The organism is Agrobacterium sp. 33MFTa1.1 (assembly GCF_004328495.1).
In the GTDB taxonomy this organism is placed as follows: domain Bacteria; phylum Pseudomonadota; class Alphaproteobacteria; order Rhizobiales; family Rhizobiaceae; genus Agrobacterium; species Agrobacterium pusense.
This window is the reverse complement of the sequence record NZ_CP036358.1, coordinates 2,575,172-2,688,831: the sequence shown is the minus strand read 5'-3', so window position 1 is coordinate 2,688,831 and position 113,660 is coordinate 2,575,172. Positions and strand designations below refer to the sequence as shown.

Annotated in this window: 110 protein-coding genes, 2 tRNA genes and 1 pseudogene (2 of these 113 running past the window's edge); 60 read left to right on the top strand and 53 right to left on the bottom strand. The window is 58.9% G+C overall.

The window, feature by feature from the left end; translation table 11 throughout:
* Positions 1–429: the final stretch of a DMT family transporter gene (locus EYD00_RS13380; protein ID WP_004439316.1), read on the top strand. Its footprint begins 447 nt before the window's first position; 429 of the gene's 876 nt are visible here — the last part of the coding sequence; the start codon falls outside the window, past its left edge; the stop codon is at positions 427–429.
* A gap of 13 nt (positions 430–442) precedes the next feature.
* Here EYD00_RS13380 and EYD00_RS13375 read toward each other — a convergent pair whose 3' ends face one another.
* From EYD00_RS13375 to EYD00_RS13360, 4 genes are all read right to left on the bottom strand, one after another.
* Positions 443–1,540, bottom strand: coding sequence for a glycoside hydrolase family 25 protein (locus EYD00_RS13375; RefSeq protein ID WP_004439315.1), 1,098 nt, complete (start codon positions 1,538–1,540; stop codon positions 443–445).
* A gap of 174 nt (positions 1,541–1,714) precedes the next feature.
* On the bottom strand, positions 1,715–1,903 hold the full coding sequence (locus EYD00_RS13370) for a YegP family protein (RefSeq protein ID WP_004439314.1): 189 nt from the start codon (positions 1,901–1,903) through the stop codon (positions 1,715–1,717).
* A gap of 82 nt (positions 1,904–1,985) precedes the next feature.
* Positions 1,986–2,684 carry a type 1 glutamine amidotransferase gene (locus tag EYD00_RS13365; RefSeq protein WP_004439313.1) on the bottom strand — a complete coding sequence of 233 codons (699 nt, stop codon included), beginning with the start codon at positions 2,682–2,684 and terminating at the stop codon, positions 1,986–1,988.
* Between the two features lie 135 nt (positions 2,685–2,819).
* Complete coding sequence (locus EYD00_RS13360) at positions 2,820–3,269, bottom strand: DoxX family protein (protein WP_004439312.1); 450 nt, start codon at positions 3,267–3,269, stop codon at positions 2,820–2,822.
* A gap of 133 nt (positions 3,270–3,402) precedes the next feature.
* Between EYD00_RS13360 and EYD00_RS13355 the strand changes: the two genes are divergently transcribed.
* Positions 3,403–3,708: an Rdx family protein gene (locus tag EYD00_RS13355; RefSeq protein WP_034496346.1), complete on the top strand. Its 306-nt coding sequence runs from the start codon at positions 3,403–3,405 to the stop codon at positions 3,706–3,708.
* Between the two features lie 119 nt (positions 3,709–3,827).
* Positions 3,828–3,914 (top strand) — tRNA-Leu (locus EYD00_RS13350).
* Positions 3,915–4,135: 221 nt separating this feature from the next.
* On the opposite strand, the gene EYD00_RS13345 is transcribed toward EYD00_RS13350, so the two are convergent.
* Positions 4,136–4,546 (bottom strand): pilus assembly protein N-terminal domain-containing protein, encoded by a 411-nt coding sequence (locus tag EYD00_RS13345; protein WP_004439310.1) that lies wholly within the window; start codon positions 4,544–4,546, stop codon positions 4,136–4,138.
* A 414-nt stretch (positions 4,547–4,960) separates the two neighbouring features.
* Here EYD00_RS13345 and EYD00_RS13340 point away from each other — a divergent pair, with 414 nt between their 5' ends.
* The 9 genes from EYD00_RS13340 to EYD00_RS13300 all read left to right on the top strand — a co-directional run bounded on the left by EYD00_RS13340 (position 4,961) and on the right by EYD00_RS13300 (position 13,867).
* The gene (locus tag EYD00_RS13340) at positions 4,961–5,146 is read left to right on the top strand and encodes a Flp family type IVb pilin (protein ID WP_004439309.1); all 186 of its coding nucleotides are present in this window, start codon (positions 4,961–4,963) and stop codon (positions 5,144–5,146) included.
* 123 nt (positions 5,147–5,269) lie between these two features.
* The gene (locus EYD00_RS13335; protein ID WP_004439308.1) at positions 5,270–5,782 is read left to right on the top strand and encodes an A24 family peptidase; all 513 of its coding nucleotides are present in this window, start codon (positions 5,270–5,272) and stop codon (positions 5,780–5,782) included.
* A gap of 127 nt (positions 5,783–5,909) precedes the next feature.
* Positions 5,910–6,716, top strand: coding sequence for a Flp pilus assembly protein CpaB (gene cpaB, locus EYD00_RS13330; protein ID WP_004439307.1), 807 nt, complete (start codon positions 5,910–5,912; stop codon positions 6,714–6,716).
* On the top strand, positions 6,713–8,296 hold the full coding sequence (locus EYD00_RS13325) for a type II and III secretion system protein family protein (RefSeq protein WP_004439306.1): 1,584 nt from the start codon (positions 6,713–6,715) through the stop codon (positions 8,294–8,296). The genes cpaB and EYD00_RS13325 overlap by 4 nt, the downstream gene beginning before the upstream one ends.
* Positions 8,297–8,352: 56 nt before the next feature.
* The gene (locus EYD00_RS13320; protein WP_004439305.1) at positions 8,353–9,033 is read left to right on the top strand and encodes a CpaD family pilus assembly protein; all 681 of its coding nucleotides are present in this window, start codon (positions 8,353–8,355) and stop codon (positions 9,031–9,033) included.
* A 34-nt stretch (positions 9,034–9,067) separates the two neighbouring features.
* On the top strand, positions 9,068–10,351 hold the full coding sequence (locus tag EYD00_RS13315; RefSeq protein WP_004439303.1) for a CpaE/TadZ family protein: 1,284 nt from the start codon (positions 9,068–9,070) through the stop codon (positions 10,349–10,351).
* A gap of 33 nt (positions 10,352–10,384) precedes the next feature.
* Positions 10,385–11,851, top strand: a complete 1,467-nt coding sequence (locus EYD00_RS13310; protein ID WP_004439302.1) for a TadA family conjugal transfer-associated ATPase — start codon at positions 10,385–10,387, stop codon at positions 11,849–11,851.
* Between the two features lie 15 nt (positions 11,852–11,866).
* Positions 11,867–12,871 (top strand): type II secretion system F family protein, encoded by a 1,005-nt coding sequence (locus tag EYD00_RS13305; RefSeq protein ID WP_004439301.1) that lies wholly within the window; start codon positions 11,867–11,869, stop codon positions 12,869–12,871.
* Positions 12,872–12,880: 9 nt separating this feature from the next.
* The gene (locus EYD00_RS13300) at positions 12,881–13,867 is read left to right on the top strand and encodes a type II secretion system F family protein (RefSeq protein ID WP_004439300.1); all 987 of its coding nucleotides are present in this window, start codon (positions 12,881–12,883) and stop codon (positions 13,865–13,867) included.
* A 71-nt stretch (positions 13,868–13,938) separates the two neighbouring features.
* On the opposite strand, the gene EYD00_RS13295 is transcribed toward EYD00_RS13300, so the two are convergent.
* Positions 13,939–14,763 carry a tetratricopeptide repeat protein gene (locus tag EYD00_RS13295; protein ID WP_004439299.1) on the bottom strand — a complete coding sequence of 275 codons (825 nt, stop codon included), beginning with the start codon at positions 14,761–14,763 and terminating at the stop codon, positions 13,939–13,941.
* 142 nt (positions 14,764–14,905) lie between these two features.
* Here EYD00_RS13295 and EYD00_RS13290 point away from each other — a divergent pair, with 142 nt between their 5' ends.
* On the top strand, positions 14,906–16,300 hold the full coding sequence (locus EYD00_RS13290; RefSeq protein ID WP_004439298.1) for a leucyl aminopeptidase family protein: 1,395 nt from the start codon (positions 14,906–14,908) through the stop codon (positions 16,298–16,300).
* 42 nt (positions 16,301–16,342) lie between these two features.
* Here EYD00_RS13290 and pncB read toward each other — a convergent pair whose 3' ends face one another.
* The 7 genes from pncB to EYD00_RS13255 form a co-directional block, all read right to left on the bottom strand.
* Entirely contained in the window at positions 16,343–17,647 is a 1,305-nt protein-coding gene (gene pncB / locus EYD00_RS13285) for a nicotinate phosphoribosyltransferase (protein ID WP_004439297.1), read from the bottom strand.
* A gap of 210 nt (positions 17,648–17,857) precedes the next feature.
* Positions 17,858–18,217: a hypothetical protein gene (locus EYD00_RS13280; RefSeq protein ID WP_004439296.1), complete on the bottom strand. Its 360-nt coding sequence runs from the start codon at positions 18,215–18,217 to the stop codon at positions 17,858–17,860.
* Between the two features lie 93 nt (positions 18,218–18,310).
* Positions 18,311–19,162: a C40 family peptidase gene (locus EYD00_RS13275; protein WP_004439295.1), complete on the bottom strand. Its 852-nt coding sequence runs from the start codon at positions 19,160–19,162 to the stop codon at positions 18,311–18,313.
* Between the two features lie 18 nt (positions 19,163–19,180).
* On the bottom strand, positions 19,181–19,525 hold the full coding sequence (locus EYD00_RS13270) for a MarR family transcriptional regulator (protein WP_022555421.1): 345 nt from the start codon (positions 19,523–19,525) through the stop codon (positions 19,181–19,183).
* Positions 19,526–19,885: 360 nt separating this feature from the next.
* The gene (locus EYD00_RS13265; RefSeq protein WP_004439293.1) at positions 19,886–20,992 is read right to left on the bottom strand and encodes a DUF475 domain-containing protein; all 1,107 of its coding nucleotides are present in this window, start codon (positions 20,990–20,992) and stop codon (positions 19,886–19,888) included.
* A 279-nt stretch (positions 20,993–21,271) separates the two neighbouring features.
* A complete protein-coding gene (locus EYD00_RS13260; protein ID WP_006699764.1) occupies positions 21,272–22,189 on the bottom strand; it encodes a DMT family transporter in 918 nt (305 codons plus the stop codon).
* Between the two features lie 123 nt (positions 22,190–22,312).
* On the bottom strand, positions 22,313–23,194 hold the full coding sequence (locus EYD00_RS13255) for a LysR family transcriptional regulator (RefSeq protein WP_004439288.1): 882 nt from the start codon (positions 23,192–23,194) through the stop codon (positions 22,313–22,315).
* 105 nt (positions 23,195–23,299) lie between these two features.
* Between EYD00_RS13255 and EYD00_RS13250 the strand changes: the two genes are divergently transcribed.
* Entirely contained in the window at positions 23,300–24,796 is a 1,497-nt protein-coding gene (locus EYD00_RS13250; protein WP_004439286.1) for a CoA-acylating methylmalonate-semialdehyde dehydrogenase, read from the top strand.
* Positions 24,797–24,884: 88 nt separating this feature from the next.
* On the opposite strand, the gene EYD00_RS13245 is transcribed toward EYD00_RS13250, so the two are convergent.
* Positions 24,885–25,934 carry a Fe(3+) ABC transporter substrate-binding protein gene (locus tag EYD00_RS13245; RefSeq protein WP_004439285.1) on the bottom strand — a complete coding sequence of 350 codons (1,050 nt, stop codon included), beginning with the start codon at positions 25,932–25,934 and terminating at the stop codon, positions 24,885–24,887.
* A gap of 173 nt (positions 25,935–26,107) precedes the next feature.
* Between EYD00_RS13245 and rirA the strand changes: the two genes are divergently transcribed.
* On the top strand, positions 26,108–26,578 hold the full coding sequence (gene rirA, locus EYD00_RS13240) for an iron-responsive transcriptional regulator RirA (protein ID WP_004439283.1): 471 nt from the start codon (positions 26,108–26,110) through the stop codon (positions 26,576–26,578).
* A gap of 23 nt (positions 26,579–26,601) precedes the next feature.
* Here rirA and EYD00_RS25915 read toward each other — a convergent pair whose 3' ends face one another.
* Positions 26,602–26,757, bottom strand: coding sequence for a hypothetical protein (locus EYD00_RS25915; protein WP_156779248.1), 156 nt, complete (start codon positions 26,755–26,757; stop codon positions 26,602–26,604).
* Here EYD00_RS25915 and EYD00_RS13235 point away from each other — a divergent pair.
* The 6 genes and pseudogenes from EYD00_RS13235 to EYD00_RS13210 all read left to right on the top strand — a co-directional run bounded on the left by EYD00_RS13235 (position 26,750) and on the right by EYD00_RS13210 (position 32,347).
* A complete protein-coding gene (locus EYD00_RS13235; RefSeq protein ID WP_004439282.1) occupies positions 26,750–27,796 on the top strand; it encodes an AbrB family transcriptional regulator in 1,047 nt (348 codons plus the stop codon). The two genes, EYD00_RS25915 and EYD00_RS13235, sit on opposite strands and share 8 nt — an antisense overlap.
* 123 nt (positions 27,797–27,919) lie before the next feature.
* A complete protein-coding gene (gene osmF / locus EYD00_RS13230; RefSeq protein WP_004439280.1) occupies positions 27,920–28,831 on the top strand; it encodes a glycine betaine ABC transporter substrate-binding protein OsmF in 912 nt (303 codons plus the stop codon).
* Positions 28,832–28,912: 81 nt separating this feature from the next.
* Positions 28,913–30,079: an ABC transporter permease gene (locus EYD00_RS13225; protein WP_004439278.1), complete on the top strand. Its 1,167-nt coding sequence runs from the start codon at positions 28,913–28,915 to the stop codon at positions 30,077–30,079.
* 77 nt (positions 30,080–30,156) lie between these two features.
* Positions 30,157–31,014: pseudogene (locus tag EYD00_RS13220) on the top strand (ABC transporter ATP-binding protein); the annotation flags it as partial.
* A complete protein-coding gene (locus EYD00_RS13215; protein WP_004439276.1) occupies positions 31,011–31,751 on the top strand; it encodes an ABC transporter permease in 741 nt (246 codons plus the stop codon). The pseudogene EYD00_RS13220 and the gene EYD00_RS13215, both read left to right, overlap by 4 nt.
* A 107-nt stretch (positions 31,752–31,858) precedes the next feature.
* Positions 31,859–32,347 carry a gluconokinase gene (locus tag EYD00_RS13210; protein ID WP_034496349.1) on the top strand — a complete coding sequence of 163 codons (489 nt, stop codon included), beginning with the start codon at positions 31,859–31,861 and terminating at the stop codon, positions 32,345–32,347.
* On the opposite strand, the gene EYD00_RS13205 is transcribed toward EYD00_RS13210, so the two are convergent.
* From EYD00_RS13205 to EYD00_RS13175, 7 genes are all read right to left on the bottom strand, one after another.
* On the bottom strand, positions 32,344–33,645 hold the full coding sequence (locus tag EYD00_RS13205) for an NAD(P)/FAD-dependent oxidoreductase (RefSeq protein ID WP_004439274.1): 1,302 nt from the start codon (positions 33,643–33,645) through the stop codon (positions 32,344–32,346). The two genes, EYD00_RS13210 and EYD00_RS13205, sit on opposite strands and share 4 nt — an antisense overlap.
* Before the next feature lies 1 nt (position 33,646).
* Positions 33,647–35,008 carry a glutamine synthetase family protein gene (locus EYD00_RS13200; RefSeq protein WP_004439273.1) on the bottom strand — a complete coding sequence of 454 codons (1,362 nt, stop codon included), beginning with the start codon at positions 35,006–35,008 and terminating at the stop codon, positions 33,647–33,649.
* Between the two features lie 172 nt (positions 35,009–35,180).
* Positions 35,181–36,428: an NAD(P)/FAD-dependent oxidoreductase gene (locus EYD00_RS13195; RefSeq protein WP_004439272.1), complete on the bottom strand. Its 1,248-nt coding sequence runs from the start codon at positions 36,426–36,428 to the stop codon at positions 35,181–35,183.
* Positions 36,429–36,528: 100 nt separating this feature from the next.
* A complete protein-coding gene (locus EYD00_RS13190; RefSeq protein WP_004439270.1) occupies positions 36,529–38,169 on the bottom strand; it encodes an ABC transporter ATP-binding protein in 1,641 nt (546 codons plus the stop codon).
* A 5-nt stretch (positions 38,170–38,174) separates the two neighbouring features.
* The gene (locus EYD00_RS13185; protein ID WP_004439269.1) at positions 38,175–39,320 is read right to left on the bottom strand and encodes an ABC transporter permease; all 1,146 of its coding nucleotides are present in this window, start codon (positions 39,318–39,320) and stop codon (positions 38,175–38,177) included.
* The gene (locus tag EYD00_RS13180) at positions 39,320–40,414 is read right to left on the bottom strand and encodes a microcin C ABC transporter permease YejB (RefSeq protein ID WP_004439268.1); all 1,095 of its coding nucleotides are present in this window, start codon (positions 40,412–40,414) and stop codon (positions 39,320–39,322) included. Before EYD00_RS13180 ends, EYD00_RS13185 begins: the two co-directional genes overlap by 1 nt.
* 142 nt (positions 40,415–40,556) lie before the next feature.
* On the bottom strand, positions 40,557–42,401 hold the full coding sequence (locus tag EYD00_RS13175; protein ID WP_004439267.1) for an extracellular solute-binding protein: 1,845 nt from the start codon (positions 42,399–42,401) through the stop codon (positions 40,557–40,559).
* A gap of 200 nt (positions 42,402–42,601) precedes the next feature.
* Between EYD00_RS13175 and mepA the strand changes: the two genes are divergently transcribed.
* From mepA to dapB, 4 genes are all read left to right on the top strand, one after another.
* A complete protein-coding gene (mepA, locus tag EYD00_RS13170) occupies positions 42,602–43,657 on the top strand; it encodes a penicillin-insensitive murein endopeptidase (protein WP_034496147.1) in 1,056 nt (351 codons plus the stop codon).
* A gap of 99 nt (positions 43,658–43,756) precedes the next feature.
* Positions 43,757–44,140, top strand: a complete 384-nt coding sequence (locus tag EYD00_RS13165; protein ID WP_004439265.1) for a methylglyoxal synthase — start codon at positions 43,757–43,759, stop codon at positions 44,138–44,140.
* A gap of 22 nt (positions 44,141–44,162) precedes the next feature.
* A complete protein-coding gene (locus EYD00_RS13160; RefSeq protein ID WP_004439264.1) occupies positions 44,163–45,185 on the top strand; it encodes a glucokinase in 1,023 nt (340 codons plus the stop codon).
* A 126-nt stretch (positions 45,186–45,311) separates the two neighbouring features.
* Positions 45,312–46,139, top strand: a complete 828-nt coding sequence (dapB, locus tag EYD00_RS13155; RefSeq protein WP_004439263.1) for a 4-hydroxy-tetrahydrodipicolinate reductase — start codon at positions 45,312–45,314, stop codon at positions 46,137–46,139.
* A gap of 21 nt (positions 46,140–46,160) precedes the next feature.
* On the opposite strand, the gene phnF is transcribed toward dapB, so the two are convergent.
* Positions 46,161–46,898, bottom strand: a complete 738-nt coding sequence (phnF, locus tag EYD00_RS13150) for a phosphonate metabolism transcriptional regulator PhnF (protein WP_004439262.1) — start codon at positions 46,896–46,898, stop codon at positions 46,161–46,163.
* Positions 46,899–46,980: 82 nt separating this feature from the next.
* On the opposite strand from phnF, the gene phnG reads away from it, so the two are divergent.
* The 16 genes from phnG to EYD00_RS13070 all read left to right on the top strand — a co-directional run bounded on the left by phnG (position 46,981) and on the right by EYD00_RS13070 (position 61,296).
* Positions 46,981–47,442: a phosphonate C-P lyase system protein PhnG gene (gene phnG, locus EYD00_RS13145; RefSeq protein WP_004439260.1), complete on the top strand. Its 462-nt coding sequence runs from the start codon at positions 46,981–46,983 to the stop codon at positions 47,440–47,442.
* The gene (phnH, locus tag EYD00_RS13140) at positions 47,442–48,050 is read left to right on the top strand and encodes a phosphonate C-P lyase system protein PhnH (protein ID WP_004439258.1); all 609 of its coding nucleotides are present in this window, start codon (positions 47,442–47,444) and stop codon (positions 48,048–48,050) included. Before phnG ends, phnH begins: the two co-directional genes overlap by 1 nt.
* Position 48,051: 1 nt before the next feature.
* Entirely contained in the window at positions 48,052–49,161 is a 1,110-nt protein-coding gene (locus tag EYD00_RS13135) for a carbon-phosphorus lyase complex subunit (RefSeq protein ID WP_004439256.1), read from the top strand.
* Positions 49,162–49,294: 133 nt separating this feature from the next.
* Positions 49,295–50,197 (top strand): alpha-D-ribose 1-methylphosphonate 5-phosphate C-P-lyase PhnJ, encoded by a 903-nt coding sequence (locus EYD00_RS13130; protein ID WP_004439252.1) that lies wholly within the window; start codon positions 49,295–49,297, stop codon positions 50,195–50,197.
* The gene (gene phnK / locus EYD00_RS13125) at positions 50,194–50,970 is read left to right on the top strand and encodes a phosphonate C-P lyase system protein PhnK (RefSeq protein ID WP_004439249.1); all 777 of its coding nucleotides are present in this window, start codon (positions 50,194–50,196) and stop codon (positions 50,968–50,970) included. Before EYD00_RS13130 ends, phnK begins: the two co-directional genes overlap by 4 nt.
* A gap of 4 nt (positions 50,971–50,974) precedes the next feature.
* Positions 50,975–51,682 carry a phosphonate C-P lyase system protein PhnL gene (phnL, locus tag EYD00_RS13120; protein WP_004439247.1) on the top strand — a complete coding sequence of 236 codons (708 nt, stop codon included), beginning with the start codon at positions 50,975–50,977 and terminating at the stop codon, positions 51,680–51,682.
* Entirely contained in the window at positions 51,679–52,296 is a 618-nt protein-coding gene (locus EYD00_RS13115) for a transferase hexapeptide repeat family protein (RefSeq protein ID WP_004439245.1), read from the top strand. Before phnL ends, EYD00_RS13115 begins: the two co-directional genes overlap by 4 nt.
* 214 nt (positions 52,297–52,510) lie before the next feature.
* Complete coding sequence (gene phnC, locus EYD00_RS13110) at positions 52,511–53,371, top strand: phosphonate ABC transporter ATP-binding protein (RefSeq protein ID WP_004439244.1); 861 nt, start codon at positions 52,511–52,513, stop codon at positions 53,369–53,371.
* An 86-nt stretch (positions 53,372–53,457) separates the two neighbouring features.
* Positions 53,458–54,363, top strand: coding sequence for a phosphonate ABC transporter substrate-binding protein (gene phnD / locus EYD00_RS13105; RefSeq protein WP_004439243.1), 906 nt, complete (start codon positions 53,458–53,460; stop codon positions 54,361–54,363).
* Positions 54,364–54,433: 70 nt separating this feature from the next.
* On the top strand, positions 54,434–55,420 hold the full coding sequence (gene phnE / locus EYD00_RS13100; protein WP_004439242.1) for a phosphonate ABC transporter, permease protein PhnE: 987 nt from the start codon (positions 54,434–54,436) through the stop codon (positions 55,418–55,420).
* Positions 55,420–56,769 (top strand): phosphonate ABC transporter, permease protein PhnE, encoded by a 1,350-nt coding sequence (gene phnE, locus EYD00_RS13095; RefSeq protein ID WP_004439241.1) that lies wholly within the window; start codon positions 55,420–55,422, stop codon positions 56,767–56,769. The genes phnE (EYD00_RS13100) and phnE (EYD00_RS13095) overlap by 1 nt, the downstream gene beginning before the upstream one ends.
* 274 nt (positions 56,770–57,043) lie before the next feature.
* Positions 57,044–57,742, top strand: coding sequence for a DUF1045 domain-containing protein (locus EYD00_RS13090; RefSeq protein ID WP_161794455.1), 699 nt, complete (start codon positions 57,044–57,046; stop codon positions 57,740–57,742).
* The gene (locus tag EYD00_RS13085; RefSeq protein WP_004439239.1) at positions 57,739–58,875 is read left to right on the top strand and encodes an alpha-D-ribose 1-methylphosphonate 5-triphosphate diphosphatase; all 1,137 of its coding nucleotides are present in this window, start codon (positions 57,739–57,741) and stop codon (positions 58,873–58,875) included. The genes EYD00_RS13090 and EYD00_RS13085 overlap by 4 nt, the downstream gene beginning before the upstream one ends.
* Positions 58,872–59,468 carry a phosphonate metabolism protein/1,5-bisphosphokinase (PRPP-forming) PhnN gene (phnN, locus tag EYD00_RS13080; protein WP_004439238.1) on the top strand — a complete coding sequence of 199 codons (597 nt, stop codon included), beginning with the start codon at positions 58,872–58,874 and terminating at the stop codon, positions 59,466–59,468. The genes EYD00_RS13085 and phnN overlap by 4 nt, the downstream gene beginning before the upstream one ends.
* Positions 59,469–59,554: 86 nt before the next feature.
* Positions 59,555–60,595, top strand: coding sequence for an AraC family transcriptional regulator (locus tag EYD00_RS13075; protein ID WP_004439237.1), 1,041 nt, complete (start codon positions 59,555–59,557; stop codon positions 60,593–60,595).
* Positions 60,596–61,050: 455 nt separating this feature from the next.
* Positions 61,051–61,296: a response regulator transcription factor gene (locus tag EYD00_RS13070; RefSeq protein WP_022555391.1), complete on the top strand. Its 246-nt coding sequence runs from the start codon at positions 61,051–61,053 to the stop codon at positions 61,294–61,296.
* Positions 61,297–61,516: 220 nt separating this feature from the next.
* Here the strand turns inward: EYD00_RS13070 and EYD00_RS13065 are convergent, their stop codons facing one another.
* From EYD00_RS13065 to EYD00_RS13030, 8 genes are all read right to left on the bottom strand, one after another.
* Positions 61,517–62,506, bottom strand: coding sequence for an Ldh family oxidoreductase (locus EYD00_RS13065; RefSeq protein ID WP_004439236.1), 990 nt, complete (start codon positions 62,504–62,506; stop codon positions 61,517–61,519).
* Positions 62,507–62,625: 119 nt separating this feature from the next.
* Entirely contained in the window at positions 62,626–63,543 is a 918-nt protein-coding gene (locus EYD00_RS13060) for a TonB family protein (RefSeq protein ID WP_004439235.1), read from the bottom strand.
* A complete protein-coding gene (exbD, locus tag EYD00_RS13055) occupies positions 63,540–64,025 on the bottom strand; it encodes a TonB system transport protein ExbD (protein ID WP_034496154.1) in 486 nt (161 codons plus the stop codon). Before exbD ends, EYD00_RS13060 begins: the two co-directional genes overlap by 4 nt.
* Positions 64,026–64,031: 6 nt before the next feature.
* On the bottom strand, positions 64,032–65,189 hold the full coding sequence (gene exbB / locus EYD00_RS13050; protein WP_004439233.1) for a tonB-system energizer ExbB: 1,158 nt from the start codon (positions 65,187–65,189) through the stop codon (positions 64,032–64,034).
* 189 nt (positions 65,190–65,378) lie between these two features.
* A complete protein-coding gene (hutC, locus tag EYD00_RS13045; protein WP_004439231.1) occupies positions 65,379–66,116 on the bottom strand; it encodes a histidine utilization transcriptional repressor HutC in 738 nt (245 codons plus the stop codon).
* A 34-nt stretch (positions 66,117–66,150) separates the two neighbouring features.
* Positions 66,151–66,936 (bottom strand): ABC transporter ATP-binding protein, encoded by a 786-nt coding sequence (locus EYD00_RS13040; RefSeq protein ID WP_004439229.1) that lies wholly within the window; start codon positions 66,934–66,936, stop codon positions 66,151–66,153.
* On the bottom strand, positions 66,936–67,709 hold the full coding sequence (locus tag EYD00_RS13035; RefSeq protein ID WP_004439228.1) for an ABC transporter permease: 774 nt from the start codon (positions 67,707–67,709) through the stop codon (positions 66,936–66,938). The genes EYD00_RS13040 and EYD00_RS13035 overlap by 1 nt, the downstream gene beginning before the upstream one ends.
* 134 nt (positions 67,710–67,843) lie before the next feature.
* Positions 67,844–68,785, bottom strand: coding sequence for an ABC transporter substrate-binding protein (locus EYD00_RS13030; RefSeq protein ID WP_004439226.1), 942 nt, complete (start codon positions 68,783–68,785; stop codon positions 67,844–67,846).
* A 205-nt stretch (positions 68,786–68,990) separates the two neighbouring features.
* Here EYD00_RS13030 and EYD00_RS13025 point away from each other — a divergent pair, with 205 nt between their 5' ends.
* Entirely contained in the window at positions 68,991–69,701 is a 711-nt protein-coding gene (locus tag EYD00_RS13025; protein WP_004439224.1) for a YoaK family protein, read from the top strand.
* 12 nt (positions 69,702–69,713) lie between these two features.
* Here EYD00_RS13025 and EYD00_RS13020 read toward each other — a convergent pair whose 3' ends face one another.
* On the bottom strand, positions 69,714–70,232 hold the full coding sequence (locus EYD00_RS13020; RefSeq protein ID WP_004439222.1) for a hypothetical protein: 519 nt from the start codon (positions 70,230–70,232) through the stop codon (positions 69,714–69,716).
* Between the two features lie 77 nt (positions 70,233–70,309).
* Between EYD00_RS13020 and EYD00_RS13015 the strand changes: the two genes are divergently transcribed.
* The gene (locus EYD00_RS13015; RefSeq protein WP_004439220.1) at positions 70,310–70,948 is read left to right on the top strand and encodes a trimeric intracellular cation channel family protein; all 639 of its coding nucleotides are present in this window, start codon (positions 70,310–70,312) and stop codon (positions 70,946–70,948) included.
* A 75-nt stretch (positions 70,949–71,023) separates the two neighbouring features.
* Here the strand turns inward: EYD00_RS13015 and irrA are convergent, their stop codons facing one another.
* A complete protein-coding gene (gene irrA, locus EYD00_RS13010; RefSeq protein WP_003493135.1) occupies positions 71,024–71,443 on the bottom strand; it encodes an iron response transcriptional regulator IrrA in 420 nt (139 codons plus the stop codon).
* Between the two features lie 316 nt (positions 71,444–71,759).
* Between irrA and fabA the strand changes: the two genes are divergently transcribed.
* From fabA to EYD00_RS12980, 5 genes are all read left to right on the top strand, one after another.
* Entirely contained in the window at positions 71,760–72,275 is a 516-nt protein-coding gene (gene fabA, locus EYD00_RS13000) for a 3-hydroxyacyl-[acyl-carrier-protein] dehydratase FabA (protein WP_003507274.1), read from the top strand.
* A gap of 75 nt (positions 72,276–72,350) precedes the next feature.
* The gene (fabB, locus tag EYD00_RS12995) at positions 72,351–73,574 is read left to right on the top strand and encodes a beta-ketoacyl-ACP synthase I (RefSeq protein ID WP_004439216.1); all 1,224 of its coding nucleotides are present in this window, start codon (positions 72,351–72,353) and stop codon (positions 73,572–73,574) included.
* 6 nt (positions 73,575–73,580) lie between these two features.
* Positions 73,581–74,387: an enoyl-ACP reductase FabI gene (gene fabI, locus EYD00_RS12990; protein ID WP_004439215.1), complete on the top strand. Its 807-nt coding sequence runs from the start codon at positions 73,581–73,583 to the stop codon at positions 74,385–74,387.
* A 185-nt stretch (positions 74,388–74,572) separates the two neighbouring features.
* Positions 74,573–75,169 carry a TadE/TadG family type IV pilus assembly protein gene (locus EYD00_RS12985; RefSeq protein WP_004439213.1) on the top strand — a complete coding sequence of 199 codons (597 nt, stop codon included), beginning with the start codon at positions 74,573–74,575 and terminating at the stop codon, positions 75,167–75,169.
* Positions 75,169–75,759, top strand: a complete 591-nt coding sequence (locus tag EYD00_RS12980) for a TadE/TadG family type IV pilus assembly protein (protein WP_004439211.1) — start codon at positions 75,169–75,171, stop codon at positions 75,757–75,759. The genes EYD00_RS12985 and EYD00_RS12980 overlap by 1 nt, the downstream gene beginning before the upstream one ends.
* Positions 75,760–75,795: 36 nt before the next feature.
* On the opposite strand, the gene EYD00_RS12975 is transcribed toward EYD00_RS12980, so the two are convergent.
* The 3 genes from EYD00_RS12975 to EYD00_RS12965 all read right to left on the bottom strand — a co-directional run bounded on the left by EYD00_RS12975 (position 75,796) and on the right by EYD00_RS12965 (position 84,799).
* The gene (locus EYD00_RS12975; protein ID WP_034496163.1) at positions 75,796–77,565 is read right to left on the bottom strand and encodes a diflavin oxidoreductase; all 1,770 of its coding nucleotides are present in this window, start codon (positions 77,563–77,565) and stop codon (positions 75,796–75,798) included.
* Positions 77,562–83,066, bottom strand: coding sequence for a glutamate synthase-related protein (locus EYD00_RS12970; protein WP_004439205.1), 5,505 nt, complete (start codon positions 83,064–83,066; stop codon positions 77,562–77,564). The genes EYD00_RS12975 and EYD00_RS12970 overlap by 4 nt, the downstream gene beginning before the upstream one ends.
* A 404-nt stretch (positions 83,067–83,470) precedes the next feature.
* Positions 83,471–84,799 (bottom strand): MFS transporter, encoded by a 1,329-nt coding sequence (locus tag EYD00_RS12965; protein WP_004439203.1) that lies wholly within the window; start codon positions 84,797–84,799, stop codon positions 83,471–83,473.
* 306 nt (positions 84,800–85,105) lie between these two features.
* Here EYD00_RS12965 and cyoA point away from each other — a divergent pair, with 306 nt between their 5' ends.
* From cyoA to EYD00_RS12920, 9 genes are all read left to right on the top strand, one after another.
* On the top strand, positions 85,106–86,179 hold the full coding sequence (gene cyoA, locus EYD00_RS12960; RefSeq protein WP_034496355.1) for a ubiquinol oxidase subunit II: 1,074 nt from the start codon (positions 85,106–85,108) through the stop codon (positions 86,177–86,179).
* Between the two features lie 72 nt (positions 86,180–86,251).
* Positions 86,252–88,255 carry a cytochrome o ubiquinol oxidase subunit I gene (gene cyoB / locus EYD00_RS12955; RefSeq protein WP_004439200.1) on the top strand — a complete coding sequence of 668 codons (2,004 nt, stop codon included), beginning with the start codon at positions 86,252–86,254 and terminating at the stop codon, positions 88,253–88,255.
* A gap of 6 nt (positions 88,256–88,261) precedes the next feature.
* The gene (gene cyoC, locus EYD00_RS12950) at positions 88,262–88,888 is read left to right on the top strand and encodes a cytochrome o ubiquinol oxidase subunit III (RefSeq protein WP_004439198.1); all 627 of its coding nucleotides are present in this window, start codon (positions 88,262–88,264) and stop codon (positions 88,886–88,888) included.
* Complete coding sequence (gene cyoD / locus EYD00_RS12945) at positions 88,888–89,283, top strand: cytochrome o ubiquinol oxidase subunit IV (RefSeq protein ID WP_004439196.1); 396 nt, start codon at positions 88,888–88,890, stop codon at positions 89,281–89,283. The genes cyoC and cyoD overlap by 1 nt, the downstream gene beginning before the upstream one ends.
* 173 nt (positions 89,284–89,456) lie before the next feature.
* Positions 89,457–90,218, top strand: a complete 762-nt coding sequence (locus EYD00_RS12940) for an SURF1 family protein (RefSeq protein ID WP_004439194.1) — start codon at positions 89,457–89,459, stop codon at positions 90,216–90,218.
* A gap of 113 nt (positions 90,219–90,331) precedes the next feature.
* Positions 90,332–91,552: a phosphopentomutase gene (locus EYD00_RS12935; protein ID WP_034496167.1), complete on the top strand. Its 1,221-nt coding sequence runs from the start codon at positions 90,332–90,334 to the stop codon at positions 91,550–91,552.
* Positions 91,549–92,526 carry an adenosine deaminase gene (locus EYD00_RS12930; protein WP_004439190.1) on the top strand — a complete coding sequence of 326 codons (978 nt, stop codon included), beginning with the start codon at positions 91,549–91,551 and terminating at the stop codon, positions 92,524–92,526. The genes EYD00_RS12935 and EYD00_RS12930 overlap by 4 nt, the downstream gene beginning before the upstream one ends.
* 95 nt (positions 92,527–92,621) lie before the next feature.
* Entirely contained in the window at positions 92,622–93,251 is a 630-nt protein-coding gene (upp, locus tag EYD00_RS12925; RefSeq protein WP_004439188.1) for a uracil phosphoribosyltransferase, read from the top strand.
* 131 nt (positions 93,252–93,382) lie between these two features.
* Positions 93,383–93,904 carry a TIGR02281 family clan AA aspartic protease gene (locus EYD00_RS12920; protein ID WP_004439183.1) on the top strand — a complete coding sequence of 174 codons (522 nt, stop codon included), beginning with the start codon at positions 93,383–93,385 and terminating at the stop codon, positions 93,902–93,904.
* Here the strand turns inward: EYD00_RS12920 and deoA are convergent.
* The 10 genes from deoA to EYD00_RS12870 form a co-directional block, all read right to left on the bottom strand.
* Entirely contained in the window at positions 93,897–95,213 is a 1,317-nt protein-coding gene (gene deoA / locus EYD00_RS12915) for a thymidine phosphorylase (protein ID WP_004439181.1), read from the bottom strand. The two genes, EYD00_RS12920 and deoA, sit on opposite strands and share 8 nt — an antisense overlap.
* Complete coding sequence (gene deoC / locus EYD00_RS12910) at positions 95,210–95,983, bottom strand: deoxyribose-phosphate aldolase (protein ID WP_004439179.1); 774 nt, start codon at positions 95,981–95,983, stop codon at positions 95,210–95,212. Before deoC ends, deoA begins: the two co-directional genes overlap by 4 nt.
* A gap of 2 nt (positions 95,984–95,985) precedes the next feature.
* Positions 95,986–96,786, bottom strand: coding sequence for a purine-nucleoside phosphorylase (locus EYD00_RS12905; protein WP_004439177.1), 801 nt, complete (start codon positions 96,784–96,786; stop codon positions 95,986–95,988).
* Positions 96,786–97,202: a cytidine deaminase gene (locus EYD00_RS12900; RefSeq protein ID WP_004439175.1), complete on the bottom strand. Its 417-nt coding sequence runs from the start codon at positions 97,200–97,202 to the stop codon at positions 96,786–96,788. The genes EYD00_RS12905 and EYD00_RS12900 overlap by 1 nt, the downstream gene beginning before the upstream one ends.
* 4 nt (positions 97,203–97,206) lie before the next feature.
* Positions 97,207–98,178: an ABC transporter permease gene (locus tag EYD00_RS12895; RefSeq protein WP_004439173.1), complete on the bottom strand. Its 972-nt coding sequence runs from the start codon at positions 98,176–98,178 to the stop codon at positions 97,207–97,209.
* Positions 98,179–98,184: 6 nt separating this feature from the next.
* The gene (locus tag EYD00_RS12890; protein WP_004439171.1) at positions 98,185–99,288 is read right to left on the bottom strand and encodes an ABC transporter permease; all 1,104 of its coding nucleotides are present in this window, start codon (positions 99,286–99,288) and stop codon (positions 98,185–98,187) included.
* Between the two features lie 7 nt (positions 99,289–99,295).
* Positions 99,296–100,801: an ABC transporter ATP-binding protein gene (locus tag EYD00_RS12885; RefSeq protein ID WP_034496172.1), complete on the bottom strand. Its 1,506-nt coding sequence runs from the start codon at positions 100,799–100,801 to the stop codon at positions 99,296–99,298.
* 82 nt (positions 100,802–100,883) lie between these two features.
* Positions 100,884–101,876, bottom strand: coding sequence for a BMP family lipoprotein (locus EYD00_RS12880; protein ID WP_004439166.1), 993 nt, complete (start codon positions 101,874–101,876; stop codon positions 100,884–100,886).
* Between the two features lie 214 nt (positions 101,877–102,090).
* Positions 102,091–102,741, bottom strand: coding sequence for a peptide-methionine (S)-S-oxide reductase MsrA (gene msrA, locus EYD00_RS12875; RefSeq protein WP_004439163.1), 651 nt, complete (start codon positions 102,739–102,741; stop codon positions 102,091–102,093).
* 63 nt (positions 102,742–102,804) lie between these two features.
* Positions 102,805–103,122 (bottom strand): hypothetical protein, encoded by a 318-nt coding sequence (locus EYD00_RS12870; RefSeq protein ID WP_034496174.1) that lies wholly within the window; start codon positions 103,120–103,122, stop codon positions 102,805–102,807.
* A 220-nt stretch (positions 103,123–103,342) separates the two neighbouring features.
* Between EYD00_RS12870 and EYD00_RS12865 the strand changes: the two genes are divergently transcribed.
* The 3 genes from EYD00_RS12865 (at position 103,343) to dnaJ (ending at position 106,867) form a co-directional block, all read left to right on the top strand.
* Positions 103,343–103,432 (top strand) — tRNA-Ser (locus EYD00_RS12865).
* Positions 103,433–103,739: 307 nt separating this feature from the next.
* The gene (gene dnaK / locus EYD00_RS12860) at positions 103,740–105,641 is read left to right on the top strand and encodes a molecular chaperone DnaK (RefSeq protein ID WP_004439158.1); all 1,902 of its coding nucleotides are present in this window, start codon (positions 103,740–103,742) and stop codon (positions 105,639–105,641) included.
* 89 nt (positions 105,642–105,730) lie between these two features.
* Positions 105,731–106,867, top strand: coding sequence for a molecular chaperone DnaJ (gene dnaJ, locus EYD00_RS12855; protein ID WP_004439156.1), 1,137 nt, complete (start codon positions 105,731–105,733; stop codon positions 106,865–106,867).
* A gap of 66 nt (positions 106,868–106,933) precedes the next feature.
* On the opposite strand, the gene EYD00_RS12850 is transcribed toward dnaJ, so the two are convergent.
* The 7 genes from EYD00_RS12850 to EYD00_RS12815 form a co-directional block, all read right to left on the bottom strand.
* Positions 106,934–107,485: a DUF924 family protein gene (locus EYD00_RS12850; RefSeq protein ID WP_004439153.1), complete on the bottom strand. Its 552-nt coding sequence runs from the start codon at positions 107,483–107,485 to the stop codon at positions 106,934–106,936.
* Positions 107,486–107,497: 12 nt separating this feature from the next.
* Complete coding sequence (locus EYD00_RS12845; protein ID WP_004439151.1) at positions 107,498–107,710, bottom strand: SlyX family protein; 213 nt, start codon at positions 107,708–107,710, stop codon at positions 107,498–107,500.
* Between the two features lie 148 nt (positions 107,711–107,858).
* The gene (locus EYD00_RS12840; RefSeq protein WP_004439149.1) at positions 107,859–109,364 is read right to left on the bottom strand and encodes a tripartite tricarboxylate transporter permease; all 1,506 of its coding nucleotides are present in this window, start codon (positions 109,362–109,364) and stop codon (positions 107,859–107,861) included.
* 9 nt (positions 109,365–109,373) lie between these two features.
* Complete coding sequence (locus EYD00_RS12835; protein ID WP_004439147.1) at positions 109,374–109,835, bottom strand: tripartite tricarboxylate transporter TctB family protein; 462 nt, start codon at positions 109,833–109,835, stop codon at positions 109,374–109,376.
* A 100-nt stretch (positions 109,836–109,935) separates the two neighbouring features.
* The gene (locus EYD00_RS12830; RefSeq protein WP_004439144.1) at positions 109,936–110,919 is read right to left on the bottom strand and encodes a tripartite tricarboxylate transporter substrate-binding protein; all 984 of its coding nucleotides are present in this window, start codon (positions 110,917–110,919) and stop codon (positions 109,936–109,938) included.
* A gap of 198 nt (positions 110,920–111,117) precedes the next feature.
* Positions 111,118–112,464 carry a sigma-54-dependent transcriptional regulator gene (locus tag EYD00_RS12820; protein WP_004439142.1) on the bottom strand — a complete coding sequence of 449 codons (1,347 nt, stop codon included), beginning with the start codon at positions 112,462–112,464 and terminating at the stop codon, positions 111,118–111,120.
* Positions 112,461–113,660: the 3' portion of a sensor histidine kinase gene (locus EYD00_RS12815; RefSeq protein ID WP_081093458.1), read on the bottom strand. The gene runs 627 nt beyond the window's last position; 1,200 of the gene's 1,827 nt are visible here — the last part of the coding sequence; the start codon falls outside the window, past its right edge; its stop codon occupies positions 112,461–112,463. The genes EYD00_RS12820 and EYD00_RS12815 overlap by 4 nt, the downstream gene beginning before the upstream one ends.

Here is a 113,660-nt window from a genome sequence, read left to right as displayed (position 1 = left end):
TCGCTTACCGGTGATCTCCTGATGCTCGGCGCAATCATCGTCTGCGGACTTGGTTATGCAGAGGGTGCCGCCCTTTCCCGCAGGCTGGGGGGCTGGCAGGTCATTTCCTGGGCGCTGGTTCTCTCCCTGCCGGTGATGCTGCCGCTCGCGTTTTTCACAGGGCCGCAAACGCTCGCCGGCATCGATCCCCAAGCTTGGGGCGGCCTTGCCTATGTTTCCCTGTTCAGCATGCTGATCGGCTTCATCTTCTGGTATCGCGGCCTGGCGCAGGGCGGCATTGCGGCAGTCGGACAATTGCAGCTGCTGCAGCCGTTCTTCGGCCTCGCGCTTGCCGCAACCCTGCTGCACGAAGAGGTAAGCCCTGCCATGATTGCCGTTACGCTGGTTGTGGTGCTGTGCGTCGCGGGCGCCAGAAAATTCGCGCGCTGACACGGGCGATCCTTCAGCTGGAACGGCGATCTACCCAGCGGTGCCACGCATCTTCGCTGCCGTTGAAGACATTGAGATCGATGCGGCCATCGACGCCATGTGACAGGCCCGAGCCGGAATATTGCCAGAACAGCCATTTGCGACCGGGATAGACCACCGATGGGTGCTGGGCGACGGCGCGCAGCCAGAAAGGATAGTCCAGGAACTCGCCGGTCAGGTTATCCTTGTAAAAATCCGGCGCGGTATAAATGATAGGCCGCTGCCCGTAATGGCGCTCGAGCTTGTTCATGAAGACGCGCATCTTTTCCAGAACGCGCTCACGGGAATGGCGCATCTTGCAGCTCGACTCGCCGTTATATTCCACATCGATCACCGGTGGCAGCGCGTCGGGATCGCGTGGCACGTTGCGAATGAACCAGTCTGCCTGTTCGCTGGCCGAACGGCACCAGTAGAAGAAGTGATAGGCGCCACGGCGAATGCCCGCGGCCTTTGCACCCTGCCAGTTGGTGCGGAACATCGGATCAAGGTGATCGCCGCCATCCGTGGCCTTGATGAAGGCGAAGTTGGCCCCGCGGGTGCGCAGCAACGGCCAATCGATATTGGCCTGCCAGCGCGACACATCCACGCCGTGCACCTGGAAATGCCGCGGCTGAACCCGGCCGAAATTGATCGGTTTCGCATCGCTGAAGCTGGAACGGAAAATGCGGGAGCGGATCTGCGCACCGGCGCTCGCCGCCGGAGCCGCCGCCATGGCCAATTGGACCGGACGCTCCATCGGCCGTTCAGCCGGCCGTATCATCCCGGCCTGCGGCGGGACCGGCAAACGGATTTCAGGCGCATCCTGCGGCAGCGACGCCCTCGGCGTTACGGCGGAAAAAGCCTTGGGCTCTTCCGGCACCGGCCCACCCCAGGCCAGTACTTCCTGCCGCGGTTGAGCGGTTATCGGCTGCGAGCCGACACTTGCCTGCGGCACCGGCGCTGATGGCGTGACAGAACTCGTGGTTTCCTTTGACGGCAAGCCGGCAACCAGGCTTTCCGGACCGGAACTGGACGTGCAGCCGCCAAGCAGAAGGCAACCGAAAAGAAGTGCTGGCACAGCCGAAGAACGCATGAGAACCCGTACGCAAAACAAATCGGGGGCGCACTGGCGCCACCCGGAGACCTCGAAATACAAATGCTAACGGAAGATTATCAAAAAAGACTGAATCTTATCTTTACGCCGGCACCCACCAATGCGCCCTTCATTTCTGGCAGGTAAATTGCATTCCGGTTCTCATTGTACGACTCAGGCCGTCATGGTGCTGAGATCAACGGTATCGGCGCCGGGGGAATTTCTCTTGATCGACTCGATCGCGTGAATGGCCGAGGCCTTGGCCTTATAGCCTTCAGAGACAAACATCGTCTCGCCGTTCGAAGCCTTGAAGCGAAAGCGAAACTCTCCGGCTTTGTCTTGATAGATCTCGAATTTGTACATGGGCTTTGCGGCTCCTTCGCGCTGAAAATTGAACTCCACGCAATTCTGGTCTGGCACCATGATATTCGCAACAGAAAATTCGTCAGATGAGCCGCACCCAGGCACGGGCAATCTCCAGACCCGCTGCATCCGCCATCCCTGCGTGCAGGTCGCGATGATCGGGATATTGTGCCAGCCAGCCGGGCGCCATTTTTTCGATGGAAGCGGGAAAGGCCTCGCACCAGCCGTCAACGACTGCGGCGGAGGCCTCGAAATGGAACTGTGTGCCATAGACCGCCCGTCCGAGGCGAAAGGCCTGATTCCGTGTCGCGGCATTGGTCGCAAGCCGGGTGGCACCGGGTGGTAGTGTAAATGTATCGCAGTGCCATTGAAAAATCGGAAAAGCTCTATCCAGCCCGGCCAAAAGCGGATCGGATATGCCCTCTTCCGTGAGGGACACCTTTTTCCAGCCGAATTCCGGTGGACCGGAAAGAATATTATCGCCACCATAAGCGCGGGCCAGCAGCTGGCTGCCGAGGCAAACACCCATGACTGCCCTGCCCGCATCGCCAAAGGTTTTCATCAAACGCGCAAGCTCTGGAAGATAGGGATAGAGGGCATCGTCGAGTGCGTTCTGCTCTCCGCCCAGAACGATAAGGGCATCATGACCGCCCGCATCTTTCGGAAGCGGTTCCCCCGCATAGGCGCGAATGACGTGTACCTCCGCATTTGCCTCCGCCAATGCCACGCCGAGTTGTCCATGCGGCGTGCCCGCCATGTTTTCGATAATTGCGACGCGCATGCGACCTCTTGATGATAACAGATGATTCAGCCGGCGGGTTTCGCCGATTGAATCCAAGCTTCATCATGATGAAACGGGATTTTCAAGAGGTACGGCAGCAGTGGCGTGGCACAGCATGGGCCCTGCCACTGGATATTAGAATTCCCGCGAGAGCTTCGCGTCGACCGAATGCCGGTTGCCGCCCCGAATCGCGAAGAACAGGAAAATCGCCGCCCAGAGAATCGATTTTTCCGCACCGCCCAGACCTTCCGCCTTCACCACACCATGGAACCAGACCGTTACCAGAAGGACGATCATGGCGGCGAAGGATGCCGGCCGCGTGAAAAGGCCGATGGCGATGAAAATACCGCCGAAGAATTCCGTTGCCGCCAGCAGCGGCGACCAGAAGACGCCCGGGTAAAAACCGAGGCTCTCCACCATGCCGACCGCCCCGAAGGGATTGAGAATCTTGCCGAACCCATGGGTAACCAGCAGAAGTCCCGCCGTGACACGCAAAATGGTCTCCACCACATCGTGTGTCCCGTTATAAAGCGGTGCAACGGCGGGAACGAACAGACGCTGACGATTATTGTCGAACTGGGCCATAGGATCTCTCTGTTTGAGCATTCGATTGACTTATCTGTTCGCAAAGCCCCGTGATAAGAACAAGCATATGCCGGGTAAAACATGATCGTTAAAGTTAACATTATCGTGACTCGGCCGCGAAGGAGACGTGATGATGACCGACACCACACCGCGCATAACGATACGCTACTGCACCCAGTGCAACTGGTTGCTGCGGGCTGGATGGATGGCGCAGGAGATCCTGCAAACCTTCGCCTTGGATATCGGCGAAGTGAGCCTTGTCCCCTCGACCGGCGGCGTGTTCGAGATCGGGGTGGACGGTACCATTATATGGGAACGTAAACGTGACGGCGGTTTTCCCGGCCCAAAAGAGCTCAAACAGAGAATCCGCGACATCATCGACCCGGACCGAGACCTCGGTCATGTCGACAAGACGAAGCACGAAGGCCTCGACACCTGACCCGGCGACGGGTTTCAACAGCATCAGACAAGTTTTTTCCCTTTAAAATCAATGACCGTCATAAAAGTTCAAAAAGCCTGTTGACACCGGGCGGCTGCCCTCGTACATCGCTCTCCGTCGCCCAGATGGCGGAATTGGTAGACGCGCCAGCTTCAGGTGCTGGTACTCGCAAGGGTGTGGAGGTTCGAGTCCTCTTCTGGGCACCATTCCATTTTGATCTTAGCCAGATCAAATACTTAGACGAAAAAACAGCAACATTTGGCCCTCCTGCAGAACGCAGGGGTACATGTTGCGGTTTTTCGTTTTGCTGACGTCCAGCGCGAATCTTACCCTTAGGAAAAGATGCAGATGACGAGCCAAGGCTCACGCCTTCACGTCATCGAATACGGCGGCTCGATCGTTCGGATTTGAGGCGGACCAAGCCTTGTTAAGGCTGGGCGTCTTTGTCGCCACTGTTTTGCGAATGCTGCTCACAATTGGGCGTACAGGAAAGAACGGTTCGCTCCGTCTGGCGGAAAACACGGACCGTATTGCCTTCATCAATGGAGACGAGAATCCGCTCATCGACGATTGGATTCCCTTCGGCGTCGAGAAGTACGAGATTTGTCGTGCCGAAACTGCGGCCTGTCAGAACGATCGTGGTGGCGTCGGCAACCGTGGCATCGGCAACTTTCGAGTTGCCGACGATAACCTTGCTGACAGGACGGTCGAGACGGAGGACGCGGGCGTGGTTCATCGAGACGCGCAATATGTCTTCCTGGGCAAAACCGGGCTGGAACGCCCCTCCCAGAATGACCGACAAGCCGACCACAATTTTCGTCAGTTTTCCGGATGACACGCTTTTTGCCCTTGCTCACTAATCAGCAGTTTACCGCGTCAAAGAATGCGTGGTTTTAGTGAATGAAGCGTTAAGTGACGAAAATGCGTGATGCGCACGGTAACCATGCATAATTCCTGGCATTCCCGACCTGCGCCGCCCCGCATCATAACTGAACATCTGTGTCTCATTGAGAAATACGTTTTCCCAAAATGAGAACAGCCCTTCGACAGAATATGTTTGTTTATAAGTAAATATAGAAATGCATTAAATACTTTTCATATTTATTTACCAAAGGAAACTCATCCTGCCGTTTACTTTGAGTTAATCGTTTTTTTTAAGCGCTTGGAAATCGCTCGTCTGTAGTTTGAAGGCAACCGAACAACGGAGAACAGTTGTCGGCGTGCTGAACTACACAAGAGTTAGGAGATACTCATGACCAAGATTTTCGCTCGTTTCCTCAAGGACGAATCCGGCGCTACGGCAATTGAATATGGCCTGATTGCTGCCCTGCTGTCCGTCGCAATCGTTGGCGGTGCAGGCGTCGTCGGCACTCAGCTCGACGCGCTCTTCGACCGCATCGGCGGCGTAATGACGACTGCCCGCAACACAACTTTCTAATTGCTTCCAATCTGAAATCGAAATGCCGCTCAAAACTTGTGAGCGGCATTTCACATTGTGTTCAATACCTGGAATACCTGTGCACGCCGCCTGTAAGTGTTCGAATAAACGGGAGTTTCCTTCATGGTTATAGCCGTCATCTTCCTGGCACTTCCGCTTTGCCTTGCATTCGCGGCGTTTACCGACCTGCTAAGCATGACTATCCCCAACCGGATTCCGCTGATTTTGCTGCTGTCGTTCATCGTGATCGCGCCTTTTTCCGGCATGGGCTGGCATACTTTCGGAATGAGCCTTGCCGCGGCGGGCGTAGTTTTTGCTGCCTCCTTCGCGCTTTTTGCGGCAAACGTCATGGGTGGTGGAGATGCGAAACTCCTGACTGGCGCAGCGGTGTGGTACGGCTTCAACGTTTCCCTTGTTGAATTTCTGCTTTCAGTGACATTCGTTGGAGGACTGCTGACCCTCGGCATTTTGCTCTTGCGGTCGCGCGCCCAGGAAATCATGGCCAGCGGCATTCCCGTGCCGGCTTCGCTGCTCGTGGCAAAAAAAATTCCCTATGGGATCGGCATCGCCATTGCAGGGTTCCTGACCTATGGTGACGCACCGATAGTAAAAGCGGCAATCGCCAGCCTCTCCTAGAGAGAATTACTGCGTTGCCGGAATTAAGGCATCATTAACTACAAATCCAAGCACAATATTAACCATAATTACACCAATCGCGCGCCATCCTGAGGGGAGAAGAATCTGATTCCCTCAAGGATCGAGCATGAAACCGTCGCGTATCGTCATTATGTCCGTTGCTCTGGTGGCTGCCGGTCTTGCCGGCCTTGTCGCCATGAATATTTCCGGGACGAAGCAGGTCATCGAAAAGGCGGAAACGATCATCCAGAAGGAGCCGACGGTCAACGTTCTGGTTTCTTCAGTAAATCTTCCCGTCGGCAGCCGCCTGAATGACAGTTCTGTTCGCTGGACGCCCTGGCCGCAGGGCAACGTGGTCGATAGTTTCATAACCGACACAAAAAATCCGGACGCGATTAAAGACCTTGCCGGTGCAGTCGTGCGGTTGCCCCTATTCGAGGGCGAGCCGATACGGCCGGAAAAAGTGGTCGATTCCAATGCACGCATCATGTCTTCGCTTCTGCCGGCGGGCAAACGCGCCGTCGCGACGGAGATTTCCGTTTCAACCGGTGCCGGCGGTTTCGTTCTGCCCAATGATCGCGTCGACGTCATCATGGTCCGGAAGGGTGACGGCGGTAATTTTCTGACAGAGAATGTCTTGAACAACGTCCGCGTCCTGGCAATCGACCAGCAGATCAAGGAAGGCGAAGACGGCATTTCTGCGGTCGTTGGCGCAACAGCGACACTGGAACTGACCCCCGAACAGGCAAAGATCATAACCGTCGCGCAGCAGATGGCGGATCGCCTGACGCTGGCCTTGCGATCCGTCGCCGATGCGCAGGAGAACGATACATTATCAGCCGGTTATCTTCTCAACGGCGGTGCAGGGCAGCCAGAAATCCAGGTGATCAAATCGGGCTCCATCGTCAAGGGCGGTCAAGGAGCAACACAATGACCGGGGGGTTCATGACAAGACGTCTGGCAAAAGACCTACGTTCATCATTCGTTGGCGGGCTGGCGTTCTGCGTGGCCTTCTCAGGCGTTCCGGGCCCGCATTCGCCCGAATTTCTGCGCTTCAGTGAAGCAAAGGCTCAAAGCGCCAGTATCGTGCGGATCACTGAAAGCGGCTCGGGCATCCGCAAGCGGCTGAAGCTTGGTCTCAACAAGGCGCTGGTCATCGACCTGCCTGAGGACGCCCATGACATTCTTGTCGCCGATCCCAGCCTCGCGGATGCGGTAACGCGTACATCGAAACGCATTTACCTGTTCGGAAAAACAGTCGGTCAGACCAATATCTTCATTTTCGGCGAGGGTGGGCGCGAGATCGTCAGCCTTGATCTGGAAGTGGAGCGGGATATTGTTGGTCTTGAAGCCAATATTCGTCGCTTCATCCCTGAATCCGACATCAAAGTCGAAATCGTCTCCGACAATATCGTTCTCACCGGATCGGTACGCACACCGCAAGATTCGGCGCGTGCAGTTCAGCTTGCCGAAGCCTTCTTGAAAGGCGGTGAAGCCACCACCCGAAATATCTCGCTGACGGGCGGAAATAACGGGGGTGACGCAGCAATTTTCGCCGAAAATCGCCAGGTATCGCAGATCGTCAATATGCTGACGATCGAGGGCGAGGACCAGGTGACACTGAAGGTGACCGTCGCTGAAGTCAGCAGACAGGTGCTGAAGCAACTTGGCTTCAACGGCTCGATCAGCAGCTCGACAAGCAACAACGGTTTCGAGTTCTCAAACCCCTCCAACCTCGGGAATGCCATCGACAGCGCCACGCGCATCGCCAGCGGCGCGATTGGCTCCGGCTCCCTGAGATTTGCCTCTTACCTGAATGCCATGGAGCAGGCGGGAGTAATGCGGACATTGGCGGAACCGAGCCTCACGGCGATCTCTGGCGAACAGGCCAAATTTTATGTCGGCGGGGATTTTCGAATTGCTGCGGAACAGGATGTTTCGCTCGACAAGGACACAGGTATCGCGACCGTCAAACGCGAAACGGAAACAGTCGACTACGGTATCACTTTGAACTTCAGGCCAGTGGTGCTTTCACCGGGCAGGATAAGCCTCAAGATAGAGACCAATGTGTCCGAACCGACCTATGAGGGCAATGTTGTCACCGGAAATTACGGGCGCAACATCCCGGGTTCGACCTACATGTCCGTTCGTAAACGTGAGACATCGACAACGGTCGAGCTTCCGTCGGGCGGTTCGATCGTGATCGCAGGTCTCGTTCAGGACAATATCCGCCAGGCCATGTCGGGGCTTCCGGGCATGTCGAAAATCCCCATTTTCGGCACGCTTTTCCGCAGCAAGGACTTCCTTCGCAACGAAACGGAACTTGTCATCATTGCAACGCCCTATCTGGTGCGCCCGGTCGCGCGCAACCAGATTGCCCGCCCGGATGACAATTTCAATCCTGAAAACGATGCCGCCATGTATTTCATGAACCGTGTCAACAAGGTCTATGGCCGCAAGGATCAGGTTCAGGCAGCTCCCTATCAGGGATCAGTGGGGTTCATCTACAAATGACGACACGCGCACGAAACCCCCTCTTCAGAACAGGCCTCCTCAGGTCAGGAAACAGCATGCGGGAAACATCCTCCTCTTCTTCCCTGGGGCGCGCCGGTCTCGTCGCCATGGTTGCGCTCACCGCCGGCCTTCTGCAAGGCTGTGCGCGCGATCCGCTCACGACCAACGCCATTCCCGACGATTACCGGACCCGCCATCCGATCACCCTGTCGGAAGCGGAACATTCGCTTGATATCCCGGTTTCGGCAGGCGATAGCCGTCTCACCACGGCGATGGCGGACAATATACGTGGTTTCGCCCAGAATTATGCGTCGATGTCGACGGGTGTCATCAACATCCAGATGCCATCGGGATCAGCCAATTCGGCAAGCGCCGCTAGAATGGCGAAACAGATCCGCACTACGCTGTCCGGCGCCGGGGTCGCACCGGGCAAGATCATGGAGACACGTTATGCGGCTTCGCCGAACGGCGACTCCGCCCCCATCCGACTGAGCTATGTCGCTATTACCGCCATGACCGGGCAATGCGGCCAATGGCCGGAAGACCTTTCGGACAACACCTTCGCCAACAAGAACTGGTACAATTTCGGGTGCGCTTCGCAAAGCAATCTCGCGGCTCAAGTCGCCAATCCGATGGATCTGGTCGGCCCGCGCGGCATGAGCCCCATCGATGCCGAGCGCCGCGCAGTGGTTATCGATACGTATCGTAACGGCAAGAACACGGCCACCGCAAACTGATGCGGTCCCAACAATTGTCACGGCAGGAAAGACGATGAGCGCTGTAGAATACGACATCAAGTCAAGCGACGGAGCAGACACCCTGCAGCCGGTGCGCACCTCCGATATGGACCGCCTGCGGCCCCTGCCCCGCATCTCCATCCACGCCTTCTGCGTCAGCGACAACATGCAGGGCGTCATGGACGCATTGTCCGGTGACAGGCGCATGAGCAAGGTAACATTGCGGGTGACGAAGGGTGACATCAACGCTGCGGCCACGATGTTCTCTGCCTCGCCTACGCCAAATCTCATCATTCTGGAGACGGCAAGCGCGCCGGCTTCGCTGCTGGATGATCTTGCTCCTCTCGCGGAGGTTTGCGACCCCTCCACCCGTGTCATCATTGTCGGCCGCCACAATGACATAACGCTCTATCGCGACCTCATCCGCAACGGTATTTCCGAATATCTGGTCGCCCCGGTCAACATGGCCGATCTTCTGGCTTCGATCGCCGCGATCTTCGTCGACCCCGAAGCGGAGCCGCTTGGCCGCAACATCGCCTTCATTGGCGCCAAAGGTGGGGTGGGCTCCTCGACGGTCGCACATAATTGCGCCTTCGGCATCTCGACCCTGTTTTCGACGGAAACCATTCTCGCCGACATGGATCTGGCTTATGGCACAGCCAATATCGATTTCGACCAGGACCCGGCCCAGGGCATGGCGGAAGCGGTTTTCTCGCCGGAGCGGCTGGATGAGGTATTTCTCGACCGCCTTTTGACGAAATGCTCCGATCACCTATCGCTGCTCGCGGCACCGTCGCTTCTTGACCGGACTTACGATCTAGACCGCCAGGCCTTTCTGCCGATCCTTGAGGTTTTGCAGCGTAGCGCCCCCGTCGCCGTCCTCGACCTTCCCCACCAATGGTGCGACTGGACACGGGCTGTGCTTGCGGAAGCGGATGAGGTCGTCATTACCGCGGTTCCGGATCTTGCGAATCTTCGCAACACGAAGAACCTGTTCGACGCGCTGATAAAACTGCGCCCCAACGATAAATTGCCGCATCTCATCCTCAACCAGGTGGGCATGCCGAAGCGACCCGAAATCGCTCCGGCGGATTTTTTCGACCCGCTGGAAATCGAGCCGATTGCGATCATTCCATTCGAGGCGCAATTGTTTGGAAACGCCGCAAACAGCGGACGCATGATTAGCGAAATGGATGAAAAATCCCAGATCGCAGAAACCTTCTCGCAAATTGCCCATACCATCACCGGTCGCACGGTGCTGCGCAAAAGCCGGCGCGGCGGTCTGGACAGAATTAAGAATATTCTCAAGCGCAAGTAGGGATTCCCTCCGCGCCTATTGACGGAAACGCCGATGTTCGGAAAACGCGGGGCCGAGGGCCCAGCCAGAAGCACGAAGCCGGATCCCCTCGCACCTGTCCCCATGCAGGTGGCGGCGCCCGAGCCGCGCTCTCTCTCCATCGACACGCTCGAGCCGGGCCAATCACCCGTAGCGCGACAGATGGCGGTCACGCAGCCGGCGCAAAAAAAGCGCGCCCGCACGGAGGATTATTACAATACCAAGAGCCAGGTATTTTCCGCGCTCATCGATACAATCGACCTTTCGCAGCTCGCCAAACTTGATGCGGAGAGCGCGCGCGAGGAAATTCGCGATATCGTCAACGACATCATCACGATCAAGAATTTCGCAATGTCGATTGCCGAGCAGGAAGAACTGCTTGAAGACATCTGCAATGACGTGCTCGGTTATGGGCCGCTTGAACCCCTTCTTGCCCGCGACGATATCGCCGATATCATGGTCAATGGTTCTGGCCAGACCTTCATCGAAGTCGGCGGCAAGACCATCGAATCCGACATCCGCTTCCGCGACAACGCGCAATTGCTTTCCATCTGCCAGCGCATCGTCAGCCAGGTTGGCCGACGTGTGGATGAATCGAGCCCCATATGCGACGCCCGCCTGCCGGACGGCTCGCGCGTCAACGTCATCGCGCCGCCGCTCGCCATCGATGGCCCGGCGCTGACAATCCGAAAATTCAAGAAGGACAAGCTTACGCTCGACCAGCTCGTGCGTTTCGGTGCGATCACACCCGAAGGCGCGACCCTGCTCAAGATCATCGGTCGTGTCCGCTGCAACGTCGTCATCTCGGGCGGCACCGGCTCCGGCAAGACCACGCTTCTCAATTGCCTGACGAGCTTCATCGACAGGGATGAGCGCGTCATTACCTGCGAAGACACCGCCGAACTGCAGCTGCAGCAACCGCATGTCGTCAGACTCGAAACGCGGCCTCCGAACATCGAAGGGGAAGGTGAGATCACGATGAGGGATCTCGTCAAGAACTGCCTTCGCATGCGGCCGGAACGCATCATCGTCGGCGAAGTGCGCGGACCGGAGGTATTCGACCTGCTCCAGGCGATGAATACCGGCCATGACGGTTCAATGGGAACGCTGCACGCCAATACACCACGCGAGTGCCTCAGCCGCATCGAATCCATGATCGCCATGGGCGGCTTCACCCTGCCGGCCAAAACCGTGCGTGAAATCATCTCGGGATCGATCGATGTCGTCATTCAGGCGCAGCGCCTGCGTGATGGTTCACGCCGGATAACCCAGATCACGGAAGTGATCGGCATGGAAGGCGACGTGATCGTCACTCAGGATTTGATGCGATACGAAATCGAAGGTGAGGATGCCAACGGCAAACTGATCGGCAGACATGTATCGACGGGCATCAGCAAACCCCATTTCTGGGACCGTGCACGCTATTATGGCGAGGAAAAACGCCTGGCCGCCGCGCTCGATGAAATGGAAAAGACCTCCTAAGGGAAAGCGACCGCCATGGACCCGACAATCCTCTTATTGGCCGCACTCGTCGCCGTTTCGGCGGGCGCGCTCGCTTACGCTTTTCTTTTCCAGCAGATAGAGGTCGAAAAAAAGACCACCAGCCGCTTCAAGCGGGTCCAGGCCGCGGAGACGGACCACACCAACATCAAAGCCGCACGTGACCGCGTGCATGAGCTCAGCAAACGCCGTAAATCCATGCAGGACAACCTGCGGGAAATGGAGAAAAAACAAAATGAGAGGGCAAAAAAGGCCAAAAATGTCGGTTTGCGCGAAAAGCTCGTTCAGGCAGGGCTGACGCTGTCTCTGCGACAGTTTCAGCTGCTGAGCGTCGGCGCGGCGGGCTTTGCCACCCTCATCGCACTTCTTTATGGCCTGTCATTGCTTATCGCCCTACCGATAGGCGCCGTTATCGCGCTGGGGCTGCCGCGCTGGGCACTGGCGTTCCTCCTCAAGCGCCGGCAGAAAAAATTCCTCGAAGAGTTTCCCAACGCACTTGATGTCATGTGTCGCTCGATCAAATCCGGCTTGCCGCTGAACGACGCGGTGCGATTGATCGCATCTGACGGGCAGGAGCCGGTGAAAACTGAGTTCCAGCGGGTTGTCGACGCGCAGCAGGTCGGCATCGGCATTCCGCAGGCGATCGAGCGCATGATGCTGACAATGCCGCTTTTCGAAGTGAGCTTTTTCAGCACCGTCATCAACATTCAGGCGCAGGCCGGCGGCAACCTCTCCGAAGCGCTGTCGAACCTTTCAAAAGTTCTGCGCGACCGCAAGAAGATGCGTGCCAAGGTGAATGCACTTTCGATGGAGGCAAAGGCGTCTGCGGTCATCATCGGTTCGCTGCCCTTTGTCGTCATGATGCTGGTGCACTTTACCTCGCCCGAATATCTATCGGTGCTTTTTACCGATATTCGCGGCCATATCATTCTTGGGGCGTCAGCCGTCTGGATGTTGATCGGGATATTCATCATGCGCCAAATGATCAATTTCGATATTTGAGGGCGCAGAATGAGTGGGAGTTTTCTTTCGAGCCTCACCAATCCGCAAACGATCGTCGCCGTTCTGGTGACGCTGGCGGTTTTCGCCACCCTTTATACGCTCATCATGCCGGTTTTCGAGCGGAAGGATTTTGCCAAACGCATGAAAGCCGTTTCGTCGGAACGCGATCTCATCCGCAGCCGCGAGCGCGAGCGGCTTGCGACCGTTACCAGGGAAGGCAAAACCTCCTTGCGCGGCAACAATAACAAGTCCGCCCGGCGCATCGTGGAGAAATTCAACCTCCAGGAAGCGCTTGCGGACAAGAACACGATGAACAAGCTGCGGGCAGCAGGGCTTCGTTCCCAAAACGCGTTCAACACGTTTCTCGCCGCCCGCTTCATCCTGCCTTTCATTTTTCTGGCCGTAGCCTTCACCTGGATCTTCGTGCTCGGCAATCTTTCCGACAAAGCCTTCATCGTCCGGCTGATGGCTGTGTTACTGTTCGGCTATATCGGTTTCTATGCTCCCAATATTTATGTGTCGAACCGCATGAACAAACGGCAGGCGTCGATCAAGAAAGCCTGGCCGGATGCGCTCGACCTCATGCTGATCTGCATCGAATCCGGCGTGTCCATGGAGGCCGCGATGCGCCGCGTGGCAGAGGAAATGGGTGAGCAGTCCCCCGAACTGGCTGAAGAAATGATGCTGACGACGGCGGAACTGTCGTTCCTGCAGGACCGGCGGGTCGCTCTCGAGAATTTCGGCACGCGAACACAGCTCGAAGCCGTGAAAAGCGTGGTGCAAGCGCTTATTCAGGCGGAACGTTACGGAACGCCGCTCGCTCAGGCGCTGCGCGTTCTCGCACAGGAAGGCCGCGACGAACGCATGAACGAAGCGGAGAAAAAAGCAGCTGCACTACCGCCGAAGCTGACCGTGCCGATGATTGTATTTTTCCTGCCGGTCCTCATCGCCGTCATTCTAGGCCCTGCCATCATCCGCGTGCTGGACACGTTCTGAAAAACATTTCGCCCGAATTTAGCGGCGACGCGTCAAGTTCCGGATATAAGGACGCGGCATCGCGCGAAGCATCAGCCCGCCGGCTTTCCGTCTTTTTTTGCGAGCTGCTGCCAGGAATTTTGCTGGGACAGCATTGCCCGCAGATAAGTCAGGTTTGCCTGGGCCTGCTGCGGCGAGAGTTCCTGTACCGCAATGCGCTCTGCTTCGGCGAAGCGACCCTGGAGGCCGACAACGAGCGCGAGGTTCTGGCGAACGCGGCTGTCGGCGCCAGGCTGGGCGATGGCCGATTGCAGGTAGGTTTCGGCAGTGCGCGGATCGCTCGATAGCACATAGGACATGCCGAGATTTGAGAGCACGCTCGGATCGTTCGGCTTCAGGTCAAGCGCCTGCCGATAGCGGGAGCGGGCTTCGCTGGAACGTCCAAGCTGGTCGAGCACCGCGCCTTCGGCCGAATAGAGGCGCCAATCGGGTCGATCGGGTGTCTGCGCCCGCTGGATGGTTGAAAGCGCCTGCTCCAGCTGTCCCGCGGCCGCCTGTGCCTTGCCATACGCGGCAAGCACGTCGCGGTCGGCGGGATTGGCGATGGCTATCTGCTGCATGACTGCAAGAGCCTGCGTGTTCTTGCCCGTCATCATCAAGACGCTGGCATAATTCATGCCCACCGACTTGTCCTTGGGATTGCGTTCATAGGCTTTGCCGGCGGTTTCTTCCGCCTGGCGAAGCTGGTCCATGTTCATGTGATCATAGGAGCGCGCGGCGGCGGGAATGGAGCCGGTAGACATCCGGTCCGGTTTGTTGGTGCTTGCACATCCAGAAACCGCAAGAACCAATGCTGCAAAACACGCGCCCCGCAGCAACCCTGTCCGGCCTGTCTCAGCCAAAGAAAAAGCAGTCATGGCAGCGCCCTCGCCCAAGAATGATCAATCTTGCGCCCGACAAACGACAGACTCACATGACGCAACTTTCGCTTAAGCAATAATCTGTTAACCCTAACAGAGCGTTAATCGCACCGATTCTCGACATTTACGGAAGCATATAATGGCGCCCTATCAGTTCATCGAACGCCCGACCCCTTTCAGCTCAAAGGCAGGCAGTACACTGCCGGTTTTCGCAGTCACGCCCGCCCACATCGAGCAGGGCGCCATTGACCCCGTCGCTCTGGACTGGGCAAAGAAAGCAGGGTTCAAGGCGGAGGCCGGTGCCATCCTGCTCGTTCCCTCTGCCGATGGTTCGCTCGGCGGCGTGCTTCTCGGCCTTGGCGGCAATCCCTCTGAAATACCGTTCATCACCGGCAAACTCGCCCGCGAACTGCCTGAAGGCGAGTGGCACATCGAGACCGCACCACTGACGGCCAATCGCCTCGCTCTCGGTTTCGGCCTCGGCAGCTACCGCTTCGACAAATACAAGACCACCAAAACCAGCGGGGCGAAGCTGCTCATTCCCCAGGATGCCGAAGACGGCGAGATCAAGCGCATTCTCGCGGGCGTCTTCCTCGCGCGCGATCTCATCAATGTGCCTGCCAACGACATGGGACCGGATGAGCTGGAGATCGCTTTCCGGGGCCTTGCCGCCCATTACAAGGCGAAGGTGAGGGTGACCACCGGCGACGACCTGCTGAAGGAAAACTTCCCCCTCATCCACGCCGTCGGCCGCGCCAGCGAAAGCGCACCACGCCTTCTGGAAATGAACTGGGGTAAAAAGGGTAATCCGCGTCTGACGCTTGTTGGCAAGGGCGTGTGCTTCGACACCGGCGGTCTCGATATAAAACCCGCAGCGTCCATGGCCCTGATGAAGAAGGACATGGGCGGCGCCGCCAATGTCCTTGGCCTGGCGCTGATGATCATGGACGCGAAGCTGCCGGTCGACCTGCGCGTCCTCGTGCCCGCCGTCGAAAACTCCATCTCTTCCAACGCCTTCCGTCCCGGCGACATTTACCGGAGCCGCAAGGGGCTGACGGTGCAGATCGACAATACCGATGCGGAAGGCCGCCTCGTTCTGGCGGACGCTCTGGCCTATGCCGATGAGGACGCGCCAGACCTGATGATCGACATGGCAACATTGACCGGCGCCGCCCGCGTCGCGCTCGGTCCCGATCTGCCGCCCTTCTACACTGACGACGACGATCTGGCCCATGACATCGCTGAAGCCAGCATCGATACCGACGATCCGCTGTGGCGCATGCCGCTCTATATGGGATACGACAAGGACATTCGCTCGCGCGCGGCCGATATTACCAATGCGCCTTCCGGCGGCATGGGCGGATCGATCACCGCCGCGCTGTTTCTCAAGCGTTTCGTGACCAACACCCGGCGCTGGGCGCATTTCGATATTTACGGCTGGTCGCTGAGTGAAAGGCACCACTCATCGATCGGTGGAGAAGCGCAGGGTATTCGCGCCCTCTTCCATTATATCGCACATCAGTTCACGAAATAGCGGCTTTAGGGGCGCTTCGTCGACCGGAGCGCCCCGCTTTGATCAAACCAGAACCTTCTGTTCCTTGTGATCTTCCTGGCCGAAGAATTTCAGGTAACGCTCCACTTCGGCCGGTTCACCGGTTGCTTTTTGCGGATTGTCCGAGAGTTTCACAGCCGGCCGGCCATTGGCATCGCTGACCTTGCAGACGATGGAGATCGGCTTGAGGCTGGCGATGGTTTTTGGCGCGCAGCCAGCAAAATCATTTGTGAGGTTGGTGCCCCAGCCGAAGCTCATGCGAACGCGGCCTTCGAAATGCCTGTAAGTGTCGATGATGGCATCGACATCGAGGCCATCGGAGAAGATCAGCATCTTCTTGCGCGGGTCGCGACCCATCTTCTGCCACCACTCGATGATCTTCTCGCCACCCTCGATCGGCGGTGCGCTGTCCGGGCGGAAACCCGTCCAGTCAGCCACCCATTCCGGCGCATTGCGCAGAAACGCCGCCGTGCCGAAGGCGTCGGGCAGAACAATCAGCAGGTTGCCACCATAAAGCCGGTTCCAGTCCTTCAGAACCTGATAGGGCGCGGCAGCCAGCTCCTCATCAGTCTGCGCCAGCGCCGCGACCACCATCGGCAGTTCATGCGCGTTCGTCCCGACGGCTTCAAGGTCCGAATCCATGGCGAGCAGCACGTTGCTCGTACCGGTAAAGGCCGGCCCGATGCCTTCCTTCAACGCCTCGACGCACCAGCGCTGCCACAGAAAGCTATGGCGGCGGCGGGTGCCGAAATCGGAAATGCGCAGGCCCGGCAGTTCCCGCAGCCGCTCAACCTTCTCCCACATCTTGGCCTTTGCGCGGGCATAGAGAACATCCAGCGTGAAATAACCGAGCGAGCGCATGGCGCTACGCGAACGCAACTCGTTGATGATGGCGAGCGCCGGGATTTCCCAGAGCGTCGTATCCATCCAGCGGCCGTGGAAATTCAGCTCGTACTGCCCGTCGCGCTTGAAAAGCTCATATTCCGGCAGCTGATAGCTTGATAGCCAGGAGAGAAATTCCGGCTCGAAAATCTGCGAGCGGCCGTAAAACGTGTTACCCGCAAGCCAGATATTCTCTTTTTTGGAAAGACGCAGCGTACGCGCATGATCGAGCTGTTCGCGCAGCTCCATCTCGTCGATCTCCTCGGCCAGCCGCACCGTCTTGGTGCGGTTGATCAGCGAAAACGTCGCGTCGACTTCCGGATAAAGCTTCCAGATCATCTGCAACATCAACAGCTTGTAAAAATCCGTATCGATCAGGCTGCGGACGATCGGGTCAAGTTTCCAGGTATGATTGTGGACACGGGTGGCTATATCGGTCTTCGTCATACTTGTATTCCCCAGTATCGGCCAAAGGTCAGAATAGCCGATGTCAATCCGCACCCCGGCAGGTATCAACCCGTCATGCGGAAGATTTATCTGAAAAAGCGACAACAAGTCCAGAGCACCGGCCCGGCAAATGCCTCACCAGGCCGCCCGCGCGTTGATTTCCCGGCAACCTCATTATCGTTTTCAGCCAGGGGCTACGGGCACGCCGCGTCAGAAAGTCGGATCAACGGGATTGATGCCGGGGTACCAATCCTTGGAAACGGGGTTACGTCCGCCAAAGCTGGAAATACCGTTTTCATCGGTGCAGCGGTAACCCTGGACGGGAAGTCCGCGACTGCCGAAGACGGTCCGGTAGGGCCCACGTGAATATCCGGTACTTCCCAGTTCGCTATGGCAGTTATAACGGACCTTGGGTTGGAGCGTTCGAGGGTCTTTTACACCGGGCAGGTTGGCATAGGCGTCGGGTGCCGGGGCAAAACCGTTCTGGAACACCGTCTGGGCCTCTGTCGAAGTGCTCAATAGGACCGCCGCGAGGATCGCTGCCAATCGTGCCGCCGTTCTTGTCTTCATCAGTGTCCGTCCCGTACCATTATTGACAGCATGTAGGCCGGCGACGGCTGTCGCACAAAGGGCAAGACGGGAACAATTTCGTGAAGCGCTCCCTCAGTCCTCCATGCGACGGAACGCCGTCGGCTTTTCATAAAGCCAACCGATGCGCTCAATGGCTGCAGCGAGATTTTCGCGCGCGACATTCATGGTATGGCCGTTGGCGTGCAGCAGCGTTTCCTCATTTTCCATCAGCCCGACATGGCCTTTCCAGAAAACCAGATCGCCGCGCCGCAACTCGTCCCGCTCTATTTCCACACCGAGCGATTTCACCTGCATGTCGGTATCGCGCAGCACCCGCCGGCCTGCCATCGCCATGGAAAGCTGTACGAGGCCTGAACAATCGATACCAAAGCCGGAGCGACCGCCCCACAGATAGGGGGTTTCGATGAAGCGCAACGCCACCGCGACATAGTCGTCGTCAGGGGCAGCATCGACGGTCCGGCAGTGGGCGGCAATGACGCCTTCGCCATTTTCGGTCATGAGATACCGGGTGCCACGGGTCTCCTCTTCACCGACGATCCGGATCAGGCTGCCCATGGACAGCGCCGCCACCGGTGGCTTGCGCAGTTCGGCCGAAGGATAAACAAAGGTACGGGGAGCAACGATACGGTGAGTGGCCGCGACGACATCACCAATGGCCGTTTCCGGCACGTAACCCGCATAACCATCCGCATCCGCCTGCACCCAGGCCCAGCCGTTCGCCCTGTCGAAAACGCGCAGGGTCTCGCCGAACAGCAGTTCGGTATCGATACCGGCGACAAGGTCCGGCGTGGGCCGCAGGCCGATGACAGGTACCACGACCTGTGCGGGAGATCCGCTGACGAAACGATCGGCCTGCACCGCGCCTTGCAGTTTTTCGTCGGCGAGATCGGAGCGGAAGATATTCAGGCGGCGGTCGAGCATCATGGGGTTCACGTCCAGAGGTTAGATATGACGGGCCTGATCAATAATCAGATCGCCGAATTTTTCCAGATAAAGCGCGCCTGCGACGGTGCGCTTTATCACGACATTGCGCCTGTCCCGCTCATCCCGGGCCCGGTCAACCAGCCCTAGCGCGCCGAGACTGTCGAGCGCGCGGGTGATGACCGGCTTGGTCACGCCCAGCAGGCCGGCGAGGCCGCGCACGGTATGCGGCGGCGGCACAAGATAAATCTGCAGCAGGATGGCCGTCTGACGCAAGGTCAAATCGGGCGCATCGGCCGTGACCTGCGCCATCGAGACGCGATGCCAGAGCCCGAGGGCGGCCGTGGGCGAAAGTTCTGCAGGCAAGCCGATAAACCTTCCAGTCGTTGTCCTATCGTTTTCATGCAACAGCGCGAAAAACTCAAGAACCATCCCCACAAACAGAACCGCCGCACGGCGCAGATCCGAAAGATCGCGCGGCGCGGCGGTAATTGTTGACCCATTTTTGGGCCATATGTCCCCTCTGGACTTGCAAGATGAGATGCAGAAATCGTGCCAGTTTTGCTGCGCCGCACAACTATATTTTAAATCAGGGACTTAATGGATAAATGACGCGCGCGGCGAAGGCGTTTGCAAGGCGTAAATGGCGATAAAAAGAGGCAAGAACGAACTCAATGCTTAAAAACTGTCTCCCGCCGTGACGGCGGAAGACAGGGGTATTGTGGATCAAATCTCTGCGCCGCGTGCGGCATCGACTGCATCGGCATTCTGCTGCCGATTATAGCGGATCGACGACCAGAGCGAGATACCGATCAGGGTTGCGCCGCCAAGGCCCGTGATGACTTCAGGTATATGCACCATGGTCTGCACATACATGATGACCGACAGGATCAGGATCGCATAAAAGGCGCCGTGCTCCAGATAGCGATATTCGGCGAGCGTTCCTTTCTCGACCAGCATGATCGTCATCGAGCGCACGTACATGGCGCCGATGCCGAGGCCGATGGCGATGATGAACAGGTTCTGCGTCAGCGCAAAGGCACCGATCACGCCATCGAAGGAGAAGCTGGCGTCAAGCACTTCGAGATAAAGAAACGCACCGAAACCGCCCTTCGCTGCGCCTTCCAGCATTTCCTGGCTACGATCGAGAATGCCGCCGACAACTTCTACCAGCAGGAAGGTCAAGAGACCCCAGATCGCCGAATGGAAGAACGTGTTGGCCGCGACCGGACCGAGTTCCGGGTTGTCGCTGGCGCCGATGATGCGCGAAAAGATCAACATGACAACAAGCACGAAGGCGATCTCGATGCCCTTGACGGAGGAATAGGTCGCAGCCTTTTCCTCGATCCAGCGCACCCAATGCACGTCCTTTTCATGGTCAAAGAAGAAGTTGAGACCGACCATCATCAGGAAGGTGCCGCCGAAAGCCGCTATCGGCAGATGGGCGTCCTGCATGATTTCCGCATAACGTTCCGGCTGGGTTGCCGCCATGACGATGGCCGTCCAGGGACCGACATTGGCGGCGACGACAACGATCAGCAGCGGGAAGACGATACGCATGCCGAAAACGGCAATGAGAATGCCCCATGTCAGGAAGCGGTGCTGCCAGACCGGCGTCATGTCCTTCAGCTTGTTCGCGTTGACGATGGCGTTATCGAAAGAAAGCGAGATTTCCAGCACCGCCAGAACGACGCAGATGAAGAAGATCGTCGCGGTACCGCCAACCGTACCGGTCATTTCCCAGCCAAGATAGCCGCCGAGGATGAGACCGACGATGGTGACGATAAAAGCCCACTTGAAGTAGGAGAGCGTGGTTTTCTGGGCAGCGCTCATGTCCGGTCACCGTTCATTACGAGGACGGTTGCAGACCGACGCGGGGCGTCAGGCCGCACGCAGAAAGCACGCGCGCGAAGCACATTCAGGTTTTTCATAGTTTTTAATCCGCCGGCGAATTTTGCAGGCGGTACCGACATCACGAGAGCGCCGTAAAACTCTCGCCAGAGGGGCCCGGCACCTTTGTTTCCTCTGCCCTTGCGAGACAAATCATCGCAGGGCCCCTTCTTACTCCCTGAAGATCACGCCTTCGTCAAGTCCCGTGATCGCAACCAGAGATCAAACCTGCTCTGCGGCCAGATCTTCGGCGGTTTCGCGACGGCGTTTGAGCGTATTTTCGCGAAAGAAGATGTAAAGGCCCGAAAGAACAATCAGGCCCGCGCCGACCACGATACTTGTCTGGGGCACATCGCCGAAGAACAGCCATCCAAAAATGACCGCCCAGAGCAGCAGCGTATATTGCAGCGGCGCAACTGTTGCAGCATCGGCAAGTTTGAGCGCCCGGTTGACCAGCACATGCGCCGCCATGGCGACGACGCCGAGCAGGCCGAGGAAGGCAAGATCAAAACCGGATTGCACCGGCAGCCATCCCGATGGCGTGACGAGCACGGCGACAATGCCCGCAAGCGCCGCGCCGATGATCTGCCAGAAGGCGAGCACCGTGTCGGGCGTATTGCGCAGCTGGCGGCCGGACAACATCATGAATGCAAAGGCAGCGCTGCCGAGGATAGAAAAGAGTGCAGCGGAGGTGAGGCTTGCCGAGCTCGGCTTGAGCGCGATGAGAACGCCGACAAAACCGATGCCAATGGCCGTCCATCTACGCCAGCCGACCTTTTCTCCGAGCAGAAACGGGGAGAGCGCAGCCACGTAAATCGGCGCCGCGAGCCAATAGGTCATGACGTCCGCCAGGGGCAGCGCCGCGACCGCGAAATAGAAACAGAAAAGCTCGGCCGTGGAGAAAAAGACGCGCGCCGCCTGAAGGCCGGGCCGCTCGATTTTCACGAGGCCGGAGAGGCCGGCTCTCCAGACGATCGGAACAAGGATGACCAGCGCCGCGGCGCTTCGGATAAGGATCACCTGGCCCTGGCTGTAGGTCGATACGAGCCATTTCCCCATGGCGTCGTTCAACGCAAACAGCAGCATTCCAAGCAGCATCACGGCCACGCCGAGGCCCGTCGGCGAAAGCTTTTTTATCATAGTCGACATGTCAGTTCCGATCTCCCAATGGTTGCATTGGTCGTCCAACCAGCCGTCCTTTGTCAAGTCCAGAACGGACGGGTTTGCACAATTAATAGTACTATTACGCCGGGGCTTCGGATATCAGGTGAAGATGCGTCGTTCTTCGGCCACGAGTTCCTGGAGAAAATTGACCACTGTGCGGACACGGACCAACTGGCGAGCGGATTCGTGATAAGCCGTCCAATAGGACCGGCTGATGGTGAGATGCGGGATGATCCGTATAAGTTCGGGATATTGGCCCGCGATGTAATTGTGCAGGATGCCGATTCCCGCACCGGATCGTACTGCCTCCGTCTGGCCGGTAGCGCTTGAGATTTCAAAGGCGGCGTCCCAGTCACGCATGATTTCGCCGGTGAAGTTCAGCGAAGGCGAAAAGATCAGGTCCTCCACGTAACCGATCCGCCGGTGGCGTTTCAGTGCCTCGACATCATCAGGCGTTCCGTAGTCAGCCAGATAATTCGCCGAGGCATAGAGGCCGAGTGAATAATCGGTGAGCTTGGAAAACATCAGCCTGCCCTGTTCCGGCCTTTCGATAGTGATGGCGATATCAGCCTCACGTTGCGACAGCGAAAAGGAACGCGGCACCGGAACGAGCTGGATTTTCAGATCGGGATAACGCGCCGTCAGTCTGCCAAGCCTTGGCGCGAGGAAGGATACGCCGAGGCCGTCCGGCGCGCCGATGCGCACCGTTCCCGCAACCGCCGTATCGACGCGACCGAGATTGGCCTGGGCATTCAGCATTTCAGTTTCCATGCGCTCCGCACTCGCAAGAAGCCGCTGACCCTCCTCCGTCAGTTCGCAGCCATTGGTGCTGCGCAGGAAGAGCTGGGTGCCGATGGCGGCTTCCAGCGCGGAAACCCGGCGGCTGAGAGTGGCATGGTTCACACCGAGCTTTCTGGCCGCGGAAAGAAACTGGCCGCTTCGCGCCACGCTCAGGAACAAACGTACATCATCCCAGTTCATGCCACGTTCCTTGTGTCTATTTTTGCACAATTGATGCTTATTTCAGGCGATTGATTTGTGCAAATCGAAAGGCAATGCTGCGCCATCACATTCTGGAGGAACACCATGAAGGAAATCGGTCATTTCATTAATGGCAAACATGTGCCGGGCACCAGCGGCCGCACATCGAATGTCTACAATCCGGCCACGGGCGAAGTTCAGGCTACGGTCGCGCTTGCCAGCGACGCCGAACTGCGCGCGGCTGTCGAAAGCGCCAAGGCGGCACAGCCGAAATGGGCTGCGACCAATCCGCAGCGTCGTGCCCGCGTTTTCTTCAAGTTCGTCGAACTTCTGAACCGAGACATGAACGAGTTGGCGGTGCTGCTCTCCAGCGAGCACGGCAAGACCGTCGAAGATTCCAAGGGCGATATCGTCCGCGGGCTTGAAGTCTGCGAATTCGTCTGCGGCATTCCGCATCTGCAGAAGGGTGAGTTCACCGAAGGCGCGGGCCCGGCCATCGACATGTATTCGATCCGCCAGCCGGTCGGCATCGGCGCAGGCATCACCCCGTTCAACTTCCCCGGCATGATCCCGATGTGGATGTTCGCCCCGGCGATCGCCTGCGGCAACGCCTTCATCCTCAAGCCTTCCGAGCGCGACCCGTCGCTGCCGATCCGCCTCGCGGAACTGATGATCGAAGCCGGTCTTCCGGCCGGCATCCTGAACGTCGTCAACGGCGACAAGGGTGCCGTCGACGCCATCCTCACCGATCCCGATATCGGCGCGGTTTCCTTCGTCGGCTCGACGCCGATCGCCCGTTACGTCTATGGCACCGCTGCCATGAACGGCAAGCGCGCGCAGTGCTTCGGCGGCGCGAAGAACCACATGATCATCATGCCGGACGCCGATCTCGATCAGGCCGTGAACGCGCTGATGGGCGCCGGTTACGGTTCGGCCGGCGAGCGCTGCATGGCTGTTTCCGTTGCAGTTCCTGTCGGCGAAGAGACGGCAAACCGTCTCGTTGAAAAGCTCATTCCGCAGATCGAGGCACTGAAGATCGGTCCTTACACCGACGACAAGGCCGATATGGGCCCGCTCGTCACCAAGGAAGCCCAGACGCGCGTCAAGGGCCTGATCGACAGCGGCGTGGAACAGGGCGCGAAGCTTCTGGTCGACGGCCGCGACTTCAAGCTGCAGGGCTATGAAGACGGCTATTTTGTCGGCGGCTGCCTGTTCGACCACGTCACCCCTGACATGGACATCTACAAGACGGAAATCTTCGGACCGGTTCTGTCGGTCGTTCGTGCCAAGAACTACGAAGAGGCGCTGGAACTGCCGATGAAGCATGAATATGGCAACGGCGTCGCCATCTTCACCCGCGACGGCGATGCAGCCCGCGATTTCGCAAGCCGCGTCAATATCGGCATGATCGGCATCAACGTTCCGATCCCGGTTCCGCTCGCCTACCATTCCTTCGGCGGCTGGAAGGCTTCGAGCTTCGGCGACCTCAACCAGCACGGCACGGATTCGATCAAGTTCTGGACGAAGACCAAGACCATCACCTCGCGCTGGCCGTCTGGCATCAAGTCGGGTGCCGAATTCGTCATGCCGACGATGAAATAAGCCGCAAGCAGGCATACAAAAAAGCCCCGCTGTTTTGCAGCGGGGCTTTTTTGACTGGAATTCATCGTGCTGGAAGCAGGGCCCGAGATCAGTTGGTCGGGCCGTCATTAAAGCCCACTTCGTCCACCAGTTCGGATGCCTGCTTGCGATGGGCGGCGATGTCCGTCAGCGGCAACCTGTCCGGATTGATGGGGCCGAAGCCCTTGACCACATCCGACGGCTCGGCGCCGGGCAGCACCGGATATTCGAAGACCTGCCTGGCGTAGATTTCCTGTGCCTCGCGCGATGCCAGGAATTCCATGAGTTTCAGGGCATTGTCCTTGTTGGGGGCGTATTTCGTCAGGGCCATGCCGGAAATATTCACATGGGTGCCGCGGTCGCCCGCATTGGGAAAAATGACGCGCACGGAACCCGCCCATTCCTTTTCTTCCGGCTCGCGGTCATTTGTCAGCATCAGGCCGACATAATAGGTGTTGCCAAGGGCAATATCACACTCCCCGGAAAAGATTGATTTCGCCTGGCTGCGGTCGGTTCCATCAGGTTTGCGGGCAAGGTTGTTCTTCAGGCCGGTAAGCCAGGTGCGGGTATAATCGACACCATGATGTGCAATCATTGAGGCGATCAGCGCAATATTATAGGAATGCTGGCCGTCGCGAATGCAGATCCTGCCCTTCCATTTCCGATCCGCCAGTTCCTCATAGGTGATATCCTTCTGGCTCACCCGCTCCTTCGAGGCATAGACAACCCGGCCGCGTGTCGTCAGGCCGAACCATTCGCCCTCGGGATCACGCAGATTGGCGGGGATATCCTTTTCGATGACGGGATCGTTGAGAACAGGCTGCGTGACACCGCCCTCCTTGGCCTCGACCAGCCGGGCGATATCGACCGTCAACAGCACATCGGCCGGCGAATTGACGCCTTCTGCCTGGATGCGTTCCACCAGTCCCTTGTCGAGAAAAAGAACATTCGTCTCTATTCCCGTTTCCTTGGTAAAGGCGTCGAGCAGCGGCTGGATCAATTCAGGCTGGCGATAGGAATAGACATTAACCTCTCCCTCTGCCCAGGCTTTGGGTGCGCAGGAAAGGATCATCATCCCTGAAAAAACGGCAGCGGAAAAATATGATTTCAAGCTTGCCATTGTGAATGCCTCCATTACATTCCGATTCTTGACTTGTTTGTTCATGAATCATGAAGGCGGTCAACAAGGCTGTTTGAGAAATCTCGGATGGATGCCAGTTTTTTCGGTTTCTGGAATTGTTCTAAACTGAAAAAGAGACTATATAACTCCACATTGAGAGTTAGGAGACCAGCATGCGCTTGACCAAACAGACCAACTATGCCGTGCGCATGTTGATGTACTGCGCCGCAAATGAAGGCCATCTGAGCCGCATTCCGGAGATTGCCAAGGCCTATGGCGTTTCCGAGCTGTTCCTGTTCAAGATCCTCCAGCCGCTCAACAAGGCCGGCCTGGTGGAAACAGTTCGCGGCCGCAATGGCGGCGTGCGGCTTGGCAAGCCTGCCGAAAAGATCAGCCTGTTCGATGTGGTCAGGGTCACCGAAGACAGCTTCGCCATGGCGGAATGTTTCGAGGACGGCGCCGTCGAATGTCCTCTTGTTGACAGCTGCGGCCTGAATTCGGCACTGCGCAAGGCGCTCAACGCCTTCTTCGACGTACTGGCCGAATATTCGATCGACGATCTCGTCAAGGCTCGGCCGCAGATCAACTTTCTGCTTGGCCTCGACACCACGATGCCGAAGGTCGCTGCCCTTCCGGCTGCATGATCGTCTTATTGCTTCTCTGGCGATTACACCATAGCCCGTGCCCATGAGGTCACGGGCTTTTCTTTAAGGAAGCCGCGCGAGACAGAATATTTTTGATCCCGCGTGTTGACCTCGCGAACGGAAGCGGCGCATTTGGTCGCGAGCTTTTTCAAGCAACCAATCAGCGTCGCAATGATCATCAAGCCTGAATTCCATACATTTGCGCTTACCGCGCTCATCGGCAGCATAGGTGCGCTGCTCGCCAGCCTCATCGATATCCCGGCACCCTTTCTATCCGGCCCGGCACTTGCGGTGACGATCTCTGGACTGGCAGGCCTCAGGCTTGGCATTCCCGCCTTCATCCGCAATGCCTGTTTCGTCGTTGTCGGCATTTCGATGGGAACGAGCGTGACGCCCTCCGTGATAGACGCTGCGAAGACCTGGCCGGTGAGCTTTGTCGTCGTCCTCGTCGCTGTCGTCATCATGCTCTATGTCGCTTACTGGATACTGCATTACGGCTTCGGTTACGACAGGACCACGGCAATGCTCGGCGCTTCCCCCGGCCACCTCAGCTATATCATCAGCCTCGGGGCCGAGACGAAAAGCGACCTCGCAACCGTCAGCATCGTGCAAAGCGTCAGGGTACTTGCGCTCACTCTTTCCGTACCGCTGATCGTGGAATATTTCGATCTTGTCAGCACCGAACCGCTCCTCACCAAACCGCCGATGGATCTCCTCACCTTGGGACTGACCATCGTCGCTTCCCTGATGACCGGCTGGCTTTTCCTGCGCTGGAAGTTTCCTGCTGCCCTGCTGCTCGGCGGCGTCGCGATCTCCATTGGCACGCATATTACCGGCCTCACTGAAGGCGGCGTCCCGACCTGGCTCAGCCTTCCAGTGTATGTGCTGATCGGCTGCCTGATCGGGACACGGTTTTCGAATGTCTCGCTGATGGAGGTGCGCAAGGGCTTTGTAGCGGGCTTTGTCGTCACCATCGCCGTCATGGTGATCGCCGGCAGTATTGCCTGGATGATTTCCCACGTGACCGGCGTTCCGCTCAATGCGGTAATGATCGCCTATTCACCGGGTGGCCTCGAAACGATGGCTGCGATGGCGGTCATGATGCACGCAGATACCGCCTATGTCGGCTCGCATCACGTCATCAGGCTTCTGTTCCTGTCGGTTCTTATGCCGCTCGTCATGGGAAAGGATGCCCGAAAACGAGACGGCGAACCCTGACATCTGCCGGAAAAATGCTGGCAGCATTGCAACCTTTTTCTCTCCGGTACGTTCAGGCTTAGCCGCAATTGCGGGCGGCGACCTTTCGCCTGTTCGGCAGGCTGACCCATCGGAGGACCATTCATGAACCGCTTGATGACGTTGACGGGCGCCGGACTTGCGCTTGCCTTTTCTGTTTCGATCGCTCAGGCGCAAGTGGTCGTGTCGTCGAAAATCGACACGGAGGGTGGCGTTCTCGGCAACATCATTCTCGCCGTTCTCAGCAAGAACAATATCGAGACGACGGATCGCATTCAGCTCGGCGCAACGCCAGTCGTCAGAAAGGCGATTACCGCGGGCGAGATCGACATCTACCCCGAATATACCGGCAACGCCGCCTTCTTTTTCTCCAAGGCGGATGACCCTCTCTGGAAGGACGCCGCCAAGGCCTACCAGGAAGCAAAGACGCTCGACTATGACGCCAACAAGATCGTCTGGCTGACCCCCTCCTCGGCCAACAATACCTGGGCAATCGCGCTGCGAAAGGATGTTGCGGACAAAAACAAGCTGAAGACGCTCTCCGATTTCGGCAAATATGTTGCCGACGGCGGTGAAGTGGTTCTTGCCGCTTCTTCCGAGTTCGTCAACTCCGCTGCTGCCCTGCCGGCGTTTCAGACCACTTACGGCTTCACCATGAAGCCGGACCAGTTGATCACGCTGTCCGGCGGCGATACGGCCGCTACCATCGCAGCCGCAGCCAACCAGACCAACAACGCCAATGCCGCCATGGTCTACGGCACGGATGGCGGCATCGCCCCGTCCGGTCTCGTGGTGCTGGAGGACGACAAACACGTGCAGCCTGTCTATCAGCCGGCGCCCATCATTCGCGAAGAAGTCCTGAAAAAGCATCCGAATATCGAGGAACTTTTGAAACCCGTGTTTGAAAAGCTCGATCTGGCGACCCTGCAGGAGCTTAACGCCCGTGTGCAGGTGGGCGGCGAGCAGGCAAAAACCGTCGCGCTCGACTTCCTGACCAAGAACGGCTTCGTCAAGTAATAGTCTGTGGTTCCGGGCGACGGGTCGGGAAAAATTTGTTCTTCCGGCCTTCGCCTGATCGATGAGACAGGGGAGCGGGATTTGACGAAATGGCCTGACAAGGTGGGGGTGGTGATTTCATGCCTGCTTCTCTATGCGCTTCTCGTGGCGCCCTTCATGACATTCCGTGCGAACCGGATCGTTCAGGGTGAGACACGAACGGTTTTCGAAGCCCTCCCGGCTTCGGCTGCCGCCATTATCACCACCGTCGTTCTTCTTGCTGCATTCATCGCGTTCTTTCGCTTTTCCACCCGCCTCAAACTCACGATTGCGCTGGTCGGGCTTGCAGTACTGGCGGTTTTCGTCGGTCAGGCTGCTTCTTTCCTGACACCGGAGGGCAATAGTTTTGCCCGCGTCTCGCCTGCCAGCGGTTTCTGGCTGATTTTTGCCGGGCTTGCTCTGCTCGCTACGGATTGTATAGCCCGTCTCAGGCCCAGGCCCGTCGTTCGGATTTTGCTGTTGCTGCTGGCGATGGCTGCACTTGCGGCCGTGCTGACAAGCGGTCTCTGGAACGATCTCTCGATCATCAGGGAATATACCGGGAGAGCCGACACATTCTGGACCGAGGCACTGCGGCACGTGCAGCTCGCCATCGGCTCGCTCGTTGCGGCGACGCTCGTGGGCATTCCGCTCGGCCTCCTCTGCTACAAGGTGGAGCGGCTGCGGGCGGGCGTGCTGAACACCCTCAACATCGTCCAGACCATACCCTCCATCGCTCTTTTCGGTTTGCTGATCGCGCCGCTTGGATGGATCGCAGCGACGGTGCCGGGCGCGGCAAAGATCGGCATCGCCGGCATAGGCATGGCGCCCGCCTTCGTGGCGCTATTTCTCTATTCGCTGCTACCGGTGGTTTCCAACACGGTGGTTGGCCTTTCCGGCGTTTCGCGAGCAGTCCGGGAGGCGGCGCGCGGACTCGGCATGACTTCCACGCAAAGCCTGCTGCGGGTGGAGTTTCCGCTGGCCATTCCGGTCATCCTCACCGGCATCCGCATCGTGCTGGTGCAGAATATCGGGCTCGCGACGATCGCAGCGCTGATTGGCGGCGGTGGTTTTGGCGTTTTCGTCTTCCAGGGCATCGGGCAGACGGCGATGGACCTCGTGCTGCTGGGTACCGTGCCGACCGTTTTCCTCGGCTTTGCGGCTGCAATCATGCTTGACGCCCTCATCGACAGCAATCTCTTCAGCGCAGGCGGAAGGCAAAAGGCATGATCGAGATCGACACCATCACGAAGCGATATGGCGATACGACCGTTGTGGACCAGGTGTCACTAACGGTCGCGCCGCGCACCGTCACCGTCATCGTCGGCACGTCGGGGTCGGGAAAAACCACCCTGCTGCGCATGATAAACCGGCTGGTGGAGCCAACTTCCGGCGCAATCCGGATAGACGGAAAAGATGCCAGCGCGATACCCGGATTCAGGCTTCGCCGCCAGATAGGCTATGCCATTCAGGGCCATGGCCTGTTTCCGCATCGAACGGTGGCGGAGAATATCGCGACCGTGCCGCAGCTGATCGGCTGGGACCGCAAACGCATCGCTGCGAAGATCGATGCGCTGATGCATCTCTTCCAGCTCGAACCTGCGCTTTATGCCGAGCGTTTCCCGCATGAACTTTCCGGAGGCCAGCAGCAGCGTGTCGGCGTGGCGCGGGCGCTGGCCGCTGAACCGAACATTCTCCTGATGGACGAGCCATTCGGCGCTCTCGATCCGGTTATCCGCGCCAAGGCCCAGAAAGACCTCATCGATATACAGAAGAAGCTGGGCGTCACCATCGTTCTCGTCACGCACGACATGGACGAGGCTTTTCATCTGGCTGATCGTATCGCAGTCATGGACAAGGGACGTATCGTGCAGGACTGTCCGCCGGCAGAACTGGTGCTGAAACCCGCGAATGACTTCGTGCGCACCATGATCGGGGAAAACGAACGCGCGCTGAAACTGCTCTCGGTCCTCTCGGTTGCCGATGTCGTGGAGCCGGGAAGCGCCGAGGGCGAGCCGCTAAGCGAACATACAAGCCAGCGCGACGCGCTTTCGGCCATGTTATGGGCGGGCCGCGATGTCCTGCCAGTGATAAAAGACAGCGGACAGCCCGCGGGCCTGGTGCGGCGTGACGTTCTCCTCCAGCGCGCCGCCGGAAACCGATGAGAAAAGCCGCTTCTTTCTTCGCCCTGGGATTTCTGGTGCTGGCGCTGATGGCGTTTCTTGCCTCGCCCCAGAGCTTCTCGCCCCTGTTCAGCCCCCTTGTGCAAGCCAATGCGCCAGCCATCTACACGCAGGCCAATCTGCTTTCCCTCACCCTTTCGCATCTCGCCACTGTCGCTATCGCAACGGGGTTTGCCACGATGATGGCGGGTGCGCTCGCCATTCTCGTAACCCGACCCTTCGGAAGGGATTTCCTTCCGCTCTCCCGCAGCATCGTCAATATCGGCCAGACCTTTCCCCCTGTGGCGGTTCTGGCGCTCGCGGTGCCGATAATCGGTTTTGGCGAAAAACCCACTCTGATCGCGCTGTTTCTTTATGCCCTGCTGCCCGTCTTCGAAAATACGCTGACCGGACTTACCACCCTTCCGCCAGCAGTGGTGGATGCCGCAAAAGGCAGCGGCATGACCGGCTGGCAACGGCTCGTAAAAGTGGAGCTGCCGCTCGCCCTGCCGGCCATCCTCGCCGGGATCCGACTTTCGGCGGTCATCAGCCTTTCCACCGCCACCATCGGCTCAACGGTTGCCGCAAGGACGCTCGGGGAAGTTATCATCGCCGGCCTGCAATCCAACAATCTCGCTTTCATCCTTCAGGGCGGACTTATCGTTGCGGCACTGGCGATCCTGATCCACACCGGCTTTTCCGCCCTGGAAAGGACCGCGGCCCGCAGAACCGGGCAATGAACAGGACATGCGTCACATTTTATATTCCCGGCGTTCGCCGCACATGGTAGGGGCAAACCGTCGAAACAGAAATTTCAGAGGTTCGGGTGACACAGGCAATCGTCGTGATGGGAGTGAGCGGTTCTGGCAAGTCCACGGTCGCGGAAGGTCTGGCGGAGAAACTGGGCATTGCCTTTATTGAGGGCGATAAACTCCACCCCAAATCCAATGTCGACAAGATGTCAGAGGGTATTCCCCTTACTGATGAAGACCGCTGGCCCTGGCTCGATCTCGTCGGCGCGGAACTTCGCAAAGGCAGCGAAAGCAACGGTGTCGTCGTTTCCTGCTCGGCGCTCAAGAAAATCTATCGCGACCGCCTCCGCCAGGCCACAGGCGGCCCGCTGGCGTTCGTCTATCTGGATGGCAGCCTGGAACTGCTTAGCCGGCGGATGGGCGAGCGCAAGGGCCATTTCATGCCGCTCTCGCTGCTTCAGACCCAGCTTGCCACGCTGGAAGTACCGACGGGAGAGCCCGGCGTCGTGGCTGTCAGCATCGATACGACACCGGAAGAGATCGTTTCGAACGCGCTTTCCGCTTTGAAAACGGTCGTGTTTTAAAGCCCGAGCCTGTCTCTCAGGCCATACCACCAGGCGCCAAGTACGGTCAGCGGAACGCGGAACGTCTTGCCACCCGGGAAGGGATAGTTCGGCAAGGAGCTCCAGATATCAAAACGTTCGGCGTGGCCTGCGACGGCCTCGCCCAATATCTTGCCGAGCAGATGCGTGGTCGTTACCCCGTGACCGCTGTCGCCATGGGAAAAGTAGATATTGTCCGACAGTTTGCCCATGTGCGGAATACGCGTCAGGGTCAAGGCGAAGTTGCCGCTCCAGGCATACTCAATCTTTATCTTTTCCAGCTGCGGGAAGGTCTTCAGCATGTTCGGGCGGATCACGCCTGTCAGGTCGGCCGGATCGCTGCCGCCATAACCGATACCTCCGCCGTAAAGCAGACGGTTGTCCGAGGTGCGACGGTAATAATCGAGAATGTAATTGGCATCTTCGACGCAGTAATTGGCGGGCAGAAGCGCCTCGATCAGATCGGCGTTAAGCGGCTCCGTTGCCATGACCTGGCTCGAGACCGGCATCATCCGTTCGCCAATTTCCGGCAGCAACTTGCCGAGATAAGCATTGCCGCAAACGAGAACATATTTCGCCCTCACGCTGCCCGTTGCCGTCCGCACGACGGGGTTTTCCCCCTGCTCTACCGCAATGACCCGCGAATTTTCGAATATCCGAGCGCCCAGGCTTTCGGCAGCCGCCGCCTCGCCCTGCACGAGATTAAGAGGATGGATATGGCCGCCGAAACGATCGATCATGCCACCGGCGTAACGATCGGTCTTCACGTAGCGGCCGACATCCGCTCCGGAGACCATTTCCAGGCCGCCATGACCATGTTTTTCCCAATGGGCCTTGTGTGCCTCCATTTCGCGAATCTGCTTTGACGTGAAGGCGGCGAAGAAACCGCCGTCGACCAGATCGCAGTCGATGGCATATTTGGTGACGCGGTTGCGGATGATCGTGCCGCCTTCAAGCGACATCTCCCCAAGCTTCACTGCCTTGTCATGCCCGTAGCGGCCGGCGATGGTCTCGAGATCCCGGCTGTAACCGTTGACAATCTGCCCGCCGTTGCGCCCCGATGCGCCGAAGCCCACCCGCACGCCTTCCAGCACAATGACCGCGTAGCCACGTTCACTGAGTTCAAGGGCGGCGGAAATGCCGGTGAAACCGCCGCCGATCACGCAGACATCGGCTTCCAGCGCGCCCTCAAGCGTCGGGCGCACGGTTTTGACATTGGCGGAGGCCGCATACCATGACGATGTGTGGCCGGGATTGGGAATGTTGGTGACCTCAGCCATTTCACACAGTCCTGATATAGGCGTCATATTCGACGTCGGTTACACGCAGGGAGAATTCGGAAAGCTCCTGCTGTTTGCAGGCGGAAAACAGCGTACGGTATTTTTGGCCAAGCGTCGCATAGGCGAAGCTGGACCGCGTGAAGCGTTGCAGCGCATAGTCCCAGTTGGTGGGCAGCGGCTCATGGTTGATCGCGTGACTGTCGCCGGAAATCGCGCCGCCGGGCTGGCGCTTCTCCTTCATGCCGGCGAGCGCGGCGCTCAGTATCATCGCGAGAACCAGATAGGGGTTGGTGTCGGCGCCGGCGACGCGGTGTTCGATACGCGTCGCCGCCTTGCTGGCAACAATGACGCGCACCGCTGCTGAGCGGTTATCGATACCCCAGGAGGCGTAGGTTGGCGCATGTTCGCTCGGTGTGAGACGGCGATAGGAATTGGCATGAGGTGCAAAGATCGCCATGCTCTCTCCCATGTTTTCAAGGAGGCCGCCGACCGAATGCAGCAGCGCATCCGAAGGGCCGTTTTCTCCCGCGTAGATATTCCTGCCATCCCTGTCGAGAACGGAGAAATGCACATGCATGCCATTGCCTGCCTGCAGCCCATAAGGCTTGGCCATGAAGGTGGCGTCGAGGTCATGCCGACGCGCCACTCCTTTAACGATACGCTTCAGAAAAACGGCAAAATCGGCAGCCTGCAACGCGTCAGGCACGTGATTGAGGTTGATCTCATATTGGCCGGGACCATTTTCCCGCAGCGTCGTATCGGCAAGCACGCCCTGCGCGCGGCACGCTGTCGCGATGTCGTGGAAAACATCTTCGAAATCCTGCAACTCTGAAATCGACAGGACCTGCGTCTGGCCCGTATGCCACCGGCCCTCGCGGCTGTGCGGCGGACGCACGGGATCGAGCGCCGAACGAACGGGATCGATCAGGTAAAACTCGAGTTCAGTGGCCACGACAGGGGTCAAACCCGCTTTTTTATATGCATTGAGAACCTGCGCCAGAACATGGCGCGGATCGCCGTAAAAACCGGTTCCATCCGGATTCTTCATGGCGAGCAAAACCTGCGCCGTCGGCCGGCCGAGCCATGTCACCCGCGACAGTGTGCCGGGAACGGGAAAGCAGAAGCCGTCCGGATCACCCGTGCCCTCCGCGAGGCCCGCAGCGTGGACATCACGTCCCCAGATATCCAGCGCATAAACGGAACGGGGAATGGCCATCCCCTTTTCAAGCACGTCGATTGCCCGTTCGCGCGGAATCCATTTGCCGCGCGGCACGCCGTTGGCATCTATGACAAAGGCTTCGAGTATTTCGATATCGGGGTTATCGACGAAAAATTTCTTTGCGTTTTCAATATCATCCATCATGCACCAGCAAGCCGTTTCCATCTCTGATCATGCGCAGCAATCTTCGCTAGCGAAAATCATCCTGCTGCTGATAGATGAGAAACCTCGCCACCATGATGACGTCTGCCCCTTTTCCCCTTTGCATGGGACCATGTTACGTGGCCTGCTACCATAAGGCCAGCGGATTTCGTTCTCAGGGATTGAACCTTCCCGGGCGATACGCGTCAATCGCGATAACAGGCGTTTCGCCCAGCATCGTTTCAGCCAGAACACGACCGGTAATGGGCCCGAGCGTCAGCCCGTGATGGGCGTGGCCGAAGGCAAACCATAAAGTCCGGTGACGTGGCGCCTTGCCGATTATGGGCATCATATCCGGCGTGCAGGGCCGGGCACCCATCCACGGTTCCGCATCCAGCCGGCCGCCAAGAGGAAAGACGGTCCGCGCCACCCGCTCCGCCCGTTCAATCTGCACGGGCGATTTCGGCGCATCGCGTTCGGCAAATTCCGCCCCCGTCGTCAGCCGGATACCTTTTCGCATCGGCGCAAGGAAATATCCCCGCTCTGCATCGATCAGCCAGTTATTGAGCTTAGTGCCTTCCTGCGGCGCGTAATGCATGTGATAACCGCGCTTCACGCCGAGCGGAAAACGGTAGCCCAGTCGCTCGGTGACGGTATCCGCCCAAGGGCCTAGTGCCACGACGGCATGTTCGGCCTCGACTGCGCCGGTTTCGGTGCGCACCGTCCAACCGCTTGCCGTCTGACTGAGGGTGGACGCATCGCCCCTTGACACTCGTCCACCGAGGCTCTCGAACAGCCGGACATAAGCGAGCGTCAGCGCATGCGGATCGAGCACCGACCAGGGATCGTTCCATTTCAGGCCGCCGACGAAATCATGGCTCAGATGCGGTTCGGCAGCGGCAAGTTCCTCAGCGTCGAGTTTCGTATGGGAAATGCCATGGTCTCGCGCCAGACGTTCGGCAAAGGCAAAATCAGCGTCCCGCCGTGCGGCGGTTCGGTAGGCCTCCATCCAGCCATTCTTGACGATCAGGTCACCGGCTTTGGCCTCCTCGATCAGGATGTTGTGCTCGGATACCGAGTGCTCGATCAGCGGTGCATAGGCCCGGGCAATTGCCGCATGGCGCGCGGCTGCGGAATTATACCAGTAGCGGCCCAGAAAAGGCGCGATCTTGGGCAGAGCTGAGAGGTGATAACGGGCATCGATGCTGTTATTCAGGGAATAGCGCAGCAGCAGGGCGAGATCCTGCGGAAAGGCATAGGGCACCACACCTTCTCTCTGGATCAACCCGGCATTGCCGAAAGAGGTTTCCTCACCCGGTCCGCGCCGGTCGACCAGCACCACCGACCTGCCCCTGCGGGCCAGCTGCAAGGCGGTGGAAACCCCAATGATCCCCGCCCCCAAAACGATCACATCCGCTGCCATGGCAATCAATCCGTCTCTGCGTCACATACCCAGCAACATGGGTCGGCATTTTTCGCGAAGCAACAGAAAAATCATTGCCTTAACAGAAACACCACGCGGCCTACTGGCTAATGGCCTTCGTTTTCACGGCCTCGATGTGGAAGGCAGCCGCCAGGAGCGCCCGGGTATAGTCCTGCTGTGGACTGGCGAAGATTTCCGCCGCCGGGCCGCTCTCCACCACCTTGCCGTGACGCATGACGATCAGGTCGTTGGCAAGTGCCTTCACCACCTTCAAGTCGTGGCTGATGAAGAGATAAGCGAGTTCATGCTTTGCCTGGAGATCACGCAAGAGATCGACCACCTGCGCCTGCACACTCATGTCGAGTGCCGATGTCGGCTCGTCCAGCATGACAAAACGGGGTTTAAGCACCATGGCACGGGCAATGGCGATGCGCTGGCGCTGGCCGCCGGAAAATTCATGCGGATATCGCCAGCGGGTGGCCGGATCGAGACCGACCTCTTCCAGCGCGGTGGCGACGCGCGTATCGCGTTCGTCCGCAGACAGCGACCGCTCATGCACCTTCAAACCCTCGGCGACGATCTCACCCACCGACATGCGCGGGCTGAGTGAACCATAGGGGTCCTGAAACACGACCTGCAGCCGGTTCCTGAGCGGCTTCATCATCTCATAGGAATAGTGGTCGATCGACTGGCCGATGAAGCTGATACGTCCTTCAGATGCGATCAACCTGGAGAGCGCGAGACCAAGGGTTGTCTTTCCGGACCCGGATTCCCCGACCACGCCCACCGTCTGGCCGGCACGCAGCGTGATATCGATACCGTCCACCGCCTTCACATGGTCGACAACGCGACGCATCAGCCCCGCCTTGATGGGAAACCAGACCTTGATATCGTCGCCCTGCATGACCACAGGCTTACTGCTGTCGGAAACCGGCGGCTCGCCCTTGGGCTCCGCCGCCAGCAGGTGGCGTGTATAGGCATGCTGCGGATCGTTGAAAACCTGTTCGACGGTTCCGGTTTCTACGATCTTCCCCTTCGTCATGACGCAGACGCGGTCGGCAAATTTACGGACGATGCCGAGGTCATGGGTGATGAATAGCATGGACATGCCGTGTTGCTTTTTCAGATCACCGAGGAGTTCAAGAATCTGGGCCTGAACCGTCACGTCCAACGCCGTCGTCGGCTCGTCTGCAATCAGCAGTTTCGGCCGGTTTGCCAGCGCCATGGCGATCATCACACGCTGCCGCTGGCCACCGGACAATTCGTGCGGATAGGCTTTCAGGCGTTTTTCCGGTTCACGGATACCGACCTGGCGCAGAAGCTCCAGTGTGCGTTCACGCGCCTCGCTCCCCGTGATTGCCTGATGCAGCTCAAGGATCTCTCCGATCTGACGCTCGATGGTGTGGAGCGGATTGAGCGAGGTCATCGGCTCCTGGAAGATCATGGTGATGTCGTTGCCGCGCACCGCACGCAGGGAGCGCTCCGGCAATGTCAGCATGTCCTTACCATCGAACAGGATTTGTCCCGAGGGGTGGCTTGCTGCCGGATAGGGCAGCAGTTTCAAGATGGAATTGGCCGTCACCGACTTGCCAGAGCCGGATTCGCCGACAAGGGCAACGACTTCGCCCAACATCAGATCAAAAGACACGTGATCGACTGCAACACTTGTCGCGCCGCCCTGGTGGAAGGCGACAGAGAGATCACGAACGGAGAGCAGCGGCTGGATATTTGTTTCCGTCATGGCGATCACCGGAACGTCTTGCGTGGATCGAAGGCGTCGCGAACGGCCTCGCCGATGAAAATAAGGAGCGACAGCATGATGGACATCGTGAAGAAGGCTGTGAGACCGAGCCAGGGCGCCTGAAGGTTGTTCTTGCCCTGCGCAATCATCTCGCCCAGCGACGGCGATCCCGGCGGCATGCCGAAACCGAGAAAATCGAGCGAGGTGAGTGTCGTGATCGACCCTGAGAGAATGAAGGGCAGGAAGGTCAGCGTCGCCACCATGGCATTGGGCAGAAGGTGTCTGAACATGATCGTCCAGTTGCCGACGCCAAGTGCGCGGGCGGCACGGACATATTCGAAGTTTCTGGCCCGCAGGAATTCGGCGCGAACAATGCCGACGAAGCCGACCCATGAAAACAGCAGCATGATCCCAAGCAACACGAAGAAGCCGGGCGGCAGAATGGCCGCAATGATGAGCAGGATGTAAAGCACCGGCATGGACGACCAGATTTCGATGAAACGCTGCAAAAGCAGGTCCGTCCAGCCGCCGAAATAGCCCTGAATTGCGCCGGCGGTGACGCCGACAATGGCGGAAGCAATGGTCAGCGTCAGGCCGAACAGCACGGAGATGCGGAAGCCGTAGATCATCCGCGCCGTGACGTCGCGGGCCTGATTGTCGGTGCCGAGCCAGTTCAGATTACCAAGCGTGCAGCCGGGATCGGCATCGCCCTGCGGATAGGCCGAGCAGCGCTCCTTTTTATCCATCAGCCAGAAAGGTGCCGTGGGCGCGGAATGCGGAATATTGGAATTGACCGTCTGGTAGGAGTAGCGGATCGGTGGCCAGATCATCCAGCCATTGGCGTTGATCTCGTCCTGAATGAAAGAGGATTTGTAGTCGGTCTGGGCCAGGAACCCGCCGAATTTCTCCTCCGGATAATCCACCATGACCGGCACCAGCAGCTCGCCCTTGTAGGAGGCGAGGATGGGTTTGTCATTGGCGATGAATTCCGCCATCAGGCTCAGGAAAAACAGGATCAGGAACAGCCAGAATGACCAGTATCCACGGCGGTTTGCCTTGAAATTCTGCCAGCGGCGCTTGGTCGTCGGCGAAAACCACGGGCGCTTGGGATTTACCAGCGTCTCGGTTCCTGCAGGATGAGCGAGCGACATCACACGTCCCTCCGCTCGAAGTCGATACGCGGATCGATCCATGTGTAGATGAGGTCAGAGAGCAGGCCAACGACGAGGCCCATCAGCGAGAAGATGAACAGTGTGCCGAAGACGATCGGGTAATCACGGTTGACGACCGAGAGATAACCGAGGCGGCCGAGACCATCCAGCGAGAAGATATTCTCGATGAGCAGTGAGCCTGTGAAAAAGGCCGAGATGAAAGCACCCGGAAAGCCGGCGATCACGATCAGCATCGCGTTGCGGAAAACATGCCCATAAAGGACCTTGCGCTCGGTGAGACCCTTGGCGCGGGCAGTGATGACATATTGCTTCTTGATCTCGTCGATGAAGGAATTTTTGGTCAAAAGCGTCGTTGTCGCAAAGGCGGAGAGCGACAGAGCGATCAACGGCAGGGTAAGATGCCAGAAATAGTCGATGATCTTCTGCCACCAGTTCAGCTGGTCGAAATTATCAGACACCAGTCCCCGCAGCGGAAACCAGTCGAAAAACGATCCGCCGGCGAAAAGCACGATGAGCAGGATGCCGAACAGGAAACTCGGCACCGCATAACCGATGATGATGATGCCTGAGGTCCAGACATCGAAGGTCGAGCCATCGGAAACGGCCTTCTTGATGCCGAGCGGAATGGAAATCACATAGGATATGATCAGAATCCAGAAACCGAGCGAGGCCGAGACCGGCAGCTTGTCAATGATGAGATCGATGACCGACGAATTGCGGAAGAAGCTGTCGCCGAAGTCGAAGCGAATGTAATTCCACATCATTTCAAGGAACCGGGTGAGCGGCGGTTTGTCAAAACCGAACTGCTTTTCGAGCTTCTTGATCAGCTCCGGATCGAGCCCCTGTGCACCGCGATATTTCGAACCGCTTTCATCGAAGCCGCCTGATTGCCCCATGAGATCGCCGCCGCCCGAGAGCCGGTCGGAGGCGCTGTCGCCCTGACCCGTCAGCTGCGCAACGACCTGTTCCACCGGCCCACCCGGGGCGAACTGGATGACAAGAAACGAAATGCCCATGATGCCGATGATGGTCGGGATCATCAGCGCCAGACGTCTGAGGATATAGGCGCCCATCAGCCTCTTCCCCCAGCCGTTCGGTCAGCGATTTTCGTCTCGGTCAAGCCCGGTCCTTTCCTCAAAGCGGCGTCACGCGCATTTCAAGCGATTCGTCTCGGCCTATGTGAATCAAGCCTTGATCGCGAAAGCAAGGCCGGCGTCATTTTCCGGCCTGGCTGGACCACCAGGCTTCAGGAAAACCGATGCCATATTCGGGCAGGTTTTCCGGGCGGACAATCGTGTTCCAATAGGCGATGAACAGCTCGCCGCGGTAGAATTGCGGAATGACATAGCTGTTGGCGAGCAGCACCCGGTCGAGCGCCCGGGCAGCAGCGACCTGCTCATCGCGATTGGGCGCAAAAATGACTTTGCGCACCAAAGCATCGACGGCCGGGTTCTTGATGCCGGCGAGGTTGTTCGATCCCTGACGATCAGCAGCCGCCGAACCCCAGTAATCGGCTTGCTCGTTACCCGGATTGGCCGACGTCGCCCAGAGCTTGACGATAATGTCGTAATCGAAGCTGCGGGTGCGGTTGGTGAATTGCGAGGCATCGACCGTGCGGATGGTCGCGTTGATTCCGATTTTCTTCAGACTCTGGACATAAGGAAGGATTGTTCGTTCCATGCCGGCGGAATCAATCAGGAATTCCATATCGAGTTGCTGGCCGGTTTTCGCATTGACCATGCGATTGCCGCGCAGTTCATATCCCGCCTCCTTCATCAGCCTGACGGCTTCGCGCAGATTGTCGCGTTGCTTGGCCGGATCGCCCGCCACCGGATTCTTGTATTCCGTCGTGAAGACCTCAGGCGGGACCTGATCCTTGAGCTCCTGAAGCAGTTCCAGTTCGCGACCCGTTGGCAGGCCTGACGAAGCCAGTTCGCTGCCCATGAAGAAGCTGTTGATGCGCTGGAACTGGCCGTAAGCCAGCGTGCGGTTGAGTTCCTCAAAATCGAAGGCATAGTTCAGCGCCTTGCGCAGTTTCGGGTTCTGGAACTTTTCCCGCCGCATGTTCGGCACAAAGGCCTGCATGATGCCGACGGAACGGTAGATGTTCGGCAGCTCCTCCTTTTTGACCCGACCGTCCTTGACGGCGGGAAAATCATAACCCGTGACCCAGCGGCTGGAGGAAGCCTCCCGCGCGAAATCGATCGTGCCCGATTTAAACGCCTGGAATTCCACGTCCTGATCGGCAAAAAAGGTGTAGGCGATGGCTTTAAAGTTGTTCATCCCGACATTTACGTTAACGTCCTTGCCCCAATAATCGTCACGGCGTTCATAAGTGATGGTCGATCCGGGGGCGACGGCAGCGATCTTGTAGGGGCCGGAACCCATCACAGGCTCCAGCGTGCCGCGCGATATGTCACGCGGTTTGCCGTCCGGGCCGGTGCCCTCCCACCAGTGCTTGGGAACGATTAGCAATTGACCGACGATCTGCGGCAGCTCGCGATTGTTCTTTTCATCGAAGGTGAAGGTGATGTCCCTGTCACCGCTCACCTCCGCCTTGGTGACGTGGGTGTAATAGGTCGCAAGCTGCGGGCTCAGGTCCTTGGCTTTTTCGAAGCTGAACACGACATCCTCAGGCGTCACAGGCTTACCATCCGCCCACTTGGCCTCCTGACGCAGGCGGAACGTCGCTTTGGAGATATCCTCGGGATAGCTGACGCCTTCCGCCAGCAAACCATAGGAGGCCGAGAGTTCCTCTTCCGTTGACTTCATCAGCGTATCGAAGACGAGCGAAAGGCCCGTCGCGGCCTCGCCCTTCGCCAGCAGCGGGTTCAGCGTATCGAAGGTGCCCGATGTGGAGAGGCGCAACGTGCCGCCTTTTGGTGCATTGGTGTTTACATAATCGAAATGGTCAAATCCATCGGGATGCTTCAGCTCCCCGACCGTCGAAATCCCCTTTCGCCAGACATCGACCGACTGGGCGGAAGCCGCCGCCGGCATCAGGAGGGCGGACGCCATAAGGGCGATAAGAAGTCGGGATTTCAGTGGTGCCAATATCATCGGGTCAATGTCCCTGTTTTTGTGCCTGTTGCGGAGAGCATAAAAGAAACATTGGCAAAAAACAGATGCGCTGTCTCACAAGCTCTTTATCAGCGTCGTTATCCCGCCCTGAAGGGCAACACGAAACACGGTTTTAACAAAATCCCGTTCCAGTTTATTCTTGGGGCAAGAGAATCAACTGATCGGGCGGGCACGGCTATATGACGGCGGGATCATCGAGAATTTTCAAGGCGACCATGCTGGCGATGTCGGTCGTCTCGTCGCTGCAGCTGCAGATCGAAACCGCGTCAGCCGAAGACAGGCCCGCAAAAGAAGTGTTCGGCCACATGGCGCTGCCTTCTGCCGCAGCATCCCAGCCGATCGGCTCCTATGCCAAGGGTTGCCAGTCCGGCGCAGTCGCCATGCCAACGGATGGTCCCGGTTGGCAGGCCATGCGCCTTTCGCGCAACCGGCGCTGGGGCCAGCCGCAGCTGATTTCCTTCCTTGAGCAATTTTCGCAGGACGCCCAGAAAATCGGCTGGCCGGGCCTGCTGCTCGGCGACATTTCCCAGCCGCGCGGCGGTCCGATGCTGACAGGCCATGCCTCGCACCAGATCGGCCTCGATGTAGATGTCTGGTGGCGGCCCATGCCCACGCCTCGGCTCACTGTCGAACAGCGCGAAACGGTGCCCTTTATCTCCATGCTGGACAAGAGCAAGTTTCTGACGGTTGACGACCGCAAGTGGTCGCCGCTGAACGCACGGCTGGTGATGATGGCGGCAAGTTACCCGCAGGTGGAGCGTGTTTTCGTCAACCCGGCGATCAAGCAGAAGCTCTGCCAGACCTGGACCGGCGATCGCACCTTCATGGGCAAGATCAGGCCGATCTACGGCCATGACGAGCATTTCCACATCCGTCTCGAATGCCCGCCCGGCGCGCCGAACTGCAAGCCGCAGGCCGCCGTCGGCAAGGGCGATGGCTGCGACAAGTCTCTTGCCTGGTGGTTCACTAAGGAGCCATGGGCGCCGCCGAAAAAGGACCCCAATGCCAAGCCGGTGAAACCGCGTCCCGTCATGGTTTCCGACCTGCCCGCTGCCTGCGCCGCCGTGGCCGCCGCTCCTTCCGCCAACCCCGAGGGGATTGCAGCCCAGGCTTATTCAACTTCGCCGACCCAAGCCGTGCGCCAGCAAAGCGTGGAACAGGTCATTCAGGCGGCCCCCGCCCTGCAGCCGCCTTCGGATATTCCACTTCCGACCCAGCGCCCGACATTGAACTGAAACAGAAATGAGGCATTCAACAGCTTCCCTTTTCAAATGGCGGCAAGCTGTTATAGAAGGCTTCAAATCGATTTAATTCTACGGGGACGGGCTGGGACCATGGAAGGACAACGCTGTATCGCGCTCATCGCTCACGACGAGAAAAAGGACGATATGGCGGATTTCGCCCGTCATCACCAGAAGGCGCTTGCCAATTTCAAGATCGTCGCAACCGGTACCACCGGTGGACGGGTGCAGGAAGCCTGCCCCGGGCTTGAAGTCATTCGCCTCAAAAGCGGCCCTCTCGGCGGCGACCAGCAGATCGGCGCGATGATCGCCACTGGCCAAGTGGACATGCTGATCTTCTTCACCGATCCACTGACGGCAATGCCGCATGATGTCGACGTGAAGGCTTTGACGAGACTTGCCACGGTCTATGATATTCCCATGGCGCTCAACCGCGCCACCGCAGAAAATCTCATCGACTTCCACGTCGCCAACTGACCCTCCCACCATGGAACAGGCAATGCCGAAGACGTCCGATACCGAATATCTGTCCTTTCCAATCCTTCTTGGCGACATCGGCGGCACCAATGCCCGCTTTTCCATCCTGATCGATTCCTTTGCGGAGCCCGTGCACCTCACAACGGTGAAGACGGCGGAATACCCAACCATTGACGACGCCATCCAGCAGGCTGTTCTGGACAAGACCTCGCTTCAACCCGTCTCGACCATTCTTGCCATTGCCGGCCCGATCGAAGGTGACGAGATACCGCTCACCAACTGCCATTGGGTCGTCAAGCCGAAGGGAATGCTCGCCAATCTCGGTCTGAAGGACGTCATCGTCATCAATGACTTCGAGGCGCAGGCGCTCGCGATTGCGGCTCTGGATGACAACAACCGCGAAGCCATCGGCTCCGGCAAAAAAGACGTGCTGGCCTCTCGCGTCGTTCTTGGACCGGGCACGGGACTTGGTGTGGCCGGTCTGGTTTATGCGCGCCATATGTGGTTTCCGGTTCCGGGCGAAGGCGGCCATATCGATATCGGCCCGAGAAGCGCGCGTGACTACGCGGTTTTCCCGCATATCGAAACCATCGAAGGTCGCGTCGCTGGCGAACAGATTCTGTGCGGGCGCGGGCTGGTCAATCTTTACCGCGCCGTCTGCAAGGCCGATGGCATCGAAGCCGTCTTTTCCGATCCGGCCGATATTACCGCGCAGGGGCTGACGGGCGAGAATGCACAGGCCAAAGAAACGCTTTCGCTTTTCAGCACCTATCTCGGCCGCGTGGCGGGCGACCTCGCGCTGATCTTCATGGCCAAGGGCGGCGTTTATCTCGCGGGCGGCATTTCGCAGAAGATCATTCCGGCGCTCAAGAGCCCGGAATTCCGGACCGCCTTTGAAGACAAGGCGCCGCACAGCGCGCTGATGCGGACCATCCCCACCTTCGTCGTCACCCACCCGCAGGCGGCCCTTTCCGGCCTCGCCACCTATGCGAGAACACCTTCCGATTTCGGCCTGGCGCTGGACGGGCGGCGCTGGAGGGTCTGATCGCCCGAACCGTTCCGACGTGATGCTTGCGAAGCGGGCGGACGGTCTTTAACGTCAATGCGGAACACATCAAACATCCGATACCGGCGGGTTCCGATCCGCCCGACATGAGAAGTGAGTGACAGCATGGGCAGCAGCGGCATGAAACTGGTGGTGGTCGGCGCGGCGGGCCGCATGGGACAGGCGTTGATCCGCCTCATTCACCAGACGCCGGGCGTTCAGCTGCATGCTGCGGTCGCGCGCGAGGGTTCGGCCTTTGTCGGCCGCGATGCCGGGGAGATTGCCGGTCTCGGCCCCATCGGCGTCGAAATCACCAGCGATCCGCTGCAGGCATTTCTCCACGCCGAAGGGGTGATCGACTTCACTTCACCGGCAACCAGCGTCACCTTTGCCGGTCTCGCTGCACAGGCCCGCATCGTGCATGTCATCGGCACCACGGGCTGCGCGCAGGAAGATGAGGAAAAATTCAAGGCGGCGTCGCGCCACGCTCGCATCGTCAAGTCGGGCAATATGAGCCTCGGTGTCAACCTGCTCAGCGTCTTGACGCAGCAGGCGGCGCAGGCGCTGGATGCGGAGAACTGGGATATCGAAATCCTGGAAATGCACCACAAGCACAAGGTGGATGCACCTTCCGGCACAGCGCTGCTGCTGGGCGAAGCCGCCGCCGCCGGCCGCAACGTCGATCTTTCCACGTCATCCGTTCGTGTGCGTGACGGCCATACCGGGGCGCGTGAGATCGGAACCATCGGCTTTGCCACACTGCGCGGTGGTTCGGTGATCGGTGAACATTCTGTCATCTTCGCCGGCGAAGGCGAGCGCGTCGAACTTTCCCATTACGCCGGCGACCGCTCCATCTTCGCGCGCGGCGCAATCACGGCAGCGGTTTGGGCCTTCGACAAGAAGCCCGGTTTCTATTCGATGCTGGATGTGCTGGGGTTGTCGCAGGCGGAATAGTCTTCCACCTCGATTTTGACCTTAGTTTTCCACTGTGAATTCGACCGTATCGGCCGAGAAGCGGCTGATGGCGTATTGCACCGGCACGCCGTCCATATCTGCGTTCAGTGCCTGGGTTATCAGCAGGATGGCGCCTGGTGACAATTCGAGATCGGCGAGATCGCGCGTATCCGCGTGACTAGCGGAAATGACGGTCGAAATGCGCACGTAGTCTGCCACACCAAGCATCTTGAACGCAGCCGTAATGGAGCCGCTTTTCTGATAAGCCTCTCCTATTCCGGCAAAACGGTCGGCGGGGAACCACGTGGTCGAGCGAGAGACCGGGCGAGTGTCCGCCTTGCGGAGCGTTTCGAGACGTATGAGCGGCGTACCCAGCGGCAATTGCAATCGCGCCGCCAGATCGGCATTGGCCGGCTCGGTGATGTGGGAAAGCAGCAGCGCCTCCATTTCCTTTACCTGATCGCCGATGCCAGCCGTAAAGCGCGTGCGTAGCGATATCGGAAAGCTCAAACGCTCCTTGCGGGCGATGATCGTGCCGCGTCCCTGCATCGGCTCGAGTATGCCCTCGCTCGCCAGTGCGGCAATGGCACTCCGGACAGTATGGCGGTTGACGCCGAATTTTTGCGCCAATGTCATTTCCGGCGGTAACATGCCGGTTTCGTCGTGATCACCAGCGGCGATTTCGCCTCTGATCCGGTCGGCGATCTGCCGCCAGAGCGCCACTCCATTCTTTCTTTTCATCGTTGCCGAAGGGCTCATGTCACACGCTTGTCATTCATCGCCATTACTTGTAGCTTATATTGTATAGTTGTCTATATCAATAGACATTAGAGGTCAAGCAATGACAAACGATACGGCAGACATACACGCAGGCAGAAAAAGAGCGGCAGCGCTCCTTGCCCGCGCCACGGTTCAGGAACTTGAAACGGCCTGGAACCGCCAGGGTGAGAACCCCAAAACGGAAACCGTACGTGGGCCGGAAACCGGGCTGGTGATGGTCAAGGGCCGGATCGGCGGTGGCGGCGCTCCTTTCAACCTCGGTGAAACGACAGTCACCCGGGCGACGATCAAGTTGGCCTCCGGCACCGTGGGTCATGCGCATGTTCTCGGCACCGGTCGCAAAAAAGCCTGGTACGCCGCCGTTTTCGATGCGCTCTGGCAGGAAAGCCCGACACGGGATTTCATCGAGACCGAGCTTCTCTCGCCTCTCGAAAAAAGGCTGACCGCAGAGAAAGAGCGGACAATGAAAGAGACTGCCGCCACACGGGTCGATTTCTTTACCATGGTTCGAGGAGAAGATTGATGGGTGTCAAGGCCGAAGCACTGACGGGCGGTTTCTCCGACGCCGTCTTCGATTCCCAACGGGTTTTCAAAAAACTGATGGACGGCATGGCCCGTCCGGGCACCACACAGGCGGTCGAAACAGCAGTCTTTCCGCCGCTGCCGCTTGCCGCGGCGACCGGAGCGGTTCTGCTGGCGCTCTGTGACCATGACACTCCGGTCTGGCTGAGCAGCGCACTGCGAAAAACCGCTGTCCCCGGCTGGATCGGTTTTCACACTGGCGCAGCTGCGACAGAAGAAAAGGGCACGGCACATTTCGCGGTCTTCGAGGCCGGCAGCGCCATTTCGTCCTTCGGTCTCTTCGCCCTGGGAAGCCAGGAATATCCCGACCGTTCCACCACGCTCATCATCGAGTTGCCTGATCTCGATGGCGGTCGGGAACTGCAGCTTTCCGGCCCTGGCATCCGCCACGTCAACGTGATCAGTCCTTCCGGTCTGCCCGACATATTCCCGAGGCTCTGGGCGGAGAACAACGCCTTCTTCCCGCGCGGCGTCGACGTGATCCTGACGGCTGGCGATAAATTCGTCTGCCTGCCGCGCACGACGCGCATCAAACTCGTGGAGTCATAAGATGTATGTTGCTGTCAAAGGCGGTGAAACCGCCATCGCCAATGCCCACCGGCTTCTGGCCGACAAGCGGCGCGGAGACCGGGACTTGCCTGCCATGACGGTCGCGCAGATCGTTTCACAGCTTTCGCTCGCTGTCGACAGGGTAATGGCGGAAGCGTCTCTCAACGATCAGTCGCTCGCGGCCCTTGCCATCAAGCAGGCGCGCGGCGACATGATCGAAGCCATCTTTTTGCTGCGTGCCTACCGCACCACGCTGCCGCGCTTCGGTTACTCGGTACCGGTGGACACAGCTGATATGACGGTGAAGCGGCGCGTTTCCGCGACTTACAAGGACCTGCCGGGCGGACAATTGCTGGGGCCGACCTTCGATTATACCCACCGCCTGCTCGACCCCTCTCTTCTCGAAGACCAAACGGTCGAAGCAGCAACCCAGCGGGATAGCGAGCCGGAACATGTCATGCGCGTTTCCGATATTCTCGCCCAGGAAGGGCTGATCGAAAGCGATGGCGAGTTGCCGGACGACCATATTGCCGGTGACCTGACGCGGGAACCGATGGAATTCCCGATGTCGCGCGATTTGCGCCTGCAATCACTGGCACGCGGCGATGAGGGTTTTCTTCTGGCGCTCGCTTACTCCACGCAGCGCGGCTACGGCCGGACACATCCTTTTGTCGGCGAGATTCGCATTGGCGAAGTTGAAATTCAGCTAGACGTGGCGGAACTTGGCTTCGCGGTCTCATTGGGCGATATCCAGGTTACCGAATGCCAGATGGTGAACCAGTTCAAGGGTTCGTCCAAGGCCCCTCCGCAATTCACGCGAGGTTATGGCTTGGTGTTCGGTCAGAGCGAGCGCAAGGCGATGGCCATGTCGCTGGTCGACCGTGCACTACGCGCCGGGGAATTCGGCGAAGATGTCGTCGCGCCGGCGCAGGACGAAGAATTTGTCATCTCACACGCCGACAACGTGCAGGCAACGGGCTTCGTCGAACATCTGAAACTGCCGCATTACGTGGATTTCCAGGCGGAACTCGGGCTCGTCCGAAAAATGCGTGCTGATTTCGAAGCGACGAACGCGACTGGCGCGGAATGGATGGGCGATGCGGCCGAATGACTCAGCGGCTGTGCTGCTCGCCGAACCAGTAAGCACAAAAGACGGTCGTTGCTGCAAAGACAGCAAAGAACACGGCTACAAGAATTCCAATCTCCATGAGCTTGTACTCCTTTTTTCACAAGGCTAACGCGCAATGCTTGAAGAAGTTTCATTTGACGACGGACTGGCTGCCTACAACTTCGCCTATCTGGACGAACAGACCAAGCGGATGATCCGCCGGGCAATCCTGAAAGCCATCGCGATTCCGGGTTATCAGGTTCCCTTCGCTTCCCGTGAAATGCCCATGCCCTATGGCTGGGGCACGGGCGGTGTGCAATTGACCGCCTCCATTCTTGGCCCCGACGACGTGCTGAAGGTAATTGACCAGGGCGCCGATGACACGACCAATGCGGTTTCCATCCGCGCCTTCTTCCAGAAGGTGTCGAATGTTGCCGTCACGACCCGAACGAAGGATGCCACCATCATCCAGACGCGGCACCGCATTCCGGAAGAGGAACTGCATTCGGGCCAGGTGCTTGTCTATCAGGTACCCATTCCCGAGCCGTTGCGTTTCCTCGAGCCGCGCGAGACCGAAACGCGCGTCATGCACGCGCTGGAGGAATATGGCCTGATGCACGTCAAGCTCTATGAGGACATTGCCCGCAACGGCCGCATCTCCACCACCTACGCCTATCCGGTGAAGGTGGCCGGGCGTTATGTGATGGATCCATCGCCAACCCCGAAATTCGACAACCCGAAAATGCACATGTCGGACGCGTTGCAGCTGTTCGGCGCCGGGCGCGAGAAGCGCATCTATGCTGTACCGCCCTACACCGACGTCGTCAGCCTCGATTTCGAGGATCATCCTTTTGAAATCCAGCGCTTCGACAAGCCCTGCGCGCTGTGCGGCGCAGAAAATGTCTATCTCGACGAGGTGGTGCTTGATGACAGAGGCGGACGGATGTTCGTCTGCTCCGATACCGATCATTGCGAGGACCGCCGCGCCCATGGCCACAAGGGCCATATGCTGGCGGATGTGAAGGAGGCCGCAGAATGAGCGACGCACCGCTTCTCAAAGTCCGTGACGTTTCAAAATATTACGGTGACCGAGCCGGTTGCCGCAATGTCTCTTTCGAACTTTATCCAGGTGAAGTTCTCGCCATAGTCGGCGAATCCGGTTCCGGCAAAACCACGCTCCTCAACTGCATTTCCACCCGGCTGATGCCAACGGCAGGCAGCGTGGAATATCGCATGCGCGACGGCTCTATGCGCGATCTCTACCATATGGGTGAGGCCGAACGGCGTTTCCTGATGCGCACCGACTGGGGCTTCGTGCATCAGAACCCGGCAGACGGGTTGCGAATGGCGGTTTCGGCCGGTGCAAACGTCGGCGAGCGGCTGATGGCAGTTGGCAACCGGCATTACGGGAATATCAGGCAATCGGCCAGCGAATGGCTGGAGAGGGTGGAAATCGGCACCGACCGTATCGATGATCAGCCGCGCGCCTTCTCAGGCGGCATGCGCCAGCGTTTGCAGATCGCCCGCAATCTCGTCACCTCGCCGCGCCTGGTTTTCATGGATGAGCCAACAGGTGGTCTCGATGTGTCCGTGCAGGCGCGTCTGCTTGATCTTGTGCGTGGCCTCGTTAACGATCTCGGCCTCGCCGTCGTCGTCGTCACCCACGACCTCGCGGTAGCCCGGCTGCTGTCTCACCGCATGATGGTGATGAAGGGCGGCGACGTCATCGAGCACGGCCTGACCGACCGGGTGCTGGACGATCCGCGCGAGCCCTATACGCAATTGCTTGTTTCCTCCATCTTGCAGGTTTGACGCCATGCCGACGCCCCTCATCGTTTCGGAAGTCTTCAAAAGCTTCACCATGCATCTTCGCGACGGCATCGAACTGCCTGTCGTCCGCGATGTCAATTTCTCTGTCTGCAGCGGCGAATGCGTCGTGCTCGGCGGGCCCTCCGGCATCGGCAAGAGCTCGATCCTGAAGATGCTCTATGGCAACTATGCCATAGACAGCGGACAGATTCTGATCCGCCATGAGGGTGAAGTTGTCGACATCGGCAGCGCTTCCCCTCGCACGATCCTCGACATTCGCCATCGCACCATCGGTTATGTCAGCCAATTCCTGCGCACGGTGCCCCGCGTCGCCGCCATAGACGTTGTTGCCGAACCGCTTCTGGCGCGCAGGATTGCCACTGAAGAGGCACGTGAGCAGGCGGCCGCTCTGCTTTCGAAACTTAACCTGCCGCGCGAATTGTGGTCGTTGCCGCCCGCCACTTTCTCAGGTGGTGAACAACAGCGCGTCAACATCGCCCGCGGCTTCATCACCGATCATGCGATCCTGCTCCTCGACGAGCCAACTGCTTCCCTTGATGCCACCAACCGGCGTGTCGTCGTCGAGATGATCAGGGAGAAAAAGGAAAAGGGCACGGCACTGCTCGGCATCTTTCATGATGAAGAAGTGCGGGAAGCCGTGGCCGACCGCATTCTCGACGTTTCGCAGTTTTCTCCGCGGAAGGCTGCAGCATGAGTGTGAAGGTCGGCCTTGAGCCCGTCATCCACGAAACCGCCCGCGTCACCAACAGCGCGATCGGCCGCTACACCGAAATTTCGGAGCGCTGCCGCATCGAGGAGGTCGAGATGGGCGACTATTCCTATGTCATGCAGGACGGCGCCATCTGGTGCGCGACCATCGGCAAATTCGTCAACATCGCTGCCTCCGTCCGCATCAATGCCACCAATCACCCCATGCAGCGGGCGACCTTGCATCATTTCACCTATCGCGCGCGCAATTACTGGGACGATGCGGAAGACGAGACCGATTTTTTTGCCGCTCGCCGCGCCAGACGCGTGGTGATCGGTCACGATGTTTGGATCGGCCACGGCGCCACCATCCTGCCTGGGGTCGCCGTTGGAAACGGCGCGGTGATCGGAGCAGGTGCTGTCGTCTCGAGGGAAGTAGCGCCCTACACCATCGTGGGAGGTGTACCCGCAAGACTGATCCGGGAGCGTTTCCCCGCAGAACTGGGCCGGCAGATGGATGACCTCAGCTGGTGGGATTGGGATCACGGAAGACTGCGCGACGCGCTCGATGATTTTCGCAGCATGTCGGCCGAGGATTTCATCAGAAAATATCGCGGCTGAAACATTACAGACCTGATCGACCCCGGGAAGTTCCCGGGGTTTGCTTTTCAGTTTGGTGTCCTGAAGACGCGGCGGGCCGGTTCCCAGACATTCGCCGGCAAACATGCGGCCGCAACACTTGAGCTCTTTGTAATATTTTCTTCATCAAACTGACATTCGCACTTCACGCACCGCTGTTACGCCGAACCCCGTCAAAAGAAGATTGGACGGGGAAATGAGCTTTCACCTGAAGCAAGTCACGCGCCGTTTCGGCAATCACACTGCGGTCGATTCCGTGAATGTCGAAATTCCGCAGGGCCAGATGGTCGGCGTGATTGGACGTTCAGGCGCCGGCAAGTCGACGCTGCTGCGCATGATCAACCGCCTCGTCGATCCGTCCTCGGGTTCCATTAATTTCAATGACACGGAAGTCTCGTCGCTGAAGGGGGCTGCACTGCGCAACTGGCAGCGCGACTGCGCCATGATCTTCCAGCAATTCAATCTTGTTCCGCGCCTCGACGTGCTCACCAATGTCATGCTTGGACGCCTCAACCACCGTTCCACGGCATTGAGCCTCTTTAACATCTTCACACATGAAGAGCGCCTGATGGCCATCGCCGCGCTGGAGCGGCTTGGTATCGAACATGTGGCCATGCAGGCGGCCGGTACGCTTTCCGGCGGTCAGCAGCAGCGCGTCGCCATAGCCCGCGCCCTGATGCAGTCTCCGAAGATGGTCCTTGCCGACGAGCCGATCGCCTCGCTCGACCCGCTGAACGCCAAGATCGTGATGGACGCGCTGCGCGACATCAATGAGCGTGAAGGTATCACCGTCATTACCAACCTGCACACGCTGGATACCGCGCGCAACTATTGCGAACGCATCATCGGCATGTCTCAGGGCCGCGTCGTGTTCGACGGAACGCCCGCCGAACTGACGGCCGCAGCCGTTACCGAGATTTACGGAACCGATTCTCAGGGATCCGGCATCGACGAGACCATGACCTCGACCAGCATCAATATTCCCGGCGCGCAACTTGCCGCGCGTCCGGTGCAGCAATCTGCCGGTCCCGAACCGCTCGCTCTCGCCGGGCTCTGAGGGAACCGCCCAGCATCGTTTGCGCCCGCGTCAAGGGCCGATGGTTCACAACAAACTCCGGCTTGCCGGGAAACAGGAGAAAGTCCATGTTGAAGAAAATCCTTCTTTCGGCAGTCGCCCTTGGCGTTCTGGCCGGTTCCGCCATGGCCCAGGACGTCAAGGTCCTGCGCATCGGTCTCGACGGTTCCGAAAACGAAGCGGACCAGATCCGCAACACGAAGTGCGTAGCCGATGGCCTGAAGGCCGCGACCGGCGTTTCCGAAGTTCAGATCTTCCCATCGCCGGACTATAACGGCGTCATCCAGGGTCTGCTCGGCGGCACCATCGACATCGCCTCCATGGGCGCTTCTTCCTACGCCAAGATCGCCCTGGCCGATCCGAAGGCCGTTGATCCGATTCTGACCACCGCCGGCGCTGACGGCTCGACCGGTTATTACACGATCATGGTTGCCCGCAAGGACAGCGGCATCAAGACGCTGGCTGATGCCAAGGGCAAGAAGATCGGCTTCGCGGACCCCGATTCCACCTCCGGCTTCCTCGTTCCGAACGTCGCTATTCCGAAGGAAACCGGCGTTCCGGTCAAGGAATACTTCTCCGAAACCGGCTTTGGCGGCGGCCATGAGAACCTCGTTCTCGCCGTTCTCGACAAGAAGTTCGATGTCGGCACCACCTTTGGTTCGGGCGTGGGCAAGTGGGAAGAAGGCTACACGGCCGGCAACCTCTACCAGATGGTCAAGAAGGGCAACCTTGACATGGACGATATCGTCGAAGTCTGGAAGTCGCCACTGATCCCGAACGGCCCGCTGATGGTCACCAACAAGCTCGGCGACGCGATGAAGCAGAAGGTCGAAAACTTCTTCATGGAACTGCCGAAGAAGGACCTCGCCTGCTTCCAGGGCTTCACCCAGGGCAAGAACACCGCCTACATCAAGGTCGACCCGTCTTTCTACCAGACGATCATCGACGCCCGTAAGTCGGTTATCGGCGGCTGATCCTCAGATCATATCCGGAAGCGGCGGTGCCTTGCGGCGCCGCCGCTTTTGCAAATAAAGGAAAAGCGGCATGGCGACCACACTGCACCATGGTACCTTCTCGCCAGAAGGATTGAGCGCATCGTCCCAGACGGTCATGCGTCATTATCAACAGCAGCTTGCGACTCGGCGAATCTATACCGTCATTTCGCTCGTGATCTTTCTCGTCATCCTTGCCGCCTCCCTGAATTTCGCCAATGCGGCCAATTCAGGCAAATTTTTCGAGCGCCTGCCCTATTTCTTCGATTTCATGAAGACCTTCGTACCCGATAGTCCGCTGGAAATCTTCCGGGCCATGTTCGACCTGCCGTCGCCCTATGCGGACGGTTCGCTGAAATACAACTATGTCGCGGATCGCGTTTACATCACCAGCGGTTTCTACATCCCGCACTTCATCTACCAGCTGATCATCACGCTCAATATTGCGCTGGTCTCGACGATCATCGGCACCGGCTTCGCCTTCGTGCTCTGCTTCTTCGCCTCCACCAATCTCGTTGGCGCCGGCCTTGTGCGCTGGTTGGTGCGCCGGGTGATGGAAGTGCTGCGCGCCTTTCCTGAAATCGTCGTCGCCGGGCTTTTGACAGCCATTCTGTCGATCGGTCCGATCGCGGCGATCATCGCAATCTCGGTCCATACCATCGGCGCTCTCGGCAAGCTCTTCTTCGAAGTGGTGGAAAATGCCGACATGAAGCCGGATGAAGGCCTTCGCGCCGCCGGTGCCAACTGGCTGGAGCGGGTGCGTTTCGCCATCGTGCCGCAGGTGCTGCCAAATTTCGTTTCTTATGCGCTGTTGCGCGCCGAAATCAACGTGCGCGCCTCCACCATCATCGGCGCCGTGGGCGGCGGCGGCATCGGCGAAGTGTTCCGGCTCTCCATCGGCAATGATCATGCGTCGAAGACCTATGCCATCATCATTCTGCTGCTGATCACCATCATCGCCGTCGATCAGTTTTCCGGCTGGCTGCGCCGCAGGCTGATCGGCCATCAATCCTTCGAATTCGGACGGGGAGCGGCCTGATGTCTTCCAGCTTCATTCTCAACACTGCCGAGCGCGAGAGGCTGACGGCTGCGCATCCTGAGGTATTCAACCGCAGTTTCATGCAGCGATATGGTCTGCTTGTCGGACTTCTTGCCGTCACCGCCTACCTCGTCGGCTGCTTTTTCCTCTTCAATGTTGGTCCGGCTTTCATGCAGGGCCGATGGGATCGCGCCTCCAGCTACATCCAGGACTGGTATTCCTGGCGCGCCCAACCGCGCCTCCGTTTCGAAGCCGGCAAGGTTGAACCGCAATGGTCGAGCCGCGGTCAATATCCGGTCGATGCGAAGATCGACTGGCTGCAACCCCTGCCCGATGGCGGTTACAGTGTTGTTTATGCGGGTTCGGACAACCGCCTCGATGTGACGCCAACCCGCGTGGATGTCTATGTCGACGGCAAGAACTATCCCGTCATGATCAACGACGACGGCGCGGTTGCACCACAGGGGCTGCCTGCCGAAATACAGCAGGACGGCAAAAAGGTGCTGGTGCATTACGGCTTTGCCGGTCAGGCGGAAATCCGCACCAGTCAGGTTTATGTGCAGCGGCGTTTCCTTGGATGGGCGAACTTCCTGTTCGATACGAAATCGGAATTCTGGGGCAAGGGTTATGGCGAGCTTGCCGCTCTCGCTCTCTGGGGAGAGAGGCTCGATCCCGCGCGCTCCAATCTCAGCCATATGGTCGATGATTTTCTCGACAACAGGGTCTGGCAACACGCCGACATCCTGTCCAAGCTGATGCAAACGCTGGTCATGGCTTTCGTGGGTACGCTTTTCGGCACCGTCGTTGCCCTGCCGCTCGCCTTTATCGCCGCACGCAACATCACCGCGAACAGGGCGGCGAACTGGGGCATGAAGCGCCTTTTCGATTTTCTGCGCTCGATCGACATGCTCATCTGGGCACTGTTCTTCACCCGCAGCTTCGGCCCCGGACCGATCCCCGGCATTGCCGCGATCTTCTTCACCGATACCGGCGCGCTCGGAAAGGTCTATGCCGAGGCGCTGGAGAATGTCGACGACAAGCAGCGCGAGGGTGTCAAATCGGTCGGCGCCTCCCCGATTGCCGTCAATCGCTTCGGCGTGCTGCCGCAGGTTCTGCCTGTGTTTATTTCACAGTCACTCTATTTCTGGGAGAGCAACACCAGGTCCGCCACCATCATCGGTGCGGTGGGAGCCGGGGGTATCGGCCTGAAACTGCTGGAAGCGATGGGCACCAATGCCGACTGGGACAAGGTGGCCTATATGGTCCTGCTGATCCTCTTCGTCGTTTTCCTGTTCGACCACATTTCTAACTCGCTGCGTTCGCGTCTGATCGGGAAAACGCATCATTAAACCCGGCAAGGCGGGACTTCACGTGACGCCGCAAGCGTTCGTCATCCCGCCCCTCACATCAGGAGAAGCGACTGATCCTTTCTCCGTCCCGCGTCCGTAGGGCTAACTTATCCTCAAGCGCACCCTTAACCTCTATGAGGTTCCAGGTGCGCTTTTTTCCATCTGCATCATCATTCTGTCACGGAAAGAGATTACTTCGCACTCCTGACCTTGCGGGAGGCGGGCGAGTCACGCCAAATAGCTTCTCATCCCTGGTTTTCCATGACACCGAAGAGTGCTTGCCGTGCGCTATGCCATCTATTTTTCTCCGGCTAAAGATCATCCTCTGACCGAAACGGCATCCCGCTGGCTTGGACGAAACGCGTTTTCCGGCAGACTGCATGATGACCATGCCGACTATGCGGAGATGACGGAAGAGCCCCGCCGTTATGGCTTCCACGCAACCCTGAAAGCGCCTTTCGAGCTGTCCGAGAAATACAGCGAAGCAGAGCTGCTGGCGGCCGTCGCGGACTTTGCTGCAAGCCAGCCGGCCTTTGACATTCCGCGTATCGTGGTTGGTGCACTTGGGCCATTCTTCGCCTTGGTGCCGGATCGCATTTACCAGCCGCTGCAAGACTTTGCAGCGGAAATCGTGGATCATTTCGACCGGTTCCGCGCGCCCCTGTCCGAAACAGATATTGCCCGCCGCCGGCCGCAGATGCTGACCGAAAGCCAGCGGGAAAATCTGTCGCTCTGGGGCTATCCGCATGTCATGGATGATTTCCGTTTTCACATGACGCTGACCGGCCGGATCGACGAAAGCGAACAGCCCGCCGTGCATGAGCTTCTCTCCGCACGATTTGCCGAATTCACCGACAAACCCCTCACCGTTTCCGGCCTCGCCCTGTTCATTGAAGAAACGCGCGGCGCCCCCTTCACCGTTCACAGCTGGCACCCGCTTGGCCAGCAGCCAAAGGAAGATGCGACACCATGACTGAGCACGCCCTTTCCAACGCCCGTATCGTTCTGGAAGACGATATTATTCTGGGCTCCGTTCTGATCCGCGACGGCAAGATCGCCGATATCAGCGAAGGCGCCTCCAAGACCGGAGAAGATCTTGAAGGCGATTTCCTGATTCCCGGCCTGGTGGAACTGCATACCGACCATCTCGAGCAGCATTATTCGCCGCGCCCCGGTGTCATCTGGGACAAGATTGCCGCCATTCAGGCCCATGACGCACAGGTGGCGGCCTCCGGCATCACCACCGTATTCGATTGCCTGCGACTTGGCTCGGATGAAGACGGTGGTTTCAAAAAAGGTGAAATGCGGGAAATGGCTGACGCCATCGAGGCGGCGGCGGATCAGAACCGCCTGCGCTCGGACCACCTGCTGCATCTGCGTTGTGAGGTCGCTTCCGCCGATGTGCTGGAGCATTTTGAAGATTTCGAAACCGATCCGCGCGTGCGGCTGATTTCGCTGATGGATCATTCCCCGGGCCAGCGCCAGTTCCAGTCGATGGATCAGTATATTTTCTATTATCAGAAGAAGCGCGGTCTGAGCGACGAGGCGTTCGCCGAATTCGTGCGGCGCAGGCAGGCGGCATCGGCGGAATATTCCGCCAAGCATCGTGATTATCTGGCTGCCCGCTGCGCCGAGCGTGGAATCACCGTTGCGAGCCACGACGATGCAACAGAAGCGCATGTCGGCGAAGCGATTGGTCACGGTGTGAAGCTGGCGGAATTTCCCACCAGCGTCGAGGCGGCAAAAGCTTCGCACAGCGCCGGCATGAGTGTCTTGATGGGCGCCCCGAACATCGTTCGCGGCAAATCCCATTCCGGCAACATCGCCGCCCGCGATCTGGCCGAAATTGGTGTTCTGGATGTTCTCTCTTCCGACTACGTGCCCTTCAGCCTGCTCTTCGCGCCGTTCCTGCTTGCCGATCAGGTGGAAGCCATCACGCTGCCGGAAGCTCTGCGTATGGTCACCGCCACACCGGCGCGGACCGTTGGTCTTCACGACCGCGGCCGCATAGCCGGCGGTCTGCGGGCCGATCTGGTCCGGGTTCACCGCGAAGATGGCGTTCCCGTGGCACGTTCCGTCTGGCGTCTGGGCAAGCGCGTGGCATGACCGGCGACGGACAAGATAGCCGGCGCGAGGGATCGCCCGGAACCATGATCGTCATTGTCGGCCCCAGCGGGGCCGGCAAAGATACGCTGATGGATTATGCGGCAATGCAGCTGTCCGGCCGGCCGGGCTTTCACTTCACCCGCCGCGTCATTACCCGCAGTGGCGACGCGGGCGGTGAAAACCACGACGCAGTTTCCATGCAGGAATTCAACCGGCTTGAGAGTGAAGGCGCTTTCGCAGTCTCCTGGCAGGCGCATGGGCTGAAATATGGCATTCCGGCCGCTGTCTATCGTCAGCTGGACGCCGGGGACGTGGTTATCGCCAACGGCTCCCGGTCGGCCCTGCCTCAGTTCGGCATTGCTTTTTCCCGCCTGAAGGTCGTGAATATCGTGGCGCGACCGGAGGTTCTGGCACGAAGGCTGGAACAGCGAGGACGGGAGAGCCGCGACGATATCCTGCGACGGCTGGAACGTAGTTCTCTCTGTGTCGACGGCAATTTTGACGTGATCACTGTGGACAACAGCGGCGCGATCGAAGATGCGGGAAAAACAATGATGCAGCTTCTGGAGCAAAGCGTCCGCAACCGTACATAAAATCCCCGGCCGCACTGCTCGACAAACGGGTGCGCGAGGCTTACCATCAGGCGACAATTTCCAAACATGGTACGCCAAGGCTAGGGATGCCCGAAAAGAGGCTCAGCGACGAAATAACTGTGGTGGCCGGTCTGGCCGCCGGCGTCAGCAATTATGCGCGGGGGCGTGGCATCGATATCGCACCCATCTGCAAGGCTCTTGAGATCGATCCCGGCAATTTCGGAAGTCTCACAGAGCGCATCAGCCTCGATAGATTATGCCGTTTGCTGGAAACCTGCGCCCTGATATCCGGCGACGACGCTTTCGGATTGCAGTGCGCCTCCACTTTTCCCGCCGGCGCGTCCGGTGCTTTCGGATATGGCCTGATCAGCGCCCCGACGGTGCGGGCGTTTCTGCGCTTTCTTCAGGATCACGTCTATTATGCGACCAATAACAGCAATTTCACCATGGTTGCAGATGCGACCGGGGTGACGCTGTCATGGTCTTTTGCACCGGTGATTGTCAAGCGTGATCAATATGTCGATCTGTCCCTGGCAATCCTGATACAGCGACTCCGCGATATTCTGGGAGAGCGCATCCATCAGATCGAGATTGGAATGGAGCGACCGAAACCCGATAATATTCAATTATTTAAAGAACGAATGACGAAGCGGATCAGCTTTTCCCAACCGATCCATACCATGCGCCTTCCCCTATCTCTCCTTGATGTGGCCAATCCCAACGCCGATGAACGCCTGTTCGAATTGATGAATTTGCAATGCCGGATGCTTCGACCGGAGACATCGGCGGACGCGACGCATTTCATCGATCAGGTGAAGCGGTATATGCAGATGAGGCTTTCCGATGCGGAGCTTTCGCTCAGCGAGATTGCCCCTTATTTCAACCTTTCGGAACGCAGTTTTCAGCGTCGCCTTGCCGAACTCGGGACCAATCTCAACGAGATAAAGGATGCCATTCGCAAGAATGCCGGATTCAAGCTTCTGGTGGAAAGTGATCTTCCGGTCTCCGACATCAGTTACCGGCTTGGATATTCGACCCCAGGTGCATTTTCCCGCTCCGTTTCCCGCTGGTTCGGGGCAACACCTACGGATATTCGCCGGAAACACGCGCATCATTCCGCCGGATAATACATGGCTACAGCATCAATATTTCGGAATGAAGCATTAAAGTTGATGAATATATCGACAGTTGTCGCGATGTGTGCCGAAACATAACAATAAAATGAAAAACTTGGCGCGTCATGTTATTTTATCGGTGGAACACATCGATTATTAGAGCGCCGATCTCCTTCGGGTGTGACGAAAACATTCCAAAGCTTTGAAACTGCATTTTACGCCAGACAGATTGTCGTCGCTGGGCGTCGTTGTCGCAGGCCCTCAATGGCTGGAATAGAACGTCCGCATCGGATTTACAGGCTGCGAAAGCGGCCCCTTACCGCCAAACTCCTGAGGCCAGATGAAACCTATTGGCGAAATTGGCGTTTCTGTTCGCGTGTGGACGGAGCGGCCAACGAGCTGGTGTCGGAGAATGAACACTGCCTGCTCCTGCCCGGGAAGGCCAATCTTTTTTGAGGCTGAAAGAAATGTCTTCAAATTCGCCGCATGAATATCGCCAGACGCATGAAGTCGTCCTCTCGGAGCGTGAGCGGCAATATCTGGGGCTGGTCGCGCGGGGCAAACATCCCTCGCACGTCGCCGTGATAGTCGGCGCCGACGAAGCGGACGTCAAGGATACTCTGGAAAAGGTGCGCCACAGGCTCGGTGCGACCAATCTGCTGAATACCGTCAGTATTGCCCTGCTGCGCGGCCTGATCGAACAGGAGGCATAATCGCCACCTGCTCAACTCAAGCTTCCGCGACAAAGTCCTTTCCGGAAGCTGAAAACCGAATGAGCGGCTTTCTGCGTCAAAATCCTTCCATATCAATGGCGGGATCGGCGGACCAAATGGCGGCTGGACATGATGTCCGGTCCCATCGACGCAGATAAACGCAGCCATTTACGGTTTACCCGGCGGGTCACGGTCGACCCGCCGGGTTTTTAATGTCCGGTCAAAGCGATTGAATTTCGCCAAGAATATCGCTTTCGATCACGATACCGCTTTCCAACGCCTGTTTACGGATACCCTGGCTGCGGCGACCGGGCAGGCGGACGTTTTCCTGTTTTTCTATCTCCTGGGCGATAAGAGCCAGCCTTTCGGTAAAGGCAGAGCCGCCTGATGATACAGGGTCTATTGCGATGATGGTGTGTCCGAGCGAGGGGGGCGCACCCTTGTCGTCCAGAAGGGAGGAAGCCTCGAAGGCGAAGTTTCCGCCGGTAATTGCAGCGGCCATGATTTCCACCATCAGCGCCAGCGCTGCGCCCTTGGCTTCGCCCGCAGGAACCATGGTTCCTTCTATGGCCTCCTCCGGATCGGTGGTCGGTCGGCCATTTCTGTCAAGCGCCCAGTCGCCCGGGATCGTCTCCCCCTTCTGGCGCGCCGCCATGATTTTTCCGCGTGCGACCTTGGAGAGAGCCAGATCGATGACGAGTGGATCAGCGCCGCCAACAGGCGTGGCAAAGGCAATCGGGTTCGTACCATAAAGCGGCTTGCTGCCGCCCCAGGGCGCCATGGACGCAGGCGCATTGGCGAACATCAGCGCCACGAGACCCGTTTCTGCAATACGTTCGACGGTCAGCGCCATGACGCCGGCGTGATGGGAACGGTGGATGGCGGCGAGCGCGATCCCCTGCTCGCGCGCCATTTCAGGCAATTCCTCAAGCGCGAGATCGATCGCCGGATAGGCATAACCATGATTGGCGTCGACCGAGAGGACGCCGGGCTTCACCCGTGTGGCCACCGGACGCGCCTTGCCATCGACCTTGCCTACACGCGCCTGACGGACGTAAACGGGTATACGGCGAAAACCATGACCACCCTGCCCGGCGGCCTCGGAGGCGACGAGCGCCTTTGCCACCGAGCGGGCGTTTTGCGGTAGAACGCCGTTGCGCTCAAAGATAGAGGATACGAGATCCTCCGCCTCTGCGATTGAGAATTTCATTCCGGAATGCCTCTGCTTGTGATGTCGTCAAGACCTACACCATCGAAAACATTCGCGAAATATCATTGAGGCCACACCGCGGCACAGGTCGGAAAAAATCGGTCCCGCCAGGGGAGCTGCTAGCGGATGCTGATCGGCAGCGTGATCGTCCTGTTTGCTTCCGGCGGCGGGGCGGGCACGGGCGACGCGCTCTGAATCCAGGCTGCGATCTGCTGATCCACGGACGAATCGCCGGTGGACTGAACAACGCTGACACCGCTGATGGCACCGGCATCATTGACGCGGAACCGCACCGTCGCAGTCATCGCATCGCTGCGGAGTGAACGTGGTTTGCGGCGCTGAATGTGCGAGCGGACTTTCGATCCCCATTTTGCCGGGGAGGCGGACGAGGAAGAAAAGAAGCCGGCATTGCTGCGCGATGCGGCCGTGCGGTCGGATTGCTGGGCTTCCACCTTCGCAGTTTCACGCAGTTCCGAGGCCTGCTGCGGTTTGGGGCGCTGGCGCTCGACCTTCTTTTTCTCTTCAGGCTCTTTCTTTTCGACGGGCGGAGGCGGAGGCCGCATGACGGGCAAGGGGACCTCGACATTTTCAAGTTCCGCCATCATCTGCTCCTGAACGGGATCGACGGTCTCAACCGGCTCGGGAACTTCCTGCGGTTCGACGATCTCCTCGACCGGTGGCTCAGGCGGCTGCACCGGCTCCGGCGGCGGCGTTTCGGCAACCGGTTCAGGTGGTGGCGGGGTCTCTTCAGGAGCAGCTTCCTCAACCGGTTCGCTGCTGTCGCTCTTCACTTCCTCGGCGTCCTCGACATCCTGCGCCTGCGTCGTTTCTTCAGTTTGGACGGCTTCCGGTATCGCCGCCATTTCGATCATGATGGCGGCGGGGGGCGGCCCGCCGGCCTCGAGCTCGTCCGGCTCCTGCATCAGATAATAAGCGAACCCGGCATGGACGCTGAGCATCAGCAACGCCGCGGCGGACCACAGCGTCACCTCCCAAAGGCGGGAATGTCGGGCCTGTGGATAGCCGTTTTCACTCATGGCGTCGCGTCCTGCACCGCCGACGGGGCGGGCTGGCCAGCAGCCAGAGGCTGCGACACGGCAGCGGCATTTTCCAGCCCCACAAGGGCGATCTTCAGATAACCGGCATCTCTCAGCAGGTTCATGATTTCCATGAAGTGGCCGTAATCAACCGCCTTGTCTGCACGCAGGAAGATGCGGGTATCCTTCTTGCCACCCGTCTGGCGGTCGATGGCGGCCGCCAAGGCTTCGCGGGCGACCGCATCATTGCCCAGAGTAAGCGAGAGATCGTCCTTGACCGTAAGATACAGCGGCTCCTCCGGTCGCTCCGCGGGTTTTGCGGTGGATGCGGGAAGATCGACATTCACATCGACGGTGGCGAGCGGCGCGGCCACCATGAAGATGATGAGCAGAACCAGCATCACATCGATGAAGGGCGTGACATTGATCTCATGGTTTTCGGAGAGATCGTCACCGCTGTTTTCGCGAATTCCTCCAGCCATGTCCGATCACCGTCCAACCAGCGATACTGCGGGTTTGCTGGTGCTGCCCGGCGGAATGCGGCGGAAATCGAGGTCGCGGCTGACGAGGCGCTCCACGCCGGCTGCGGCATCCGCCAGCAGATGGCGGTATCCGGTGATCGAGCGCGCGAAGACGTTATAGATCACCACTGCGGGAATGGCGGCAACGAGGCCGATGGCGGTGGCCAGAAGCGCTTCGGCAATGCCGGGCGCGACGACGGCGAGATTGGTGGTCTGCGATTCCGAAATGCTGATGAAGGAGTTCATGATGCCCCAGACGGTGCCGAACAGGCCGACAAAGGGGGCGGTGGAACCGATCGTTGCCAGAACGCCCGTCCCGCGTGACATGCGGCGACCGGCATGGGTTTCGATACGCGACAGCGCCGAGGAGACACGTTCCTTGATACCGCCGCCATCGGTATGTTCGACCACGGCATCGGAAAGCAACATTTCATGAGTTGCCATTCGCAGCATGAGCGCCGCAGGTCCGCCCTTCTTCTCGACAGCCTCGGTGGCCTCGTTAAGGGTTTTCGCCTTGCGAATGACCTTCAGCGTTGCGCCGGCCCGAACACGCGCACCTGCAAGTTCAACCGACTTTGCAACCCACACCGTCCAGGTCACCAGCGAGGCGAAGGCCAGACCGATCATGACACCCTTCACGACCCAGTCCGCCGCCATGAACATGCCCCAGGGGGACAGGTTGTGTGGGATATCTGCGCGATGTTCGGCACTTGCCGGTTCGGCGCCGACGGGCTCTACCGGGGTTGAAACCTCGTTGGTCGGCGCGGCACCTTCGGGTGTCAGGGCGGGAGCGACTGGAGATTGTGCGCGCTCTGCAGGCGCGGCTTCATTGCCTTGAGGTTGTGCAGGCGCCACGGCTGCCGGCCGTTCCTGTGCAGGCGTGGAAGGCTGGTTCGGCTGAGCAACTGGAGCGTCCGGCGCCGCCGGGGTTTGTGGGAACGGCTGTGCCGGCTGGACCGTTTCCGCTTGCGGTACGGACTGAATCTGGTGTTCGGATGCTGTCTGAGCGAAAACCGCACCGGCGCTCAATCCAACCAGTAAGGTAACCGTCGTGGCAAGGGAAATGCGCCGTGTCCTGCTTGCCTTGTTGAGAGACGCGGAAGAAGTGGTGGTCGCAACTGACATGTTTTTTATCCCGGATTTCCGTCGATGAACCCATCCGCAGATTGACCGGTTTGAAACCGGGGTCATAACGGATGCCGTCGTAAAAGCTTGACGTTCCGATAATAAACCTGAGTTCTTTTGACAACTATTATATTGCCAAAAGACGACCCGTAAACTCTTCTTTACAAAAAATTGACCGATCTACCGTCTTCAGCTGCTCTGCGAAGGCGAAAACTGCGCAACGAGCGCGTGTCGGTCACCGGGATAGGTGACCGAGACGCTGGTGATGTAATCCGTTCCGTGCCAGGTCCGGCGATCGATGACCAGACAGGCGGCTCCCGATCGGATACCCAGCGCAGCGGCATTTTTGCGGTCGGCCGAGACGGCGCTGATGCGATGTTCAGCAGCGCTCCAGGGCACCATCTTCAGCAGCCACGTTCCGGGGCCGATCTGCGAAAAATCGGCAAACTCGGCCTCCGGTACAGCAGTGACATTGATGAGGCGCTCTTCCAGACAAAATGGGACGCCACCGGCAAAATGCGTGCAGGTGAGTTCCAGCACTGGCGCATCGGCCGCAAGCGCCATAGCCGCTCCATCGTCTTTACCCGCAGGCCGGAGACGCCGCTGATCGAGGCGATACCTGTAAACCAGCCCAAGTGCCTGCACCTCTCGTTCGATATCGTGGATTTCCAGCACGGCCGATTGCGCGTGGGGCTGACGGACGAAACTACCGAGACGCCGGCGTCTTTCGATAAGACCCCGCTGCACCAGTTCTCCCAAAGCCTTGTTCACCGTCATGCGCGAACAGGCATATTGGCGGGTCATTTCGTGTTCGAATGGGATACGATATCCCGGCGGCCATTCGCCTGACATGATGTGGCGCTCCACATCGTTGCGGATTCGCTCGTGCAGTGACTTTTCCTGAAGATCGGCGCCTGTGCCCCTCATCCCGATGCTTCTATCCTCCCCGTTCCATACCCTGCTATCCGTGAGCGGCGGCGGCGATCGCTTCGCTGCGGATTTCTTCCGTCAGCCTTGCACGCAGTTCGGAAAATTCCGGGCTGGCCTTGACGGTGTAGTGGCGCGGATGCGGCAGGTCGACCGGCGTGATCGATTTGATACGGCCCGGCCTCGCAGACATGGTCACCACGCGCGACGCCATGAAAACCGCCTCCTCAATATCGTGCGTGACGAAAATGACCGTCTTTTGCTCACGCTCCCATATGCCGAGCAACAATTCCTGCATCAGCCCGCGGGTCTGATTGTCGAGAGCGCCGAAAGGCTCGTCGAGCAGCAGGATTTTCGGGCCATTTGCCAGGGCGCGGGCAATGGCCGTTCTCTGCTGCATGCCGCCGGAGAGTTGTTTCGGCCAATGGTTTTCGAAACCACGCAGGCCGACCTTGTCGATATAGCTGTCAACGATCTCCCATTTTTCCTTCTCCGCAACGCCGCGTTCGCGCAGGCCGAAAGCGACGTTTTCACGGATCGTCAGCCAAGGGAACAGCGTGTAGGACTGGAACACCATGCCGCGGTCCGCCCCCGGGCCAGTCACCGCCCTGCCTGACAACAGCACCTCGCCCGTTGTCGGACGGTCAAGCCCGGCGATGATGCGCAGCAGGGTCGATTTTCCGCATCCCGAAGGACCGAGGATCGTAACGAAATCATTGCGCGGGATTTCCAGATTGGTGGGCTGCAGGGCCAGCGTCGGCTGCCCGCCATGTACGCCTGGAAAGGTGCGGCTGACGCCCTTGATAACGAGTTCGCTCATCAGGCAAGCCTCCAGGCAAAAAGCTTCCGGTTCAGCGATTTGAACGCGAAATCAGAGATAAGGCCGATAACACCGATGACGATGATGCCAAAGATGATCTGGCCGGTCGCCATCAGCGCCTGGCTGTTGATGATCATGTAGCCGATACCGGAGGAGGCGCCGATCAGTTCCGCGACGATGACATAGGTCCAGGCCCAGCCGAGGACGAGACGGAGGATTTCGGCAATGTCGGGCGCATTGGCGGGAATGAGGACACGGCGCACCACGCCCCGATCCCGCGCGCCCAGCGTATAGGCGGCCTCCACCAGATCCCGCCGCGTGCCGGCGACGGCCACAGCCACCATCAGAATGATCTGGAAGACGGCGCCGATGAAGATCACCAGCAGCTTCTGCATCTCGCCGATGCCGGCCCAGAGAATGAGGAGCGGCACAAAGGCGGAAGCCGGAAGGTAACGCGCGAAGGAGACAAAGGGCTCAAGCAGCGCCTCGATGGGCTTATAAGCCCCCATGGCGATACCGAGGGGGACGGCGACTATGGAGGCCAGCACGAAACCGCCCACGACACGCCAGATCGTCATGCCGATATCGCTGGCAAAACCCTGATCCGTCAGCAGATAGATACCATCCTTCAGCATGGTAACGGGGTCGGCCAGAAAGGTCGGCGACACGAAACCGCCCAGCGTGGCAAAGCCCCAGGCCGAGAAAAAAAGCACGAAGAACAGGATGCCGAGCGCTATCCTCGTGCTGTTCTTTATGGGTTGAAGTGGTTGCATTCTGTCGCCTGTCCCGAACCGGCGCGGCACTTCGCCACGCCATCAACATGTTCCCGCACTCAAGACGCGGGAACACTGTCGCGCTTCTTACTGGCTGCAATATCCGGAGAGGGAAATGCAGCTGGCTGTTTCCGTCACTTGATGAAGGACGTGTCCGCGAGGGTCGAAAGATCGGGCTTCGACTTGATTACGCCGATTTCGAGCAGCAGGTCAGCCGATTTTTCGGAAAAAGTCTTGAACTCGCCCTCGAAGAATTTCTGGTTGGCGGCCTTGTCCTGCCATTCGAGGAATTTTGCCGAAGCGGCAAAGGCCTCGCCGGACTGTTTCACATCCGCGCCCATCGTCGCATAGGATTTTTCGGGATCGGCCTTGATAAGATCAAGTGCCTGGAAATAGCTGTCCGCCAGAGCCTTGGCTGCCTGCGGATTGGCCTTCAGGAAGTCTGGCGTGCAGCCAAACGTATCCATGACAGCGGGATAATCCAGTGTCGTGGCAAGAATCTTGCCCTTGTCGGGAGCGGCGCGCACGGTAGAGAGATAGGGTTCATAGGTCATCGCTGCATCGTTCTGTCCGGCGACGAAAGCCTGCGCGGCCGGCCCCGGCTCAAGGTTGACGACCTTCACATCCTTCAGTGTCAGGCCGTTTTCCTTGAGGATCCAGGCGAGGAAGAAATAAGGAGAGGTGCCCGGTGCGGACGCGGCCACCGTCTTGCCCTTGAGGTCCGCGACCTTTGCGACATCGCTGCGCACCGCGATGCCATCGGCACCGTGCGATTTGTCCATCTGGAAAATCTGGGTGGATTTCACGCCATTGGCGTTCCAGGCGATCCAAGTTTCCACCGTGGTGGCGGCGCACTGGATGTCACCGGAAGCGAGAGCGAGATGGCGGCTGGCCTGCGGGATTTTCTTGATCTCGACCTTCAGGCCGTTCTTTTCGAAAATGCCGGCCTGTTTTGCAAGCGTCAGCGGTGCAAAACCCGTCCAGCCCGACATGCCTATCGTCACGGACGTTTCGGCATAGGCGGAAGCGGATGAGAAAAGCGCCGCCACAGCGGCGAAAACCCAGGTTTTTTTCATGATCGGAACCCCTTTTGATTTATTTTTGTGCGACATTGTTTTTCGCTTTATTTGAGGCATCGTAGGCAGGCATTTTGTATTTGTCTAGACAAAACAGAAAGCGCACGCACATCCCTGGAACGATTGCAAATGCACGGCCAGCCATTCTAGACATAGAGAACGCGGCCGGCGAGCAGGCCCAACGATTTCCCGTATCGAGCTCTCCATGACCAGACAGAGACGTCGTAATATCATCAAGGCCAGAAGGACCGGCACGGGTATCGCGCTGGTTGCCGCCATTTCCTTCATCGCGGGCATGACGGATGCGGTTGGACTGCATATTTCCGGCGACTTCGTATCCTTCATGACCGGCAATACCACGCGCGCCGCGGTTTCAGCGGAAGCCGGCATCTATTCCCACGCCGTGAAACTACTTGTCGCGATCATTGCCTTTGTGGCGGGCAACGCAGGCGGGATCGTGGTGGCGCACAAGTTCGAGCGGCGTATATTTGCAGTCCTCATGGCGGTCGGATCGCTTGTGGCCATTGCGGCACTGCTTCGTGGCGAGAGCTCGGGCCTCGTGCAATTTTACCTCGTGGTCTTCGCCATGGGCATGGTCAACGCGGCCGTCGAGCATATCGAGGGACTGCCGATCGGCCTAACCTATGTGACGGGTGCCCTTTCCCGTTTCGGCCGAGGCATCGGCCGCTTTCTTCTCGGTGACCGGAGCTTTGATTGGGGCATCCAGATCGTGCCGTGGCTGGGCATGCTGAGCGGTGCGATGTGCGGTGCCGTTCTCGGGGCCAAGCTGCAATCGGATGCTCTCTGGGTCGTGGCGGTCGCTGTCTTCGTTGTCGCCATCGCCACACTCATCATTCCGCGCTCACTCCGACAGCGCTATAATCAGAGGGTGAAAATCCGGCGGATTACGCCGTAGCAACCGTTGCGCTCACTTTCGCGAGATCGTGACGAATTTTGTCCCGCGCACCCGCACTGTCATCAGGCAGGGCTCCTTATCAGTACGCTCGCAATAACGCGGATGCATCTTCAGCACGAAGACCATGTTACCAAAACGCTTGATGAAGTCATAACCGTAGATGCGGGCCGTCGCGATCATCAGGTAGCCGCCTTCTTTCACCTGCACGTAAAAATTATAGGGGCATCCCTCGTCATCACAGGCGCGGCCTTTTTCGCCGTCGCAATCCAGAACCCCGTGATTGACGATGGCATCCATCAACCCGTCATTGTTGATATCCAGCCGTGTGACAAAATCGTCGCCGAATGCTGCCACCTTGCACTCGTTGCGGAAATGATCCTTCTCGTAAATCTCCGGATCGCTCACCAGCTGCTGCTGCGCCGAGAGCGCCACCGGGAACATCAAGAGAACCAGCGCCTGAAGAGCGGCAACGAGAGCGATTCGCACGGCATTTTCCTTTGCATCCGTTTGGGTTATGGATGTTGCGATCATCCGGGCGGCCAGCCTAGAATTTAGTGCTTGCGCGACACTGACGTGTTCGCCGCCCGTGTTCCGGGGGGAACCTTTTCATGACACTTCTGGGTTTTCTCGACTATGCCGGCGTGGCAGTGTTTGCCGCAACCGGTGCGCTTGCCGCTTCGCGCAAGCAGCTCGACCTGATCGGCTTCCTGTTTTTTGCGGCGGCCACCGGTATCGGCGGTGGCACGGTGCGTGATCTCGTGCTCGGCAGAACGCCGGTGTTCTGGGTCATCAACCCCACCTATATTCTCGTCTGCGTCTCGGTGGCGGTGCTGCTGTTCTTCACGGCACATCTGTTCGAATCCCGTTACCGGGTATTGATCTGGCTCGATGCGCTCGGCCTTTCTGCTTATTGCGTCATGGGAGCGGCCAAGGGCCTCGCAGCAAGCGGTTCGGCCACTGTCGCCATTGTCACCGGCGTTCTGACGGCAACATTTGGTGGGGTTTTGCGCGATATTCTCGCCGGTGAGCCCTCCGTGCTCTTGCGGCCGGAAATCTACATCACCTGCGCGCTTCTGGGCTCTTCCACCTTCATTGTCGTCTATTTCTTCGGCGCGCCGCTTTATGCCGCTTCGGCAGCGGGCGTGCTGATGGCCTTTGGGATCCGGTCCGGCGCGCTGATCTTCGGCTGGACTTTCCCGCCCTACAAAGGCAAGCCCGGCAGACGCCCGGAAGATGTCATGAAGTGACCCATGGAACGACGCTGAAAACAGAAATGGCGCCCGCGGGCGCCATTTGCACATCCATTGTCGAACCGAAGAACTTCAGCCGCGCTTGCGGCGGAGGCGGATCACCACATCCACATGGGCGATTTCCATGCCCTCAGGCGCTTCCGGCAGGTTGCCGATCTGGAGATTGTTGACAGGTATATCGAGAACCTCGTTCTCGCCTTCCACGAAGAAGTGATGGTGGTCCGACACGTTGGTGTCAAAATAGGTACGGGCACCTTCCACGGCGAGAACCCGGATGAGACCGGCCTCGGTGAACTGATGCAGCGTGTTGTAGACCGTGGCGAGAGAAACGGGCACGCCAGCTGTCACAGCCTCATCATGCAGTTCCTCGACGGTGAGGTGGCGGTCACCTTTCGCGAAGAGAAGATCGCCCAAAGCCACGCGCTGGCGCGTGGGCCTCAGCCCAGAGCGCCGCAGCCTCGTTCCGATATCCAATGTGGCGTCAAATGCCATGCAATCCCATTCCAAACAGAGGTATGCCACCCGTCAATTGCAATAGCATATATCTTTTGCAGGGAATGCTTTCAATAGTTTCAGCGCCGCCGAGTGTCGCAAATGGCCGCAAACCGGCCATTCCTGCAAATTTCCTCTGGTTCCGACCGGATGGTTCCTGTATGCGGACGGCATATTGAGGTAATGACTTCTGCAAAGAAGGTTCGAAGACAAAGAATGGGGGCGGAACCGCCTCTGCCCTTGCAGCGCTTCATTTTGAACCTAACTTGCTCTAGTGAAGTCGATCAACACCAGTAATTGGGGAAGTGAAAGCGGTATGGCAACGAGGCAATCAAGTTACAATTACGAGGAGATCCTGTCCTGCGGTCGCGGCGAATTGTTCGGCCCGGGAAATGCACAGCTCCCATTGCCCCCCATGCTCATGGTTCACCGCATCACCGAAATTTCAGAAACCGGCGGCGCGTTCGACAAGGGTTTCATCCGTGCCGAATATGATGTCAGCCCCGATGACTGGTATTTTCCCTGCCATTTCCAGGGCAACCCGATCATGCCGGGGTGCCTCGGCCTTGACGGCATGTGGCAGCTGACCGGCTTCTTCCTCGGCTGGCTGGGCGAAGAAGGCCGCGGCATGGCGCTTTCCACCGGCGAAGTGAAGTTCAAGGGCATGGTGCGCCCTCACACCAAGCTCCTTCAATATGGTATTGATTTCAAGCGCGTGATGCGTGGCCGTCTGGTGCTTGGAACTGCTGACGGCTGGCTGAAGGCGGACGGCGAAACCATTTATCAGGCGACAGACCTGCGGGTCGGCCTGTCCAAGGAAAAGGCTGCCTGAGGCAGACGGAATAGTTCAGACAAACGCCGGGCGGCTTCGGTTGTCCAGCCGAAATCTTAAGAAAAGGTCCCTTTCATGAGACGAGTTGTTGTCACCGGCCTCGGTATTGTTTCTTCCATCGGCGGTGATGCCGCTGAAGTCACCGCGTCGCTGCGCAATGCCAAATCCGGCATTTCTTTTTCGCCGGATTTTGCCGAACACGGTTTCAAGTGCCAGGTCTGGGGCAAGCCTTCTCTCGACCCCACCGATCTGGTCGACCGCCGCGCCATGCGCTTCCTGTCGCAGGGCGGCGCGTGGAACCATGTTGCCATGAAGCAGGCAATCGCCGATTCCGGTCTGGAAGAGAGCGATATCAGCGGCAATGAACGCACCGGCATCATCATGGGTTCGGGCGGTCCTTCCACCCGTACCATTGTCGAAGCTGCCGATATTACGCTGAAGAACAACAGCCCGAAGCGCATCGGTCCGTTTGCCGTGCCGAAGGCGATGTCCTCCACCGCTTCGGCCACGCTCGCGACCTGGTTCAAGATCCACGGCGTCAACTACTCCATCTCTTCGGCCTGCTCCACCTCGGCGCACTGCATCGGCAACGCCGCCGAGATGATCCAGTGGGGCAAGCAGGACGTGATGTTCGCTGGCGGCCACGAGGACCTCGACTGGTCGATGTCGAACCTTTTCGACGCCATGGGCGCCATGTCGTCCAAATTCAACGAGACCCCGGACATCGCCTCGCGCGCCTATGACGTCAACCGCGACGGCTTCGTCATCGCCGGCGGCGCCGGCGTTCTGGTTCTCGAAGAGCTGGAGCATGCGAAGGCGCGCGGCGCAAAAATCTATGCCGAAATCGTCGGTTATGGCGCGACCTCTGACGGTTACGACATGGTTGCCCCTTCAGGCGAAGGCGCGATCCGCTGCATGCGGCAGGCTCTTTCCACCGTCAAGGGCGACATTGACTACATCAATACCCACGGCACCTCGACGCCGGTTGGCGACAGCAAGGAAATCGGCGCGATCCGCGAAGTCTTCGGCGACAAGATCCCGCACATCCAGTCAACCAAGTCGCTGACTGGCCATTCGCTTGGCGCGGCCGGGGTGCAGGAATCGATCTACGGCCTCTTGATGATGCAGGAACGTTTCATCGGCGAGAGCGCGCATATTTCCGAACTCGATCCGGAATTTGCGGGCGTTCCGATCGTTCGCAGCCGCATCGACAATGCCAAGATCGACACCATCCTATCCAATTCCTTCGGCTTCGGCGGTACCAACGCCACGCTCGTCTTCCAGCGTCATAACGGATAATTGCCCATGAACGGCATCATGCAGGGTAAACGCGGCCTCATCATGGGCGTCGCTAACAATCACTCCATCGCCTGGGGTATCTCCAAGGCACTTGCGGCACAGGGCGCGGAACTGGCCTTCACCTATCAGGGTGAAGCGCTCGGCAAGCGTGTCAAACCGCTCGCCGCGGAACTTGGCTCCGACTTCATCGTGCCTTGCGATGTCGAAGATATCGCTTCTGTGGACGCGCTGTTTCAGACGATTCGCGAAAAATGGGGCGCGCTGGATTTTGTCGTGCATGCCATCGGCTTCTCCGACAAGAACGAGCTGAAGGGCCTTTACGCGGATACGACGCGCGAGAATTTCAGCCGCACCATGGTCATTTCCTGTTTCTCCTTCACGGAAATCGCCAAGCGCGCCGCCGAGCTGATGACGAATGGCGGCTCCATGCTGACACTGACTTATAACGGTTCGCAGCGCGTCATTCCGAACTATAACGTCATGGGCGTTGCCAAGGCAGCGCTCGAGGCTTCCGTGCGTTATCTCGCTGCCGATTACGGCCCGCGCGATATCCGCGTCAACGCCATCTCGGCCGGCCCGGTCCGCACGCTCGCAGGTGCGGGCATTTCCGACGCGCGCGCCATTTACGCATGGAACCAGAAGAACGCGCCGCTGAGACGGACGGCGGATATCGACGATATCGGCGGGTCTGCGCTCTACCTTCTGTCCAACCTCTCGCGCGGCGTGACTGGCGAGTGCCATTACGTAGACTGCGGCTATAATATCACCTCGACACCCACGCTCGAGGTTCTGTCGAAAGCGGACGCGGAATAATCACGTCCCTGGTTTATTAAAGCCCGGCCCCGTGCCGGGCTTTTTTCATTTGGCGTCTGTGTCATTTTCATAAATCACTAAAGTATAAATCACCGAGGTAACTGATTTTAAACATCGGTTGATTATGGTCCGCAACAATTCAACGGTTGCGCTTGCCGCATATGCTTAGAGATCGACACTGCCTCATGCGACTGGCCAAACTGAAGCCATTGCTGGAAAAATTCGGAGTTTCGCGCGACGGGACCGCAGCCATCGAATTCGCGATCCTCGCCATCCCTTATTTCCTGGTTGTTTTCGCAATCATCGAAACCTTCATCGCCATGATCGCGGAGCAGGTGGTCGTCAATGCCACCGAAAGCATGGCCCGGCGGCTGAGGACGGGGCAGATCAGCAGTTCAATTTCGAAAGAAGACTTCCGAAAGAACTTCTGCAACGAAGTCTCGGTGATAATCACGTGCTCCGCGGATGAGATCAAAACGGAACAGAAGCTCTATATCGATCTTCGCTCCTTCACCACCTTCAAGGATATCCCCACCGCCATACCTTTGAAGGCCTTCGGAGAATATTACGATCTTGATACGGCGCAATTCGGCTTCAAGCCGGGTGGGCCGGAAACGATCAACATGCTGCGTGTCTATTATCGCTGGCGGGTGACGGCCGATATCATTCGCCCCTATCTTACAAAAATTCGCCCGGCCGATGGATCGATGCCTTCTCACTTCCTGATCGTCGCGACCGACGCTTTCATGAACGAAAAATACACGACAAGCGGGGGCTCCTGATGGTAGGTCTGATTGCCGCCGTGACGCAAGGCAGGCTGCGTTTCATTGCGCTTGCTTCACGCTTCGCAAGAGATCGCCGCGGTGTTGGCGCGGTGGAATTCGCGATCATTTTCCCGATATTGCTCGCACTTTATGTGACGTCCTTCGAACTCACCATCGGCTACAATACCTACAAGCGGGCAAGCAGCGCCGCCGCGACTATCAACGACCTGATTTCGAAAACGGGTTCTGTAGACAAGACCTATCTTGCAGGCATGGGGGATGTAGCATCCGCAGTTTTCGCGCCCTATAGCACGAAGGGTCTCCGGCTGAAGATCAGCGGTATCAAGATCGATGCCCAGAAACAGGCGAAAATCACCTGGTCCTGGGATGAGAAGAACCAGCGGCCCTATGCGGTCGGCTCTGCGGTGGTGGTGCCGACCCGCCTGCTGATTGCTGACAGCTTCCTCATCCATGTCGAACTTTCTGTCCCGCATGAACTGTTGATGTTCATGACCGACATCTCCTCCTCTGGCGTCAAGTCGATCACCATCGGCCGCGATTATTTCTTCAAGCAGCGCGATGCGGAGACAGTCTGCAGCAATTGCTGAATGCACCGTTGCATCCGCATCCCCTCGCGCTGACGGCTAATAGACATCGCGAAGATAGCGCTTTTCGCGCTTCAGCTGGCTGACATATTCGCTTGCTGCTTCCGCAGAGAGGCCGGCCTCGTCAATGATGATCCGGTGCAGGGCATCGTCTACGTCCTTCGCCATGCGGGTCGCGTCACCGCAGACGTAAAAATAGCCCCCCTCTTCGAGCCACTGATAAAGCGCCTTGCCATTCTGCCGCATGCGCGTCTGCACGTAGATCTTTTCCGCCTGATCGCGCGAAAAGGCGAGATCGAGACGCGTCAGCACGCCCGCACGGCTCATTTCACCCAGCTCACTCTCGTAAATGAAGTCCGACTGCCGGTGCTGGTCACCAAAAAACAGCCAGTTCCGGCCGGTGGCGCCCCGCGCTAGCCGTTCCTGCAGGAAGGCCCGGAACGGCGCTATTCCCGTGCCCGGACCCACCATGATAACCGGCGCATCGTCGTTCTGCGGCACACGGAACGCCTTGTTGAGCGAAACGAAAACCCCGGCAGTCGCCCCTGCCTCCACCCGATCTGCCAGATAGGTGGAGCACACGCCGCCGCGCTCGCGGTCGTGAGCGCGATAACGCACGCTGGCGATCGTCAGATGCACGCTGTTTCCCGCGGCAAGGGGGCTGGAGGAGATGGAGTAAGCCCGATGCTGCAGCGGTTTCAGGAAAGTCACGAATTCAGCAAGATCGAAAAGACGCCTGTCGCCAAGATTGAGCAGGTCGAGAATATCCTTGCTCCAGAGAAAGGCGGCCAGCTGCTCCCTGTCGCCATTCGCAAGAACATGCGCCAGTTCTTCATGACCCGCGCGCTTGCCGATTTCGGCGACCAGTTCGCGCGAGGGCGTCGAGATTTCGAACATGCGGAGAAATGCGTCTCCCACTGAACGATCCAGCCCGGCCAGTTTGCTATCGGCTTCCGCCCCGAAATGGTCGAGCAACGCACCAGCCAGTTTCGGGCAGTTGACGGGAACGACACCAAGGGCATCACCCGCCTCATAGCTGAGGCCGCTTTCCCCGAGATCGAATTCGTAATGCCTGATTTCCTTCGATGAAGCCGGACCGGAAAGACGGTGATTGACGCTTAGCCGCGCCAGATAGGGATTCTTCCGGTTCCATTCCTGTGTCACCCGCCTGGGGAGTTGGGCCGGACGAGGCATGACGACAGTCGCCGCCTGGCCGCCATCGAGCGCAAGTGCAATGGGCAGGGTCTCATCGATCCAGGCGGCGGCAGCGTCCTCGAAGTCGATATCGCAATCAATCCGCGTTTTCATACGTTTGCCGCCGAGCTGCTCAAAGCGCGTATCGATGAGTTTGCCGGCCTGGCAAAATCCGTCATACCCCGTATCACCCAGCGCCAGCACGGCGAAATTCATCGCCTCCAGTCGTGGCGCACCATCAGCGGCAAGCGCTTCCCAGAATAGCTGCGCATTATCGGGCATTTCACCCTCGCCATAGGTCGAGGTCACGACAATGACCCGTTTCATCGAAGCCAGGCGCTCCATGGACACGTCGTCAAGCGCCATCACCGCCGGCTGCATACCCTGCGTGCGGGCGGCGGCGGCGATATCCATTGCCAGCGCCTCGGCATTGCCGGTCTGTGTGCCGAAGAGGATGTTCAGCACGCTCGCCGCCGTCTTGGGAGCGGCAGCGGCGACAGATGCCTCCAGGCCAATGGCCGCGCGGGAGTGGAGCCCGGCTAAAAAACCCGCAAGCCAGGCGCGCTGGTCGCCGTTAAAGGGCGCATCTTCGGGGATGTAGGGTATCTTCATCATGCTGCCCTGTTCTGGCTGGATGCGGCGGTTAGGTCAGGAATGGCGCGGGCCGCGAAAAGCTCTTCGAAGCCGGGCAGACGACCGATCTTCTCGATGTTTTTGCGGCTCTGCTGAATGATCCAGCCATAGGTGCCTGGACTGTCCACCGACCAGATGTTGCGGCGCGCCAGTGCCTGCTTGTAGTCATCAAGTCGCTTGGCGGCGATCATCACCGCAAGCTGTCCGTCGCTATGGTCGGAAAGAGCCTCGCGCGCATATTTCAGCAGACGCTGCATCAGGGCATAATCTTCCGTAAGAATGAGATTGCGCACCGCTTTTTCGATGGCGGCGTCGGAAGGACCCGATGCCATCGGCAATCGCTGCAAGGCGATGGCCTGCGCCATGCTCAACACAGTGTAATTGTTGATCAGTGCGTACATGTCTTCCGTATCCGTTTGGCCATAGGCCGGCACGGTGCCGTTCAATACGGACTTGCGATCTCGATAGGCCAGCTTGAACTTCCGCAGCTGATGGGCAGCAAGTGCGGAAGCCAGTTCCTCCAGCAATTCCTTGCGCGGCTTGGCCTTGAGAATTTCGTCACTGTCCTGATAAAGCAGCAGCGCGCGTGGCATGCCGTAAACGAAATTGTGCTGTTCGCTCTCCCAGTTTTCCAGCAGCCATGTGGCCTTCGCTGAGCCAGTCTCCACCGCGTGCCAGTTCAGAAGCTGGTGAACGGCGTGACGATGGATCGCCGCCTGCTCGTCCTCGCCCGTGATGGAGCCAAGCAGGATCGAATCGTGGCTGACTTTCTTCGGCAGGTCGCCATAGGGGTCGTATTGATAGACGAAACCGCCACTCATGCCGTTGCCGAAGCCCTTGCCAAAACTACCGAGGTTAAGCACCGCACCGTTGGTCATGTATTCGCAGGCAAAATCCCCCACGCCCTCCACAACGGCGGTCGCGCCGGAGTTGCGCACCGCAAAACGGTCGCCTGCCTGCCCTTCCACAAAGGTGCGGCCGCCGGTTGCGCCGAACAGTGCGAAATTACCGACCAGCACATTCCCGCCCGCCTCCTGCGAACCGCCGCCGGGAGAACGCACGACGATGGTGCCACCGCAGGCGCTTTTGCCGACGCCGTCATTGCAGGTACCGGTATGGACCATGATCATGCCGTCGTTGCAGAAAGCGCCAAAGGATTGTCCAGCCGAACCTGATGTATCGATGCGCACGGAACCCGCTTCCAGAAATCGACGGCCACGGCTGTCCCGCCTGACGGCCGGCAGCGCATCCGCCTCTTCGTCGGAAAGCTCATGGTTCAGCATACGTTCGATATCGACGGCGAGCTGGCCGCCGACGCTCTTGTTGCAATTGTTAAGGAAACGGTTGCCGCCAAGCTCGATGCTTTCGCGCCCGCCGTCGACCAGTGCCGAGCGCACGAGTTCGATGAAGGCATCGTCCAGCGCGAAGTCCTTTTCCATATACACCGGGCTGTCGATCTTCACTTCCTCGACCACGGTTAGCATTGCCCGGAGGTCAAGCTGGCCAACGCTTGCGGGATGATCGAGTAGGTGAAGAAGATCTGAGCGGCCCCGCGCTTCCCGCAGCGAACGCAGCCCGAGTGCGGCCAGGATCTCGCGCGTTTCATGGGCGATGTTCATGAGATATTGCGCCAGCGCCCGCGGGTCGCCGTTAAACGCCTCCTGATTGGTGGTGAGACCGGCCGGGCATTTGATGTTGCAGTTCTTCGCCATGACGCATTTCAGCATCATCAGCGCCGTGGTGCCGAATTCGAAACTATCCCCGCCGAGAAGAGCCGATTTCACGACATCGCTCGCCGTCTGGTGCGCGCCGGAGCAGCGCAACAGCACCTTGGCGCGCAGGCCGGTGGCGCAGAGCGCCTGATGCACTTCGGCAACGCCGATTTCCGCGGCACGACCAGTATATTTGAGGCTGGTGACGGCCGCCGCCCCCGTGCCCCCGGTATTGCCGGCGACGTTGATGACATCCGCTCCCGCCTTGGCGACACCGACCGCGATCGTGCCGATGCCTTCTGACGAGACCAGCTTGACAATGACCCGCACACGGGCTGCCTTGGCATCGTGGATGAGTTGGGCCAGATCCTCGATGGAATAGGTATCATGATGCGGCGGCGGCGAGACAAGCTCGACGCCCGGCGTACCGCCACGCGCGGCGGCGATTTCCACCGTGACCTTTGGAGACGGCAATTGCCCGCCTTCGCCAGGCTTTGCGCCCTGGCCGATCTTGATCTCGATCTCCTCCAGCATCGGATCGGCAAGATAACCGGCCCAGACACCAAAGCGGCCCGATGCGAACTGCTTGATGCGCGAGGCGCGAATGGTGCCGTATCGCGAGATATGCTCGCCGCCCTCACCGGAATTTGACATGCCGCCAACCATGTTGGTGCCATGCGCCACAGCCTCATGGGCGGCCGCGACAAGCGCGCCATGGCTCATTGCACCAGAGGCGAGGGTCATGGCGATCTCGCTGGCATTTTGCACGGCATCGAGCGAAATGCTCGCTGGCGCGGTGCGAACAAGCGAGAGATAATCGGAAGCCTCGCCCCTCGCCTGAACCAGAAGAGCGCCCCCTTCAAGCCAATGTCCGACTATGTCCTCGCCGAAGCGATCGATCAGCGATTGGCCAAGTGCTGCTAGCCTGGCAAGCTCATGGCCGTGCGGGCCGGTCAATTGCAGCCGGAAGGCGCCTTCCTCTGCGCCTTCGCAGAGCAAGCCCCGTACCATGAAGCTGTTATTGCCCTTGCGGGAAAACCGACCCATTTCACGGCGAAACTCTTCCGCCGAACCGGCGAACGTCACATCCGCTGGCAATTCCAGGACATCGCGCAGGGCGGCGGGGCGACGCGCTCTTTCTTCCGCCATCATACGGGCAAATGCGCGGTAGCCGGTCGTTACCTCGAAGGCATCGATCGCCTCCGGGGTCAACCGGTCAAAACTGGTGTGATAATAGGCCGCGTCGTCGAGACCGAAGGCATCTTCCAAGCGGTTGAGCGGCAGGAGACGTAACGCCTCTTCGTTTTCGGTCCCCTTGTCGAAACCGATCTTTTCCTCCGTCATATCCACGAAACCGCGCACGGCCGTCGTGCCATAGGAATGGCCGGCCCCTTCGGCACGCTCCTTGAAAAGACCGAGCAGCGGAATGTCGCTTTCTCCCTTTACAGACAGCGCCTTGCGGTGCCAGTCCGCCACGGCCTGGGCGATGACGGCGAAGCTCACGCCGCCGACCGGCGTTTTCACATTCGGGAAATAACGCTTCAGCACGTCATCTTCCGTATCGAGGAAGTTCGGCTCGAAGAACTCGCCCCCGATATAGCTTTCCGCCGTACACAGGCCCACCTTGCCCATGGTCTTCATCAGCGACTTTTCCGCCGCCTTGGCGAAGCGCTTGAAGGCCTTGTCGGCTTCGCTGCCGAATTTCTCCTCGGCGCGGAACTGCACGGCGAGCGGATAGACCGCCGAAGCGCCAAAGCCGAGACCGGCTGCAATGTGATGGGAGGAGGAGAATTGTCCACTTTCGACGATCAGCGACACACGCAGCCTGAGGCCTTCCTCGATCAGCCGCTGATTGATGGCGGAAACGACCATGATCATTGGCAAAGCGGCACGACGCGCGGAAACATGCCGGTCAGTGATCACGGCAATGCCACCTTCGCCAGCGGCAAAAGCGGCGATCGCGGCGCACAGTCCGTCTATCGCCTCTCTCAATGCCGCTTCATTGGCCTCCCCTGTATCGAAGACAGGCGCATAGAGCATTTCGAAACGACACACCGGCGTCTCGGTCTGCTCGCGGATGCGCAGCATGTCCAGGTGGCTAAGGATTGGCGAGCGCACGACGATCTGGCGGGCCTTCTTAGCGCCGCTGTTCGGCTTGGCACCCAGGGCCACCCGTAGCGTCATGCCATCAGCTTCGCGAATACTGTCTAGCGGCGGATTGGTGACCTGCGCGAAACGCTGCGAAAAATACTTGGCGACCCCACCTTCCTGATCGGAAAGCGCGTTGATGGCATTGCCGTATCCCATCGCCGAAATTTTTTCGGAGCCGGAAGCCAGCATCGGGTCCATCAGGAATTTGAAACTTTCCTGATTGTGCGAATAGGCGACGTAACGCTGGTGACGTTCGAGATCACCATTATAACGCAGCGGTGAGCCCTGCTTTTCCGCTGGCACTTCCGGCAGATCCTCCAGCATGACACGGGCTTCGCGCAGCAGGGATGAATAGTCGCGGCGCGCGGCGAGAAGCTCCAGCGCCTCGACGGTGGAAAAGGCGCGGCGCACGGCGTGGTCGTAATAAAGCATGCCGCCCGCCTCGATGCGGCCGCGCCGGATAACGCTCTCCGCCGGAAAGGCGATCTGCCCGGCCTCCGACATGACACAGAGATATTCGTCCGTCTCGACGGTGCGCAGCGGGCGCAGGCCAAGCCGATCGAGGCGCGCGCCGACAATAGTGCCGTCGCCGAAGATCAGCGCGGCCGGACCATCATTTTTCTCCTCATAGAGAGAGAAATATTCCAGCATCGCCCTCACGTCCGGCGACAGGGTGTCGTCGTTTTCCCAGGCTGGCGGCATCATCGAGACCACAGCGGTAACGAGGTCAAGACCGTCCTCCATAACCCGCGCCTGCAAGGTCTGGTCCAGACGGCAGCTATCGGACTGGCCTTTCGGCCTGACGATGCTGGCATTCTTCGCCAGGGCGACTGCCGCTTCCGACAGGCGGTTCTTCTTGTCGGTGTTGAGTTCGCCATTATGCGCCATCAGGCGGAATGGCTGCGCCATGGATGGGTGCGGATCGGTATTGGTGGAGAACCGCGTGTGGAAATACATCGTATGCACTTCATGGCGCGGATCCGTCAGGTCGCAGAAATAGGGCATCACCTCATGGGAGTTCAGGCGGCCCTTCAGGACCTGCGTGCGGGCGCTGAGCGAGAGCGGATAAAAGCCGGCGAGATCAGGCACGGTATAAGCAAGCGCCTCAATGGCAATCAGTGACTTGTGGATACGCCAGTCGAATTCCGCCAGAGTTGCGCATTCGGCCGGAGCAGAGAAAACCCATTGGCGGATCGGCAACTGGTAAGGGATGGCGGCAGCACGGATGGCCGCGTCATTTACCGGTACATCACGGACGGTGAGGACCGAAAATCCCTGCTCCTGCAGCGCGCTGCCGATAATGCCAACCGCCTCATCGTGGAACGCGGAGTTTTGCGGCAGGAAAAAATTGCCGACGCCGAAACGGCCGGCCTGCAAACCGTGTTCGCCAGTCAATTTCCGAAAGAAGGAGAGCGACAAATCCAGCGACACCCCGGCACCATCGCCGACACCTTCCGCCGACATGCCACCGCGATGCGGGACGGCGCAGAGCGCCTCGTAGCCGCGCTTCAACACATCGTGAGTCTGCACGCCGTCCTTGCGGGTGATGAAACCAACGCCACAGCTGCTTTTTTCAAAAGCGGCATCGTAAAGGCCGAATTTTTGCTCCGTCACGCTCAAGGCTGTCTCCTCTCATTGCGCAATTCGCGCGGCATCGCCTTTTTCCCGAATCCGGCGCGTCAGCCGGCGCTCTGCGGGCGGAGCCGCAGGCGACCTGGCTGCTCCTCTTCTTCTGCTTATCGGCGTTTGATGGCGCGAACGGTCGTTTTGCGGCCGTCAAACGGCTGGGCGGCAGTCGCCGCATTTTCGCAAATAATGATCGTGTTCGTTCGCATCGCGTTCCCTGATGGTCGATTTTCAAGCGCAAAAATACGCCGAATTATGTCAGTATTGCTTACGTAATATTTCATGATTAGGAAAGTCAAGATTAAAATCGATCCGGCGCAATAAAAAAACAAAAACGCCGCGAAATCCGACAGGATTCCGCGGCGTGACTGCTTCAGGAGTTTTTTAAATTGCCCAGATCACTCAGACGGCATTTCGAGCGTTCGGCTAAACCAGAGGGCAATAAGGGTACACAGGGCTCCCGACATGAGGTAGATGCCGACCGCGAAAAGGCCGAATTTGGACGAAAATCCGAGCGCCACGAGCGGCGCGAAGCCGGCACCGATCAGCCAGGAAATGTCCGAGGTCAAAGATGCGCCGGTGTAGCGGTACTCGCGGCTGAAGCGGGAGGCGAGCGCGCCACCCGCCTGACCGAAGGACAGGCCCAGCAGCGAGAAGCCGATCAGCACGAAAAGATAACGGCCGATATCACCGGAACTGAGGAGAACGGGGGCCACAAGGCTGAAGAGACCAATCAGGACCGCCGCGATGGCGAGAAGTTTCCGCCGCCCTATGCGATCCGCCAGAATGCCCGAAACGACAATCATGCCGCCGGCAATGATGGCGCTGACGAACTGTACGAAGAGGAAGTCCGACACGCGCTGGCTGGTGTTGAGAGAAACCCAGCTCAGCGGGAAGACGGTGACGAGATGGAAGAGCGCAAAGCTCGCCAGCGGCACGAAAGCGCCGGTGACAACCACCGGGAACTGCGACCGCAGCATTCTGAACATGGGACGCGGCTCCAGTTCATGCTGTTCCAGCATGGCCTGGAATTCCGGCGTCACGATCATGCGAAGGCGGGCAAAGAGCGCAAGCACGTTCAGCGCCAGCGCCACGAAGAAGGGGAAACGCCAACCCCAGGCCAAAAACTCTGCACTGGAAAGCTGCGTGACGAAAACGATGAAGAAGGCGCTGGCGAGGCCAAAACCCATGGCCGCCCCGATTTGCGGCATCATGGCGTACCAGCCGCGCTGCCTCGGCGGAGCGTTCATGGCGAGCAGCGAGACAAGGCCATCCCAGGCGCCGCCGAGGCCAAGGCCCTGGCCGATACGGAAAACCGCCAGCAGGCAGGGAGCCAGCATGCCAGCCTCGGCATAGGATGGAAGGAAGCTGATCGCCATGGTGGAACCGCAGAGCGTGAAGAGCGCGGCCATCAGCTTGACGGCGCGGCCGAACCTGCGGTCGATCTGGAGGAAGATCAGAGAACCGATCGGCCTTGCGATAAAAGCGAGAGAGAAGACAGCGAAGGAATAAAGCGTGGCCGTCAGCGGATCCACATAAGAGAAGAAGACATGCGGAAAAACGAGCGCGGAGGCAATGGCGTAAATGAAAAAATCAAAAAACTCCGTCATTCTCGCAAGAATGACTGCAATCGTAATGCGATCCGGATCGACCTTTACGGGGCCGGCACCGTGTCCGTTCGCCTCTGGCGCCTGCCCAAAAGATGGAGCAGCATTCGTATAACTCATAATATTCCTCCTGCGTCATGGACGAACCATTTCATGTAACGCGCAGGCTCCTCTTCCGTTGCGTTACGATGCGACGGATTGTCACACGCACCCTACGTAACGTCAATTGAAGTTTGAGAAGAAAGGCTTGCCCCACGGGCTTCCTATGCGATAATGCACGCGCTCCGCCTGTAAACGCAGCTTTGACCGCCACATGGTGCATCGCAAAGATTTCGCTGCACCGCGACAATATACCTCATTTGAAAAATGATGTTCGGCAATTATTCGCGGCATAATCCAAACTGTACGAGTTCAAAGAACGTGCGCATGATCAAAAAACTCCCATCCGCCCTCCTGGCAATTCCGGCAATGCTGCTGCTCAGCGGCTGTAACCTTGTTGTCATGAATCCCTCGGGCGACGTCGCCATCCAGCAGCGCGATCTTATCATCACGTCCACGGTCTTGATGCTGCTGATCATCGTTCCCGTCATTGCCCTGACGCTGTTCTTCGCATGGAAGTACCGCGAGTCGGCCAAGGCCGAGGATTACGATCCCGAGTGGCACCATTCCACGCGCCTTGAGATGGTGATCTGGTCGGCACCCGTCGCGATCATTCTGATGCTCGGTACCGTGACTTGGATTTCCACCCACCGACTCGACCCTTATCGGCCGCTGGAACGCATCGACGAGAACCGTCAGGTCACCGCCGATATCAAGCCGATCACCGTCGAAGTTGTGGCCATGGACTGGAAGTGGCTGTTCTTCTACCCTGAACTCGGCATTGGCAGCGTCAATGAATTCGCCGCTCCGGTCGATGTCCCGATCAATTTCAAGATCACCGGCACGACGGCGATGAACTCCTTCTTCGTTCCAGCACTGGCCGGCCAGATTTATGCCATGGGCGGCATGCAGACCAAGCTGCATGCAGTGATCAACAAGGAAGGCGTCTATGACGGCTTCTCGGCCAACTTCTCCGGCCCCGGCTTCTCGCATATGCGCTTCAAATTCCACGGCCTCAGCCAGCAGGGCTTCGACCAGTGGGTGGCCAAGGCAAAGGAAGGCGGCAAGGGCTTCGGGCGCCAGGAATATCTCGAATTCGCCAAGCCTTCGGAGCGCGAGCCGGTGCAATATTTCGCTTCGGTCGATCCGGAACTCTACAGCGCCATCCTCAACCGTTGCGTGGAGCCCAACAAGCTCTGCATGCGCGACATGATGCACATCGACGCCAATGGCGGCGGCGGCAAGGAAGGCATCGACATCGCCAAGGCGCTTAACTCCGTCGTCTGCACCCCGCTTGCGCCTTATGGCGTCGCCAGCGGTCCACAATCCACTCCGGCTGCTATCGAAGGCCAGACTTTCGAACCTGCGGCGCTGCCGGAAACCAAACAAGTCGCTGGCTGACGATACGTCCCGGCATTCTGCGGCGCGGCCTGTCCGCGCCGAATTTACGTCTTTGAATCGCAAGAGGCTAAAATGGTCGTCAACTCCGATCAAACGTCGTTCCTGTTCGGACGGCTAACCTGGGAGTCAATCCCGCTTCACGAGCCCATTCTTGTCGCCACCTTCGCGGCCGTGGCTCTGGGCGGCATCGCCGTCGTCGGCGCCATCACCTATTTCAGGCTGTGGGGCTACCTCTGGAATGAATGGTTCACGAGCATCGATCACAAGAAGATCGGTATCATGTACATCATTCTGGCGCTTATCATGCTTCTGCGCGGTTTTGCCGACGCCATCATGATGCGCGTGCAGCAGGCCATCGCCTCCGGCGGATCGGAGGGATATCTTCCGCCGCATCACTACGACCAGATATTCACCGCCCACGGCGTCATCATGATCTTCTTCATGGCCATGCCGATGATCACCGGTCTCATGAACTTCGTCGTGCCGCTGCAGATCGGCGCCCGCGACGTTTCATTCCCGTTCCTCAACAATTTCTCCTTCTGGATGACCACGGCTGGCGCCGTCATCACCATGATCTCGCTGTTCATCGGTGAATATGCGCAGACGGGCTGGCTTGCCTATCCGCCGCTTTCCGGCATCGACGGAAGCCCGGGAGTGGGGGTCGACTATTATATATGGGGTTTGCAGATCGCGGGTGTCGGAACGACGCTGTCAGGCATCAACCTGATCGTGACCATCATCAAGATGCGCGCGCCGGGCATGACCATGATGCGTATGCCGATCTTCGTCTGGACGTCGCTGTGTTCGAACATCCTGATCGTGGCATCCTTCCCGATCCTGACCGCAACGCTCGCGCTTCTGACCCTTGACCGCTACGCTGGTACGAATTTCTTCACCAACGACCTCGGCGGCAATCCGATGATGTATGTCAACCTCATCTGGATCTGGGGCCATCCGGAAGTTTATATTCTGGTACTGCCGGCTTTCGGTATCTTCTCCGAAATCGTCGCCACCTTCTCGGGCAAGCGCCTCTTCGGTTACGCGTCGATGGTCTACGCCACTGCCGTCATCACCATCCTGTCCTATATCGTCTGGCTGCACCACTTCTTCACCATGGGTTCGGGCGCAAACGTCAATGCCTTCTTCGGCATCACGACGATGATCATCTCGATTCCGACGGGTGCGAAGATCTTCAACTGGCTCTTCACCATGTATAAGGGCCGCATCAAGTTCGACGTGCCGATGCTGTGGACGATCGGCTTCATGATCACCTTCGTCATCGGCGGCATGACCGGCGTCCTTCTCGCCGTACCGCCAGCGGACTTCGTGCTGCATAACTCGCTGTTCCTGATCGCCCACTTCCACAACACGATCATCGGCGGCGTGGTGTTCGGCGTTCTCGCCGGCATCGTCTACTGGTTCCCGAAGGCCTTCGGCTATCGTCTCGATCCGTTCTGGGGCAAGCTGTCCTTCTGGTTCTGGTTCACCGGCTTCTATTTTGCCTTCATGCCGCTCTATATTCTCGGCCTGATGGGCATTACCCGCCGCCTCAGCCAGTTCGAAGACAACTCTCTTCAGATCTGGTTCCTGATTGCCGCCTTCGGCGCCTTCCTGATCGCGCTCGGCATCGCCTCCTTCGTCATCCAGCTCATCGTCAGCTTCCTGAAGCGCGACAAGCTGCGTGACGTCACCGGCGACCCCTATAATGGCCGCACGCTGGAATGGTCGACGTCTTCTCCGCCGCCGCAGTATAATTTCGCCTTCACACCCGTCATTCATGATGTTGACGCCTGGACGGACATGAAGAAGCGCGGTTACAGCCGCCCGCTGGAAGGCTTCATCCCAATCCACATGCCGAAGAATACCGGCTCGGGCGTCATCATCAGCGCCATCAGCGTGGTGCTGGGCTTTGCCCTGGTGTGGCACATCTGGTGGCTGGCCGTTCTGTCGTTCATCGGCATCGTCGCGGTCTCGATCGCCCATACCTTCAACTACAATCGCGAATACTACATTCCAGCCTCCGACGTCTCCACGGTTGAGGCGGAGCGTACCAAGCTGCTCGCGAAACAGGCGTAACGAAACATGGCTCATACACCTGCACAAAGCGTCGACGGCGCTGAACCACCGGTCTTTTACCTGAAGGAAGACCATCATCCGGAGAACGGCACTTCGATCGGCTTCTGGCTCTACCTGATGAGCGACTGCCTGATTTTCGCCGTGCTCTTCGCCACCTACGCCGTCCTCGGCCGCAGCTATGCGGCCGGACCTTCGGGCGCAGATCTGTTCGATCTCAAGCTCGTCGCCATCAACACCGGCTTCCTGCTTTTCTCCTCCATCACCTATGGCTTCGCCATGCTGGAAATGGAAAAGCAGAAGGTAAAGACGACCCTGGTCTGGCTCGGAATCACCGGTCTCTTCGGCCTCGCCTTCCTTGCCGTCGAACTTTACGAGTTCCATCACCTGATCGAAGAAGGAGCCGGTCCGCACCGTTCGGCTTTCCTGTCGTCGTTCTTCGCGCTCGTCGGCACGCACGGTTTGCACGTCACCTTCGGCATCATCTGGCTCGTCACGCTGATGGTGCAGATCGCCAAGCACGGCCTGATCGCGGCGAACAAGCGTCGCCTGATGTGCCTGTCGATGTTCTGGCACTTCCTCGACGTCATCTGGATCGGCGTCTTCTCCTTCGTTTACCTCATGGGAGTTCTTTGATGAGTTCCGAAGCACACGCACATCACGACGCGCATGGCGACGACCATCATCACCATGATGGCGCGAGCCACGGCACGTTCAAAAGCTACATGATCGGCTTCATCCTTTCGGTCATTCTGACGGCGATCCCCTTCTGGCTGGTCATGGGCGACGTCCTTGAAAACAAGACGCTGCTCGTCATCGCCATCATGGGCCTCGGCGTCATCCAGATCTTCGTGCACATGATTTATTTCCTGCACATGGACACCAAGTCGGAAGGCGGCTGGACCTTCATGGCGCTGATCTTCACCGTCGTGGTGCTGCTGATCACGCTCTCCGGTTCGCTGTGGGTCATGTACAACATGAACAAGAACATGATGCCGCTGCACATCGAAGATGTGAAAAACCTGCCTTAACCAGAAATTGCGGCCTGCCGGAAGCCCGGCAGGCCGCCTTCCGCGCCAACACATAACCCCATGAATCGTGGCGCGATTTATGGGGTTATCTGCTGGAAGAAGCGCATTCGGGGCGATGAGGCCCGGTCAGGTGGACGACACCTCCGCCAGACATGCTTCTCAAGGACCGTGACATGACCAAAACAACGCCCCCCAAGCGCGGCATTCGCCCCGCAGCCATCGTCGTTCTGTTTCTGACCGTCGCCCTGACAGGGCTGCTGCTGGCTCTTGGAACCTGGCAGGTCAAAAGACTTTCCTGGAAGCTCGACCTGATTGAGCGTGTCGAGGCCCGTGCGCACGCGGAGCCCACCGATGCGCCCGCCGCCGGGCAGTGGCCGGCGCTCGGCGAGCCAGCGGAGTACGAATATCGCCGTGTGAGACTTTCGGGCACTTTCCTCAACGACAAAGAGGTCCAGGTCTATACCGTTACCGATCTCGGCCCGGGTTACTGGATCATGACACCGCTGAGACGAGATGATGGCACGAGCATCATCGTCAATCGCGGCTTTGTCCCGTCCGACAGGCGAGACCCGTCATCGCGACAGGAAGGTCAGCCGACAGGCCGCGCGGAGGTCATCGGGCTGATGCGTGCCCCCGAGACAGGCGGGCTTTTCCTCCGCACCAATGACCCCACAAATGGACGCTGGTACTCCCGCAACATTCCGCAGATATCGCAGGCCTCCGGCCTTTCGGGCGTCGCGCCGTTTTATGTCGATGCCGATGCGGCACCCAATCCCGGCGGTCTGCCGGTCGGCGGCAAGACCATGCTTACCTTCCCCAACAACCATCTCTCCTACGCCATTACCTGGTACATTCTCGCGGCCATGGTCGTCGCGGCGGGCTGGTATGTGCTGCGCAATCTGAACGCCCCGAGGTCAAAGCAGGGCAAGGATTGAGCGGCCGGTTTTACCGAATGGTTCACAAAACCCCTTCCTTCTTCACGTTTTGCTGATCTATAACGACAGTTCGGCCTGACATGCCCGTCGGCGCAGCTTCGTTTCGGTGAGTTATGGCAAGAGCATTTCTTCTCGTTCTGGATTCCTTCGGCGTCGGCGGTGCGCCCGATGCGGAGCACTATGGCGATCTTGGAGCGAATACGCTCGGTCACATCGCGGAATTCTGCGCTGCCGGTGCAGCTGACAGAACGGGACTACGGTCCGGACCGCTGAAGCTGCCGAACATGTGTTCGCTCGGCCTGCTGGAGATCGCAAGGCAGGCAAGTGGTGACATTCCCGCCGGCATGGAGGCGCCGGAACGCATTTTTGGCCTGCATGGCTGCGCCAGCGAAGTTTCGAAGGGCAAGGACACTCCGTCCGGTCACTGGGAGATCGCGGGAACGCCGGTGACGTTCGACTGGGGATATTTTCCGACGGAGGGCGATGCGTTTTCGCCGGAACTGGTGAAAGCGATCTGCGAGGAGGCGGATCTTCCGGGCATTCTCGGCAATTGCCATGCTTCCGGCACCGAGATCATCGCGCGATTCGGCGAAGAACATATCCGGAGCGGCAAGCCGATCTGTTACACATCTTCGGATTCCGTGTTCCAGATTGCCGCGCACGAAACGCATTTTGGCCTGGGGCGGCTCATCGCGCTCTGCGAGACGGTACGCAAGCTGCTCGATCCGCTGAACATAGGCCGCGTCATCGCGCGTCCCTTCATCGGCGAAACGGTCGCGACCTTCGAACGCACCGGCAACCGCCGTGATTTTTCCGTGCTGCCACCGGAGCCTACTCTGCTCGACCGGCTTGTGGAGGCCGGCCGAAAAGTGCACGCCATCGGCAAGATCGGCGATATCTATGCCCACCAAGGCGTTTCACGCGTCATCAAGGCAAACGGCAACGCCGCCCTGATGGATGCGACGCTGCAGGCTATCGACGAGGCAGAAAGCGGCGATCTCGTCTTTACCAATTTCGTCGATTTCGACATGCTTTATGGCCATCGGCGCGACGTTGCCGGTTACGCCGCCGCCCTTGAGGCTTTCGATGCGCGAATCCCCGAAATCCACCGCAAGATGGCGCCTGGCGATATCGCTCTTCTGACCGCCGATCACGGCTGCGACCCCACATGGCGGGGCACGGACCACACACGGGAAAGGGTACCGATCATGGCATTCGGCCCGGGCATCCGCTCGCGCGATGTCGGCATTCGTTCAAGCTACGCCGATATCGGCGAAAGCATCGCCCACCATCTAGGTATCGAGGCCGGTTCTCACGGCAGGAGCTTCATTTGACATCGCATTTGCTGAAGGCGGAAATTCACTGCCACATCGAAGGTGCGGCCCCGCCCGCCCTGGTCGCGAAACAGGCTGAAAAATACGGAATCGACACCAGCAGCTTTCTGCGGGACGGCCAATATGTATGGTCGGATTTCGCTGAATTCATCCGTTGTTATGATGCGGTGGCGCAAGTGTTCAAGACGGATGAGGATTATGCCGTTCTCACCGAAGCCTATCTGACCGAACTCGCAGAAGCCAATACGATCTATAGCGAACTGATCATTTCGCCCGACCATGGCGACCGCATCGGGCTTGGCGCCGACGCTTATCTGGCCGGCATTGCCGAAGGCATCCGGATTGCAAGGGACAAGACGGGTATCGAAACCCGCATCATCGTCACAGGCGAGCGGCACTTCGGTCCGGAGCGGGTGATCGCCGCGGCCGAATATGCGGCGCGCACCCAACATCCGCTGGTGACGGGGTTCAACATGGCTGGCGAGGAGCGTATGGGCCGCGTCGCCGATTATGCGCGCGCCTTCGATATCGCACGCGATGCCGGCCTTGGATTGACCATTCATGCCGGCGAGGTTTGCGGGCCGGAAAGCGTGGCCGATGCACTCGATCTCGTCAAACCATCCCGCATCGGGCATGGCGTGCGGGCAATCGAGAATGCCGGTCTCGTTGCACGGCTCGCCGAAACCGGAACAGTCCTTGAAGTCTGCCCCGGCTCCAATATTGCGCTCAAGGTCTATCCCGACTTCGCCAGCCATCCGCTGAGAGCCCTCAGCGACGCGGGAGTGCGGGTCTGCATCAACTCCGACGACCCGCCATTCTTCTTTACATCACTTGCACGGGAATATGCGCTGGCCGCCGACGAGTTCGGCTTCAGCGATGGCGAGATAAACAGCATGACCCGCACCGCACTGGAATGTGCCTTCGTTGACGAGGCAACGCGCGGAAGGCTGCTTAAAAAACTCGACGGCGCCTGATGCAGCTGTTGGCAGGGTAAAACCACGAAGAAGGCTTGCGAAAAGCCGACTTTCGGTCAATTACAGGGGCACAAGAAAAAAGGAAGGCCAGTTTCATGGACGGCGTCACAGTCATCGAACATCCGCTGGTGCGGCACAAACTCACCATCATGCGCAAGAAGGAAACCTCCACAGCCGGCTTCCGCCGCCTGCTCAGGGAGATTTCGACGCTGCTCTGCTATGAAGTGACGCGCGATCTTGAAATGACGATGGAAACCATCGATACGCCGCTCGAGACCATTCAGGCACCAGTGCTGGAAGGCAAGAAGCTGGTTTTCGCCTCCATCCTGCGCGCAGGCAACGGCCTTCTGGAAGGCATGCTCGAACTGGTGCCTTCGGCGCGCGTTGCCCATGTCGGCGTCTATCGCGACCACGATACGCTCGAGGCCGTCGAATATTATTTCAAAGCTCCGGAAAGCCTCGATGCCCGTCTGGTCATCGTTGTCGACCCCATGCTGGCGACCGGCAACTCCTCCATCGCCGCCGTGGAAAAGCTGAAGGAGCGTGGTGCGAAGAACATCCGCTTCCTGTGTCTTTTGGCAGCCCCCGAAGGCATCAAGAATTTCCGTGAGGCACATCCCGATGTGCCGATCTACACCGCCGCGATCGACAGGCATTTGAACGAGAAGGGTTACATTGTCCCCGGCCTCGGTGATGCCGGCGACCGCATGTACGGCACCAAGTAACCATTCATCATCGCTTAACCTTTTACGCCATTCGCCGCCCGATCAGCGGCGGATGGCTTTTTCTTTTAAGATTTCGGCATGTTTTGCGTCTATTCTTGCCAGGGGTAACCGGCCCTCGGAGGAGTGAAGACTTGCTGGCGCGCGCGATTTTTCTGCTTGTTGGCCTTTCCATCGGCGCCACGCAAATACCCGTTCTGATGGACAAATTTCAGCCGCGCCCGGAAAGCAGCGTAGCAAAAACCGAAATTGTGGCCGAAGCAGCCAAACCCCAGCCTGTTTCGTTGGGCGGAGTCAATCTGAAAGCTGACGCCCGCGGCCACTTCAACGCCACCTTTCGTATCAACGGCAAATCATTCGACGGACTTATCGACACCGGTGCTTCAACGGTTGCCATCAATGAGACGATTGCACGTCGGCTCGGATACGGCGTCAACAGTCTGGATTTCAAATACGCGATCTCAACCGCCAACGGTCAGACCATGGCCGCCTATGTGAAGCTCGACCGGGTGGAGATAGGCACGATCCGCGTGCAGAATGTCGACGCCATGGTGCTGAAGGACAATGCACTGAGCAACATGCTGGTCGGCATGAGCTTCCTGAAGCAATTATCGTCGTTCAAGGTTTCTGGCGGCGAAATGCGGCTGGTCAGGTGATCCGCTCGAGAACGGGTGCAGCGACTTCCGGCGCGTCGTCGCTGATTCCATAGCAGGCCGTTATCGCTTTAATGGCGTAGGCTGCGTCTTCTCCGGACGCTGCATGGACAATGGCAATCGGTTCTCCCTTTTCCACCTTCATCCCAAGCGGCAGGATATTCGAAATACCAACGGCGGGATTGATCCTGTCCGAGGGTTTTCGTCTGCCGCCGCCAAGTCCGACGACGGCGATGCCGAGTTCGCGCGTTGCGCAGGATGTCAGCCAGCCGCTGCTCACGGCCTGGACCGGAAGAGTGACTGGCGCGGACGGCAGATAAAGGAAAGGATTTTCAACGAAATCCGTTGGCCCGCCCAATGCCGAAATCATTCGCGCGAAAATTTCCATTGCCCGACCGGAGGAGAGGGCGGCCGACGCCAGTGCTGCGCCTTCTTCTAGTGTGGCCGTTTTTTGAGCCTGCACGAGCATTTCCGCCGCGAAAGACAGAACCACGTTTTCCAGACGGCTACCAGCCTTGCGACCAGCCAGAAAATCGAGACAATTGACGATTTCAACGGCATTGCCGGCGGCATCGCCAAGCGGCTGGTTCATATCTGTTATCAGCGCCGTTGTCGGCAAACCTGCGCCAACAGCCACATCGACCAGCGCGCGGGCGAGCGTTCGTGCATCGTCAATGCTTTGCATGAAGGCGCCGTTGCCGACCTTGACATCAAGCACAAGCGTCTGCAGCCCGGCCGCCAGCTTCTTCGACAGGATAGAAGCCGTAATCAGCGGTATGGAATCGACCGTCGCGGTCACATCGCGAATGGCATAGAGGCGTCTGTCAGCGGGGGCGAGGTCACCCGTCTGACCGATGATGGCACAGCCGACCGTCTTCACCGCCCGGCGAAACAGAACCTCGTCCGGCATGACATTGTAACCGGGAATCGCTTCCAGCTTGTCCAGCGTGCCGCCGGTATGCCCAAGGCCCCGGCCGGAAATCATCGGCACAGCGAGACCACAAGCGGCTACGATCGGGGCGAGCATCAGAGAGACATTGTCTCCAACGCCACCGGTCGAGTGCTTGTCGGCAACCGGCCTGCCGATATCGCTCCAGGACAGGACATCACCGCTGTCACGCATGGCAAGTGTCAATGCCACCATCTCATCCCGATTCATTCCACGGAAAAACACCGCCATGGCAAAAGCCGCCGCCTGCCCTTCCGAGATGCCGTCTTTCGACAGCGCTTCGATGAATGCGGCGATCTCCTGCGGCGAGAGCGCCAGGCCATCGCGTTTGCGTCGGATGGTTTCCTGCGGGATCAAGCTCAATACCCGCTGGCGGTCCTGGCGGGCTCTCCGCCGGCCAGAACGTTCAGCACGTCGTCAAGGAGACCTGAAGCGCCGAAACGGAACGTCGAAGGCATGGCCCAGTTCGGCGCCATGATGGTTTCCGCCAGCCGCAGGTAAAGTGTCGCGTCCCCCACGGTACCGATCCCGCCGGCCGGCTTGAAGCCCACCTTCTGTTTGCTGTCGCGGATCGCCTGCAACATGATGTCAGCCGCCTCCAGCGTGGCGTTGACGGCAACCTTGCCTGTCGAGGTCTTGATGAAATCGGCGCCTTCGGCAATGGCAATTTCGGAAGCCCGACGGATCAGGGCCTTGTCCTTCAGCTCGCCGGTTTCGAGAATGACCTTGAGCAGCACGGGTGTAGCGCAGGCCTTGCGAACGGCGGCCACCATGTCGGAAACCGCGGTTTCATCGCCCGCGATGAATTTGCGATAGGGAATGACAAGATCGATTTCATCCGCACCGTCGCGGATCGCCACCTCGGTTTCCGCGACCACGGTTGCGACATCAAGATCACCCGACGGAAAATTGACGACCGTTGCAATGCGGATCGTGTGATCCTTTCCGAAGGCGGCGCGCGCCTGCGCCACGAAACGCGGCCAGATGCAGATGGCGGCCGTATTGCCAAACTCCGTATGCGCCCGCTGGCAGAGCGCGGCGATCTGCTGTGGCGTGCAGTCTTCCTTGAGGTTGGTGAGGTCCAGCAAGGACAAAGTGAGGGCAGCCGCTTCGCGCGGACGCTGGAGTTCCATGGTCACGCTCCTCCTGCGATCATTTCCTTCAGAATGGCGGCAAGCCTTTTGCCACCCACGGGAGCCATGTCCTTGGTTTCTTCATGGCTCAGTTCCGCGCCGGTCATGCCGGCACCGTAATTGGTAATAACCGATGCGGCAGCGACGCGCATCCCGAAAAAGCGCGCAAGGATGACTTCCGGCACGGTAGACATGCCCACGGCATCCGCCCCCAGCAGCCGCGCCATGCGGATTTCCGCCGGTGTTTCGAAGCTTGGGCCAGAGAACCACATATAGACACCGCCGAACAATGGCACCGTCGCACGGATGGCGGCATTGCGCATGGCAAGCATAAGATCAGGATCATAAGCCGTCGTCATGCCGACGAAGCGGCGGTCGCTTTCCTCACCGATCAGCGGGTTCATGCCGGAATAATTGATGTGATCGGTGATCTGCATGACGGAGCCGGGTGGCATATCCTGCCTGACCGAGCCCGCCGAATTGGTGAGGATGAGCGACTGCACGCCCAGGCCGGCGAGCGCTTCGATGACCGGGCGCATCGCTGCGGGATCACCCTTTTCGTAGAAATGGACCCGACCCGACAGCATCATGACGGGCTCACCGCCGAGATAACCAGCCACCAGTTCGCCCGCATGGCCGGAAACGCCGCCAGCGGGAAAGCCGGGCAGCTCGGCGCAAGGAATACGGATCGGCTCGCTCACCTCTTCCACCAGCGATCCCAGACCGGAGCCAAGCACGATGGCGACGCGCGGCATGAGGCCGTTCAGGCGGTCCACCAGAATGTCGATCAAACCGTCGGTCATCAGGGCAGCTCGGTCTTGAAGACGGAGGGTAGCAGCTCTTCCATGGTCATGACCTTCTGGACGCCGGTTTCGTCACAAAGATAGATCTTTGTCTCCGGCGTGGCGAACTCGGCGATCTTCTGGCGGCAGCCGCCACAAGGAGAGCAGAGCGGCAGCTTCTCGGCGATAACGGCGACTTCATTGATCTTTTTCGCCCCGCCCATGATCATGGCGCTGATGGCTGATGGTTCTGCGCACCAGCCCTGCGGGAAGGAGATGTTCTCGATATTGGCGCCCTTGTAGATCTTGCCGTCTTCGGCGCGGATTGCCGCACCGACCGGAAATTTTGAATAGGGGGCATGGGCGAAGGCCATGGCCTCTACTGCCGCCTCAAACAGGGCATGGGCCTGCGGATCGGATTTCGGGTCGGAGGACATGGGGTTAACGCTCCTTCGCATAAGCAACGCCACCGGCCTTCGGGGGCTTGGCAACGCCGATGAAACCCGCAAGCAGGATGCAGGTCAGAATATAGGGCATGGCCTGGAATATCTGCACCGGCACTTCGCCGATGCCAGGCACGGATTTACCCTGCATGAAGTTCGCGACAGCATCCAGAAAACCGAACAGAAGGCAGGCGAACATAACCGGCACCGGCTTCCATTTCGCAAAGATCAACGCCGCGAGCGCGATGTAGCCCTTGCCCGCCGACATGTTGGCGATGAAGGCAGCGGATTGAGCCACAGCAAGATAGGCGCCCGAAAAACCGCAGAGAAAACCGGCGACAATGACAGCGCGGAAGCGCATCCACGTCACCGAAATACCAGCCGTATCGACAGCGCCCGGATTTTCACCGACCGCGCGCAGGCGCAGGCCGAAACGCGTTCGGTAAAGCACCCACCAGGACAGCGGCACCGCCAGGAAGGCAAGATAGGTGAGGATGTTGTTGCCGGAAATGACGTTTGCATAGAGCGGGCCGATGAAGGGAACCTCGCGCATGGCATCAGCGCCGGGCAGTATGATCGGGGCAAAACGCCCCTCGCCCGGAAGCTGCGGTGTGCGTCCGCCCTGGCCGAACCAGGCCTGTCCCAGTACCACGGTCAGGCCGGCGGCAATGAAGTTCAACGCCACGCCCGACACGATCTGGTTGCCGCGATTGGTGATGACAGCAAAGCCGTGGATCAGCGAGAACAGGATCGAGACGGCAATACCGGCCAAGAGGCCAGCCCAGGGGTTCGCCGTGATATAGGCAACGCAGGCGGAAGCGAAGGCCGCTGCCAGCATCTTGCCCTCAAGGCCGATATCGAACACGCCGGCCCGCTCGGAAAAGAGCCCGGCCAGTGCGGTAAAGAGAAGCGGAATGGTGAGACGAACGGTCGAGCCCAGAATACTGACCAGCATATCGAAGAAATCCATGTCAGCTCACCCCTTTGCCAGACGCTGGTAAATGCGGACGATTGCAGGCCGGTACATATATTCCAGCGCGCCGGCGAAAAGGATCACAAGACCCTGAATGACCACGATCATCTCGCGGGTAATGTTGGGCATCTCGAAGGAAAGGTCTGCGCCGCCCTGATAGAGAATGCCGAACAGCAATGCCGCAAAGATGATGCCGAGCGGATGGCTTCGGCCCATCAGCGACACGGCGATGCCGACGAAGCCCGCACCGGCGACGAATTCCACCTGCAGACGGGCCGACGCGCCCATAACCGGGTTCAGCGCCATCATGCCCGCCAGACCGCCAGAGATGAGCATGGCGATGATGACGGTGCGTGCATAGGGAATACCGGCATAAATGGCGGCGGAGGGGCTGATGCCGAGCGTGCGCATTTCATAACCGAGCTTGGTGCGCCAGATGAGCACCCACACCAGAAAACACATCACCAACGCTATCAGGAAGGAGACGTTAAACGGCGCCGGACCAAGCTTCAGGCCGAAGAGGGCCATCAGCCAGTCGAGTTTCGGCAATTGGCCGCCCGGCAGAAAAGTGCGGGTTTCCGGCGCCATCTTGCCGGGCACGATCAGCACGTTCACCAGCAGGTAAACCATCAAGGCCGCAGCAATGAAGTTGAACATGATGGTGGTGATGACCACGTGACTGCCGCGTTTTGCCTGCAGCCAGGCCGGAATGAAGGCCCAGGCGGCGCCAAAAACAGCAGCGCCGATGACGGCGAAGGGCATCGTCACGTACCATGGCACATAACGATCGAGCGCCAGCGCCACCAGCGCCGCGCCAAGGCCACCGACATAGGCCTGACCTTCGGAGCCGATATTGAAGAGCCCGGCATGGAAGGCGACGGCGACGGAGAGGCCGGTGAAGATGAAACTCGTCGTATAAAACAGCGTGAAGCCGATGGCATCACCACGGCCGAGCGCCCCTTCGATCAGCAGGCGCAGCGCCGCAAGCGGGTTTTCACCGATGGACCAGACAACGAGGCCGGAAATCAGAAAGGCGGTAACGACATTGAGAAACGGCAGGAGGCCGTAAGTAATCCAGTTTGGCAGCGGTACGGAAGCGGTGCTCATTCATGCCTCATGCGGCGATGCCGGCCATCATCAGGCCCAGCGTCTGTTCTTCGGCTTCCGCCGTTTTTTCTCCGACGACCCGGCCTGCGAACATGACCATGATCCTGTCCGACAGCGACCGGATTTCATCGAGTTCGACGGAAACCAGCAAAATCGCCTTGCCAGCATCGCGCATTTCGATGATGCGGCGATGAATGAATTCGATCGCGCCGATATCCACGCCGCGTGTCGGCTGGCCGATTATCAACATCTTGGGGTCACGCTCGATTTCACGGGCGACAACGATCTTCTGCTGGTTGCCGCCGGAAAAGTTGGCGGTCTTCAGCTGCGGGTTTGGCGGGCGGATATCGTATTTCTCGATCTTCTCGACCGCATCCCTGCGAATGGCCTCGGGGTTGAGGAACGGCCCTTTGCCGTAACGTTCGTCGTGATGATAACCAAGGATGGAGTTTTCATATTCCTCGAATTTCAGCACCAGCCCCATGTGATGGCGGTCTTCCGGGATGTGGGCGAGGCCAAGCCTGCGTAAAATTGCGGGATCGGGGCGATCCACCTTCTTTCCGTCCACCCAGATTTCGCCGGAATAGGGCTTTCGGATGCCAGCGATGGCTTCCAGCAGCTCCGACTGGCCGTTGCCTGCGACACCGGCTATACCGACGATTTCACCTGCTCGGACATCCAGCGAAACGTCATCGACCATGGTGACGCCGCGGCTATCCTTGACGGTGAGATTGCGGATCGACAGAAGAACGTCGCCCGGCGTCGTTTCGCCCTTCTCCACCCGCAGCAGCACCCGTCTGCCGACCATCAGTTCGGCCAGCTCCTCGACGCTCGTCTCGGAGGTTTTCCGGGTCGCCACCATCTCGCCACGACGCATGACGGAGACGGAGTCCGTGATCGCCATGATCTCGCGCAGCTTATGGGTGATGAGAATGACTGTCTTGCCCTGATCACGCAGCACGCCGAGGATCTTGAACAGGTGATCGGCCTCTGCCGGCGTCAGAACGCCGGTCGGCTCGTCAAGGATCAGGATTTCCGCGCCACGATACATGGCTTTCAGAATTTCGACGCGCTGCTGGAGGCCGACTGGCAATTCCTCGATCACCGCATCGGGATCGACTTCCAGTCCATAATCGTCTTCCAGGCGCTTCAGCTCCCTGCGTGCACCAGCCCGGCCGTTGGCCAGCAGCGCACCGCCTTCTGCGCCCAGCATGACATTTTCCAGCACAGTAAAATTTTCGACCAGCATGAAGTGCTGATGCACCATGCCGATACCGGCATTGATGGCGGCCTGACTGTCGCGGATCGAAACCGGCGTGCCGTTCACCCGGATTTCACCGGCATCCGCCTGGTAAAAACCGTAGAGGATCGACATCAAAGTCGACTTTCCGGCACCGTTTTCCCCGATGATGCCGTGGATCGTACCCCTGGCAATTGTCAGATTGATGTTCTTGTTGGCGTGTACGGCACCGAATTTCTTGTCGATGCCCACGAGTTCGATTGCAGGGTCCATATTCAAACCGAAACCTCTCCGAAGGCTGGATATGAAAAGGGCGCAAGATGAAAAACATCACGCGCCCCAGCCACATATCATATCATTTCGGGCAGGAATTGTCCGCCATGTAATCATGGACCTTGACGGCGCCGGAGATGATGTCGGCTTTGGCCTTGTCCACGGCAGCAGTCATTTCAGGCGTGATGAGCGCCTTGTTGTTATCATCGAGCGCGTAGGCAACGCCGTCTTCCTTGACGCCGAGAGCGACGATGCCAGGCGTGAACTTGTCATCCTTGGCGTCCTTATAGGCGTTGTAAACGGCCAGATCGACGCGCTTGACCATCGAGGTCAGAACCGAACCGGGATGCAGGTGGTTCTGATTGGAATCGACGCCGATCGAGAATTTCTTGTTGTCGGCGGCAGTCTGGAGCACGCCGATACCGGTCGCACCGGCTGCCGCGTAAATCACGTCCGCGCCCTGATCGATCTGGTTTTTGGTAAGCTCGCCGCCGCGCACAGGGTCGTTCCAGGCAGCGCCGGTGGTGCCGGTCATGTTCTGGAAGACTTCGATCTTGTCGTTGGCAGCCTTGGCGCCTTGAGCGTAACCACAGGCGAACTTGCGGATCAGCGGAATGTCCATGCCGCCGATAAACCCGACCTTGCCGGTCTTGGAAGCCATGCCGGCCAGCAGACCGACGAGGTAAGAACCTTCGTGCTCCTTGTAGACGACCGAGCGGACGTTCGGCAGTTCAACGACGGAATCGACGATGACGAACTTGGTGTCGGGGAACTCGGCGGCAACCTTTTCCATGGCCGACGTCCAGGCGAAGGATACGGCGACGACAGGGTTGAAACCCTTGCTGGCGAAGTTGCGGATGGCCTGTTCGCCCTGCGTGTCGCTGGTCGGTTCGAAGTCGCGGAATTCGATGCCCGTTTCCGCCTTGAACTTTTCAGCGCCGGCCGCAGCGGCCTCGTTGAACGACTTGTCGAACTTGCCGCCCGTGCCATAGACCAGCGCAGGCTTGATATCCGCGGCGAGCGCGGAAGCCGACATTGCGGCAAGCGCAAAAAGCGTCAGAAGGGATTTTTTCATTGTGCAGCCCTGTTGTTGCAATTGATATTTTAAGGGTCCTCCCGCAATCCCGTTTCCCGGGAATGTCTGCGGAACCGCCAGCCGTTATACCGGCTGTGCTTGCCTCATATCCTTGCATGGCTCAATGAAAAATTCATCCGGTTTTTTTGACCCGGTGGAAAAACTTTGATCTGACGATTTTTTAGTCTTTCCACCGGGCAGAACTGCAAAAAAACTAGTCGATATTACAGCTTACGCCGGTTCCCCTGAGGCCGCAATAGCCGCCCGGGTTCTTGGCAAGATATTGCTGGTGATAGTCCTCAGCATAATAAAACGTTTCAAGCGGCCCGATCTCGGTGGTGATGGCGCCGGCATGGCCAGCCTCTTCCAGAGCCTGCTGAAATGCGTCTCGAGCTTTCTGCGCCTGCTGCAGCTGCCCTTCCGTTGTCGCATAAATGGCGGAACGATAGGTCGTGCCGACGTCGTTGCCCTGCCGCATGCCTTGAGTGGGATCGTGCTCCTCGAAAAATATCTTCAAGAGCGCCCCGAGCGAGATCGTCGCCGGATCGTAGACAACCTTGACAACCTCGGCATGGCCCGTCTGACCCGTCGTCGTTTCCTGATAGGTCGGATTGCGGGTAAAGCCGCCGGCATAACCGACCGCCGTCACCCAAACGCCGGGCGTCTTCCAGAACAACCGCTCCGCGCCCCAGAAGCAACCCATGCCGAGATAGATGGTCTCGAAGCCATCCGGATAAGGCCCCTTCAGAGGTCTGCCGTTGACGAAGTGAAGTTCCGGCACAACGAGAGCCTCTTCACGGCCAGGCAACGCCGTCTCTTCGGTCGGCATCGTCGTTTTTTTAGAAAGCGTATCGAACAGGAACATTCGGTCCTCCATGCGGCCAGTTCCGCCGCTTCTCACGGTTCACATCCGCGGGCGCCAGCCCCGTCAGACCGACAAACGTCTCGTCGCCTTGTATTTTCTGTAACCGGCCATCCAGCAGAGGAGGGACAGAGCGAGGAAAAAGGCAAATGCAGGCAGTGCCGACAGGGCATTTTCTATGGAGCGCCACGCTTCAGGGTGAATATAGTGAGCCAGAGACGCTTCCACCATGGTTCGCGAAGCAGGAAGAAGATAGTTCCAGACTGACAATATGCCGGTGATGGTGACTGATGACGTGGAAACAGAGCGGATCGAATCGAGCACACCCAGAAAAATCGCTGCGGCGAGGAAAAGAAAGCTCAAAAACCGCAAAAAAGCTTTCATTGGGATACCTCGCTCACGGTCTGCCGCTTACGGCAGCCACATTTTGAAACATTTCCTGCATGGATAAAGGCCGGAAAACGCGATTGCAATCGCATCGAAAGGCATGAAATTGCCGACAATTCAAAAAACTGTCAGATTCGTGTTGATCCCTGCGAATTCATCGGTATATATCGCGCCGTTCCAGTGATTTGCATTCTTCATGACATGCAGACTTGAAAAAGGACAGGTGGCCGAGTGGTTTAAGGCGCACGCCTGGAACGCGTGTGTGCGTGAAAGCGTACCGTGGGTTCGAATCCCACCCTGTCCGCCATTTCGCCCACTTCAAACCATTATAATGGCATCCCGGAAGTCCTTGTGCCTGCGGCGCCGGACGACTGCGCAGCATAGCGTCAAAGTCGCGTTTTTCGGCTTACGCAAGCCTTGATGGCTATGCATCTGCAAAGAAAGAGTTTCCGGCGCTTTTTTGCTGCCTTTCCCCTGCTCTTGCGCCTTGCAGCCGCAAAAATCGCTCCTTATATACGCCGCATAACAGCAGCGAAGGCTGCAAATCCAAGTCAAGGTGCTGTCAAAGGAATGCCTCACGGGGTTCAGACAGCGCGCTTCAAGGAGAGAAGAGCATGGCAAAAGTAATCGGTATCGACCTTGGCACAACCAACTCCTGCGTCGCAGTGATGGATGGCAAGGACACGAAAGTTATTGAAAACGCGGAAGGCGCACGTACCACGCCGTCCATGGTGGCATTTTCCGACGATGGCGAACGCCTTGTCGGCCAGCCGGCCAAGCGCCAGGCGGTCACCAATCCGACTAACACCCTGTTTGCGGTAAAGCGCCTGATCGGCCGCCGTTATGAAGACCCGACCGTCGAGAAGGACAAGGCTCTTGTTCCCTTCGAGATCGTCAAGGGCGACAATGGCGACGCCTGGGTGAAGGCGCAGGACAAGAATTATTCCCCTTCGCAGATTTCCGCGATGATCCTGCAGAAGATGAAGGAAACCGCTGAAGCCTATCTCGGTGAAAAGGTCGAGAAGGCCGTCATCACCGTTCCGGCGTACTTCAACGACGCGCAGCGCCAGGCAACCAAGGATGCCGGCCGCATCGCGGGCCTTGATGTTCTGCGCATCATCAACGAGCCGACCGCGGCAGCACTCGCTTACGGCCTCGACAAGAAGGACGGCAAGACGATCGCCGTTTATGACCTTGGCGGCGGCACCTTCGATATTTCCGTTCTGGAAATCGGCGACGGCGTCTTCGAAGTGAAGTCCACCAACGGCGATACCTTCCTTGGCGGTGAAGACTTCGACATGCGTCTGGTCGAGTATCTGGCCGGCGAGTTCAAGAAGGATCAGGGCATCGATCTGAAGAACGACAAGCTCGCTCTGCAGCGCCTCAAGGAAGCTGCTGAAAAGGCGAAGATCGAACTGTCGTCCTCGCAGCAGACCGAAATCAACCTGCCGTTCATCACGGCTGACGCTTCCGGTCCGAAGCACCTGACGCTGAAGCTGACCCGTGCGAAGTTCGAAAGCCTGGTCGACGACCTCGTGCAGCGCACCGTTGCACCTTGCAAGGCAGCGCTCAAGGACGCCGGCGTCTCCGCTTCCGAGATCGACGAAGTCGTTCTCGTCGGTGGCATGAGCCGCATGCCGAAGGTGCAGGAAGTCGTCAAGCAGCTGTTCGGCAAGGAGCCGCATAAGGGCGTGAACCCTGATGAAGTTGTTGCCATGGGCGCGGCCATTCAGGCCGGCGTTCTGCAGGGCGACGTCAAGGACGTTCTGCTGCTCGACGTGACCCCGCTGTCGCTCGGCATCGAAACGCTGGGTGGCGTCTTCACGCGTCTGATCGATCGCAACACGACGATCCCGACGAAGAAGAGCCAGACCTTCTCGACCGCCGAAGACAACCAGTCGGCCGTGACCATCCGCGTCTCGCAGGGTGAGCGCGAAATGGCGCAGGACAACAAGCTGCTTGGTCAGTTCGACCTCGTTGGCCTGCCGCCGGCACCGCGTGGTGTTCCGCAGATCGAAGTTACCTTCGATATCGATGCCAACGGTATCGTGCAGGTTTCGGCCAAGGACAAGGGCACCGGCAAGGAACAGCAGATCCGCATCCAGGCCTCCGGTGGCCTTTCTGACGCCGACATCGAAAAGATGGTCAAGGACGCCGAAGCCAACGCTGAGGCCGACAAGAAGCGTCGTGCGGGCGTGGAAGCCAAGAACCAGGCTGAAAGCCTCATCCATTCCACCGAGAAGTCGGTGAAGGAATATGGTGACAAGGTTTCCGAAACCGACCGCAAGGCGATCGAAGACGCCATTGCCACCCTGAAGACCGCGGTTGAGGCTTCCGAGCCTGACGCCGACGACATCCAGGCGAAGACCCAGACCCTCATGGAAGTCTCCATGAAGCTCGGTCAGGCCATCTATGAAGCGCAGCAGGCCGAGGCTGGCGATGCTTCCGAAGGCGGCAAGGATGACGTCGTCGACGCTGACTACGAAGAAATCAAGGACGACAAGAAGTCCGCATAATCGCGCGACTTTCCGTCTCCTGACAATTTATGCAAGACATCCGGCTGCCGCGTGCAGCCGGAAATCCATTTGCGGGGCTTGTTAACTGAATGGCGAAAGCAGACTTTTACGAAACACTCGGCGTCAGCAAGACTGCGGACGAAAAAGAGCTGAAAAGCGCCTTCCGCAAACTCGCGATGAAGTACCATCCGGACAAAAACCCTGATGATGCCGATTCCGAACGGAAATTCAAAGAAATCAACGAAGCATACGAAACGTTGAAGGATCCGCAGAAGCGCGCGGCCTACGATCGTTTCGGCCATGCGGCCTTTGAAAATGGCGGCATGGGCGGCGGTGGCGGCTTTGGCGGCGGCGGTTTCGCCAATGGCGGCTTCTCGGATATTTTCGAAGACATCTTCGGCGAGATGATGGGCGGCGGTCGCGCGCGCCGTTCCTCAGGCGGTCGCGAGCGCGGTGCCGATCTTCGCTACAACATGGAAATCACGCTGGAAGAAGCCTTCACCGGCAAGACGGCGCAGATCAGGGTTCCGACCTCGATCACCTGCGACGTCTGTTCCGGCTCGGGCGCCAAGCCCGGCACGCAGCCGAAGACCTGCGCCACCTGCCAGGGTTCAGGCCGCGTGCGCGCCGCGCAAGGCTTCTTCTCGGTGGAGCGCACCTGCCCCACCTGCCATGGCCGTGGACAGACGATCTCCGACCCCTGCGGCAAGTGCCATGGTCAGGGCCGCGTAACGGAAGAGCGCTCGCTCTCGGTCAACATTCCCTCGGGCATCGAGGACGGCACACGCATTCGTCTGCAGGGCGAAGGCGAAGCCGGCATGCGTGGCGGTCCGGCGGGCGATCTCTATATCTTCCTGTCCGTGCGTCCGCATGAGTTCTTCCAGCGCGACGGTGCCGATCTCTATTGCACCGTGCCGATCTCGATGACGACGGCAGCGCTCGGCGGCACCTTCGATGTCACGACGCTCGATGGCACGAAGTCGCGCGTCACGGTTCCGGAAGGCACCCAACCGGGCAAGCAGTTCCGTCTGAAGGGCAAGGGCATGCCGGTGCTGCGTTCGGCGCAGACGGGCGATCTCTATATCCAGATTCAGATCGAGACGCCGCAGAAACTCAGCAAGCGACAGCGCGAGCTGCTGCAGGAGTTCGAGCAGCTGTCTTCCAAGGAGAATAATCCGGAATCGACGGGCTTCTTCGCCCGGATGAAGGAATTCTTCGACGGCTGAGTGTCGCCGTTCTTCACCATCAGAAACGCCGCCATCCCTTGGACTGGCGGCGTTTTCTTTTTGGGGTCAGCCTGAAAAGCCGCCCTCTTCCAGATATCGCCGCTCCTCCGGTGTCGTTTCCCGCAACAATATCTTGTTACGATGCGGAAAGCGGCCGAAACGTTCGATGATCTCGCGATGTTCTTCGGCGTGATGCAGATAAAGCCCGCCAAGCGGCCGATTGAGACGGCACGCCCGGTGCTGCGCCTCCAGATCTTCTGCGTGAGAAAACGGTAGATAGAAGAAGACCCGCAGATCCTCACTCACCGCCTGATCATGTCCGCACCGGATGGCTTCATCGGCCAAAAGCCGCGCCAGAGGATCGGTCGCATACATGTGGGCCGTGTCGCGAAAGCAGTTGCGCGGAAACTGATCCAGCAGCAGCATCAAGGCGAGGCTGCTCTCTGCACCCTCCAGCCAGCCATCCAGTTCCCGCCTCGCGGCAGCGAAATGAGCGTCACGGAACCGGTCGTGAAAGTGACTGTCGAAGGCGGCATCCTTGTCGAACCATTTTTCCGGGCCAGCCTTCGTCCAGAAATCGACGATTTCTTCAGCGAGCTTGGCTGTGTCATTTTTCATCCTGTACTCCCGTCAGTAATGCGGTGGCCTTGTGATGGCGGGCGCGTCCAATGACTGCTCCTCAAGACTCAGGAACCGCTCTGTCAGGCGATCAAGCTTGGCGCGGGTCTGTTCAACAACCTTCCACTGCTCCGCCAGCTGGTCAGACAGTTCCTCTATCACCTTCAACTGATGCGCGACCGTTTCCTCGAGCGCGATGATCCGTTCTTCGGTTTCCGACGTCATGGTGACCTCTCTTTCCAGCCCTTCCTTGGGCCTAAAGGCTCGCGAGTCAACCATATGTCGCTTTCGTGAAGCGAATTCGGCATTGCGGAAACAGAGACAGAAAAGCCGGCGATGGAGACATCGCCGGCCTTTTGAGTTTATCGCATTCTCAGTCTTCTTCTACGAAAACCTCTTCGCGCTTCTTTTTCACGCTGGGGAGGAAGACGATGATCAGCACGGCGAGCGCAATGAAAAGCAGGGTTGCGCTGATCGGCCGGGTCACGAAGGTCGACGGATCGCCACGCGACAGGATCATGGCGCGCCGCAGGTTCTCCTCCAGCAGTGGACCGAGCACGAAGCCCAGCAGCAACGGGGCAGGTTCGCAGCGCAGTTTCACCAGCACATAGCCGATGAAGCCGAAGAAGGCGACGGCATAGAGATCGAAGACGTTGGAATTGACGCTGTAGACCCCGATGGCGCAGAAGGCCATGATGATCGGGAAGAGCACGTAGTAGGGCACCGTCAGCAGCTTCACCCACAGCCCGATCAGCGGCAGGTTGAGGATGACGAGCATCAGATTGCCGATCCACATGGAGGCGATGATGCCCCAGAACAGCGCTGGCTGTTCGGTCGCCACATTCGGACCGGGAACGATGCCCTGAATGATCATCGCGCCGATCATCAGCGCCATCACCGGATTGGCCGGAATGCCGAGCGTGAGCAGCGGAATAAACGACGTCTGGGCACCGGCATTGTTGGCCGATTCCGGACCGGCCACACCGGCGACCGCACCATGACCGAATTCTTCCGGGTTCTTGGAGACACGTTTCTCCACGGTGTAGGAGGCAAAGGCTGCAAGAATCGCCCCACCACCCGGCAGGATGCCGAGAGCCGAACCAATGGCCGTGCCGCGCAGAACCGGCCCTACCATGCGCTTGAAATCATCCTTGGTCGGCATCAAGCCGCTGACCTTGGCGATCAGCACCGAACGGGTCCGCTCGTTTTCGAGATTGCGCAGGATTTCGGCGATACCGAAGACACCCACAGCCACAGCCACGAAATTCAGGCCATCGGCATATTCGCGGATACCAAGGGTGAAGCGCGGCGTGCCGCTATAGATATCCGTGCCGACGAGACCGAGCAACAGGCCAAGCACGACCATGGCCAACGCCTTGACGATGGAGCCATGGGCGAGCGCGATGGACGACACGAGGCCGACGACCATCAGCGAGAAATATTCCGCCGCGCCGAATTCCAGCGCGATTGCCGTGAGCGGCGGCGCGAAGATTGCGACGAGGAAGGTTGACACCGTGCCGGCGAAGAACGATCCGATGGCGGCGATGGCAAGCGCCGCACCCGCCTTGCCCTTGCGTGCCATCTGGTAACCATCGATGGCGGTGACGGCAGAGGACGATTCGCCGGGCATGTTGATCAGGATCGCCGTGGTCGATCCACCATATTGCGCACCGTAATAGATGCCGGCGAGCATGATCAGCGACGAGACGGGCTCAAGCTGGAAGGTGATCGGCAGCAACATGGCGATCGTCGCCGTCGCGCCGATGCCGGGCAGAACGCCGATGAGGGTGCCAAGCAGCACGCCGATCAGGCAGAAAAAGAGGTTTGCCAGCGACGAGGCGGTGACGAAACCGAGCGCAAGATTATCGAGCAAATCCATCGCTATACCTCAGAAGTTGAGCCAGGGGCCGAAGCGCTGGAAAGGCAGGCCAAGACCATAATTGAAAACAGCGACGGAAAAGACAGTGATAGCCGCGGAAAGAACGACCGCCATCAACGGGCTCATCTTGTGTGAGGCGAAGGACGCAATGAGCGCGCTGAAAAACAGCGCCGGCACAAAACCCAGGCCCCGAACAGTGAAACCGAAAAAGATCGGCGCGGGCAGGATGAAAAATATGCCGCGCCAGGCGATTGCGCCGATGCCCTCGCCAGCCGGCCGGGTTGCGCGCAGGAATATAACGCCGCCAAGCAGGATCAGGATGATCGCGAGTACCAGCGGGAAGTAGCCCGGCCCCATACGGAAGGCGGTTCCGATTTCCAGACCATAGGACTGCAAGGCAAAAAAGACGCCAAGCCCCATAAAAATTGCCCCGCAGACTGCTTCGGCAGGGTCATTAAATAACGACTTCATGAAAGATGCCCCTCCACGGCGCCCGACATTCAGCCGGTTCGCCTGTTAAAGTTGATCACGGTCGACCGGCGGCAGGAAACCGCCGGTCTTTCCGCGTTCATCAGTCGGCATATTGGCCGGCAGCCTCAATCACCGGCTTCCAGCGGGCGATTTCGCTCTCAAGCTTGGCCTTCAGCGCCGCCGGTGTCGCATCGCTTTCCGGCGACGGCGTGGTGCCGAGTTCGGCAAAACGCGCCGCGACATTCTTGTCCTTCAGCGCGACCTGCAGCGACTTGGAGAGCTTTTCGTTGATTTCCGCAGGCGTGCCCTTCGGCGTGTAGATACCGTGCCAGATGCCGACTTCGAGTTTGGGCAAGCCAGCTTCGGCAACTGTCGGCACGTCCTTCAGCACATCCAGCCGCTTCGGCGAGGTTACGGCGTAAGCCTTCACAGTGCCGCCCTGGATCTGCTTGGTGGTGTTGGTGGTCTGGTCGCACATGATGTCGACTTGGCCGCCCAGCAGATCGGTCATGGCAGGGCCGGTGCCCTTGTAGGGCACTGTAACGAGCGGCGTCTCGATGGCGCTCATGAACAGCATGCCGCACAGATGAGAGGCCGCGCCGATGCCGGCATTGGCAACGGTGACCTTGTCCTTGTTCGCCTTGGCGTAATCGATCAGCCCCTTGAGGTCCGTGGTCTCAAGGTTCTTGCGCGACAGGATGGTCATCGGCACTTCCGTGACCAGACCAACATATTCGAAAGCACTTGTCGTGTCGTAAGCGAGCTTTCGATAGAGCGTGGCGCTGGTCGCCATGCCGATGTGGTGGAGAAGGATGGTGTAACCATCGGGATCTGCCGAGGCAACGCGGCCAGCGCCAAGCGTGCCGCCGGCGCCGCCGACATTTTCCACGATGATCTGCTGGCCGAGATCCTTCGACATGGATTCAGCCACAAGACGCGCCACCGTGTCCGTCGGGCCACCGGCCGAGAAAGGCACGACCATGGTGATGTTACGCTCGGGATAGGTCTGAGCGGATGCGGACAGCGCGAAAAGGGAAACGGCAGCGGCGGCAGCAAGGCCGGAAACTGTCTTCAGTATTTTCATCGATTCCTCCCGGATGAAAATGATCGCCACTTCAGCCGCGCATGCTCCTCCATGGCGGCCGGGGTGACGATATTTGCGATCCCGAAGTGACATTCAGCAACGGCACTGTTGCGATGAAACGCAGTTTTATCCGTGTAACCAAAGATAATGGGTGGATTTCAACCCATGACGGCCTAAAGATGGGTGGAAATCCACCCATCAGATCTCGGTCATATGCCGGTGAAGCTCGTATTTCTGCATCTTCTCGTAAAGCGTTTTGCGGGAGATGCCGAGGTTCTCATAAACGGATTTCAGATTTCCCCCATGGGCTGCGATGGCCTGCGCAATCAGGCTTTTTTCATATGCCGCGACCCTCGGGGCGAGAGCCGACCTGCCATCATCCTGAAACGCCGGCGACGCATCGGACACGTCGGTTTCCAGGCCCAGCGCGAAGCGGTCCGCAGCGTTGCGCAATTCCCGGACGTTGCCCGGCCATTCCCTGAGCGAAACAGCGGAGAGCAGGTGCTGCGGCACCTCCATATCCTCCCGCCCGTAGCGGGCGGCAGCTTCTCGTACCAGATGGAGGAAGAGCAGCGGAATATCCGCGCTGCGCTGCGAGAGCGATGGCACGAGAATTGTTGCGACGTTAAGGCGGTAAAGAAGGTCGGCGCGAAAACGGCCAGCCGCAACTTCCTGTTCCAGATCTACCTTGCTGGTGGCGATGAAGCGCACGTCGAGTTCGACCGTTTCATTCGAGCCGAGACGGGTAATCACTCTTTCCTGCAGCACGCGAAGCAATCGGCCCTGCAGTTCGAAAGGCATAGAGCCGATTTCATCCAGCAGGATGGTGCCGCCGCGCGCGTGTTCGAACTTGCCATAACGCGGGCGCAGCGCGCCCGGAAAGGCGCCGGCCTCGTGACCAAACAACTCGCTCTCAATCAATGTCTGCGGAAGCGCCGCACAGTTGATCGCGACAAAGGGCCGGTTGGCTCTGCTGCTGATATCGTGCAATGCCCGCGCAACCACCTCCTTGCCTGCGCCTGTATCGCCGACGATCAGTGTATCGGCATCCGTCGCACCGATGGCGCGAATGCGGTACCGCAGATCGACCATCACCTGGGTTCTGCCCGGCAGGCGCGTTTCGAGATCGTCATGCTTGCCCGCCACCGCCTTGAGACGGCGATTTTCCAGCACCAGCGCCCGCCGGTCATTGGCCCGCTTGATGATGCCCGCGAGATATTGCGGTGTGAACGGCTTCTCGATGAAATCATAGGCGCCATTGCGCATGGCGTTGACCGCCAGCTGAACATCCCCGTGACCCGTCATCAGAATCACAGGTATTTCCGCATCGAGCTCCCTCACCTTCTGCAGCAGTGTCATGCCGTCCATGCCGGGCATGCGGATGTCGCTGACCACGACACCATCAAAACTGTAGCCGATGAGTTCGAGCGCGTGTTCGGCGCTCGCCAGCATGGTGACGGCAAAACCGGAAAGCTCCAGCGCCTGGGCAGTGGAGAAGCGCAGTTCCTCTTCGTCATCGATCAGCAAAACCCGCGACATGGTCATTCCGCAGCCGCCTCCATGCGCCAGGCGGCGGCGGGCAATTCGATCTCGAATTCCGCGCCCCCTTCCTCATGATTTCTCACCCGCAACTGGCCGCCAAAATCCTTGATGATGTTATAGGAGATGGAAAGCCCGAGGCCGAGGCCACGCCCCACACCCTTGGTGGTGAAAAACGGATCGAAGATGCGATCCGAAATTGCCGGCGGAACGCCTGGTCCCCGGTCGCGGATGAAGACGGAAACCGTCTGGCCGTGCTGTACGGCCTCGAGCGCGATGCGCCGATCCTCGCGCCCCTCCACGGCGTCCGCCGCGTTGGAAATGATGTTGACGAGCACCTGCTGCAGCCGCACCGGACCAGCTTTCACCGCAAGTGGCACCGGGCCGAGATTGACATCCAGCACCGCATTGGCGGCCTTCAACCGGGCACCGACGATTTCAAGCGTGTCGCGAAGCACGGTTTCCAGGCTGACCGCAGTCATTTTTTCGTTCGGCTTTCGGGCGAAATTCCTGAGGTGCCTGCTGATCGAGGCCATGCGATCGATCAGCCCCGATATGCGCCTGAGGTTTTCCCTGACCTCGTCCAGCCGCCCGCGCTCTACAAGAAGCGACGCGTTTTCGGCATAATTCTTGGCTGCGGCAAGCGGCTGGTTGATTTCATGCGACAAGGCAGCCGACATCTGTCCGAGCGCCGCAAGCTTGCCTGCCTGCACCAGATCATTCTGCATCTTGCGTAATTGTTTTTCCGTCTGGCGACGTTCGGCGATTTCGTGTTCGATCTCCTGGTTCACACGCGCCAGATCAGCAGTGCGTTCCTCGACCCGCCGTTCCAGCTCCGCCTGGGCTTCTGCCTGATGGGTCAGCCGTTCACGCAGCCGTCGCCGTCTCTGCAGCATCGCCGCAATCAGCGCGGCTGCCAGACACAGGCACAGGATGATCGCGATCATTGCCGTCTTCACCTGTGTCCGCAATGAACCGGTATCCATCAGCACGCTGACGGTCCATCCTGCATCCGCCATCGGCTGAGACAGGACCATATATTCCCTGTCCCCCTCATTCTGGGTAATCGTCATCAGCTGATGCGAGCCGAAACTGCCGTGTTTCAGCGGCAGTTCCTTCAGTGTGGCATTGGCGTAACGGCGTGAGGCCTCGGTACGCGCCAGTCTCTCGGGCGTCAGCGGCATCAGGCCGGAGTAAAGCCA

Bases quoted from the DNA above. Each gene is read 5' to 3' on its own strand.
- EYD00_RS13250 (WP_004439286.1), top strand. From the start codon at position 23,300: ATGAAGGAAATCGGTCATTTCATTAATGGCAAACATGTGCCGGGCACC.
- cyoC (WP_004439198.1), top strand. From the start codon at position 88,262: ATGGCTCATACACCTGCACAAAGCGTCGACGGCGCTGAACCACCGGTC.
- mepA (WP_034496147.1), top strand. From the start codon at position 42,602: ATGACGGCGGGATCATCGAGAATTTTCAAGGCGACCATGCTGGCGATG.
- deoC (WP_004439179.1), bottom strand. From the start codon at position 95,983: ATGGAACTCCAGCGTCCGCGCGAAGCGGCTGCCCTCACTTTGTCCTTG.
- EYD00_RS12985 (WP_004439213.1), top strand. From the start codon at position 74,573: ATGCGACTGGCCAAACTGAAGCCATTGCTGGAAAAATTCGGAGTTTCG.
- irrA (WP_003493135.1), bottom strand. From the start codon at position 71,443: ATGGCATTTGACGCCACATTGGATATCGGAACGAGGCTGCGGCGCTCT.
- EYD00_RS12885 (WP_034496172.1), bottom strand. From the start codon at position 100,801: ATGGACCCTGCAATCGAACTCGTGGGCATCGACAAGAAATTCGGTGCC.
- EYD00_RS13235 (WP_004439282.1), top strand. From the start codon at position 26,750: ATGATCATCAAGCCTGAATTCCATACATTTGCGCTTACCGCGCTCATC.
- EYD00_RS12980 (WP_004439211.1), top strand. From the start codon at position 75,169: ATGGTAGGTCTGATTGCCGCCGTGACGCAAGGCAGGCTGCGTTTCATT.
- EYD00_RS13015 (WP_004439220.1), top strand. From the start codon at position 70,310: ATGACACTTCTGGGTTTTCTCGACTATGCCGGCGTGGCAGTGTTTGCC.
- EYD00_RS12940 (WP_004439194.1), top strand. From the start codon at position 89,457: ATGACCAAAACAACGCCCCCCAAGCGCGGCATTCGCCCCGCAGCCATC.
- phnN (WP_004439238.1), top strand. From the start codon at position 58,872: ATGACCGGCGACGGACAAGATAGCCGGCGCGAGGGATCGCCCGGAACC.
- EYD00_RS13360 (WP_004439312.1), bottom strand. From the start codon at position 3,269: ATGGCCCAGTTCGACAATAATCGTCAGCGTCTGTTCGTTCCCGCCGTT.
- cyoD (WP_004439196.1), top strand. From the start codon at position 88,888: ATGAGTTCCGAAGCACACGCACATCACGACGCGCATGGCGACGACCAT.
- EYD00_RS13025 (WP_004439224.1), top strand. From the start codon at position 68,991: ATGACCAGACAGAGACGTCGTAATATCATCAAGGCCAGAAGGACCGGC.
- cyoA (WP_034496355.1), top strand. From the start codon at position 85,106: ATGATCAAAAAACTCCCATCCGCCCTCCTGGCAATTCCGGCAATGCTG.
- upp (WP_004439188.1), top strand. From the start codon at position 92,622: ATGGACGGCGTCACAGTCATCGAACATCCGCTGGTGCGGCACAAACTC.
- EYD00_RS13160 (WP_004439264.1), top strand. From the start codon at position 44,163: ATGCCGAAGACGTCCGATACCGAATATCTGTCCTTTCCAATCCTTCTT.
- EYD00_RS13255 (WP_004439288.1), bottom strand. From the start codon at position 23,194: ATGAACTGGGATGATGTACGTTTGTTCCTGAGCGTGGCGCGAAGCGGC.
- phnF (WP_004439262.1), bottom strand. From the start codon at position 46,898: ATGAGCCCTTCGGCAACGATGAAAAGAAAGAATGGAGTGGCGCTCTGG.
- EYD00_RS13275 (WP_004439295.1), bottom strand. From the start codon at position 19,162: ATGATGCTCGACCGCCGCCTGAATATCTTCCGCTCCGATCTCGCCGAC.
- EYD00_RS12965 (WP_004439203.1), bottom strand. From the start codon at position 84,799: ATGAGTTATACGAATGCTGCTCCATCTTTTGGGCAGGCGCCAGAGGCG.
- EYD00_RS13320 (WP_004439305.1), top strand. From the start codon at position 8,353: ATGCGGGAAACATCCTCCTCTTCTTCCCTGGGGCGCGCCGGTCTCGTC.
- EYD00_RS13310 (WP_004439302.1), top strand. From the start codon at position 10,385: ATGTTCGGAAAACGCGGGGCCGAGGGCCCAGCCAGAAGCACGAAGCCG.
- cpaB (WP_004439307.1), top strand. From the start codon at position 5,910: ATGAAACCGTCGCGTATCGTCATTATGTCCGTTGCTCTGGTGGCTGCC.
- EYD00_RS13035 (WP_004439228.1), bottom strand. From the start codon at position 67,709: ATGCAACCACTTCAACCCATAAAGAACAGCACGAGGATAGCGCTCGGC.
- EYD00_RS13375 (WP_004439315.1), bottom strand. From the start codon at position 1,540: ATGCGTTCTTCGGCTGTGCCAGCACTTCTTTTCGGTTGCCTTCTGCTT.
- osmF (WP_004439280.1), top strand. From the start codon at position 27,920: ATGAACCGCTTGATGACGTTGACGGGCGCCGGACTTGCGCTTGCCTTT.
- hutC (WP_004439231.1), bottom strand. From the start codon at position 66,116: ATGAGGGGCACAGGCGCCGATCTTCAGGAAAAGTCACTGCACGAGCGA.
- cyoB (WP_004439200.1), top strand. From the start codon at position 86,252: ATGGTCGTCAACTCCGATCAAACGTCGTTCCTGTTCGGACGGCTAACC.
- phnC (WP_004439244.1), top strand. From the start codon at position 52,511: ATGAGCTTTCACCTGAAGCAAGTCACGCGCCGTTTCGGCAATCACACT.
- dapB (WP_004439263.1), top strand. From the start codon at position 45,312: ATGGGCAGCAGCGGCATGAAACTGGTGGTGGTCGGCGCGGCGGGCCGC.
- EYD00_RS13060 (WP_004439235.1), bottom strand. From the start codon at position 63,543: ATGAGTGAAAACGGCTATCCACAGGCCCGACATTCCCGCCTTTGGGAG.
- EYD00_RS13370 (WP_004439314.1), bottom strand. From the start codon at position 1,903: ATGTACAAATTCGAGATCTATCAAGACAAAGCCGGAGAGTTTCGCTTT.
- phnE (WP_004439242.1), top strand. From the start codon at position 54,434: ATGGCGACCACACTGCACCATGGTACCTTCTCGCCAGAAGGATTGAGC.
- EYD00_RS13265 (WP_004439293.1), bottom strand. From the start codon at position 20,992: ATGAGCGCTGCCCAGAAAACCACGCTCTCCTACTTCAAGTGGGCTTTT.
- EYD00_RS13030 (WP_004439226.1), bottom strand. From the start codon at position 68,785: ATGAAAAAAACCTGGGTTTTCGCCGCTGTGGCGGCGCTTTTCTCATCC.
- EYD00_RS13065 (WP_004439236.1), bottom strand. From the start codon at position 62,506: ATGAAATTCTCAATCGCAGAGGCGGAGGATCTCGTATCCTCTATCTTT.
- phnL (WP_004439247.1), top strand. From the start codon at position 50,975: ATGCCGACGCCCCTCATCGTTTCGGAAGTCTTCAAAAGCTTCACCATG.
- EYD00_RS13200 (WP_004439273.1), bottom strand. From the start codon at position 35,008: ATGATGGATGATATTGAAAACGCAAAGAAATTTTTCGTCGATAACCCC.
- dnaJ (WP_004439156.1), top strand. From the start codon at position 105,731: ATGGCGAAAGCAGACTTTTACGAAACACTCGGCGTCAGCAAGACTGCG.
- EYD00_RS12900 (WP_004439175.1), bottom strand. From the start codon at position 97,202: ATGTCCTCCGACCCGAAATCCGATCCGCAGGCCCATGCCCTGTTTGAG.
- EYD00_RS12935 (WP_034496167.1), top strand. From the start codon at position 90,332: ATGGCAAGAGCATTTCTTCTCGTTCTGGATTCCTTCGGCGTCGGCGGT.
- phnK (WP_004439249.1), top strand. From the start codon at position 50,194: ATGAGCGACGCACCGCTTCTCAAAGTCCGTGACGTTTCAAAATATTAC.
- EYD00_RS13040 (WP_004439229.1), bottom strand. From the start codon at position 66,936: ATGAGCGAACTCGTTATCAAGGGCGTCAGCCGCACCTTTCCAGGCGTA.
- EYD00_RS13075 (WP_004439237.1), top strand. From the start codon at position 59,555: ATGCCCGAAAAGAGGCTCAGCGACGAAATAACTGTGGTGGCCGGTCTG.
- EYD00_RS12820 (WP_004439142.1), bottom strand. From the start codon at position 112,464: ATGACCATGTCGCGGGTTTTGCTGATCGATGACGAAGAGGAACTGCGC.
- EYD00_RS13260 (WP_006699764.1), bottom strand. From the start codon at position 22,189: ATGATAAAAAAGCTTTCGCCGACGGGCCTCGGCGTGGCCGTGATGCTG.
- EYD00_RS13070 (WP_022555391.1), top strand. From the start codon at position 61,051: ATGTCTTCAAATTCGCCGCATGAATATCGCCAGACGCATGAAGTCGTC.
- EYD00_RS25915 (WP_156779248.1), bottom strand. From the start codon at position 26,757: ATGATCATTGCGACGCTGATTGGTTGCTTGAAAAAGCTCGCGACCAAA.
- phnE (WP_004439241.1), top strand. From the start codon at position 55,420: ATGTCTTCCAGCTTCATTCTCAACACTGCCGAGCGCGAGAGGCTGACG.
- phnG (WP_004439260.1), top strand. From the start codon at position 46,981: ATGACAAACGATACGGCAGACATACACGCAGGCAGAAAAAGAGCGGCA.
- EYD00_RS13300 (WP_004439300.1), top strand. From the start codon at position 12,881: ATGAGTGGGAGTTTTCTTTCGAGCCTCACCAATCCGCAAACGATCGTC.
- EYD00_RS13335 (WP_004439308.1), top strand. From the start codon at position 5,270: ATGGTTATAGCCGTCATCTTCCTGGCACTTCCGCTTTGCCTTGCATTC.
- EYD00_RS12830 (WP_004439144.1), bottom strand. From the start codon at position 110,919: ATGAAAATACTGAAGACAGTTTCCGGCCTTGCTGCCGCCGCTGCCGTT.
- phnH (WP_004439258.1), top strand. From the start codon at position 47,442: ATGGGTGTCAAGGCCGAAGCACTGACGGGCGGTTTCTCCGACGCCGTC.
- EYD00_RS13315 (WP_004439303.1), top strand. From the start codon at position 9,068: ATGAGCGCTGTAGAATACGACATCAAGTCAAGCGACGGAGCAGACACC.
- EYD00_RS13305 (WP_004439301.1), top strand. From the start codon at position 11,867: ATGGACCCGACAATCCTCTTATTGGCCGCACTCGTCGCCGTTTCGGCG.
- EYD00_RS12890 (WP_004439171.1), bottom strand. From the start codon at position 99,288: ATGAGCACCGCTTCCGTACCGCTGCCAAACTGGATTACTTACGGCCTC.
- EYD00_RS13325 (WP_004439306.1), top strand. From the start codon at position 6,713: ATGACCGGGGGGTTCATGACAAGACGTCTGGCAAAAGACCTACGTTCA.
- EYD00_RS12895 (WP_004439173.1), bottom strand. From the start codon at position 98,178: ATGGATTTCTTCGATATGCTGGTCAGTATTCTGGGCTCGACCGTTCGT.
- EYD00_RS13280 (WP_004439296.1), bottom strand. From the start codon at position 18,217: ATGAAGACAAGAACGGCGGCACGATTGGCAGCGATCCTCGCGGCGGTC.
- EYD00_RS13290 (WP_004439298.1), top strand. From the start codon at position 14,906: ATGGCGCCCTATCAGTTCATCGAACGCCCGACCCCTTTCAGCTCAAAG.
- EYD00_RS12845 (WP_004439151.1), bottom strand. From the start codon at position 107,710: ATGACGTCGGAAACCGAAGAACGGATCATCGCGCTCGAGGAAACGGTC.
- exbB (WP_004439233.1), bottom strand. From the start codon at position 65,189: ATGTCAGTTGCGACCACCACTTCTTCCGCGTCTCTCAACAAGGCAAGC.
- phnD (WP_004439243.1), top strand. From the start codon at position 53,458: ATGTTGAAGAAAATCCTTCTTTCGGCAGTCGCCCTTGGCGTTCTGGCC.
- EYD00_RS13175 (WP_004439267.1), bottom strand. From the start codon at position 42,401: ATGATATTGGCACCACTGAAATCCCGACTTCTTATCGCCCTTATGGCG.
- msrA (WP_004439163.1), bottom strand. From the start codon at position 102,741: ATGTTCCTGTTCGATACGCTTTCTAAAAAAACGACGATGCCGACCGAA.
- EYD00_RS13245 (WP_004439285.1), bottom strand. From the start codon at position 25,934: ATGGCAAGCTTGAAATCATATTTTTCCGCTGCCGTTTTTTCAGGGATG.
- EYD00_RS12905 (WP_004439177.1), bottom strand. From the start codon at position 96,786: ATGACCGACGGTTTGATCGACATTCTGGTGGACCGCCTGAACGGCCTC.
- fabB (WP_004439216.1), top strand. From the start codon at position 72,351: ATGAGACGAGTTGTTGTCACCGGCCTCGGTATTGTTTCTTCCATCGGC.
- EYD00_RS12880 (WP_004439166.1), bottom strand. From the start codon at position 101,876: ATGAAAAAATCCCTTCTGACGCTTTTTGCGCTTGCCGCAATGTCGGCT.
- EYD00_RS13085 (WP_004439239.1), top strand. From the start codon at position 57,739: ATGACTGAGCACGCCCTTTCCAACGCCCGTATCGTTCTGGAAGACGAT.
- fabI (WP_004439215.1), top strand. From the start codon at position 73,581: ATGAACGGCATCATGCAGGGTAAACGCGGCCTCATCATGGGCGTCGCT.
- exbD (WP_034496154.1), bottom strand. From the start codon at position 64,025: ATGGCTGGAGGAATTCGCGAAAACAGCGGTGACGATCTCTCCGAAAAC.
- EYD00_RS13205 (WP_004439274.1), bottom strand. From the start codon at position 33,645: ATGGCTGAGGTCACCAACATTCCCAATCCCGGCCACACATCGTCATGG.
- pncB (WP_004439297.1), bottom strand. From the start codon at position 17,647: ATGACGAAGACCGATATAGCCACCCGTGTCCACAATCATACCTGGAAA.
- EYD00_RS13195 (WP_004439272.1), bottom strand. From the start codon at position 36,428: ATGGCAGCGGATGTGATCGTTTTGGGGGCGGGGATCATTGGGGTTTCC.
- EYD00_RS12850 (WP_004439153.1), bottom strand. From the start codon at position 107,485: ATGAAAAATGACACAGCCAAGCTCGCTGAAGAAATCGTCGATTTCTGG.
- fabA (WP_003507274.1), top strand. From the start codon at position 71,760: ATGGCAACGAGGCAATCAAGTTACAATTACGAGGAGATCCTGTCCTGC.
- EYD00_RS12975 (WP_034496163.1), bottom strand. From the start codon at position 77,565: ATGATGAAGATACCCTACATCCCCGAAGATGCGCCCTTTAACGGCGAC.
- dnaK (WP_004439158.1), top strand. From the start codon at position 103,740: ATGGCAAAAGTAATCGGTATCGACCTTGGCACAACCAACTCCTGCGTC.
- EYD00_RS13295 (WP_004439299.1), bottom strand. From the start codon at position 14,763: ATGACTGCTTTTTCTTTGGCTGAGACAGGCCGGACAGGGTTGCTGCGG.
- EYD00_RS13115 (WP_004439245.1), top strand. From the start codon at position 51,679: ATGAGTGTGAAGGTCGGCCTTGAGCCCGTCATCCACGAAACCGCCCGC.
- EYD00_RS13185 (WP_004439269.1), bottom strand. From the start codon at position 39,320: ATGTCGCTCGCTCATCCTGCAGGAACCGAGACGCTGGTAAATCCCAAG.
- EYD00_RS13365 (WP_004439313.1), bottom strand. From the start codon at position 2,684: ATGCGCGTCGCAATTATCGAAAACATGGCGGGCACGCCGCATGGACAA.
- rirA (WP_004439283.1), top strand. From the start codon at position 26,108: ATGCGCTTGACCAAACAGACCAACTATGCCGTGCGCATGTTGATGTAC.
- EYD00_RS13355 (WP_034496346.1), top strand. From the start codon at position 3,403: ATGACCGACACCACACCGCGCATAACGATACGCTACTGCACCCAGTGC.
- EYD00_RS13190 (WP_004439270.1), bottom strand. From the start codon at position 38,169: ATGACGGAAACAAATATCCAGCCGCTGCTCTCCGTTCGTGATCTCTCT.
- EYD00_RS12835 (WP_004439147.1), bottom strand. From the start codon at position 109,835: ATGAAGTCGTTATTTAATGACCCTGCCGAAGCAGTCTGCGGGGCAATT.
- EYD00_RS13135 (WP_004439256.1), top strand. From the start codon at position 48,052: ATGTATGTTGCTGTCAAAGGCGGTGAAACCGCCATCGCCAATGCCCAC.
- EYD00_RS13020 (WP_004439222.1), bottom strand. From the start codon at position 70,232: ATGATCGCAACATCCATAACCCAAACGGATGCAAAGGAAAATGCCGTG.
- EYD00_RS13130 (WP_004439252.1), top strand. From the start codon at position 49,295: ATGCTTGAAGAAGTTTCATTTGACGACGGACTGGCTGCCTACAACTTC.
- EYD00_RS12870 (WP_034496174.1), bottom strand. From the start codon at position 103,122: ATGAAAGCTTTTTTGCGGTTTTTGAGCTTTCTTTTCCTCGCCGCAGCG.
- EYD00_RS13165 (WP_004439265.1), top strand. From the start codon at position 43,757: ATGGAAGGACAACGCTGTATCGCGCTCATCGCTCACGACGAGAAAAAG.
- EYD00_RS13210 (WP_034496349.1), top strand. From the start codon at position 31,859: ATGGGAGTGAGCGGTTCTGGCAAGTCCACGGTCGCGGAAGGTCTGGCG.
- EYD00_RS13340 (WP_004439309.1), top strand. From the start codon at position 4,961: ATGACCAAGATTTTCGCTCGTTTCCTCAAGGACGAATCCGGCGCTACG.
- EYD00_RS12840 (WP_004439149.1), bottom strand. From the start codon at position 109,364: ATGGATTTGCTCGATAATCTTGCGCTCGGTTTCGTCACCGCCTCGTCG.
- EYD00_RS13180 (WP_004439268.1), bottom strand. From the start codon at position 40,414: ATGGGCGCCTATATCCTCAGACGTCTGGCGCTGATGATCCCGACCATC.
- EYD00_RS13215 (WP_004439276.1), top strand. From the start codon at position 31,011: ATGAGAAAAGCCGCTTCTTTCTTCGCCCTGGGATTTCTGGTGCTGGCG.